This window comes from Microbispora hainanensis (genome assembly GCF_036186745.1).
Taxonomy (GTDB): domain Bacteria; phylum Actinomycetota; class Actinomycetes; order Streptosporangiales; family Streptosporangiaceae; genus Microbispora.
Genome location: NZ_CP108086.1, coordinates 4,885,920 through 4,998,978, shown reverse-complemented (window position 1 = coordinate 4,998,978; position 113,059 = coordinate 4,885,920). Strand labels below are relative to the sequence as shown.

Below are 113,059 nucleotides of genomic sequence, written 5' to 3'. Positions count from 1 at the left end.
GTCGCGGGGGCCTGGCCACGATCGTCGTGGTCCCGGCCCCCGCGGGGCTCACTCGGCGCGCAGGGACATACCCGAGTATTCGACCCGCTCGTCCTCCATCAGCGTGACCTGCTCGACACCGGCCTCGAGCAGCTCGCGCCAGCTCTCCCCCAGCCACGACTCCGCGTCCGACTGGCTGGAGAAGATCTCCCGGGGCAGCGGCCGGTCCGTGACCTCGCCGCCGTTCGCGTCCTCGTAACGCCACCGCCAAATCATGCGCACCCGCTCCTTCGGTTCCTCGCCGCCCCGCGCCGGGACTTCACGCCGGGGCCGGTGCGGCACAAAGACCGTGCAGCCGGACCCTATCCTCTCTTCCCTGCGTCCAACCTTCCCCACTGACGCGGGGCAGCCCGGCGACACGTACGCGGAAAGGGAGCGGCATGGAGATCCGCCTGGAGGGCACCGGCGGCCCGGAGGGCTGGCCCGTCCCCGGCTGTCCCTGCGCGTCCTGCGGCAGGCTCGCGCCCGGCCACCGGCGTCCGTCCTCGATCGTTCTCGACGGCCGCGTACGGCTGACGGACGGCCACCCGCCCGACGGGTACGTGATCCGCGAGACGGCCGACGGGCGCGAGGTCACCGGGCCCGACGGCGGCCGACTGCTGTACGCCGTGGGCCCCGCCGGCGGCTCACCCGGCCGGGACACGGACGCGCCCTTCGACGTGGTGCTCATGGACCTGCCCGACCGCCCGGAGCGGCTGGGCGACCTGCGCCGCCGCGGACGGGTCACGCCCGCGACGCGGATCATCGCGGTGCACCTCGGCCACCGCGTCCCCGCGGAGAGCGAGCTGGCCCGCCGGCTCGGTTTCTGGGGCGCGGCGGCCGTCCCCGACGGGACCGTCGTGCGCACCGCGAGCGCGGAGGCGGCCCCGCGGGCGCTGCCCCGGCGGACGCTGCTGCTGGGCGGGTCGCGGTCGGGCAAGTCCGAGGAGGCCGAGCTCCGCCTGGCCGCCGAACCCGAGGTGACCTACGTCGCCACCGGCCCCTCGGGCGGCGACGACCCGGCCTGGCTCGCCCGCGTGCGCGCCCACCGTGAACGGCGCCCGGCGCACTGGCGAACCGTCGAGACGACCGACCTCGTGTCGGTCCTGTCCGGCGGCCCGGGGACGTTGCTCGTCGACGGGATCGGCACCTGGCTCGCCGCCGTGTTCGACGAGTGCGCCGCCTGGCCGGACGGCACGGCCTCGACCGGCCACCGCGCCGCCCTCGACCGGGTGGCGGAGCGATGCGAGGCGCTGACGGCCGCCTGGCGCGGCACCCGCGCCCGGGTGGTGGCGGTGAGCGACGAGGTGGGCCTCGGGGTGATTCCGGCCACCCCGGCGGGACGGCTGTTCCGCGACGCGCTCGGCCGGCTCAACCAGGCCCTCGCCCGCGAGTCCGAGGACGTCGCGCTAGTGGTCTCCGGCCGGGTCGTCCCGCTGCCCCTCTGACAACTACGATCTCCCCTCGTGCCCGGCGAACCCTCTCCCGTACGCGGCCCCGGCGCGGCCTGGCGGCTCGCGGTCGGGACCCTCACCGTCCTCCCCGTACGGCCGGTGGAGGTCGACCGCGCCGTGGCGGGACGCGCGATGTCGCTCGCGCCGTTCGTCGGCCTGCTGCTCGGCCTGGCCGCCGCCGTGGTGCTCGTGGTCGCCGGCGCTCTGTCGGGCTCGCAGCTGCTCGGCGCCGTCCTCGCCGTGGGCATGCTGGCGTGGCTGACCCGGGCCCTGCACCTGGACGGCCTCGCGGACCTGGCCGACGGGCTCGGCAGCGGCAAGCCGGCCGACGGCGCGCTCGACGTGATGAAGCGCTCCGACATCGGCCCCTTCGGGGTGGTCACCCTCGTGATCACCCTGCTCGTGCAGGTGGCCGTGCTGGCGCGGGACGACACGGCCGCCTGGGTCGCGCTCGTGGCGGCCGCGGCGACCGGCAGGCTGGCCGTCACATGGGCCTGCCGCGACGGGGTGCCCGCCGCCCGGCCCACCGGCCTCGGCGCGCTCGTCGCCGGCACCGTACGGCGCGGCGCCGCGCTCGGGGCCACCGCCGCGACGGCGGCAGTCGTGGTGGTGCTCGCCCTCGTGGCGGCCTCCGGCCCGTCGCTGCTGGAGTATTGCCGGCCGTCCGGTCTGCCGAACCCCTTCGGCGACGCTCCTCCCACGTTGGTCACCTACTCCGAGCTGACCTACGAGCCCCTCACCGGCACGGACCTGGGACCCGGCGGGCTGCTGCACCGCCTGTCGGTCGATCCCTACCTGACCACGACGGCCGGGCTGCTGCTCGCTATGGCCGCCGGGCTGGGGGCGGCGGCGCTGCTGCGCCGCCGTGCCGTACGGCGGCTGGGCGGCGTCACCGGCGACGTGCTCGGCGCCCTGGTGGAAACGGCCACGACCGTCACGCTGCTGGTCGCCGCCCTGCTGCTGTGAGGGGCGTGGACGCGCCGGTCGGCGCGGCACGGCTCAGCGCGGCACGGCGACGGGGCGCAGCCGATAGACGGCGAGGACCAGCGCCGCGAGCAGCACCCAGCCGACGATCCCGGTGATCCCGGCGAGCGCCGCGTTCGGCGGGGCGTCCGCGTCGCCGAGGAGCAGCGCCTGGCCCGCCACGGCGTTGATCGAGCCGTGCGCGATGACCGCGGGCCACACGCTGCGCGAGCGCAGCCGCAGCCAGCCGAGCAGTGCGCCGAAGATGACGCAGAAGCCGATGAACACCACCGCCGCCCAGGCGCCGAGCGCCGGATAGTTGTAGCCCTTCAGCGTGAGGGGGGCATGCCAGAGGCCCCAGATCACCCCCGACAGCACCACCGCCGGCCACACCCGGGCGGGCCGCCACTTCGCCGGGCCCTGCGCCGGCGACCCGGATGCGAGCGCGGGCGCGGGGGTGAGCGCAGGGGTGAGCGCGGGGTCGCCGAGCAGGCGCGGCAGCAGCCAGCCCCGCCAGCCCCACTCCTCTCCGAACGCGGGGATCGCGTTGACGAACGGGGCGATCAGCACGCCCTGCACGACCTGCAGGGCGTACATGACCCGCGGGTCCAGCGGCACCTTGTCGAGGGCCGCGCCCAGTTGCTCGCGATAGAGGCTGAGCCCGGCGACATCGAGGCGCACGACGCCGACGGCGGCGCTGACGAGGAGGGCGAGGGCCACGAGCACCGGCACGCCGAGCAGCGCCGCCACCAGGAGCGGGGCCGTCGTGCTCCGGTCGGGCCCGAGCGTGAGCCCGGTCGCCCGCGCCCATTCCTTGAACGGCGTGCCGCGCCGCCGGACGAGCCACACGGCCAGCACGCCCAGGGACGGCGTGAACATCATCACCAGAGCGGTGAGCTGGAAGGCGACCGGGCTGAAGGGTCCCGTCCACAGGGGCGACGCGATCAGCCACGAGGCCCCGAACGCGACGAGGAGGAAGAGCCAGACGTCGGAGTGGCGCCGGATCACGGGCATCACCTTTCACCAGAGCTCGGATGGGGGGTCGGACGAAGGCGTGCCCGGCGCTCGGGCACGCGGGTCAGGGCGATCGGGTGCCGTGGCGGGCCACGAGGGCGTTGAGCAGGGCCGCGCCGCGGTCGGCGTCGTCCACGCTGATGGCGAGCTGCCCGCCGGAGGTGTAGCGCACGACCAGGCACGCGCCGCCGCGGACCATGATCGTGGCGCGCCCGGGGAGGCCTCGGTAGCCCCATCCGCCCACCTGGGACGGATAGCGCTCCTCCACCCAGGCGCGGTCGATCCGGTCGAGCGGCACCCGCCGCGCGGGCCACCGCAGCGGGCCGAACCCCACCCGCATGCCATCGGAGCTCACCCTGACCGAGACGGTCGAGAATGCGAACCCGGCGAGGGCCACGACGGCGAGCACGGCGGCCGTCTGCCAGGCGTGGCCGGACAGGCCCATGAGCCTGAGCACGGCGAACGCGGCCGACGCGGCCAGCGCGGCGCCGGAGAGGACGAGCAGCAGCGGGGCCGAGGCCGACGACACCCACACCACGCGCCGCCCCGGCGCGAGGTCGGGTACGGCCGCGTCCGGCGCGGGCGGCTGCTCGTCCGGCCCGCGACGTGCCGCCCAGCCCGCGAGCATCGCGCACGCGACGGCCACGGCGACGACGAGAATCGCCTGCCAGGTGATCGGAGCCGCGTCCTGCCACCGGGACCTGCCGAGGTTCGCGGCGATCGACACGGCCTGCACCCCGATCAGGAAGATCCCGCTCCAGGCGAGACCCGCGACGATCCCGGACCGGCCCGCCCGCGAGGTGACGAGGCGCCGCCGCCGCCCGAAGCCGAGGCACGACGCCGCGAGCACCGCCCAGAGCACCAGGGGGACGACCGTGAGGATGACGGCCGGAGCGGATCGGTCGGGCCCGCCGGACGGACCCCAATGGGTGGCCACCGGGTCCGGCAGGCGATCGGAGAACACCAGTGGCACCGCGACGAGCACGGCGGCCACCAGGATGAACCAGGCGGCGCCGGCCAGCAGGAATCGGGTGCGGAAGACGGTCGCGGAGGTGTCCTTCGTCTCGGTCATGCCATTTCCTTGCCGACGTCCTTGACCAGGGCCACGACGTCATCGGAGGTGAGGCCATACCTGGCGGCCTCGTCGAGCAGGTCGCGCACACGCGTCCGCAGCGCCGTACGGCCGTCCGGCCGCCGCAGCACGGACACGCCGCGCCCGCGGCGGAACTCCAGCAGGCCCTCGTCGCGCAGGTCGCGCAGCGAGCGCAGCACCGTGTTCGCGTTGACGCCCAGCGCGTGGGCGAGATCGCGGGCCGGCGGGAGCCGATCACCGGGGGCGATGTCCCCGGCTCCGATCGCGCGCCGTATGGCGGCGGCCACCTGTTCGTGCAGGGGCCGCGGATCGTTGAGATCGAGCGTGAGCAACATAGTGCTAGTGACATTAGCACCATAAGCCGGAAAGGTCGAGATGGTGCTACTTTTATTGGCACCATCGGGATTACCGATAGGTAGGATGAACCCTCGTTTATGCGTAGCCGAGTCAGCCCAGCTAGCATCGGCTCACGTGACCACAGTGCGCATAAACGCATCTGACGCGGTCTCCATCGAGACCAGTGCTCTCATAATCGGCGTCCACACGACCCCGGAGGGTCCACGCCCGGCTCCCGGAGGCGAAGGCCTCGACCAGGCCCTGGACGGACGACTCGCCGAGATCCTCACCACAATGGGGTTCACCGGCAAGGCCGAAGAGGTCGTGAAGATCCCCACTCTCGGGGCGCTGCCCGCGCCCGTCGCCGTCGCCGTGGGCCTCGGCGACGCGCCGCAGGACGGCGCCGAGGGCGGCTACGACCTGGAAACCCTGCGCCGCGCGGCGGGAGCGGCCGTCCGCTCGCTCGCCGGCACGGCGTCCGCCGCGCTCGCCCTGCCCGCCCGTACGGCCGCCGAGGTGGAGGCCGTGGCGCTGGGCGGTCTGCTGGGCGCCTACGACTTCACGCGCTACCGCACCAACGGCGACCGCAAGCCGCCCGTCGGCGAGCTGACCGTGCTGTCCGGCGCGGCCGGGGCGGAGGAGGCCGTCGCGCACGCGACGACGCTCGCCGGCTCGGTCACCCTCGTCCGCGACCTGGTGAACACGCCGCCGTCCGACCTGTGGCCCGCGCGCTTCGCCGAGATCGCCCAAGAGACCGGGGGGGAGGCCGGTCTGTCGGTCGAGGTGCTCGACGAGGTCAGGCTCAAGGAGGACGGCTACGGCGGCATCATCGGCGTCGGCCAGGGCTCGGTCAACCCGCCCCGCCTGGTCCGCGTCGCCTACGGCCACCCCGAGGCCACCCGGAAGGTCGCGTTCGTCGGCAAGGGCATCACCTTCGACTCCGGCGGCCTGTCGCTCAAGCCCTCCGCGTCCATGGACTGGATGAAGTCGGACATGGGCGGAGCGGGAGCCGTGTTCGGCGCGCTCCTCGCGATCGCGCGGCTGGGCCTGCGCGTCAACGCGGTCGGCTACCTCTGCCTCGCGGAGAACATGCCCTCGGGCAGCGCTCAGCGCCCCTCCGACGTCCTGCACACCTACAGTGGCAAGACCGTCGAGGTGCTCGACACCGACGCCGAGGGCCGCCTGGTGCTGATCGACGGCATCGCCCGCGCCGCCGAGGACCAGCCCGACGTGATCATCGACGTCGCCACCCTGACCGGCGCCCAGATCGTGGCGCTCGGGTGGCGTACGGCCGGCGTGATGTCCAACGACGACGACCTGCGCGAGGAGATCGTCCGCATCGCCGGCGAGCAGGGCGAGGCCGCCTGGGGCATGCCGCTGCCCGCCGAGCTGCGCAAGGGGCTCGACTCCGCGGTGGCCGACATCGCCAACCTCCAGCCCGAGCGGTGGGGCAGCATGCTCGCCGCGGGCATCTTCCTGCGGGAGTTCGTGCCCGCGGGCGTCCGCTGGGCGCACGTGGACATGGCCGGGCCGGCGTTCAACAAGGGCGAGCCGCACGGCTACACGCCCAAGGGCGGCACCGGCGCGATGACCCGCACGCTCGTCGCCGTCGCCGAGCGCTACGCGGGGAACGGCACGTCCGCGCAGGCTGTTTAAACGATAAAGAGCCCCGCGGGCTGTTCGGAGAAGGAAGCCGGCCCCGACGCGGCGTGCCCGCGCGGGCCAGGGCCGGGGCCACGATCTTCCAGGACAAGTGAAAAGATGCTGCCGGGTCCACCCGGCGGTGCGAATACGACCAAGGAGCATTCCAGTGGCTGATGGCAGCGGCCCCTACGACATCGTCGTCCTAGGTGGCGGTAGCGGTGGATACGCCTGTGCCCTGCGGGCGGCCGAGCTCGGCATGAACGTCGTCCTCATCGAGAAGGACAAGGTCGGGGGCACGTGCCTGCACCGCGGCTGCATCCCCACCAAGGCGCTGCTGCACGCGGCCGAGCTCGCCGACCAGGCTCGCGAGGGCGAGTCGTTCGGCGTCCGCACCCGGCTGGAGGGCATCGACGTCCCCGGCGTCCACGCGTACAAGGACAAGGTGATCGGGGGCCTCTACAAGGGTCTCGCCGGGCTCATCAAGAGCAAGAAGATCACCGTGGTCGAGGGCGAGGGCCGCCTGGCCGGCCCCGGCCGCGTCGTGGTCGGCGACCAGGTCTACGAGGGCCGCAACGTCGTGCTGGCGACCGGCTCGGTGCCGAAGTCGCTGCCCGGCCTCGACATCGACGGCGAGAAGGTGATCAGCAGCGACCACGCGCTGGTCCTCGACCGCGTCCCGTCCTCGGTCGTCATCCTGGGCGGCGGCGTCATCGGCGTCGAGTTCGCCAGCGTGTGGCGCTCGTTCGGCGCCGAGGTCACGATCGTCGAGGCGCTGCCGCACCTGCTGCCGCTGGAGGACGAGTCCAGCTCCAAGCTGCTGGAGCGCGCCTTCCGCCGCCGCGGCATCAAGTACGAGCTGGGCGCCCGCTTCGAGAGCGTCAAGACCACCGACACCGGGGTCGTCGTCTCCCTGGAGAACGGCAAGACCCTCGACGCCGAGATCATGCTCGTCGCCGTCGGCCGCGGCCCGGTCTCGGCCGGCCTCGGCTACGAGGAGAACGGCGTCGCGATGGAGCGCGGCTACGTGCTGGTCAACGAGTTCTGCCAGACCAGCGTGCCGGGCGTGTACGCCGTGGGCGACCTGATCCCCACGCTGCAGCTCGCCCACGTCGGCTTCGCCGAGGGCATCCTGGTCGCCGAGCACATCGCCGGGCTCAACCCGGTGCCGATCGACTACGACGGCGTGCCGCGCATCACCTACTCCGAGCCCGAGGTCGCCTCGGTGGGCATCTCCACGTCGGTGGCCCGCGAGCGCGGTCACGACGTCGTCGAGCTGAGCTACAACCTCGCCGGCAACGGCAGGAGCAAGATCCTGCAGACGCAGGGCGAGGTCAAGGTCGTCGCCGAGCGCGACGGCCGGGTGCTCGGCGTCCACATGGTCGGCAGCCGGGTGGGCGAGCTGATCGCGGAAGCCCAGCTGATCTTCAACTGGGAGGCCACGCCCGTCGACGTCGCCCAGCTCATCCACCCGCACCCGACGCAGTCCGAGGCTCTCGGCGAGGCCATGCTGGCCCTGGCCGGCAAGCCGCTGCACGTCCACAACTGAAGCCCTCCTAGCGAACGCGAGAGAAGACACACCATGCCGGTCTCCGTAACCATGCCCCAGCTCGGCGAGAGCGTTACCGAGGGCACCGTCACCCGTTGGCTGAAGAAGGAAGGCGACCGCGTCGAGGCCGACGAGCCGCTCCTCGAGGTGTCGACCGACAAGGTCGACACCGAGATCCCGTCGCCGTCCGCCGGCTACCTCACCAAGATCATCGTCGCTGAGGACGAGACGGTCGAGGTCGGCGCCGAGCTCGCCCTGATCGACTCCGAGGCGGGCGCCGCTCCGGCCGCCGCCGAGCCGGCGGCTCCGGCTCCCGCTCCGCAGCCCGAGCCCGAGCCTGCTCCGGCCCCCGCGCCGGCCCCGCCGGTCTCGTCGATCCCGCAGCCCGCGCCCGCCGTGGTGACGCCGCCGGCGCCCCCGGCGCCCGCCCCGGCTCCGCAGGCCCAGGCCGCCCCGGCCCCGCAGGCCCCCGCCGCCCCGGCTCCGCAGGCCCCGGCCGCGCAGCCGAGCGAGCCGGCCCCGCTGCCCTCGTCCGGCGAGGGCCCGTACGTCACGCCGCTGGTCCGCAAGCTCGCCGCCGAGCACGGCGTCGACCTCGACTCGCTGACCGGCACCGGCGTCGGCGGCCGGATCCGCAAGCAGGACGTGATCGAGGCCGCCCGCGTCCAGCGCGAGCAGGCCGCGGCCGCCGCTGCCGCCACCCCGGCCCCGCAGGCGGCGCCCGCCCCGGCCCAGGCGCCCGCCGCCCCGGCCGCCGCCGCGCCCGCCGCGTCGGAGGTGCGGGTGGACACCACGCTGCGCGGCCGTACGGAGAAGATGTCGCGCCTGCGGCAGACCATCGCCAAGCGCATGGTGGAGTCGCTGCAGGTCTCGGCCCAGCTCACCACCGTGGTCGAGGTCGACGTCACCCGCATCGCCCGCCTGCGCGAGCGGGCCAAGGAGGAGTTCCAGCGGCGCGAGGGCGTGAAGCTGACCTTCATGCCGTTCTTCGCCCTGGCGGCGGTCGAGGCGCTCAAGCAGCACCCGAAGCTGAACGCGACGATCAACAGCGAGACGAACGAGGTCACCTACTTCGACGTCGAGCACCTCGGCTTCGCGACCGACACCGAGCGCGGCCTGCTCGTCCCGGTGATCAAGAACGCGGGCGACCTCAACATCGCCGGGCTCGCCCGGAAGATCGCCGACCTGGCCGAGCGCACCCGCACCAACAAGGTGAGCCCGGACGAGATCACCGGCGGCACGTTCACGCTGACCAACACCGGCAGCCGGGGCGCGCTGTTCGACACGCCGATCCTCAACCAGCCGCAGGTCGGCATGCTGGGCACCGGCGCGGTCGTCAAGCGCCCGGTCGTCGTGGACACCCCGGAGGGCGAGGTCATCGCGGTCCGCTCGATGGTGTACCTCGCGCTCAGCTACGACCACCGCCTGGTCGACGGCGCCGACGCGGCCCGCTTCCTCACGACGATCAAGCACCGTCTCGAGGAGGGCCGTTTCGAGGCCCAGCTCGGCCTGGCGTAGCCGTACGCCGCAGGCGGCGCGAGCCGCACTCCCGGACACCACGGGGCCGTCCCGCGCTCGGCGGGGCGGCCCCGTTCGTTTCCGGGTAGTGATCCGTGCGTGGAGACGATGACGACAGTGGTGACAGGCTCCTCGGGGCTGCTCGGAACGGCCCTGGTGAGCGCGCTGCGCGCCGACGGGCACCAGGTGCGCCGTCTCGTACGACGCGCGCCCGCCGGGCCCGACGAGTGCTTCTGGGACCCGGAGGGCGACGTGCTCGACCCCGCGGCGCTCGAAGGCGCGGACGCGGTCGTCCACCTGGCCGGCGCCGGCATCGGCGAGCGCCGGTGGACCGAGGCGTACAAGCGGGAGCTGGTCGGCAGCCGGGTCAGCGGCACGCACGTCCTCGCCACCGCGATGGCCCGCGCCGAGCGCGGGCCGCGGGTGCTGCTGTCCTCCTCCGCGATCGGCTTCTACGGCGACACCGGGGATCGCGCCGTGGACGAGTCCGCGCCGGCCGGCACGGGCTTCCTCGCCGATCTGGCACGCGCCTGGGAGGCCGCCACCGCGCCCGCCGAAGAGGCGGGCGTGCGGGTGACGCTGCTGCGCAGCGGGATGGTGCTCAGCGGCCGGGGCGGCGCGCTCGCCCGGATGCTGCCGATCTTCAAGATGGGCGCGGGAGCCGTGCTCGGCAGCGGCAGGCAGTACACGTCGTGGATCTCACTGCCCGACTGGGTGGACGCGGTCCGCTTCCTGCTCGCGCACCACCTGACCGGGCCGGTGAACCTCACGGCTCCCGAGCCGGTGACCAACGCCGAATACACCGCCGCGCTCGCCAGGGCGCTGCGCCGCCCGACGATGCCGCTGCCCGCCCCGCGTCTCGCGCTGCGCCTGGCGCTCGGGGAGTTCGCGGACGAGGCCCTGCTCGCCGGTCCGCGGGTGCTCCCCCGGCGGCTGCTCGACGCCGGTCACCGGTTCGCCCATCCCACCATCGGCGAGGCGCTGGCCGCCGTACTCTGAAGAGTCACTCGATCCGGGAACAGGAGCATGGGCATGAGCCGCATCGGGCAGTCGCACATCGTCGCCATCGGAGGCGGATCGTTCCGGCAGACGGAGCGATACGGGTTCATCGAGCCGACCGCCCTGCTGCGTTACGTCCTCGACCTCACCGGTCAGGACCGGCCCAAGCTCGGCCTGCTCGCCACCGCCACCGGCGACGACGCCGACTGGCTGCTCAAGATGTACGGCGCGTTCGCCCGCTGGGACGTCGAGGTGAGCCACCTGACGGTCTTCCCGATGCCGAACGTCGAGGACCCCCGCGAGTGGATCCTGGAGCAGGACGCGATCTACGTGAGCGGCGGCAGCGTCGCCAACCTCGCCGCCCTGTGGCGGCTGCACGGCCTGGACGAGGCGTTCGCCGAGGCGTGGCGGGCGGGCATCGTGCTGTCCGGGCAGAGCGCCGGCGCGCTGTGCTGGCACATCGGCGGCAACACCGACTCGTTCGGGCCGAAGCTGCGGCCCTGGGCCGAGGGCCTGGGCCTGCTGCCGTACTCGTGCGGCGTCCACTACAACTCCGACCCGCAGCGCCGGGCGCTGCTGCACAAGTCGGTCGCGTCGGGCGAGCTGCCCGAGGGGTACGCCGCCGACGAGGGCGTGGCGCTCCACTACGTGGGCACCGAGTTCATCCAGGCCGTGACCACCGACCCGCAGGGGTACGCCTACCGGATCGAGCGGGACGGGTCCGCAGTGAAGGAGCTGCGTATCGAGCCCCGGCTGCTGACCTCTACGCTGTGAACGTGAAGGGCGATGGGAACGTGAAGGGCGTGGCCATCGTCCGCCTCGGCGTCGACGTACCGTACGAGCAGGCGTGGACCCTGCAGCGGCGGCTGCGCGCCCGGCGGGTGGCCGACGAGATCTCCGACCTGTGCCTCATGCTGGAGCACGCCCCCGTCTACACGGCGGGCAAGCGGACGCTGCCGCACGAGCGCCCGGTCGACGGCACTCCGGTCATCGACGTCGACCGGGGCGGGAAGATCACCTGGCACGGCCCGGGGCAGCTCGTCTGCTACCCCATCATCCGCATCGGCGACGTGACCTCCTACATCCGGTTGCTGGAGGAGGTCCTGATCCAGGTCTGCGCCGACTTCGGGCTGACGGCGCGCCGCGTGGAGGGCGCCGGCGGGGTGTGGGTGCCCGGCGACCCCGCGCACGGGCTGCCCGACCGCAGGATCGGCACGATCGGCATCCGGGTCTCCGGCGGGGTCACCATGCACGGCTTCGCGCTCAACTGCGTCAACGACCTGAGCTGGTACACCCGCATCGCGGGCGACGACGCCGGGGTCACGTCGCTCGCGGCCGAGACCGGGCGGCGGATCATGGTCGACGAGGTCATCCCGTTCGCCGGAAAGCGCCTCGCCGAGGCCCTGGGCGAGGAGCCGTACGACCTGTACGAGGAGGACCTCGCCTGACGCCTACGCGCCGCGGCCCTTCCGGCGGATCTTGATCTGCCGCATGTCGGTCACCGCCAGGTGCAGGATCTCGTACGGGTGCCCGTGCGCGTCCAGCGCGGCCATCGCCCCCAGCGCGGCCTCGTCCTCGCCGTCGTCCGGCCCGGCGGGCACCTGGCAGCGGAAGGTGAAGGCGGACACGCTCGCGTCGTGGGTGAACGTGCCGCCCTCGGTGTAGCCCATGCCGCCCGCCGCCGTCACCGCCGCCCGCCCGGCGTCGTCGAGCCCGGTGAACTTCCCTCTGATCGTCACTCTGAACACGGTCATCCCTCTCGTACGGCATAGGCGCGGACGCGCTCGCCCAGGACGCTCTCGGCGACGTCGAGCAGCTCCAGCACGGCGTCCGCGATGGCGTCCGGGCTCTCCCCCGCCGTCGTACGCCGCCCGATCTCGGCGTACACCAGCGAGTGGAGGCAGCCGATGTGCCAGGCGACCACGCGCGGCAGCGGATCGCCGGCGTCCGCGCCGGTCTCCTCGGCCAGCTCGGCCGCCAGCTCGTCGGTCATCCGGCGGCCGAGGTCCTCCAGGCGGGCGGTCAGCGTGGGGGCGGCCCGCATCATCTCCAGCACGCGCCCGAATCCCGCGCTCAGCCCGACCGAGCGTTCGCGCCCGCGGATCTCCCGGCGCAGCCGGTCCAGCACCGCGCCGGCCGCCGACCGTCCCGGCGGCCGCTCCCGCACGATGTCGGCCAGCCTGCGCGGCGACGCCTCTTCCGGCGGGAGCACGAGGTCCTCCTTCGCCTGGAAGTAGTTGTAGACGGTGTTCACCGACACCTCGGCGGCCCGCGCGACCTCGGCCATCGTGACGTTGTCGAAGCCGCGCTCCACGAACAGCCCGACCGCCACCTCGGCGATGTGCTGCCTGGTCCGCCGCTTCTTGCGCTCCCGCAGTCCCTCGGCCATTGCTGCACTCTACTGCAAATTTGCAGTGCATTGCAGTTTTCGGTGTCTCGCCGGATGAGACGGCCTCGGACATACTCGCGGCATGAGCCTCTCCTCACCCCCCGGCGAGGTCCGTACCGATCTGCTCCCCCGCGACACCAGGAGGCGGTTCCTGCGGCTACGGGGCCGGCGACTCGACCGGCCCGGCACACGGCCGCCAAACTGGCCTCACTCGCCCTCTCGGCCGTCGTCCACGCGGTGACCGCCGCCTTCCTGGCCGCCGGCGTGTTCATCGTCACCGGCTGGCGCGGGAACGTGATCGGCCGGCTGTGCGGCAGCGTCCCCTTCGCCATCGGGATCTGGACCAGGCCCCGGGCGATCCGGCTCCCGGACGGCGCCGAGCTGTCCCGTCACCTCGCCCGCACGGTCGGGGAGCTGTCCCGGATCACCTGAACTCAGGTAATAAGCTGGGTTCGTGAACGAGCGTTCCGACAGGCACGCAGGCCCGCGTACGGCGCGGGGCCGCGTGCTCCCGCTCGGGCCCCGGGCCCGCGGCCCGCTACCGCGGAGTGCTGCGAAGGAAGTCGCATGACCGTCGCTCCTGAAGGCCGAAAGCTCCTCCGCCTGGAGGTGCGCAACAGCCAGACCCCCATCGAGAAGAAGCCGCCGTGGATCAAGACGCGGCTGCACAACGGCCCCAACTTCAACGAGATCAAATCGTTGGTGAAGGGCGCGGGGCTGCACACCGTGTGCCAGGAAGCGGGCTGTCCCAACATCTCCGAATGCTGGGAGGACCGCGAAGCCACCTTCCTCATCGGTGGCGACCAGTGCACCCGGCGCTGCGACTTCTGCCAGATCGACACCGGCAAGCCGGCCGAGTACGACCGGGACGAGCCGCGCCGCGTCGCCGAGTCGGTGCGCCAGATGGGCCTGCGCTACGCCACGGTGACCGGTGTCGCCCGTGACGACCTGCCCGACGGCGGCTCCTGGCTGTACGCGGAGACCGCCCGGCAGATCCACGAGGCCGTGCCCGGCTGCGGCGTCGAGCTGCTGGTGCCGGACTTCAACGGCGACCGCGACCAGTTGGAGGAGGTCTTCTCCAGCAGGCCCGAGGTCTTCGCGCACAACATCGAGACCGTGCCCCGGATCTTCAAGCGGATCCGGCCCGCGTTCCGCTACGAGCGCTCGCTGCGGGTCATCAGCATGGCCCGCGAGGCGGGGCTGGTCACCAAGTCGAACCTCATCCTCGGCATGGGCGAGGAGCGCGAGGAGATCACCCAGGCGCTGCGCGACCTGCACGAGGCCGGCTGCGACCTGGTGACCATCACGCAGTATCTGCGCCCCACCCCGCGCCACCACCCCGTGGACCGCTGGGTCAAGCCCGAGGAGTTCGTGGAGCTCAAGCAGGAGGCCGAGGAGATCGGCTTCGCCGGCGTCATGTCCGGGCCGCTGGTGCGCTCGTCCTACCGGGCCGGACGCCTGTACCAGCAGGCGATCGCCGCCCGCGTGGGCGAGTCTCGTTTTCATTAAGTCAGCTCGACGTTTGTATCCTTCAGACCATGGCGAAAGACGCAGCGTCTCCGGGGCGCCTCAAGCAGCTCCGGATGGTCGCACAGATCATTCAGCAGGCGAACCCCAAGGGCATGCCGATCGTCTACGCGTCGGCTCTGGGCACGCTCGTCCTGTTCGTCGTCATCGGCGTGATCTTCGGCTGGACGTGGATCGTTTTCGGCGTCTTCGCCGCCGTTCTGGTGGGGATGATCGTCTTCAGCCGGCTGGCGCAGAAGGCGCAGTACTCGATGCTCCACGGGCAGCCGGGCGCGACGTACGCGATCCTGCAGAGCCTGCGCGGCACCTGGTATGTCGAGGAGAAGCCGGTCGCGGTCAACCGCGACCAGGACCTCGTCTTCCGGGTCGTCGGATACCCCGGGGTCATCCTGGTCTCCGAGGGCCCGCCCAACCGGGTGCAGCGCATGCTCGTCGCGGAGAAGAAGCGCGTGCAGCGCGTCGCGGTCGACGTCCCGGTGTACGACATCCAGTGTGGTGACGCGGACGGCCAGATCCCCCTGGCCAAGCTCCAGCGGCACATGATGAAGCTGCCCCGCAACCTGAAGAAGGGCGCGGTGTCCGAGGTCAACAACCGGATGCGCGCGCTCACCCCGGCCATCCCGATGCCGAAGGGCCCCATCCCCAAGGGCGCCCGGATGCCGCGCGGCCCCAAGATGCGCTGACGACGTTGGACTTCGTGGGAAGGCGGCCGGTCTCCCGGTCGCAGACCTCCCGGGCCAACCGCGGCTGGTGGGACGGCGCGGCCGACGACTACCAGGCCGAGCACGGCGGGTTCCTGCGCGACGACGGCTTCGTGTGGTGCCCCGAGGGCCTGGACGAGGCCGACGCCCGGCTGCTCGGCGACGTCGCCGGGCGCCGCGTCCTGGAGATCGGGTGCGGTGCCGGCCAGTGCGGCCGGTGGCTGCTCGGACAGGGCGCGACGGTCGCCGCCGTCGACCTGTCCTACCGGCAGTTGCAGCACTCCCGGCGGATCGACATGTCCGCCGGGGTGACCCTGCCCGTCGTCCAGGCCGACGCCGAGACGCTGCCGTTCGCGGACGAGTCGTTCGACCTCGCGTGCTCGGCGTACGGTGCGCTGCCGTTCGTGGCGGACGCCGGGGCGGTGCTCGCCGAGGTGCGCAGGGTGCTGCGGCCGGGCGGCCGGTTCGTGTTCTCCGTCAGCCATCCCGTGCGGTGGGCCTTCCCCGACGATCCGGGCCCGCGCGGCCTGACCGCCGACCGGCCCTACTTCGACCGATCGCCGTACGTCGAGTTCGGCGAGGACGGCGAGCCGTCATACGTGGAGCACCACCGGACGATGGGCGACTGGGTGGGCCTGATCGCCGCCTCCGGTCTCGTCCTGACCGGCCTGACCGAGCCGGAGTGGCCGCCGGGGCACGACCGCACGTGGGGCGGCTGGAGTCCGCTGCGCGGCCGGCTGCTCCCCGGCACGGCGATCTTCCACTGCGTCCGGGCCGCCTCATAGGTCGGCTCGCGTTCCCCGCTTCGGCCGCCCACTCGCCATTCGCGCGTGTCAGACGAAGTAGCGCAGCCAGACGTACACCCACGCCATCGTGATGCTCAGCGCGGTGACGAAGATGCCATAGCGGGTGAACTGCCAGAAGCCGATGCGATGGCCGGTCCGGGCGGCGATGCCGACGGCCACGACGTTCGCGCTCGCGGCCACCGCGGTGCCGTTGCCGCTGAAGTCGGCCCCCAGGGCGAAGGACCACCACAGTGCCTGCCCGGTCTTCGGATCCGGCGTCTGGGCGACCATCTCCTCGACGACGGGCACCATCGTGGCGACGTAGGGGATGTTGTCGAAGAACGCGCCGAGCACGCCCGAACCGAACAGCAGCGCCGTGGCCGACAGGAAGTGGTCGCCGCCGAGCGCGCCGACGGCCCAGCCGCCCATCGTGGCGATGACGCCCGTGTTCACCAGGCCGGCGACCATGACGAACAGGCCCATGAAGAAGACCAGGGTGCCCCACTCGACCTCGCGCAGGACGTCGGGCACGTCGGCGCGGGACACCAGCAGCATCACCCCGGCACCCACCAGGGCGACGATCGACGGCTCCACGTGCAGCACGGGGTGCAGGCAGAACGCGGCGACCACCCCGCCGAGCACGACCATGCATCGCGTGAGCAGGCGCGGGTCGGTGATCGCCCGCCGTTCCTGCAGCGCCATCACCGCGGCCACCCGTTCCGGCGAGTAGCGGAACGACCTGCGGAACAGCACCCGGGTGAGCAGCACGAACACCACGAAGACGACGACCACGATCGGCGCCATGTGGACCAGGAAGTCGTTGAACGTCAGCCCGGCGCGGCTGCCGATGATGATGTTGGGCGGGTCGCCGATGAGCGTCGCCGCGCCGCCGATGTTGGACGCCAGGACCTCGGCGATGAGGTATGGCTGAGCCGGGATGCCGAGCCGGTTGCAGACGACCACGGTGACCGGCGCGACCAGCATGATCGTGGTGACGTTGTCCAGGAACGGCGAGGCGATCGCGGTGATGATCATCAGCATGACCATCAGCCGGTAGGGCCGTCCCTTGGACTTCTTGGCCGCCCAGATGGCGAGGTAGTCGAAGACTCCCGTGTGCTTGACGACGCCGACGATGATCATCATGCCGAGCAGCAGGAAGATGACGTTCCAGTCGATTCCGGCGGTCTCGGAGAAGAACACCTCGTCGCCGGGGATCAGCCCCAGGACGGCCATGGCACCGGCGGCGACGAGGACCACCTTCACCTTGTGCACCTTCTCCGCCGCGATGAAGGCGAAGGCCACCACGAAGATCGCGAAGGAGACGGCCGCGCTCACGTGCGGCGCCCCGGTGGTCCGGCGGTGCGCGCACGGCGGACGGCGTTCCGGCAGGGTGTCCCGGCAGGCGGGCGCCGTGACGACGACGGCATGGCGAAGCGGTGAATGATCGGAACCTCCGGATCGTGGAAACGCCGCACGGCGCGACGCGTACGGACGCGAGACGACAGGTCCGCGACCGGAAAGGTCGCGGGGCGGCCCGCCACCGGCCTGGGGCGATCACTCACCCGGTGGCACGAGCGCCAGGCTGGTGAGCAGCCGCTCCAGGGTGATCGCGCCGGCCAGGGTGCCGTCGGGGCCGACGACCGCGGTGATGGGGCTGCGCATCCGCGTCATGAGGGCGGCCACTTCGAGCAGGGTCGCATCGAGGGGCACCGTGACCGGCCTGGGCGGCTGGGGCGGCAGGCACTCGCCCACCGTGATGCCGTCCAGCTCCTGCCAGAAGCGGTCGGCATGGGCCTCGTCGATCGCCCGGGCGAGCGCCGGGTCCTCCTGATAGGCCCCGGGCACCGTGAGACGCAGGACCTGCGTGCCGGGAAGCACCCATCCCGGCCGTCCCCTGCCGTCCACCACGATCAACCCGGGCATCCGGTTCAGCACCATGATCCGTACGGCCCGGGCGACGGGGTCGTGGACGGTCACCGTCGGCAGGTTCACAACGACATCGCGCGCTTGCATCAGGCCATCACATCGATCGGGGAGGCGGACGGTTCCGTACGTGGTCATCGCGCCGCCTCCACGAACTCGGCGACGCGGCGTTCCAGATGGGCGAGCCGATCGAGGACGGGCCTGCTGTGCAGAATGTCGGCGAGCTGGTCGGCCTCACGCTGGTCCAGGGTGATCACCTGCAACGGCGTGTCGGGCTCCCCGGAGCCGTAGAGGAGAAGCCTCCGGCCGCCGGCCTTGTCCACGAGCACGCCGAAGCGCTGCCCGTCGCGGGTGACGCACTGGTGCACCACGGTCGCGACGCCGGGCAGGGTGGCGCGGGTCACGTCCATCTCGGCTACCTCCCATCTGCGGCGGATCCTCACCACGGGGCCGGGGCCCTCTCTCGCCCGCACCGGCCGCTGGTGCCTCGGATGTGTGGCCCGCCGGCGGCGTGGCGTCTCCCTGTCCGCCCGTCGCCACCAGTCTTCGAGACGGCACGGGCCACCACCATCGGGTGCGTCACCCATATCCGGAGAGGTATGACATGTAGGAAGACGGCATGATGGGGGGCGGCCCGCATGGACACCGGCGCACGCGTACGAGCAGGCTGTGAGCCGTGAACGAGCGCACCGAGCCGCGCGCCGGCCCCCGCTCCGGGCCCCACTCCGGCCCGCGTACCGGCACGGGGCACGACACGGGGAACGACACGGTGACCGGCGGGACGGCGGCGGCGCGGTCGCGGCACCCGGCCCGCGCCCTGTTCTGGCGGCTGTTCGCGATCAACGGGCTGGTCTTCACCGCCGGGACGTTCGTGCTCGCGCTCTCCCCCGCCACGGTGTCCTCACCGGTCCTGCTCACGGAGATACCGGTCCTGATCGTGGGGCTGGCCCTGATCATCACGGCCAACGCGCTGCTGATCCGCAAGAGCCTGGCCCCGCTGGACGCGCTCACCACTCTCATGCGGCGGGTCGACCTGCTGAGGGCGGGCGACCGGCTCACCGACAGCGGCAACGGCGACCTCGCCCAGCTGATCGGCACGTTCAACGAGATGCTCGACCGGCTCGAAGCCGAGCGCAGCGCCAGCAGCGCGCACGCGCTGGCCGCACAGGAGGGGGAACGGCAGCGGATCGCGCGCGAGCTGCACGACGAGATCGGCCAGAGCCTCACGGTGGCGCTGCTGTCGCTCAAGCGTGTCGTCGACCGGGCGCCCGAGGAGCTCCGGGAGGAGCTGAGCGCCGCCCAGGAGACGGTGCGCGCCAGCCTGGACGAGGTGCGGCGGGTCGCCAGACGGCTGCGGCCCGGCGTCTTGGAGGACCTCGGCCTGCACAGTGCGCTGAGCGCGCTGAGCAGCGATTTCGCGCAGGCGAGCGGGATCGCGATCACGCGTGAGATCGGCACCGACCTGCCCCCGCTCAGCGGGGAGGTCGAGCTCGTCCTCTATCGGATCGCGCAGGAGGGGCTGACGAACGTGGCCAGGCATTCCCGCGCCCGCCACGTGGAGCTGTCGCTCAGGCAGGAGAAGGGACGGCTCACGCTGCGCATCGCCGACGACGGGCGCGGGGGCGTCGACAAGGAAGGCGCAGGGATCCGCGGCATGCGCGAGCGCGCCCTTCTCATCGGCGCCCGGCTGACCGTGGACTCCCCGCCCGGCGGCGGCACGGACGTGCGCCTGGTCGTCCCCCCGCACGCGGTTCAGGCGGATCACACGGATCGCGGGGGTCTCGCGGATCACGCGGTTCATCCGGTGAAGGAGAGCTGATCGGTGGAGAGCGCCAAGACCCGCATCCTGCTGGCCGACGACCACGCGCTGGTCCGGCGCGGACTGCGGCTGATCCTCGACGCGGAGCCCGATCTCGTGGTGGTCGCCGAGGCCGCCGACGGCGCCGAGGCGGTCGAGGCCGCCCGATCCGAGGAGATCGACCTCGCCATTCTCGACATCGCGATGCCCCGAATGACGGGAATCCAGGCGGCGCGCGAGATCTCACGGCAGGCGCCCCACGTCCGGATCCTGATCCTGTCGATGTACGACAACGAGCAGTACTTCTTCGAGGCGCTCAAGGCCGGCGCCTCGGGCTACGTGCTCAAGTCGGTCGCCGACCAGGACCTCCTGGAGGCCTGCCGGGCGGCGATGCGCGGGGAGCCCTTCCTCTATCCGGGCGCGGTCACCGCCCTCATCCGCGACTACCTGCGGCGCGCCCGGCAGGGCGAGCGCGTGCCGGACAGCATCCTGACGCCCCGGGAGGAGGAGATCGTCAAGCTCATCGCCGAGGGCAACTCGGCCAAGGAGATCGCGGAGACGCTCTTCATCAGCGTGAAGACCGTGGACCGGCACCGCGCGAACATCCTGCAGAAGCTCGGCATGCGCGACCGGCTCGAACTGACCCGTTACGCCATCCGCGCCGGACTCGTCGAACCCTGACGGCGGTCTCCCGCGGCGTCAGAGGTTGACCACGACCGTCCCGCTCGCGCGGTCGTGCAGGCCGCGCCGGTCGCGGTCCCAGATGAGCGCGGGCACGGCGAGGCACAGCAGCAGCGTGCGCACCAGCACGCCGGGAACGTGCGGCCGTCCGCCGTCGAGCCTGGCCACGCGGATGCCGAACAGCCGCATCCCCAGCGTCATGCCGATCGTGCTGACCAGCAGGACGTACTCCGCGGCGAAGACGCCGAGGCCGACCACGCCGACGTCGTTGCCCTGGAAACGCAGCAGGCCTCCGGCGATGGCCCAGGTGCACAGCAGCCAGTCGACGGCGACGGCGCCGATCCTGCGCCCCCACCCCGCGACCGCTCCGGGGCCCTGCTCGGGCAGGCCGAGGCGCTCCCCCGGATAGCCCAGGTTCACCCCGGCGGCCCGCGGGCCGTCCATCCAGGTCTGTGTCCAACGCGGCTGCCGGTCACTCATGGTTTCCCAGCGTATCGGGCACCGGCGCCGGTCCGGTGCCCGGCCACAGGGCCGTCCAACATGGGCAAGCTTTTCCCATTAAATGCCGGTATCGTGAATCGTTTCCGACCTCAGCGCTTTGGAGGGAACCGTGCGACCGGCGGACCCCGATGACATCGACGCTCGCTTCGAGGCGCTGGTCGCGCAGTTCGACGAGGACGAGATCCGGCGGATGACCGCGGCGGCCGAGACGGACGTGTTCCCGCCGGAACGACGGCGCCGCCCGGCCGTGCTGATGGTGATCGCGGGCCTGGTCGTGCTCGTGGGGCTCGTCGTCGTCCTGCGGCCGGACGTCCTGGAGCGGCTCGGCATCGTCCGCCCGGCCGCCGGCGGCGAGGAACTGATGATCTCCGGTCCCGTGGTCGCCCGGCCCGGGCCCGTGCTGACGCCGATTCCCGACGGCGAGGAGGGCCTGTTCGACCACGGCCCCGTCCCTGCGCCGTCCGACGCCCCGTTCGCCGGCACTCCCGCCATCGACTACGCCGACGGAGAGCAGGGGCTGGTCATGCCCGCGGCACGCGCGCTCGGCGGGCTCACCGAGCAGGAGGTCGGCCAGGCCCTGCAACGCGTACGGCGGCTGCTGTCGGCCGCGCACCTCGACCCGGCGACCGTGCGGGGCGGGCGCCCGGAGGAGCTCATCCGCCTGCTGCATCCCCGGCAGCGCGAGGCGTTCCTCCGCCACCTGGACGACAAGGGCCCCTCGGGCACGCGGTCGTGGGTGTTCAGCCTCGCGCCGGACGCCGCCGAGCCGGTCGGCGACATCGTGAAGGTCTCCGGCGAGACGACGATCTCCGAAAGGCCCGGCGGAGGCGTCGAGATCAAGACGGACTATCTGTTCGTCCACCCGGTGAGCCGCCCCGGCGCGCCGCTGGTCATGACGAGGGTCGTCGAACATCACCGAAGCGAATTCTCCGCCTACCGCGAGGACGGGAAGCTCGTCATCTGGTGGAACACGGACAGATCCGCCGTATTTGGCGCGAATTGCGCACTGGACGACGGATTCGTCCGTCCGCGATTCCCTGGTGATCCACAGGGAACACGACCCTCCGGCGAGCCCGTCGATCCCTATGATCGTGTCTCCGGCGTTTCCGGCAAGCCCCGCTGCCCGGCCGCGTTGGGCACCTGACCTGCGAAAAGGCCGTACGATGGAGCCCGGGGAACGGTAGGCCGACGCTATCGCCGCGGCCGCCCTGGCGGCGCATTCCCTTAACACGCGCGAAACAATCGAGACATGGGGCGGAAACGGCATCGGCCTATTTTCGGGTTGCTAGCCCATGCCCCTGGGAGGTTCGAGAGTGTTCAACTCCGCCGATGACGTCCTCAAGTTCATCCGGGACGAGGGTGTGCAGTTCGTCGACGTCAGGTTCACGGACCTGCCGGGGACGACGCACCACTTCACCTTCCCGGCCGAGAACTTCGGGCCGAACGTCTTCACCGACGGCCTCATGTTCGACGGCTCGTCGATTCGCGGGTTCCAGGCCATCCACGAGTCGGACATGCTCCTGCTGCCCGACCCCTCCACGGCCGTGCTCGACCCGTTCCGTCAGCACAAGACGCTGAACATCAACTTCTTCGTGCACGACCCGCTGACCGGTGAGGCCTACAGCCGCGACCCCCGCAACGTCGCGCGCAAGGCCGAGGAGTACCTCAAGGGCACCGGCATCGCGGACACCGTTTACTTCGGCCCCGAGGCCGAGTTCTACATCTTCGACGACGTCCGCTTCGAGACGAAGCAGAACGCCGGTTACTACTACATCGACTCCATCGAGGGCGCCTGGAACACCGGCAAGGCCTCCGAGGGCGGCAACCTGGGCTACAAGCCCCGTTACAAGGGCGGCTACTTCCCGGTCCCGCCGATGGACCACTTCACCGACCTGCGCTCGCAGATGGTGCGCAACCTCATCGACGCCGGCATCGAGACCGAGATGCAGCACCACGAGGTGGGCACCGCCGGTCAGGCCGAGATCGACTTCCGGTTCGGCACGCTGCTCGAGACGGCCGACAAGCTGATGCTGTACAAGTACATCATCAAGAGCACGGCCATCCAGGCGGGCCGTACGGTCACGTTCATGCCCAAGCCGATCTTCGGTGACAACGGCTCCGGCATGCACTGCCACCAGTCCCTCTGGAAGGACGGCGAGCCGCTGTTCTACGACGAGGTCGGCTACGCCGGTCTGTCGGACACCGCGCGCTACTACATCGGCGGCCTGCTCAAGCACGCCCCGTCGCTGCTGGCCTTCACCAACCCGACGGTGAACTCCTACCACCGCCTGGTGCCCGGCTACGAGGCCCCGGTCAACCTGGTCTACTCGCAGCGCAACCGCTCGGCCTGCGTCCGCATCCCGATCACGGGGTCGAACCCGAAGGCCAAGCGCATCGAGTTCCGCGTGCCGGACCCGTCCTGCAACCCGTACTTCGCCTTCGCCGCCATGCTCATGGCCGGCCTCGACGGCATCCGCAACAAGATCGAGCCGCCGGAGCCGGTCGACAAGGACCTGTACGAGCTGCCGCCGGAGGAGGCCCGCAACATCCCGCAGGTGCCGGGCTCCCTGGAGAAGGTGCTCGACGCGCTCGAGGCCGACCACGACTACCTGCTGGAGGGCGGCGTGTTCACGCCGGACCTCATCGAGACGTGGATCTCCTACAAGCGCGAGAACGAGGTCGACCCGATCCGTCTCCGCCCGCACCCGCACGAGTTCGAGCTCTACTACGACGTGTGACCGGTGACCGCGCGATGACGTGCATGGTCGTCGCGCGGTGATCCGGCCCGCCTCGGTTCCGTCCGAGCGGCGAGCACCACATCGAGGGCGGCGTTCGGCGCCCGAAGAGGTCAGGAGCGACGCGAGGCGGTGCCGCGAGTCGTGGAGCCGGAAAGCCCGTGGCAAGGTCCCGCACCTTGCCACGGGCTTTCCGCATTGCGCGCTGCAAAGCGGCCCTCCCCCGGCTTGCCCGCGTTGATGATCGCCCGCACGGCCGCTGGGTGCTCAGGGCCTTTGGGCCACGTCGAAGGGCGGCAGCTCCGCCAGGCCCAGGACGGCCGCCGGTGGGAAGTCCGGCCATGAGCCCGGCGGGTCCTGGTTCAGATTGCGCAGGTGCTTATCGATGAAGCGCTGCGTGTCGCGCAGGACCCTGGCCGCGGTGGCGGCATCGATGGCACCGTTCTCCAGCGCGTCGGCGAACTCGTCGAGATCCAGCACTTCGTAGTGTCTGTTGAACGGGGGCACGAGGATGTCCACGTAGTGGTCGTGGACAGCCAGCTCCTTCGGGCCCGCTTCCTCCAGTTCGATGAGGTCGATATACCAGCCGCCTTCGAGCGCGTCGACGAAGGTGACCGGCTTTCTGATCTGTACTCCTTCGTCGGCGATGACGAAGCAGCGATCGGTCGTGGGCCGCCCGGGAACCCGCCACGGGGGAAGGATCTCGACGTCGTAGGCCACGATGTTGTCGCCGGTCCGGACACCGGAGCACCATTGCCCAGTGCCGTGGTGAACGCGCACCTCTTCAAAGGTCATGAGTCGCAGTATGACCGCGGTGGGGAACAGCGCCTGATCGCTCCCAGTTGCGCTCGAGGATCACGGCCGGGGAGATGGGACGGCTGCCGCCGGTTAATGTCCTCTCGTGACAACTACGGACGACATCCGACGCTGGGCCACGGCACTGCCCGAGGTCGAAGAGGTCAGTCACTTCCGGTTCCACGTTCCCGTGTTCAAGGTCAGAGGCCGGACCTTCCTCGGCATGGGCAGGGACGAGACGACGGCCGTGTTCTGCGTCGCCGAGCAGCAGGCCGTCGACGCGGCGCAGGCCGACCCGTCCGTCTACGAGGCCGTACGCCGTCCGGATGCGCGGAAGAGCTTCCTCGGGCTGCAGGTCGAGCTCGGCAGGGTCCCGGCGGAGCGCGTCAGGAGTCTCGTGGAAGAGGCATGGCGTCAGCAGGCGCCCAAGCGCCTGGTGGCCGAGCATGACCGGCACAGACCGGCCTGAGATCGCATGAAGACGGGACCATGGTTCCGGCCCGCCGATGGTCGGCACGGGAGGTCAGACCGGGAGCGTGGCCCGGATCGGCGCCGCGTCCTGATCGCGAAGATCACCCCCGCGCCTCTCCCAATCGGCGGCGACCACGTACCGCCGGGCTCGTGAGATCGCCGGCTTGGGCAGGGGGATGATGGAACTTTCCGCCCTGGAGGGCCTGCGCCTGACCGCGGTCACGGCGGCCCTGTTCACCCATGAGTCCGACGCTCCCGAACTCCTGCACGTATGGCTTCATCTGGAGACGACGACCGTCGTGGTCCGTGACACCGCCGACTGGGCTCTGTGCGTCGTGCCGGACGAGCCGGGAGACGGCTACACGATGGAGGAGCTCGGCAGCCGGGTGGACATCGTGCCCGCACCCGCCGAGGTGCCCTTCATCCGGCATGTCGGCGAGCGGCTCGTCCAGGTGAGCAAGGGATTCGACCCCGACGATCCCACCCAGTGGGTGGGGGCGGAGTTCGTCTTCGAGACGGGACGCGTGATCGCGCAAGCCTTCGGGGGCGACCTGCGCCTATCTCACGCCTCCCCGTGACGAACGGTCACTTCCCCAGGGCGGGGGTACGGCGCAGCAGGAGGGTGAGGGCGCCGGTGGCGGTGAGCAGGAGCACGGCGAGGGCGACCACGCCAGGCCATCCGGCGTCCGTCCAGGCGCGGCCCGCGAGGCTGCCGAAGACGGAGGACCCGAGGTAGTAGGTGAACAGGTAGAGCGAGGCGGCCTGGCCCGTGGACGCCCCGCCCGCGTGCGCCCGGGCCGGGACCCAGCCGCTGGCCACACCATGGACGGCGAAGAACCCCGCGGTGAGGAGCGCGAGCCCGATGACCACGACCGGCAGCGAGGACGGCAGCGTGACCAGCGCGCCGGCGACGGCGAGCAGGCAGCCGAGCGGCGTCACGGTCCTGCGTCCGTAGCCGTCCGCCAGCCGGCCGAACACCACGGAGCTGACCGAGCCGATGGGATAGACGAGGAACATCAGGCCGGCGGCTCCGACGCCGAGGTGGAACGGCGCGCCCGCGAGGCGAAAGCCCAGGGTGTTGAACACCGCGACCAGGGCCCCCATCGAGCACCCGCCGATGCCGTACAACGCGAGCAGCCCGCGGTCCGACACCACGCGCAGGCTCCCACGGAGCAGGGCAAGTACGCCTGCCGGGGCCGCGGTGAAGCGCCGGGAGGCCGGAAGCAGGACGCGCACGGTCAGGGCGCACAGCAGGCCGAGTGCGGCGACCGCGGCGAGCGCCCAGCGCCAGCCGCCGGCCTGGGCGACGGCGCCGGTCAGGAGACGGCCGGCCATGCCGCCCAGGGCCTTGCCGCCGACGTACAGACCGGCGGCGCGGGCGTGCGTGGACGGGTGCAGTTCCTCGCGCAGGTAGGCGGTGGCGACGGCGGGGAGCCCTGCCAGCGTGATGCCCAGGAGCGACCTCAGGACCATGAGCGCGGTCCAGCCGGGGGCCAGCGCGCACGCGGCCGCGACGACGGCGGACGCCGTCAGCGACAGGTGGATCAGCCGCGTACGGCCGACGACGTCGGACAGGGGGCCGGCCACCAGCAGCGCGACACCGAGCCCGAGCGTGGTGAGCGACACGCTCAGCGTGCTCTCCGCGGTGGACACCCCGAACTGCTCGGCGAGCTCGGGCAGGATCGCCTGGGTGCTGTAGAGCAGCGCGAAGGTGGCGACCCCGGCGGCGAACAGCGCGACGACGACCCGCCGGTATCCGGCGGTCCCCGGCAGGTGTCCCTCCACGGCGGAGGGCTCAAGAACAGCGGTCACCCGAACGACTGTGCGCTTTCTGACTCCATGCGTCCAATGCGGTTAAAGTCGGTTTTCGATGCGTGATGCGTATGATGGCGCTCATGCTGCTCCGGGATCTGGCCTGGCTGGTCGCCCTCGCCGATCACCAGCACGTGACCGACACCGCCACAATCCTCCGCACGAGCCAGCCGACGCTCTCGCGCGCCCTCGCCCGCGTCGAGACCGAGCTCGGCACCCGGGTGTTCGAGCGCGCGCCGGACGGCGTCCACCTGACGCCCAACGGGAGGCTCGTGGTGGCGGCCGCGCGCGACCTCACGGCGCGCTACGAGCAGTTGCTGGCCGACCTCGGGAGCCTGCTCGACCCGGACACCGGCGTGGTGCGCCTGGCCTTCCTCGACTCCATCGCCACCTCCCTCGTCCCGCGGCTGCTGCGCTCCTTCCACGAGCACGCGCCCCGGATGCGCATCCTGCTGCGCCAGGAACCGGCGCACGAGATCGTGCACGATCTGCGCACCGGGGCCGCCGACCTCGCGATCATCTCGCCACGCCCACCTGGAGATTCCGGCTGGCACCCCTTGCAGGAGGAGCGGCTGGTGCTCGTCGTGCCGCCGAGCCACCGGCTGCGCGACCGGGAGGAGGTGGACCTCCGGGAGCTGGCGGACGAGGAGCTCGTCACGACACCGGTCGGCTTCGGCTACCGGGCCCTGGTCGACGCGCTGCTGCGCGACGCCGGGGTGTCCCCCGCCGTCTCGTTCGAGAGCCAGGATCTCGCGACCATCGAGGGCCTGGTCGCGGCGGGGCTCGGCGTGGCCGTCGTCCCCGAGCCCTTCGCCGGCCTGTCGGGCACCGTCGGCGTCAGGATCGCGGCGGAGGCCGCCCGCCGCACCATCGGCCTCACCTGGCGGACCGACCACGCCCCGGCCGCCCCCGCCACCCGATTCCGCGACTTCGTCATGGCGCCCGCCCTACGATGACCGGATGCGCCAGGCCGACCCGGACCCGTACTGGAACACCAACGTCGCCCGGCACCCGGGCATCCTCCGCGCCGTCCCCGAGGGGTGCGGTGACGCGCTGGACGTCGGCTGCGGAGACGGGCTGCTCGCCCGGAAGCTGACCGGCCGGGCCAAGCGCGTGACCGGCGTCGACAGGTCGCCGGAGATGATCGCGCGTGCCCGCGAGCTCGCGGCCGGCCTGCCCGGGCTCGCCTTCGTCGAGGGCGACTTCCTCACCGCCGCCCTGCCCGCCGGGGAGTACGACTTCGTCTGCTCGGTGTCCGCGATCCATCACATGGACTTCGAAGCCGCGCTCACCAGGATGCGCGAGCTGCTGCGTCCCGGCGGCACGCTGGTGGTGGTCGGCCTGGCCCGCGAGGCGTCCGTCGCGGAGTGGGCGGCGACGATCGCGGCCGTTCCCGTCGTGCGCGTCACGAAGGTGCTGCGCCGCGCACACGAGCCCGAGGGGATGCCGATGACCGCACCGCGGATGAGCTACGGGCAGGTGCGGTCCGCGGCGCGCCGCCTGCTGCCGGGCGTGCGCTATCGCCGGCATGTGCTCCGCCGATACTCCCTGACCTGGACGAAGCCCGGCCGCTAGGTCAACTGTCCAGGGCCCGGCGGTAGCGGATCTCGGTCAGCGGGAAGCCGTCCGACTCGTCGTGCAGTTCGGCGCCGTCGGGGCGCCAGCCGCCGCGCTCGTAGAACCACCGCGCGCGGCTGTTCCCGTCGACGACCCAGAGGACGGCCTGCTCATATCCGGCGGCGGTGAGGCTGTCCAGCGCGGCGGCCATGAGACGCCCGCCGACCCCGGCGCCCCATACCTCGGGCATCAGGTAGATCGCCGAGATCTCCGCCACCGAGGCGGGATCGACGTCGTCGTCCCGGCCGGGGCCGAACGAGGCGAACCCGGCGACCGAGCCGTCCACCTCCGCCACGAGGACCTCCGTACGCGGCGGGGCGGACTCCCCCAGCAGGCGCTCCCAGACGGGCAGGCGCATGGCCGGGGTGAGCCCGTCGAGGTAGGCCTGGGGCATGAGCCCCGGATAGGCGGCCTGCCACGACCGGACGTGGACGACGGCGATCGCCTCCGCGTCCGCCGGTTCGGCACGTCTGATGACCATGCACGCTCCACATCCGTTTTCCGCTGCCGCCGCCCCGTTATACACCTCGCTGCCGCGCACGGAACAATCGGGTGATATCCCATAAAAAGGCTGCCGAGAGTGTTTTGTGTGGCCTAATCTCGTCGTCCGTGAAACTCGCCAAGATCGCGCTCGCCGGCACGGTGGCGCTGGGGCTCGTCCCGGCCGTCACCGGCACGGCCGCCGCCCAACCGGTCAAGAGCAGGACCCTCACCGACAACCGCCTGTACGGCGCGGGCCCGCTGCCGGACACCACGTGCCGGGAAAGGCGCGTGAAGAAGGGAGACGCGAGGTCCGCGAAGCTCTATCTGAACGAGATGCTGCGGTGCCTCACCCGCACCTGGGGCACCGAATTGCGCCGGGCGAATCTGAAGCCGTCGCCGGTGAAACTCACGTACGCCACCGAGGTGCCGGCGAAGTACTGCGGCGACAAGTGGCGCAAGGGCGATTGGGACGGCTTCTACTGCGAGACATCGCGCACCATCCTGATCGTGCTTTCCAAGGACCTTTTGCAGGAGCCGGGGGATCTCTACCTCTTAAACCTGCTCGCGACGAACTACGGGGAGCACGTGCAGAACGTCACGCGCATCTACCGGGCCTGGCTCGACCTCGACCACCGGAGCAAGGCCGAACTCACCGAACAGACGCGGCGATACAGCCTGCAGAGCTCCTGCTTCGCCGGAGCCTCCCTGCGAAGCGTCTGGAAGTCCTTCAGGCGTCCCCGCGAGGACTGGGACGATCTGCTCTTCTACCTGCGCGGCTGGGCGGGCACGTACAGCGGGAGCCGGAAGTCGCTCACTTACTGGGCCAACGAGGGATTCAAGACCGGCGACCCCGCATCCTGCAACACCTGGACCGCCCCGTCCTCGAAGGTGGCCTGACGCCTGCGTACGGCGGCCGGGACGCGGGGCGTCGAACGGGCATGACCTGCCGGCGAGCCGGCCGCGGGCGAGCGTGCCCGTCAGCCGGCCGTCCACGGGTGGAGCTTGTCGGGGTTGCGTACGGCCCAGATGCGCTTGATCCGGTCGCCCGCGATCTCGAACGCGAACACCGACACGGTGACGGCGTCCTGCTGGGCGATCAGGCCGGGCCGGCCGTTGACCGTACGCTCCAGGAGCGTCAGGCCGGACACCCTGGCGGCGAGCGCGGCGAAGTGACGTGCGATCCGCTCGCCGCCCTCGATCGGGCGGAGCAGCGCGGGGGCGATGCCGCCGCCGTCGGCGATTCCTGTGGCGCCGGGGTCGAGGAGCCCGATGAGCGCGTTGATGTCCTGGGCCTCCCACGCCTGCTTGAACTCCCTGACGACCGCGGCCTGCCGGGATGCCGGCGGCGCGGCGGCCTGGGAGTCGCGGATGCGACGGCGGGCCGAGGACGCGAGCTGACGGCAGGCCGCCGGGGTCCGGCCGACGATCTCCGCCACTTCGGCGAAGGAGTAGCGGAAGACGTCGTGCAGGACGAACGCGACGCGCTCGGCCGGGGTCATCGCGTCGAGCACGACGAGGAACGCCATGCTGACCGACTCGTCCAGCGTGACCTGGTCGGCCGGGTCCGCGCCGATGCCGTCCGGCCGCCCGGTGGCCCGGTCCGCGGGGTCGGGCAGCGGCTCGGGGATCCACTCGCCCACGTAGGTCTCGCGCCGGGCCCGCGCCGAGGAGAGCAGGTTGAGGCAGATGCGCCCGGCGACCCTGGTCAGCCAGGCGCCGGGGGACGCGATGGCGTCCCGCTCCCGCGGTGACATGGCATACCAGCGGGCGTAGGTCTCCTGGACGACGTCCTCGGCCTCGGCCAGGGAGCCGAGCAGGCGGTAGCCGAGGTTGATGAGCTGACGCCGCTCGCTGATGATCGCGCTCAGGCCCGCGTCCAACCGGTCGTGTCCTGGTCCGGGGTGATCGGTCATGGTTCCGGAAGCTCCCCTGGGTCGTGTGCTGCCCTTACCGGTCCGACAAGACAGCGCGGCGATCTGTGAGGCCGGGCCGCCTCACATTCCGGGCCGCCTCACATTCCGGGCCGCCGCGTTGTCGTACTGCTCGAAGCATCGGCATCAGCACTGGAGCAGGAGAACGATGACGAAGATCGGGATCATACTCGGCAGCACCCGCCCCGGCCGCAGGGGCGAGCAGGTCGCCACCTGGGTCCACGAGAGGGCCGCACGCCGCACCGACGCCGAGTTCGCGGTGGTCGACCTGCTCGACCACCCGTTGCCGCACCTCGACGAGCCGACACCGGCGATGCTGTCAGCGGGCCGGTATCAGCACGAGCACACCAGGGCCTGGGCGGACACCATCGCCTCTTTCGACGGGTTCGTCATCGTCACTCCCGAATACAACCATTCGGCTCCCGGCGTGCTCAAGGACGCCCTCGACCACCTGTACGCCGAGTGGAACAACAAGGCCACCGGGTTCGTCTCGTACGGCATCGCGGGCGGCGCCCGCGCGGTCGAGCAGTTGCGGCTGGTCTGCGGGGCGTTGCAGATGGCGGACGTGGCCCCGCAGGTCGCGCTGCCGCTGCAGACCGAGTTCGAGGACTACACCGTCTTCAGGCCGGGCCCGCACAGCGCCGGCGCGCTCGACATGCTGCTGGACCACGTCGTCGCCTGGAGCACCGCCTTGGCGCCGCTGCGCGCCGCCACCCCGGTCACCGTCACCTCGGCCTGACATTTCCCGGCACTGTCCGGTCGTACCGGTGAGAACCGATTGAAGGGACGTACAGCGATGCCTACGCGACGCGAGGAAGACGAAGCCACGATCAGGCGGCACATCGGCAGGGTCGTCGAAGGGATCCGGGCCAAAGATCTCGACGCACTGAGGCGGCTCTACGCGACGGACGTCGTGTCCTTCGACGTCGAGCCGCCGCTGCAACACGTCGGGATCGACGCGAAGCTGAAGAACTGGGCGAAAGTGTTCGCGGTCTTCGAGGAGGTCGATTACGAGGTGCGCGACCTGACCCTCGCCGTGGGCGACGACGTGGCGTTCGGGCACTGCTTCGGCCGGCTCAGCGGCACGCTGGCGAACGGGACGGCGACGAACGGCATATGGGTCCGGGGCACCTTCTGCTTCCGGAAGACCGGCGGCGAGTGGCTGATCGTGCACGACCAGGCTTCTGTGCCGCTCGACATCGCCAGCGGCCGAGGAGTGACCGACCTCGAACCCTGACAGCCGCCGGTGAACGCCCCGGGCCGCAGTGGCCGGGGCGTCACCGGAGCCGAAGGCCCCTCGGGCCCCCGCCGCTGCCGTGGTAGGTCCACATCTCGGCGAGCAGGCCGTCCTGTACGCGGATGAGCCAGACCAGAGAGGTGCCGTCCGCGTCCTGGCCGCGACCGGCGTTCCCCACGACCGCCACCAGGTCACCCTCCCCGAGGATGGCGTCGATGCGGAACCGGAGGTCCGGCTGCGCGCCGCGGATCCGCTCGATCGCCTCGCGAACGCCCTGCGGCCCGGCCACCTCGGGATGCGCGTGGTCCACCCAGCTCGGGCTCAGGATCCGCTCGGCCGCCGAGGCGTCGCCGGAGTTCCACATCTCGAAGTAGCGCGTGGCGAGCCGCCGGGGGGGCGCTCGGCCGGTCGTCGTCGGTCATGGTCGTTTCCCATCCAATGCGCGTACGGGTGACAGGGACAGCAGGAGCGGCCACAGCAGGGTGGCGGAGCCCAGGATGATCAGGGCGGGGCGCAGGCCGATCCAGGTGCCCAGGGCGCCGGCCAGCAGCGGCCCGAGCGGCAGCAGGCCCGCCCGCATGAAGTGGGTGGAGCCGTTCATCCGGCCGAGCATGCCGGGCGGGCACAGCGACTGGCGCGCGGTCTGGGCCGCGGTCGTCTGGACCATCCCTGCGGCCGTCAGGAAGGTGAAGACCAGCCCGACGGTCCACTGGCCGGCCAGGCCGGGCGGCACGAGGGGGGTGACCAGCTCGAACGGGGCCGACAGCGCAGCGCCCAGGACGATCACGCGACCCATGCCGAACCGGGCCGTCACCCGCCCGGCCGCCATGCTCCCGGCGACCCCGCCGACAAGGCTCAGGCCGTAGACGAGCCCGGCCGCCCGGGGGCTCCAGCCCAGCTCCCGCACGACGTACAGCAGCCACATCGAGCTGATCCCGCGCAGCAGCACGGCGCTGACCGCCCCGGAGAGGGCGAGCACGCGCAGCACAGGATGGGCGAGCACGAACCGGAGCCCCTCGGCGATCTCACCGAGGAAGCGCCCGCGGTGCGGTGTGCGCTCGGGCTTCGGCTCCCGCAGGCGCATCGACGCCAGGGCCACGGCGCTCACGGCGTACGAGAGGGCGTCCGCGGCGACCGCGCGGGCGGCGCCGACGAGGCCGACCAGGAAGCCTCCGACGCTCGGCCCGGCCATCTCGGCGAGACCGCGCGCGGTGTTCATCTTGGCGTTGCCGTCGGTGAGCCTGTCGCCGCCGAGCAGCACCGGCGTCAGGCTGCCTGACGCGGTGCCGAAGACCACGCCGAGCGCGCCGACGACCAGCGTGACCACGTAGAGCTGGGTCATCGTGACCCGGCCCACGACGGCGGCGATCGGCACCGACGCCATGGCCAGCGCCGACCCGGCGTCACAGGCGATCATGAGGCACCGCCTGCGGTGACGATCGGCCAGCACGCCGGCAGGCAGCGACACGACCAGCGACGGCAGCGTGCCCATGGCCCCCAGCACCGCCACTTCGAACGTGGTGGCGCGCAGCCCGGCGACCGCGACCATCGGCAGGGCGATCCAGCTGATCTGCGAGCCGAACAGGCTCACCGTGTGGCCGCTCCACAGCAACATGAAGTCCCGGTGCCGCCACAGCGACCCGGCCGGCCCTCGCCCGCGCACCCGGCCGACCGTACGCACGCGCGTCGGCCGCCGCAACCCGATATCGCGGCCGTGGCACGCGACCGGTCAGGAGGGGGTGGAGCCGGAGGTACGGCCGCGCAGGCCGCTCACACGGCGCAGGATGTCCCACCAGAACGGCGCGCCGAACAGCAGGGCGACCAGCGTGACGAGGAACCCCGGCCAGTGGCCCGGTGACGTGAGGCGCTGCCACCAGTCCCCGCCGCGCCAGGCCCACACCGGGCCGTCGGCCGCGTCCATCGTGACGCTCACCGGGGCATAGGTGAAGATCTTCACGAACGCCGGGGTGCTCAGCACGTCGGTGACGCACGCGTACGGGTCCTGGCCGGGCGCGCACTGCTCGCGCAGCGGTTCGAGCGCCTGGGGACCCGTATCGCCGAAGGCCGTCACCGCGCTGCGGTAGGCGTTGTCGCGCAGCAGGGTCTTGCCGAACTCCAGGGAGTCCATGCTGAACACCAGCGTCACGACGAGACCGAGCGCGACGATGACCCAGCGGACGTAGCGGCGGTAGAGCAGGCTGAGCCGCTCCATCTCACCGTCGAACCAGTCCTCGATGCCGCGCCGGAACGCCTCCAGGTCGTGGCTGGCCCTGTCCCACACGGCCTTGAGCGGGCGGGAGAAGGGGCTCTTCAGCGCGTCGAGGTCCCGCATGAGGGCGTCCACGCCGCCGTGCTCGGTGGCGATCTCCATCACGGCGACGGCGAAGCGCGCGGGCGGGATGTCGGCGATGCTCGTCCTCCCGCGCTTGGCGTGATCGATCTCCTGCAGCCGCTCGTGGAGCAGCTCGGCCATCGACTTGCCCAGACCCGGCGGCAGCACGCCGCCCCCCGCGCCGGCCCCCGCGCCGTCCCCCGCGCCGGCCGGGGCCCCGGCCGTCCCGCCCGCTCCCGCGCCGACGTCCGCCGGCTCCACCGTGAGGACGGCGATCTCCTCGGGGTCGGCCTGCCCGGCGGTGTGCGCAGGGTCCACGCCCTCCCCTGCCGTCTCCTGCTCGGACGTCATCTGAATGGTCGTCATCTGTTCGGCGGCCACGGAGCCCGCGGCGGCGGTGAGCGGCGGGCTCTGCGTCGGGGGCGGCTGCCGGCTGAACGCGGGCCGCGGGTCCGGGCCGAACGGCAGCCGCGCGAACACCCCCATCACGCCGGCGGGCAGCCGCGAGCGGCCCTCCTCCGGCGACACCGCCCGCACCGCCTGCGCCGACGCCGTGCGCGCCGTGCGGCCGAACCTCCTGAGCGCGTCCAGGATCCGGTCGAGCCGGGAGGTTCCGTCCGCCGTCTCCGCGCCGTCGAGGGTGTCGCGCAGGTATGCCCACAGAAACTTGCTGCGGATTCCGAGCAGCCTGACGATGCCCTCGTTGATGCCGCTGACGAGAAGCGACAACAGCAGGAAGGCCAGAATCAGACCGATAGCCAGGTCTGCGTAATACGAGATCAAAGAGATCACCCGTACCGTTGATACAGCGTCGCCACGGTGAGGGCAATGAATTCCGCGATTCCGGATTTCGATCGGACGACCGGGCGGGGGTGCGCACGGATAAGATCAGAAAAACCCCCTTCCCCCCGGAGCATGTGATGGCCGACGAAACCCCCGCTGCCGCGAAGCTCGACACCTCGGTGCCGCATCCCGCCCGGGTGTACGACTACTGGCTGGGCGGCAAGGACAACTTCGAAGCCGACCGCGCGGTCGCCGAAGCGGTGAAGGCCGCCTCTCCCGGGGTCGTCCAGGGCGCCCGGGACAATCGGGCGTTCCTCGGCCGGGCCGTACGGTTCCTCGCGGAGCAGGGGATCACCCAGTTCCTCGACATCGGCACCGGCATTCCGACCCAGGGCAACACCCACGAGGTCGCCCAGTCCGTGAATCCGGCGGCCAGGGTCGTCTACGTCGACAACGACCCGATCGTGATGGTCCACGCCCGCGCGCTGCTGCGCAGCGCGCCGGAGGGCAGGACCGCCTACATCGAGGCCGATCTGCGCGACCCCGACGCCATCCTCAAGCACCCCGACACGCTGGCGACGCTCGACTTCGACCAGCCGATCGCCGTGGTCATCGTGGGCACGCTCATGTTCATCAAGGACGAGGACGACCCGTTCGGCGTCGTCAGGCGCTACACCGACGCGGTCGTGCCCGGCAGTTACCTCGCCGTCACCCACGTCACCGGCGACTTCGCCCCCGAGAGCCTGGAGGCCTTCGCCGAGGCGTACAACACCGGGCCCGTGCCGCTCACCTTGCGTACCGGCGCGGAGATCGCCCGGTTCTTCGACGGCTTCGAGCTCGTGGAGCCCGGCCTGGTGGCGGTCGGCGAGTGGCGCCCGGACCCGGACGAGATCCCCTTCCTGACCGGCCGCGTGCACGGCGGGTACGGGGCCGTGGGCAGGAAGCTCTGACCATCCCCCGCACTGCCCCCTCCACCCGGCCCGTACGGAACCACCCGGCCCGGGGCCGGAGTCAGTCCTCGTAGAAAACGCGCTCCACCACGGCCCGGGCCCGCCGGGTGGCGCGCCGGTAGTCCTCGACGAAGTCCTCGGTGCCCTCGGGGGGATAGCCGAGCGCCCGCGCGAGCAGCACGCGCTCCTTGACCGAGGTCGGGATGCTGTCGGACGCCCGACCGCGCACCAGCATGAGGGCGTCGCGGATGCGTGACGCGAACAGCCACGCCTGCGCGAGCACCTCCTCGTCGGCCGGGTCGAGCAGGCCCTCCGCCGCCGCCGCGCGCAGCGCGTCGAGAGTGCGCGTCGTACGCAGCGCGGGGGTGGCGCCCGCGTGCCGCAACTGGATGAGCTGGGCCACCCACTCCACGTCGCTCAGCCCGCCCCTGCCGAGCTTGGTGTGCAGGGCGGGATCGGCCCCGCGCGGCAGCCGCTCGGCCTCCATGCGCGCCTTGAGCTTGCGGATCTCGCGTACGGCGTCCGCGGAGATGCCCCCGGCCGGGTAGCGCAGCGGATCGACGAGCGCGATGAACTCACGGCCGAGCTCGGGGTCGCCCGCGCAGAACCGGGCCCGCAGCAGCGCCTGGGCCTCCCAGTGCGAGGCCCAGCGGTCGTAGTAGGCCCGATAGGAGGCGATCGTGCGCACGAGCGGCCCCTGCCGTCCCTCCGGCCGCAGGCCCGCGTCGATCTGCAGCGGCGGGTCGGGCGCGGGCAGCGCGAGCAGCCTGCGCGTCTCCTCGGCCACCGCGTGTGCGGCGTCGGTCGCGTCCCTGTCGGCCACCCCCGGCAGCGGCGCGTGCACGAACATGACGTCGGCGTCGCTGGCGTAGGAGCTCTCCAGGCCGCCGAGGCGGCCCATGGCGATGACGGCCATCCGCGTCGGGAACGGAGCGCGCCGTTCCAGCGTGACCTTGTTGATCGCCGTGTCGAGCGCCGCCTGGATCGTGACGTCGTTCAACGACGAGAGGGCCTGGCCGACCTCCTCGATGTCGATCAGCCCCGACAGGTCGGCGCAGGCCGTGCGGAGCAGCTCCCTGCGGCGCAGCGCCCGCACGGCGGCGACGGCGGTCTCGGCGTCCTCCGCGTGGCGGCTCACCGCGGCGGCGGCCTCGGCGGCGAGCGTCGCCGCGGGCCGTACGGCCAGCTCGGCGGGCGAGCCCAGCATCGCGACGGCCTCGGGGGCGTGCAGCAGTAAAGCGGTGACGTATTTGCTGGTGCCGAGCAGGTGGGCGAGGCGCTCGGCCACGGCGGTCTCGTCGCGCAGCAGGCGCAGATACCACGGCGTGGCGCCGAGCTTGTCGCTCACCTGGCGGAAGCCGAGCAGGCCGGCGTCGGGGTCGGGGGCGTCGGCGAACCAGCCGAGCATGACCGGCAGCAGCGTCCGCTGGATGGCCGCCCGGCGGGAGACACCGCTGGTGAGCGCGGCGATGTGCCGCAGCGCGCCCTCGGGGTCGGCGTAGCCGAGCGCCTGCAGCCGCGCGGTGGCCGCGGCCGCGGACAGGCGGGCCTCGGTCTCCGGCAGCCGGGCCACGGCCTGCAGCAGCGGGCGGTAGAACAGCTTCTCGTGGAGCCGCCGCACCTCCAGCGCGTGCCGCTTCCACGTTGTGGTGAACTCCCCCACCGGGTCGGTCGTCATGCCCAGGCCCCGGCCGAGCCGCCGCAGGTCGGCGGTGTCCGACGGCACCACGTGGGTGCGGCGCAGTCGGTGGAGCTGGAGCATGTGCTCGACCTGGCGCAGGAAGGTGTAGGCCTCGGCGAGCGCCTTGGCGTCATCACGCCCGACGTAGCCGCCCCTGGACAGGGCGGCGAGGGCCGACAGCGTGGCCCGGCGGCGCAGCAGCGGGTCGGAACGGCCGTGCACGAGCTGGAGGAGCTGGACGGCGAACTCGATGTCCCGCAGCCCGCCCGGCCCGAGCTTGATCTGCCGGTCGGCCTCGCCCGCGGGCACATGCGCCTCCACGCGGCGGCGCATGGCCTGCACGTCCTCCACGAACTTGGGCCGGGCGGCGGCCTGCCAGACCAGCTCGTTGACCGCGGCGACGTACTGCTGGCCGAGCTCCAGGTCGCCCGCGACCGGGCGCGCCTTGAGCAGCGCCTGGAACTCCCAGGTCTTGGCCCACCGCCGGTAGTAGGTCAGGTGGCTTTCCATGCTGCGCACGAGCGGGCCCATCTTGCCCTCGGGGCGCAGGTTGGCGTCCACCTCCCACAGCGCGCCCTCGGGGGTGCTCGCCGAGCAGGCCCGCATCATGCCCTGCGCGAGGCGGGTGGCGATCTGCAGCGCCTTGGTCTCGTCGACGCCCTCCTTGGGCTCGGCCACGAAGACGACGTCGACGTCGGAGATGTAGTTCAGCTCGCGGGCCCCGCACTTGCCCATGCCGATGACGGCCAGCCGTACGTCGCCCGCGTCGGGCACCTCGGCCCTGGCGATGGCGAGCGCGGCCTCCAGCGCGGCCGAGGCGAGGTCGGCCAGCGCGGCGGCGACCTCGGCGAGCGTGCACTCGCCGGCCACGTCGCGCGACGCCAGGTGCAGCAGGCGGTTGCGGTAGGCGACGCGCAGCGCGTCCATCGCCGGCGTGCCCGGCCCGGCGACGACTCCGCCTGCCATGAGCTCGGCCACGGGTTCGGACGCGTCCGGGTCGGCCCCGACCGCGAGCAGCATCTCCTCGCGCAGATCGCCGAGCGTGGGCCAGCGCGTCCACTGGATCGACGGCAGGCACTCCGGGTGCCGCACGACGTGCTCACCGAGCGCCGCGCTGAGCCCGAACACGCCGAGCAGCCTGCGACGCAGGTCGGGGTCGGCGCGGAACGCCCCGAGCACGCTCGGGTCCCGCTCGACCAGACGGCTCAGGGTGGTCAGCGCCAGATCCGGGTCCGCGGCCCTGACGAGGTCGTCGAGCAGGGCGAGATCGCCGACCGCCTCGGGGCCGAGCTCGTCGAGCAGCCGTTCGGCCCGCGCGCCGTCGGCGAATCCGAGCGCCGCCAGGCGCCCTGCCGTCGTCTGTATCCGAGGCGCGGCGTTCACCGTTCCTTCCTCCACCCCGACGTCGATCACGTCGGCCCCCCGAGACGAACCTTCCCAGTAACGGTACACATGGGACGGAAGCCTCCTCGCAGAGATCGGCCCCCTGCCGCGGAACCGACCTCGGACATCACCGCCCGGCGCCCGCCGGGCTCAGCGCACACGCTAGCCCTCCGTGTTGTGCGCGTCCTTAGCGGTTTCTCTGCGTAATCGGCCCATCACGCGTTTTCGCCGCGCGCTCCTCCGGTCCGTCAGGGCATGTCAGCTCCGGGTGAGCTGGGCCGCGAACGCCTCGGCGAGCGGCCTCCAGGTGCGCCTCAGCTCGTCTCCGGCGGCCCCGACCTGCGCGTTCAGCTCCGCGGCCCGCTCGGGCGGCAGCTCCCCTCCCTCGGTCCAGGAGGCGAAGATCTCGGGCGTGGCCTCGGGGTGGAACTGCACGGCCCACGCCCGGTCGCCGAGCCGGTACGCCTGGTTGGGGTAGCGCGCGCCGGTGGCCAGCCGTACGGCGCCCTCGGGCAGGGTGGTCATGGCGTCGTAGTGATACTGGATCGCCCGGACCGGCCCGTTCCGCGACGCGGACGGCAACGTGGAAAGCAGCGGGTCGGCGGCGGCCTCGGGCAGCGGCTCGATCTCCCCCAGGCCGATCTCCAGGCCCGCGCCGCCGCGCTCGACGGTCCCGCCGCAGGCCATGGTCATGAGCTGGGCGCCGAGGCAGATGCCGAGCGTCGGCACGCCCTCGTCCACGGCACGGGCGATCAGGGCCCTGGTCGCGGGCAGCCAGGCGTAGCCCTCGTCGTCCCAGGCCGCCGCGGCGCCGCCGAGCACCAGCAGCCCGCCGGGGGCGCGCTCGGGCACCGGCTCCCCCTTGTACGGCCGGACAACCTCGGTCTCGACTCCGGCGGCCCCCAGCCACCCCGCGAAGAAGCCCAGGCCGGCCTCGGCCTCGTGCTCGATGACGGTCAGACGTTCACCCATACGGGAGAGCTTAAAGACACATATCAGGACAGGCGATAGCGGACAGGGTCGTACCGTACAGTCCGCATCATGAACATCGATGAGGTCGCCGTCCCCGGCGGACGGCTGCGGATCGCCAGGTTCGGCGACGGTCCCCGCCTGATCATCGCGGCGCACGGCATCACCGCCTCCCTCATGGCGTGGCGGGCGGTCGCCGACGCGCTGCCACCCGGCTGGTCGCTGGTCGCCGTGGACCTGCGCGGGCGCGGCCACAGCGCCGATCTGCCCGGCCCGTACGGCCTGGACCGGCACGCCGAAGACCTGGAACGCGTCGCCGAGCACGTGGGCGCGGACGGCACGAGCGTGCTCACCGGGCACTCGATGGGCGCCTACGTCGCGGCGCTGCACGGCGCGCACCGGCGTTACGCCAAGGTCGTGCTCGTGGACGGCGGCCTGCCGCTGCCGCTGCCGCCCGGCGCCGACCCCGACGAGGTGCTGGAGGCGACGCTCGGCCCGGCCATCGCCCGGCTCTCCCAGACCTATCCGAGCGTGGACGCCTACCTCGGCTTCTTCCGCGCCCACCCCGCGCTCGCGAACGACTGGTCCCCGCTCATCGAGGAGTACGTCCGCTATGACGCCGCCGGGCCGGACGACGCCGTCCGCTCACGCGCCCGCGAGGACGCCGTACGGCAGGACGGCCGCTGGCTGCTCACCGAGCACGAGGCGATCGGGACGGCGCTGAAGGGCATCGAGCCGGCGCCGCTGCTGCTCCGCGCGCCGCGGGGGCTGCTGAACCAGGACGTCGGGATGCTCCCGGACGACCTGACCGAGCGGTGGACGGCCGAGCTGCCCGGCCTGCGCGACGAGGTCGTGCCGGACTGCAACCACTACACGATCCTGTTCGACCCCCGCTGCGCCGCGGTCGTCGCCGCCCGCCTCACGGAGTGAGCGCGGGCCCCTTCGCGCCCGGCGGCCCTGGACGAGCTCCACGGCCGCCCGGCGCCGGCCCTGCCCTGACCGGCGCAGGGCCGTGTCACTGGCGGGGCAGGATCCAGGTGGCCTTGGCGGCGGCGACGAGCGCGCCGTCCACCTCGTAGACCGCGCTCGTGCCGAACAGCTTGCGGCCGTCGCGGCCCTCCGCCCGGGCGACGACCGAGTATCGGCCCATCGGGTAGACCCGGCGGAACACCTGCCCGGTCAGCCGTCCGAGCAGCGGAGGCTCGATGGGCCGCCGGTCGGGGAAGCTGCGGTAGTGCGCCCACCCGGTGACGCAGTCGAGCGCCGCCCAGACGATCGAGTCGGGCACCACGCCCTGCTCGTCGGTCACGTTGAACGGCACCCGCCAGCCCGCGGCGACGAGCTCGCCGCCGTCGGCGGGGCTCTCGACCGGGCCGGGGAAGATCCGCAGCCCGTCGCCGGGCTCACGCAGCCCGCAGGCGAAGCAGCCCGCGATGGCGTGGCCGTGCCTGCCGGGGAAGCCCGCCTCCGCGCGGGCCGCGTCGGTGAACCGCACGAACGGCGGCGGCGTCAGCGTCTCGGCGACCGGGATCGCCTCCACGAGGTGGCTGTCGCCCTGGCTGAGCACGACGGCGTTGCCGACATGCTCGACGCACAGAGCGGTCTCCAGGGGGACCGGTCTGCGAAGGGTGACCTCCACCGGCGAGTCGTGACCGCGCCCGGTCAGCGTGCCGGCGAGGGTGCCCGCTATCCAGCCGCCGTTGGCGGTGCCCTCTGGTCCCCGGAAACGCTTCGGTACGGTCAGAACGGTCTGCAGCCCCGCAGCCGCCGTCATATGGCCACGTCCTCCCTGAGTCACGTCTTGATACGGCTCACCCGCAAAAGTCGTAACAAGTGAACCGATTTTACTGTTCCGGCGTACGGACCAGCCAAACAGACGGGAGTGTCAGGAAGATTTGCAGCCTGTAACGGCATGGTGACGCGATCCGCGTCAGAGCACGGGCAGGTAGCGGCCCAGCTCGAACTCGGTCACCTGGCGGCGGTAGTCCTGCCACTCCGCGCGCTTGTTGCGCAGGAAGTAGTCGAAGACGTGCTCGCCCAGCGTCTCGGCGACCAGCTCGCTGTGCTCCATCGCCGAGATCGCCTCGTCGAGCGACTGGGGCAGCGGCTGGATGCCGAGCGCCCGCCGCTCCGCGCTGGTCAGCGCCCACACGTCGTCCTCGGCCCCCGGCGGCATCTCGTACCCCTCCTCGATGCCCTTGAGCCCGGCGGCCAGGATGACGGCGAAGGCGAGGTAGGGGTTGCAGGAGGAGTCGACCGAGCGGAACTCGATGCGGGTCGAGCCGCCCTTGTGCGGCTTGTACATGGGCACGCGCACGAGCGCGGAGCGGTTGTTGTGCCCCCAGCAGATGTACGCGGGGGCCTCGCCGCCGGCCCCGGCGATCGCCTCGGCGCCGCCCCACAGCCGCTTGTAGGAGTTGACCCACTGGTTGCAGACGGCGGTGATCTCCGCGGCGTGCCGGAGCAGGCCGCCGATGAACGACCGGCCGATCTTGGAGAGCTGATAGTCGGCGCCGGGCTCGTAGAAGGCGTTGCGGTCGCCCTCGAACAGCGACATGTGGGTGTGCATGCCCGACCCGGGGAAGTCGGTGAACGGCTTGGGCATGAACGAGGCCCACACCCCCTGCTCCAGCGCCACCTCCTTCATGACCAGCCGGAACGTCATGATGTTGTCGGCCGTGGTCAGCGCGTCGGCGTAGCGGAGGTCGATCTCCTGCTGGCCCGGCGCGCCCTCGTGGTGGCTGAACTCCACCGAGATGCCCATCGACTCCAGCATCATGATCGCGTTGCGGCGGAAGTCGTGGCCCGCGCTGTGCGGCGTGTGGTCGAAGTAGCCGCCGTCGTCGATGGGCTCGGGCTTGTCGCCCTTCTCCGGCCGGTTGCGGAGCAGGAAGAACTCCACCTCGGGGTGGGTGTAGAACGTGAAGCCCATGTCGGCCGCCTTGGCCAGCGTCCGCTTGAGCACGAAGCGGGGGTCGGCGTGCGACGGCGAGCCGTCCGGCATCAGGATGTCGCAGAACATGCGGGCGGCGCCCGGCGACTCACTGCGCCACGGCAGGATCTGGAACGTCGCCGGGTCGGGCTTGGCCAGCATGTCCGACTCGTAGACCCGCGAGAAGCCCTCGATCGCCGAGCCGTCGAAGCCGATGCCCTCGGCGAAGGCGCCCTCCAGCTCGGCCGGCGCGATCGCCACCGACTTCAGGAAACCGAGCACGTCGGTGAACCACAGCCGGATGAACCGGATGTCTCGCTCTTCGAGCGTGCGGAGCACGAATTCCTGCTGGCGGTCCAAGGCGTACCTCACGGAGTCACAGGTCTGGTCTCGTACCAGTCTGCCTGGTGAGTGTTTCACAGGGGTTACGGGGGAGTGTGAGCCGTCGGTCCTGCGGCTCACCACTGGGCCCTGAACGGCGGCGGTCCCCGGGGGCCGCGGGCGGAGACGGTGACGAAGATCACACTGAACGAACCCGTCGGCCGGAGCGTCGATGCCGTTGATCCGGCGTTCCTGACGGCGCGAGGGCATGAACAGCGTCACCGCCGACGTCCGTCAACTCGTGTACGGCCTGCGTCCCCCGCGCTCGACGACCTCGGGCCGACGGGAGCCGTACGCGCCCTGGCGGAGGAGGCCCGCCTCGGCCTGGCCGCCGGCCCTGGAGTGATCGGCAGGAACCCGGGGTGGTTCAGGGTGATCAGGAGACGGCGGCGAGCGACTCGCCGACCGGGGTGCGCCGGTAGAGCACCTCGCGGCCGAGCCGCCGCCGCGCCACCAGGCCCGCGTCGGACAGCACGGCGAGGTGCTGGCTGACCGCGCCCGGCGTGAGGCCGAGCCGCCGGGCGAGCCCGCTGGTCGAGCCCGGCTCGGCCAGCGCGGTGAGCACCTGCGCCCGGGTGCGGCCGATGAGCGCGGCCAGCGCCTCGGGCGTGCAGGGGGGCGTGCCGTCCGTCCACAGCGTCCCGACGCCCCGGGCCGGGTAGCACAGCATCGGCAGGTAGGGCTCGTACATCACCCAGACGTCGGGCCAGGAGAAGGCGCTCGGCACGAGCACGAGGCCGTCCCCGCCGAGATCGCCCACGTAGTCGCAGTTCTTGGCGGCGACGAGCCGGTCGCCGTGCCAGGCGACGGTCGAGTGCAGGTCGGCGAACAGCTCGCGCACTCCCCCGGCCGCCAGCATGCGTGACCGCCACATGACGTCGCCCTCCAGCAGCGCGCGGATCCGCGGCCAGAACTCCTCGATGGCGACCGTCCAGTACGCCCGAAGCTGGTCGGCCACCCGCCGCACGCCCTCCGCCGGGTCGTCGGCGAACCGCCGCAGCGCCGCGGGATCGGACGTCTGCACCCAGACCATCTCCTCGTACGCCGTGGTGGGCGGCGTGGCGCGCACCCGCTCCAGCTCGGCGGCGAAGTCCGGCAGCGGGGTGTCGGGCGGCGGGGTGAGGAAGTCGGGCACGTAGCCGCGCACCGGGACCAGCGCGAACAGATCTGTGAGATCCACCTCACGCAGGCGCGGCCGTACGGCCCGCAGCCACGGCAGGTGCAGCGAGTGGCGGCCCGGAGCGCGCAGCACCCGGAGGCTGGCGACCAGCTCCCACATCGGAGAGAACGCGAACCGCAGCCGCGCCACGTCGTCCGGCGTGAACCGCCACTCCACCGGCATGATCGCCCCCCGATGTTTCAGCCAGGGCTAAAAGATTGGCACGGCGCGGCCCCGGTGTCCAAGGGTGGACGACGTGACCACAGTGATCAGCAGGACCGGCTTCATCCAGTCGAAGGTCGGGGGTTTGCCCCGGCCGTTCTGGGTGCTGTTCGGCGGAACGTTCGTGAACCGGCTCGGCACGATGGTGGAGCCGTTCATCGGCATCTACCTCACGCAGGCGCGCGGCGTCTCGCTCGCCACCACCGGGCTGGTCATGACCATGTTCGGCCTGGGGTCCCTGCTGTCGCAGCCGGTCGCCGGATGGCTGACCGACCGCCTCGGGCGCCGGATCACGCTGACGGGCGGCATGGTCGCCACGGCCGTCACCATGATCGTGCTCGGCTACACCACCAGCGTGCCGGGGCTCGTCGTGGGCATGCTGGTGCTGGGCATCGTGGTGGACGCCTACCGCCCGGCCTCGCAGGCGATCGTCGCCGACCTGGTGTCGCCGGAGGACCGGCCGAGGGCGTTCGGGCTGCTGTTCTGGGCCATCAACCTCGGCTTCTCGGTCGCCATGGTCGCGGGCGGCTGGCTCGCCCACTCGGGCTTCACCGTGCTGTTCTGGGTGGACGCCGTGACCTGCCTGATCTTCGGTCTCCTCGTGTGGCGGGCGATCCCGGAGACCCGCCCGGCCCGCGAGGACGCGCAGCCCGGCCGGTTCGCCGACGTGCTGCGCGACCGGCTGATGCTGGCCTTCGTCGTGGGCAACCTGGTGTATTCCCTGGTCTACCTGCAGGGCTACACCACGCTGCCGCTCGCCATGACCGGTCAGGGGCTGCCCACGAGCGCGTACGGCATGGCGATGGCGGTCAACGGCCTGCTGATCGTGGTCGTCCAGCCGCTCACCAACGCGTGGCTGGCCCGGTTCGACTCGTCCAGGGTGCTCGCGGCGGGGTTCGCGCTCGTCGGCGTCGGGTTCGCGGTGACCTCCCTGGCGTCGTCGGCGGCCGGGCACGCGGCGGCCGTGGCCGTCTGGACGCTCGGCGAAGTGCTCACGGCCGGGATCCCGGGGGCGATCGTCGCGGCGCTCGCGCCGCCCCACCTGCGCGGGCGCTACTCGGGCCTGTACGGCCTGTCCTGGTCGGCCGGCACCCTGCTCGCGCCCCTCGTGGGCACCCGGCTGCTGGCCGCCGCCCCCGGACTGGTGTGGCCGCTGTTCGGCGCCTTCGGCCTGCTCGCGGCGGTGGGCCAGCTCCTCATCGGCCGCGCCATACGCCGCCGATCCGCTCAAACGGCGTAAACCGGGCCGGATGGGAGACGCCGGCCCGCTCCTCTCGACTTTCCTGGTCGAACTGGATCGGGACAGGACATAATCCATCGCAGCATGGACGAGAACCCCCCTGCCCTTCCCGTGCGGGCGGCGGCCTGGGCGATGGCGGGCCTGGCGCTGGTCCTGACCCTCGCGGGGGTGCTGGTCCAGGTCCGGATCCCCGAGGAGTGGCAGCCGCACCCCCCGTTGACGCCGGACTTCGGCGTCGCGCTCACGTTCCCGCTCACGGGAGCGTTCCTGGTGTCCCAGCGGCCCCGGCTCAGCATGGCCTGGCTGATCTGGGCGGGCGGCCTGCTGGGTTCGGGCAACGTCGCCTTCACGGCGCTGATGTTCCACTGGGCCTCGCAGGGCGACATGGGGGCGGCCGTCGCGGCCCGGGCGGTCCAGGTGACCTGCTGGGCGGTGTCCGGCCTGCTGCTGGCGGTCATGGTTCCGCTCTACTCCCCCACCGGGACGCTCCCCTCCCGCGGCTGGCGCGTGGTCGTCGCCGCCGGCTCTGTCGCCACCGCAGCCGAGGTCGTCCTGAGCCTGCTGCGACCCGATCCCGATCCCGCCGGTTACCCCTGGCCGGCGGTGATCCATAACCCGCTGCAGGTCAGGGCACTCATCCCCTACTACGTCCCGGTGTGGGACGTCCTGCAGTACGTGATCCAGGCATGCGTGGTGGCGGCGCTGGCCTCGCTCGCGCTCCGGCTGCGGCGCGCCGACCCGGTGACGCGCCGGCAGATCGCCTGGCCGCTGTCCGTCTTCGCCGTGTACGTGGCGTTCTACCTGCTCGGCCCCGCGATGTGGCTGCCCGCGACGCTGTGGACGGCGCTCATCCCGTTCGCGATCCTCTTCGCGGCGCTGCGCTACCGGTTGTACGGCATCGACACGGTGATCAGCCGGACGTTCGTCGCCGCCGGGCTCCTGGGCGCGATCGGCGTCGTCTACTTCGTGGCCGGGGCGGTCTCCAGCCTGGTCGTGTCGGGATATCACCAGGTGGGCGGCCTCGTGGCGGCGCTGTTCGCCGGGGCGTTCTTCCAGCCGCTGCGCCGCGTCCTGCAGCGTGTGGTCGACCGTGCCCTCTACGGCAGGGTGGGCGATCCGGCGCTGCTCGCCGAACGGCTGACGCAGGAGGTGCGGCGGGCCGGCCCCGCCGACGCGCTGGCGTCGGTGGTGACGGTCGTGCGCGAGGGCCTGGCCGTGGAGGGCGTCGCCGTCGAGGTCGCCGGCGGCAGGCCGCGTTATGTCGAGAGCGGCCAGGCCGGGCCGTCGCCGCGCGAGGTGCCGCTCGTCTGGCACGGCGAGCCGGTCGGCCGGCTGCTCGTCGGCCCGCCGGGGGCACGGCGGTTCGCCGCCGCCCACGACGAGCGGGTGCTGTCCACGCTGCTCCCCTATGTGGCCGACGTCGCCCACGCCGTACGGATGGCCGCCGACCTCCAGCGCTCGCGCGAGCGCATCCTCGCCGCCCGCGAGGAGGAGCGGCGGCGGCTGCGCCGCGACCTGCACGACGGGCTCGGCCAGACGCTCGGGGCGATGGCGATGACGATCAACATGGCCCGCCACAGCCTGGAACGGTCCCCTGAGACGGCCGACGCCCTGCTGCACGACCTGCGGGTCGGCATGGACGCGGTGGCCGGCGACATCCGCGAGCTCGTGTACGGCCTGCGGCCGCCGGCCCTCGACGACCTGGGGCTTGAGGGAGCCGTACGCGCACTGGCCGAGGAGACGCTGCCCGCCGGGACGGACGGCGTCGAGGACATCGCGGTGCGGGTGGACGGCGACCTCGCGGGGCTGCCCGCCGCCGTGGAGGTCGCGGTCTATCGCATCGTGCAGGAGGCGCTCAACAACGTGCGCCGTCATGCACGGGCCACCCGCGCGGAGGTGGTCGTCACGCGTCACCCGGCCGGGGGCGGCGGCGAGCTGCGGGTGACGGTCGCCGACGACGGCGTCGGCCCGCCCGCCCGGCCGCGCGCGGGAGTCGGCATGTCCTCGATGCGCGAGCGCGCCGCCGAGCTGGGCGGAAACTGCGTGGTCACCGCCGCCGAGACCGGCGGCACGGTCGTCGAGGCCCGGTTCCCGCTCACCGCCTGAGCACCAGCAGCCGGCCTCGCGACCCAACCGAGAGCCGCTCGGCGCGACCGTGATCGCCACTGCCTCTACGCTTACCGTGCGATGGTGACTTTTCGTGCCCTTGGACCGTTCGAAGCGGTTTCCGGCGGCGAGACGCTCGACCTGGGCGGCCAGCGGCAACAGGCCGTGCTCGCCCGGCTGATCGTGGCCGCAGGACGCGCCGTGCCGGTGAGCGTGCTGATCGACGAGCTGTGGCCCGGCGAGCCGCCCGCCCAGGCGCTGTCCACGATCCAGGGGTACGTCTCCCGGCTGCGGCGGGCGCTCGAACCGGACCGCGCACCGCGCGAGGAGGCGGGCGTCCTGGTGTCGGCCCCGCCCGGCTACGCGCTGCGGGCGGCCGTCGAGGACGTGGACTGCTGGCACTTCGAGCACCTGGTCAAGAGCGACCACGAAGGCCCGGCCGCGACGTTGCAGCGGATGGAGGCGGCCCTCGCCCTGTGGCGCGGGCCCGCGCTCGCCGGGTTCCAGGAGCTGATCTGGGCGCAGACCGAGGCCACGCGGCTCGACGAGCTTCGCCTGCTCGCCGTGGAGCGCCGCGCGGACGCCGCCCTGCGGCTGGGCCGTACGGGCCCGATGATCCCCGACCTGGAGGCGCATGCGTCGGCGCATCCGCTGCGGGAGGAGGCCTGGCGGCTGCTGGCCCTCGCGCTCTACCGTGCCGGGCGGCAGGGCGACGCGCTCGGCGCGCTGCGCCGGGCCCGGGTGGCGCTGCGCGACGAGCTCGGGCTCGACCTCGGCCCGGCCCTGCAGCGGCTGGAGCAGGACATCCTCGTCCAGGCGGCGCATCTGGACGCCCCCGGTCCGGCCGCGGACGCGCCGCCGGACGGGCCGTCCGCGCCGTCCGTGCCGGTGGGGGCGTCGGGTGCGGCCTCCGGCCCGGCGGCCCTGCGGGTGCTGATCGCCGACGACCAGGCGCTGGTGCGCACCGGTCTCAAGGTGATCCTCGACAGCGAGCCGGGGCTCGACCTCGTCGGCGAGGCGGAGAACGGCGAGCAGGCGATCGCGCTCGTCCGGTCGGTGCGGCCCGACGTGGTGCTCATGGACATCCAGATGCCGCGCCTGGACGGCCTGGCGGCGGCCCGGCGGATCCTCGCGGCGGAGGCGCCGCCAAAGGTGATCATGATGACCACCTTCGGCACCGACGAGAACCTCTACGCGGCGCTGCGGGCCGGGGTGAGCGGCTTCGTCCTGAAGACCTCGCCGCCCGAGCAGCTCATCGCGGCGGTCCGGGCGGCCGTGGCGGGCGACGCGCTGCTCGACCCGGCGGTCACCACGCACCTCATCGCGGCGTTCGCGGGGCGGCGCGACCCGGCGGCGCCGGAAGGGCTGTCCGACTCCGACATCGACCTGATCAAGCTCGTCGCCCGGGGCTTCACCAACCGGCAGATCGCAATGACGCTGGCCGTGCCGGAGCAGGAGGTCGCCGACGAGGTCACCACGCTGCTGCGTGGCCTCGGCCTGGTCGACCGCGCCCAGCTCGTGGTCCTCGCGTACGAAAGAGGGCTGGTCAGCCCCGGCTCGCGCGACGCCTGACCCTTATCGTCGCTTTGACGACAACAAATCGGACACTTTAGGGTGGGACCGTGGCTCAACTGCGTATCGCTCTCGCCCAGACCAATCCGGTCGTCGGTGACATCGCCGGCAACGCCGACATGCTCGTCGAGTGGACCCGCAGGGCCGCCGGGCGCGGCGCTCACCTCGTGGTGTTCCCCGAGATGTTCCTGACCGGCTATCCCGCCGAGGATCTGGTGCTCCGCTCGTCGTTCGTGGAGGCGTCGATCACTGCGCTGTCGAAGACGGCGACGCGGCTCGCCGACGAGGGGCTCGGCGATCTCCCCGTCGTGGTTGGCTACCTCGACCGGGCCGACCTCGCCCCGCGCGTGGGCCAGCCCAAGGGCGCCCCGCTCGACGCGGTCGCCCTGCTCCACGAGGGCCGGGTGGTGACGAAGTCGGCCAAGCACCACCTGCCGAACTACGGGGTGTTCGACGAGTATCGCTACTTCGTGCGCGGCGACCGCCTGCCGATCTTCCGCCTGCACGGCGTGGACGTCGCCGTGGCCGTGTGCGAGGACCTGTGGCAGGACGGCGGTCCCGTGTCGGTGGTCGCCGAGGCCGGCGCCGGCCTGCTCGTCGTCCCCAACGGCTCGCCGTACGAGACGAACAAGGACGACGTGCGGCTGGAGCTGTGCGCGCGGCGGGCCCGCGAGGCGGGCTGCGCGCTCGCGTACGTGAACATGGTCGGCGGGCAGGACGAGCTGGTCTTCGACGGCGACTCGCTCGTCGTGGACGCCTCCGGGGAGCTGGTCGCCCGCGCGCCGCAGTTCGAGGAGGACCTGTTCGTCACCGACCTGGAGCTTCCGGAGGGCACGGGCGAGCCCGGCGAGTCGCGCCACGACGCGCACGACGGCACGGTCATCACGGTCGAGCGGGTGCTGCTGTCGGCCGCCCCGGTCGAGCCGTACGAGCCGGAGACGCCGGTCGTCGCCGAGCGGCTGGACGACCTGGCCGAGATCTACCAGGCGCTGGTGCTCGGCGTGCGCGACTACGTGCGCAAGAACGGCTTCCGCTCGGTCATCCTCGGCCTGTCCGGCGGCATCGACTCCGCCCTCGTCGCCACGATCGCCGCCGACGCGATCGGGCCCGAGCGGGTGCACGTGGTGCTGATGCCCTCGCGCTACTCCTCGGACCACTCGATCACCGACGCGGAGGAGCTGGTGCGCCGCCAGGGGGTCCACTCCCAGATGGTGCCGATCGCCGACATCGTCGCGGCGTTCGAGAAGGAGATCGAGCTGCACGGCCTGGCGGCCGAGAACCTCCAGGCCCGCGTGCGCGGCATGCTGCTGATGAGCCTGTCGAACGAGCACGGTCACCTGGTGCTGACCACCGGCAACAAGAGCGAGCTGGCCACCGGCTACTCCACCCTGTACGGCGACTCGGCGGGCGGGTTCGCCCCGATCAAGGACGTGCTCAAGAGCGTCGTCTGGAAGCTCGCGGAGTGGCGCAACGCCCAGCCGGGGCGGCCTCCGATCCCGGAGAACTCGATCACCAAGGAGCCGAGCGCCGAGCTGCGGCCCGACCAGCGCGACACCGACTCGCTCCCGCCGTACGACGTGCTCGACCGGCTGCTGCGCGACTACGTGGAAGGGGACATGGGCCGCGACGAGCTGGTCGCGGCCGGTCACGATCCCGAGCTGGTCACGAAGATCATCCGCCTGGTCGACCAGGCCGAATACAAGCGCCGTCAGTACCCGCCGGGCCCGAAGATCACGCCCAAGAACTTCGGCCGCGACCGCCGCCTGCCCATCACCACCCGCTGGCGCGAGCGCCTCTAAGTCCGCACGTCACGCGTGCGGACCAGCAGCCAGGCGCCGAGCAGCGCGGCGGCGGCCCAGGCGGCCGTCACGCCGAGGCCCTCCCATGGGCCGAGCGGAAGGTCGTCCAGGCGCGTGGTCGTCTGGACCGCGAGCCCGGCGTTCGCCGGCGTGGCCTGCCAGAGCAGCCGCCGCCGGCCCGGGTCGGCGACCATGTGCGCGATGAGCGGCAGCACGTACAGCAGGCCGCACACCACGCCTGCCGCGGTCGCGGAGTCCCGAACGGCGGTGGCGACGCCGAGGCTGAGCAGGGCGATCAGCGCGAGGTAGAGCGCCGTGCCCGCCGCCGCCCGCAGCGTCGGGCCGTCGGCCAGGGACGGCGGCGGGTGACCGCTGGCGGCCGTGAACCCGTTGCCCGGCAGGATGAGCCGTGCCGCCAGCACGGACGCGAGCACCGCGACCGTCCCGGCGGCCAGTGTCAGGCCGGTGAGGACGGCGGCCTTCGCGGCCAGGACCCGGCCCCGGCGTGGCATCGCCGCGAACGTCGTCGCGATCATGCCGGTGCCGTACTCGCCGGTGACCGCGAACACGGCCAGGACGGCCACGGCCGCCTGGCCCGCCTGGATTCCGGCGAGGCCGAGCCGGGGGACGTCCTGGTCGCAGCCCGCCGCCGGGCAGGACACGGTCGCGGCCACGGCGGCGCTCGCGGCGGCGGTGAGCCCGACGACGGCGGCCGTCAGCCACGCCGCGCCCGATGTGGTGCGCGTCTTGGTCCACTCCGCGCGAAGCTCGCGTCTCACGCGTCCTCCTTGCTCACGTGTCGCTTTTGCTCACGTGTCGCCTTTTGCTCACGTCTCGGCCCTGCTCACGTGCCGGCCCCTGCTCATGCGTCGGCCCGGCTCATGCGTACGGCGGCCAGGACGACGGCGAGCGCGGCGTAGCCGCAGAGCACGGCGAGCGCGGCGTAGCCGCAGAGCACGGCGAGCCCGGCGAGGGGCGGCAGCGGATAGTAGCCGCCCTGGGGGCTGTAGTAGCCGAGCACCTGCGCGTACTCCGGCACGCTCTGCTGCACCGCGAACCCGGCCGCCGGAGTGAGCCGCAGCAGCCACCGCGCCACGCCCAGGGGCAGGACGGAGGCGGTCGCGAGAATGTGGGGCACCACGACGAGCCCGACCACCGCGGCGACCGCCGCCGCACCGCGCCGCGCCAGGGCGCCGCAGGCGAGGGCGAGGATCGCGACGGCGGCCGTCAGCGCCCCGACACCGGCCACGACCCGCAGCTCGGTTAACGTGCTCGCCGGGAGGACGGCGTTGCCGTTCGCCTGGAGGATGCGCGCGCCGAGGGGAACGGTGAGGGCGGCGGTGGTCAGGCCGGCGGCGAAGGCCACCGCGCCGATGACCACGGTCTTGGCGGCGAACGCCCGGCCCCGCCGTGGCGCGGCCAGCAGGGTGGTGCGGAACAGGCCCCGCCGGTGTTCCGCGGTGACGAACAGCACCGCCACCACGATCACCGCGACCAGCCCGGCGACCAGGCCGGAGAGCGTGCTCTCGATCCGCATGCCGTCCGTGCTCGGTGCGACGTCGCCGACCCCGGTGATCGCGAACGTGCCGCCCGACTCGGTGAAGCGGCCCGGGTGATGGGGCGTGCTGCCGTCGGGCTCGTACGTCACGCCGACGTCCTCGTGGCTCCACGTGCCGCCCGCCCGGCCCTCCACCCGGACCTGGTCGAAGACGGCGGTCGCCTCGGTGAACCGGACCTGGACGGAGGCGCCGCCCAGATTCCCTCTGCTCACCGTCAGGTCTCCCGTGGAGGCGACGAACATCCCGGCCTCCACCGTGGCCGGCAGCCGGGCCGGGCGGGCCGTGCCGACCACCGTCCACCGCCTGCCGTCCACGGACTCGTAGCCGGTCAGGGTGCCGCCGGACCGGGTCAGCCGCAGCCAGCGCGGCGACCCCGGCGAGACGCCGCCGGGCCCGCCCGCGACGTCCTCGGTGAAGTCGTGCTGCATCCGCACGCCGTGCCGGGCGGTGACCATGACCGCGGCGTACGACGCGCCCTCCCGGACGCCGTCCTTGACCATGATCCCGGCCTTCGCCCACGGCACGACTCCGGCCACGACGTTGCGCACCCCGGGGGTGGCGTCGGGGAGCCGGATCCGCCCGGTCATGGAGTCGACCCGCACGATGATCGAGCCGTCCCCGTCCAGCCGGCGGTGCACGAAGAAGAATCGGTCGCTCACCGCCTCGCCACCCGGCCCGGTCGTGAGCGTGCAGGCGGTCTCGACATCGCCCATGCCGCAGGAGGCGTGGTGCCCGCCGCGGACATCAGCCCCAGGGCCACAACGAGCGCCACGCCGACGGCCATGCCGGCCACCCAACCGCGTACGGTCCTGAACTTGGTCCACTCGGCGCGCACCAGGTGCCGGAAGCCGTCGCGCCCGTTCGTCTCCATGACTGTCGTGGGGTCCGTCATCATGTCGCCGTCCCGTCCCGGGGGGTCGTGGCTCGGGGGGTCGTGGCGCGGAACTCGACCGCGTCCCGGGTCAGCTCCATGTACGCCTCCTCCAGCGACGCGCGATGCGCGGCGACCTCGGAGAACGGCACGCCGTTCGCGCCGAGCAGGGCGACGATCCGCTCCGCCTCCAGCCCGGAGACGGTGAGCGTGTCGCGGTCCTGGACGGCCACCCTGGCGCCAGCGCGGGCCAGCACTTCCATCGCCTCCGGACGCGCGGTCGTCCGCAGCGTGACCCGCCCGTCGGAGGCGGCGGCGACCATGTCGGCGACGCTCATGTCCGCCACCACCCGCCCCCGGCCCGCGACCACGAGGTGGTCGGCCAAGTCCTGCATCTCGCTCATCAGATGGCTGGACGCCAGCACCGCGCGTCCCTCGGCGGCCAGGGACCGCAGCAGGGTGCGGATCCACACGATGCCCTCCGGGTCGAGGCCGTTGACCGGCTCGTCCAGCATGAGGACGGGCGGATCCCCGAGCAGCGCGGCGGCGATGCCGAGACGCTGCCGCATGCCGAGCGAGAACCCGCCCGCCCTGCGCCGCGCCACCGCCCCCAGCCCGACCTGCTCGACCACCTCGTCGACCCGCCGCGCGCCCAGCCCCTGGGAGTGGGCCAGCCACAGCAGGTGGTTGCGTGCCGTACGGGAAGGCTGCAGGGCGGCGGCGTCCAGCAGGGCGCCGACCTGGCACAGGGGGGCCCGCAGGCTCCGATAGGGCCGGCCGCCGACCAGCGCGGATCCCTCGTCGACCGTGTCGAGCCCGAGGATCACCCGCATCGTGGTGGACTTGCCCGCGCCGTTGGGCCCGACGAAACCGGTGACCCGGCCCGGCAGCACCGTGAAGGACATCCCGTCCAGCGCCACGGTGCGGCCGTAGCGCTTACGCAGTCCGATTACTTCGATGGCCGCTCGCATGCCCGGCAGGCTAGGCGGTGGCGGGAACGCGCGGCGTCACGGCGGGGAGCGATCTCCGCCCTCCGAGCGCAAGGCGGGGTGTCTCCCTTCCGCGTCTCCTTCTTCCGCGCCTATGTCGTCGGCACTACGTACGCGCCCGCCGCGCTGGGTGTGTTCGCTGCCCTGCTCGCGCTGGCCGAGGCGGTCGCGCACGCCCGCGGCGCGACGCCGCTCTCGTTCGGACCCGCCGCGACTACACCACCCCTGTTCGGGCACGGCTCGACCGCACCGGTGGGCATGGGCGCGAGCACTCCGGGCACCCCGGCGGGCCCGAGCACGGTGGTCGTGGCGCTCACCGGCCCGGGGGCCGATCCCGGCGGGGCCGCGCTGCGTCTGGTCGCGTTCGGCCTGCTCGCCCTGGCCACCACGGTGCCGGTCGTGTTCCTGCGGACCCGGCCGACGGCCGCCGCCCTGGTCGTCGGCGCGGCGGGCGTGCTGTCGTTCACGGCCTTCCGGACGCTCACTGTCGCCGCGCGGCCGTCGTGGTGGTCTGCCTCCACCGGCTCGGTGTCACCGGAGCGCGGCGGCTTGGCCTCTTGCTCGCCGCGCCGTACGTCGTGGCGGCGTTGCTCGGCCTGCCCGCCTGGACCCTGCCCCGAGGCGTGGCGATGCTCGTTCCCGTGGAGGGCGAAACGCGCGTCCTCGTCCTGCTCCTTGCGTGCATCGCCCCGGCTGCGACCTTGGCCGGAGTCGCCCGGCGGGCCACCGATGAGGCCGCGGACAACCGGGCCGCCCGGCAGGTCATCGCCGGCACCCTCCTGGAGCACACCGCACGGGGCGAGCGGGCGCGCATCGCCCGGGAGCTGCACGACGTGGTCGCCCACCACATCTCCATGGTCGCCGTACAGGCGGAGACGGCCCGGGTAGCCGTGCCGGGCATGCCGTCCGCCGGGGCGGAGCGGCTGCGGGCGATCGGCGACACCGCCCGCTCGGCGCTGACCGAGATGCGGCGCCTGCTGGGCGTGCTGCGTGAGGACGACCGGGAACGGGCGGCGGATCTGCGCCCGCAGCCCGGCCTGCGGCTGACCGAGCTGAACGCGCTGCTCGACGAGGCGCGCGACGCCTCGGGAACCGCCGTGCGCCTCGTTCTCAGCGGCTCCCCCGCCGTGCTCGATCCCGGCGTCGAACTCGCCGCTTACCGCATCATCCAGGAGGCGCTCACCAACGCCCGGCGGCATGCGCCGGGCGCCGCCGTGGACGTGGAACTGCACTACACCCGCGACGCTCTGCGGCTGCGCGTACGGGACAACGGCCCAGGCATTCCGTTCTCCTCGGGCACGGCGACCGGCACCGGCGGGTCCGACGGCCTGGGCGTGCCGGGCGGCGCCGTGATGCCCGGTGCAGCCGTCCCGTCCGGAGACGCGCGCGTGCCCGATGGCATGGCCGGTCACGGATTCGCCGAACACGAATCGGCTACTCGCGGACCGGCTGGTCGCGTACTCGCCGGGCAAGAATCGGCCGGTCATGAATCAGCTGGTCACACCTTCGCCGGTCATGGATTGGCCGATCACGAATCCGCCCGATATGAGGCGGCCCGGCACGGATTGACCGAACACGAATCGGCTGCTCGCGGATCGGCCGGCCACGGATTGACCGGGATGCGGGAACGGGCCGCCGCCGTTGGTGGCGAACTGTGCATCGGCTCCGCGGCCGGCGGCGGTTTCGTCGTGGAGGCGTGTCTCCCTCGGCTTCCGGATGCCGATGATTTCCAGGCCTCCGGTGCTGCCGACGGTCCTGACCGCTGGTGGGGCCCTGCCGCACCCGCCGGCTCTGCGGGAGGATGTCCGTGACCGGCGGGACGCCGATCCGTGTCGTGGTGGCCGACGACCATCTGGTCGTCCGCACCGGCTTCGCCGAACTGCTGGGCAGCCAGCCGGACTTCGCCGTGGTCGCGACCGCGCCCGACGGGGCGCAGGCCGTCCGGATGTGCCGGGAACTGCGCCCCGACGGCGTCGTCGGCAGACAGCCGCCCGCCCTCGCGTCCATTTCCCGCCAGTGGTACCCGGCATCCCATGAGGATGCCCAGCGCGACGCACCCGTTCGATGCGCCGCTCCGCGCTCGCTTCGTCGCGCCGCTTAGCGCTCGCGTCGGTCACGCCGCTCCGTGCGCCGCTCAGCGCTCGGCTCCGCACACCGGTCGAGGCACCGTTCCGCGCTCGGTTCCGTCGCGCCGCTCGATACGCGGCTCTGTGCGCCGTTCGATGCGCCGTTCGATGCGCCGTTTCGTGCGTGGCGTATCACGAGGACGGCGGTGCACGACGGTGACCGGGGCGGTCCGTACGGCCGTCTGCCGTACGGACCGGGGTCATGGCTCGGAGGCGAGGGGCCGCATCACGGCCCGGGGCTCGGGAGCCGGGTCACAGCTCGGGGGTCGAGGGACGAGGTTACAGCTCGGGGGTGGAAAGACGGGTCACTGCTCGGAGTTGCGAGGGCGGAAGCCCTTGAGCGCCTCGTCGACGATCCGCTCGGGGAGGCTGGCATCGGGCTGGTCCGAGTGAGACCACTTCGTGGACCAGATCATGGCCCCGCTGAGCAGTGCCAGCGCCATGTCGATGTCGAGGTCCGCACGCAGCTCCCCGGTCTCCATCCCACGCCGCAGAACCGCCGTCACGACCGCCCTGCGCGGCTCCACGGCAAGCTCGCGGAACCGCTCCGCCAGCCGGGGATGCCGCTCTGAGTCGCTCATGGCGATGTTCATGATGCAGCGCGTGCGATGGTGCAGGGACTCCTCCTGGATCACCCGGAGGTAGGTCACCAGGTCGTCTCGCACGGTTCCGCCCTGCGGCAGCGGGATCGGCCGCTTGAGCGTCGCCAGCGCGTCCACCACCAGGTCTTCCTTGTTGGACCACCTGCGGTAGATCGTGGTCTTCCCGACACCGGCGCGGCCGGCGATCGACTCGATGGACAGCTCCGACACACCGATGCCCTCGCCGAGCAGTTCGAGGGTGGCCTCGATGATCGACCGTTCCGCCTTCTCGCTGCGCGGGCGGCCCGCCGGGCGGGCCACCCCCTCAGCCGTCTGCTGCGTCTTCATGACCAGTTCACACTACCGCCGCTTCCTTTTCGATCTCAGCCTTGTCGACCGCGGCGTTGACCGAAGCCTTGCCCGGCATCCAGCGGGCCACCACAAGAGTGCCGATGAGGGCGACGAGAGCCGAGCCGAGGGCCGCCCAGTGAACGCCCGTGACGAACGCGGCGTTCGCGGCGTCGAGCAGCTTCGCGCCCTGCGGGCCCAGGTTCTCCGCGACACCGGCCGCGCCGGAGATGGACTCGGTGACGACGTGGCGGAGCTGCTCCGGCAGGGCCGTGACCTTGTCTTCCATGTCGCTGCGGTAGCTCGCGGACAGGACCGCGCCCAGGATGGCGATGCCCAGCGTGCCGCCGACCTGCCGGACGACGTTGCTCATCGAGGAGCCCACGCCGGCCTTCTCACGCGGCAGCGCGTTCATGATGGCCGTGGTCGCCGGGGGCATGATGTTGGCCATCGCGGCACCCTGGATGAAGCCGAGGGCCAGCAGGACCCAGATCGGGGTGTCCACCTGCACGAAGGAGTAGCACGCCAGGGCCAGCGTGATGACGAGCATGGCCACCGTGCCGACGGCGCGGGCGCCGTACTTCTGCACCATGCGCGCGCTCTGCGGCGCGAAGATCAGCTGAGCGGCCGCGAACGGCAGCACGAGCGCCCCCGACTGCAGCGGCGAGTAGTTCCGGACGATCTGCCAGTAGAAGGCCAGGAAGAACATCACGCCCATGGCCGCGAAGAACACGAGGCCGACGGTGGCGATGGCGGTGGAGAAGCCGGCGTTGCGGAAGTTGCGCACGTCGAAGGCGGGGTGGTCGATCCGGCTCTCGTACCAGACGAACGCGGCGAGGATCGCGATGCCCAGCAGCGACGGCAGGATGACCGAGACGTCGGCGACGGTGCCGAGGTCGCTGATCCGGACGATGCCGTAGACGAGGGCGATCAGGCCGATGATGGACAGCAGCACACCGATCGGGTCGAGACCGGTCTTGTTCGGGTCCTTGGAGTCGGGCACGATCCCGGCGATCAGCGCGAGACCGATGATCACGATGGGCACGTTGACCAGGAAGACCGAGCCCCACCAGAAGTGCTCAAGCAGCAGGCCCCCCGTGATCGGGCCGATCGCCACGGCGATGCCGACGCCGCCGGCCCAGATGCCGATCGCCTTGCCCCGCTCGTGGATCGGGAAGACGTTCGAGATGATCGCCAGCGTGGCCGGCATGATCGCGGCCCCGCCGAGGCCCATCAGGGCCCTCGCCGCGATGAGCTGCATCGGGTCCTGCGCGTACGCGCTGGCCAGGGAGGCCAGGCCGAACAGGACCATGCCCGCCATGAGCATCCGCTTACGCCCGTAGCGGTCGCCCAGCACGCCGAAGGTGAACAGCAGGCCGGCGAACACCAGCGTGTAGGAGTTCATCGCCCATTCGAGCTCGCTCTGGGTCGCGCCCAGCCCGTGGACGGGATCGGCGATCGTCTTGATCGCCACGTTGAGGATGGTGTTGTCGAGGACGACGGCCAGCAGGCTGAACACCATCACACCGAGGACCTGCCACCGGCGTGGGTGCCCTGTATGAGCTTCTGCCGAAGCTTCCACTGATTCCCCCATGATTTCGATACGACCGAGTTTCGCAACGCAAGCGTAGCGCTGGTCATTCCGATACGCAACGGGACCGTTTCATAATCCGGATCGGTGCCGCCATATCCGCTGGTCAGTTGGGTTCAAGATGCTCGGCCGAGGCGCCGACCCTCGTGTCGCGCGTCCCCGGCGGCCGCGCCATCCGGCGCACCCGGAGGCGCGATGGCGTCTCTCACGGCCCCGCCGAGCAGGCGTACGCCACCCCGGAGCGGACCGCCCGCAGCCACCCGGAGCAGGCGGCGGACGCCTTCGCCGGCCGCCCCGAGGGACGACCGCGCCCCTTTTACATCAACGCGAGGGCCGGTTCTATTCCCACTCCGGGGCGTATTTCAATCCCCCGATCCGGCACGGTCCACACGCCGGCGGGAGGGCGCCCGATCCTGCTCCGGCGCCGGGGCACGCATCACGCCCGCTCCCCCGCCGGAGCACACACCACGCCTACCCCGCGCGCGGGAGTAGCCACCGCTCCTACTCGCGCGCGGCGGTGGGCAGGGGCGTCGCGGCGTCCGGCCCGGCCGCGATGTCCGCCCCCGGCACTGCACCAGGACCGCTCACACGCTCCGGCCCCGTCGCGATGTCCGCCCCGGCCGCCACGCCGAGACCGTTCGCGTGATCCGGCCCGGCCGCGTCACGCGATCCGGCCGGGACGAGGACGGCGACCGGGGCGTCGCGCCTGACCAGGGTGGTGAGCAGGGCCAGCGCCACACCGACCGCTCCGGACACGGCGAAGGCCCAGACCGGGCCATGGGCGTCCAGGAGCCCGCCCGCGAGGGGCCCGGCCAGGGCTCCTCCTATCGTCAGCGAGGTGCCGTGCAGGCCCATCGCCTCACCCCGCGCCGCCGCCGGGACGCGCCGGTTGACGGCGTCCACGGTGGACGACAGCGCCGGGGCGCACAGCAGCCCGGCCGGTGCCAGTGCCAGGCACAGCCAGCCCCAGCCCCCGCCGACCAGCCCCACGGGCACGGTCAGCAGCGCCAGGCCGCCCGCGAGCAGCCCGGGCGACAGCCCCCTGGAGAGCCCGCCGTACACGAACCCGCCGACGAGCGAGTACGCGCACCACAGCGCGAGCACCAGCCCGGTCCAGGCGGTCGCGCCGTCCGCCTTGAGCATCGCCACCACGCTCAGCTCGGTGGTGGTGAGCACGAAGGTGAGCCCGGAAACCAGGCAGAGCAGGGCGAGCAGGCCGGGACGCAGCCACTGCCGCCGGGGGACGTGGACCTCCTGCCCCGCCACCTCCTCCGCCGACCGCGTGGGCGGGTTGAGCAGATACAGCGCCACTCCCGAGCCCACCAGCCCGGCGGCCACGCCGTACATCGTCGCGGCGCTGCCGAACGCCGTCACGCTCGCGACGGCGAGGGCGGGCCCGACCATGAACGACAGCTCCACGCCCATCGAGTCGAGGGCGAAGCCGGTCTGGTGGTTCTCCTTCGGCACCATCGCGGCCACGCACTGCCGGATGGTCCCGAATACCGGCTGGCTGAACAGCCCGCCGATCAGCGCCCCCGGCAGCAGCACGGCGTACGGCATGGACGGCGCGACGCACCACAGGCACAGTTGCACGAGGGTCGTCACGACCATGACCGGCCGCAGCCCGCGCCGGTCGACGAACCGGCCGACGAGCGGCGAGCCGACAGCGGCGCCCGCCATGGAGGCGGTGCCGACCAGGCCCGCCTGGAAGAACCCGAGCTTCTGGTCGTTCACCACATGCAGGGTCAGCGTCATGCCGGTGCCGGTGAGGGGAATTCGCGCGATCATGCCGACCAGCAGCAACGCCCGCACACCCGGCAGGGCGAGCACCTGCCTGTAACGATCAAAAGCCATCGTGGTTCCTTACCTCCGCATGGCATTGTGCCGGGTGGCTCGGACATTTCTGCCGCCGGGTCGCCTCTTTCGTCCCTTTAGTCCCACTCGTCGGCGCCCGGATTACGGCGCCCGTATGGGGGTGTTCCAGCCCATGGCGGCATGCAATGATCTGACTGTCCGGGGACGCCACAGGGGCGCCACGAGGCCTGGAGGTAGCCATGTCCTCTGTTTCCGTTGTGTCCAAGCCCGCCCTCTACGGCGGGGCCGCAGGGCGCAGAGTCACCGTCCGCGACATCGCGGCGGCCAAGGAACGCCACGAGAAGTGGCCGATGGTGACCGCGTACGACGCCATGACCGCGCGAGTGTTCGACGAGGCGGGCATCCCGGTGATGCTCGTGGGCGACTCGGCCGCCATGGTCGTCTACGGCTACGACTCGACCCTGCCCGTCACGGTCGACGACCTCATCCCGCTCGCCGCCGCGGTCGTACGCGGCTCGTCGCGGGCGATGGTCGTGGCCGACCTGCCGTTCGGCTCCTACCAGGCCTCACCCCAGCAGGCCCTGGAGACCGCGGCCCGCTTCATCAAGGAGGCCGGCGCGCACGCCGTCAAGCTTGAGGGCGGCCACCGGGTCCTCCCTCAGGTGGAGATGCTCGTGTCGGCCGGAATCCCGGTCATGGCCCACATCGGCCTGACCCCCCAGTCGGTCAACGCCTTCGGCGGCTACCGGGTGCAGGGCCGCGGGCAGGCGGGTGACGAGATCATGGCCGACGCCAAGGCGCTGGAGCACGCGGGCGCCTTCGCCGTCGTGCTGGAATGCGTCCCCGCCGACCTCGCCCAGCGGGTCACCACGTCGCTGAGCATCCCCACGGTCGGCATCGGGGCCGGGCCCGACACCGACGCGCAGGTCCTCGTCTGGCAGGACCTCATGGGGCTCACCCCGCAGCCCGCGAAGTTCGTGAAGAAGTACTTCGACCTGGCCGGAGAGATGGACCGGGCGATCCGCGCGTACGCCGACGAGGTCGTCTCCGGCGCCTTCCCCCGGCCCGAGCACACCTACCGCTGACACCACGAAGGGCGGCCGCGCACGCCGCGGCCGCCCTTCCCGTGAAACCCCTCAGATCGCGTCGAGCGCCTGGGCGAAGTCGGCCCACAGGTCTTCGGCGTGCTCGATGCCCACGGCCACCCGGACCGTCCCCTCGCCGATGCCCGCCGCGGCCAGGCCCTCGGCGCTCACCGTACGGTGCGACGTCGTGGCCGGGTGGAGGATCAGGGTCTCCACGCCGCCGAGCGAGGGCGCGAGCAGTGCGAGCCGCACGTTGCGCATGAACGCCTCTCCGGCGGCACGCCCTCCGGCGAGGTCGAAGGAGAACACGCCGCCGAAGTCCGGCAGAAGCTTGGTGGCGAGCTCGTGCGACGGGTGGGACGGCAGGCCCGGCCAGTGGACCGCGGCCACGGCCGGGTGCTCGGCGAGCCGCGTCGCGAGCACGCGGGCGTTGGCGCAGTGGCGCTCCATCCGCAGCGGCAGCGTCTGCATCCCCCGCAGGGTCAGCCACGCGGCGAACGGGTCGGTCGTCGCGCCGAGCTCCACCGCGTACGACCACACCCGGCGATACACGTCCTCGGAGGCGAACACGGCGATCCCGCCGACGACGTCGGTGTGCCCGGACAGATACTTGGTCACGGAGTGCACGACGATGTCCGCGCCGTGCTCGATGGGGCGGCACAGGACCGGCGACGCGAAGGTGTTGTCGACCACGGTGAGGATCCCGGCCTCGCGCGCCGCCGCGCACATCCCCGGCAGGTCGGCCACCTGCGTCATCGGGTTGGCGATGGTCTCCAGATACAGCAGCTTCGTCGTGGGCCGCACGGCGGCGCGTACGGCCTCGGGGTCGTCCTCCGGCACGCGGGTGACCTCGACGCCGAAGCGCTCCGCGAGGTCGGCGAGCGTCTGGGCGGTGGCGCCGTACAGCGCCGACTGGGCGATCACGTGGTCGCCCGACTTCAGCAGGCCGAGCAGCACGGCGTTGATCGCCCCCATGCCCGAGCCGGTGGCCACGGCGGCCACGCCGCCCTCAAGGCCGGCGACCGCCTCCTCCAGCGCCCGCACGGTGGGGTTGGAGAGCCGGCCGTAGACGTACGCCCCGTCGGGCCGCCCCATGCCGTCGGCGAAGACGGCCGGGTCGTCGAAGACGAATCCCGAGGTCTGGTAGATCGGCATGGAGATCGGCGTGCTGGCCTCCGGCGTGGGCCGGGGCAGATGGACGACGCGCGTTTCCGGATGCAAGGAGCTCATGGCGTCCACAATTACCTAGAAAGGCCGTTCTTGTCAGGTTAGACACCCGACGACCGGTTACGCGGCGAGCGGAGAAGGCGTCCGCCGCGGTCGCCCATGGCGAGGATGAGGGAATGGACGTCGGCTTCCTCCTCGTGCACAGCCCCTCCGTCGGCCCCTCGACCTGGACCCCCGTCGCCGAGACCCTGCGGGCGCGCGGGCACACCGCCGTGGTGCCGCGGCTGACCGGCGTGACGGCCGGTCCGCCGCCCTACTGGCCGCGGGTGGTGAGCGAGGTGACGGCGAGCACGCCACGCGGGCCGCTCGCCGTCGTGGCGCACAGCAACGCCGGGCTGTGCCACCGCCACGTGACACGCTTCTCCCCGTCCACGGCCGGCCGGCCGTCGATCAATCGAAGCGCGGATGGCTACACGTCGGTGACCCGGATTCCGGCGTGGGCCTTGTAACGGCGGTTGATCGAGATCAGGTTCGCGGTGAACGCCTCGACCTGGTGGGCGTTGCGCAGCCGGCCCGCGTAGATCCCGCGCGCGCCGGGGATGCGGCCGGCGAGCGCGCGTACGACGTCGGTGGCCTCGCGGTCGTCGCCGAGCACGAGCACGTCGAGGTCGATCTCGGCCACCGCGGGGTCGAGCAGCAGCACCGCCGACACGTGGTGGAAGGCCGCGACCACCCGGCTGCCGGTCAGCACCGCCGCCGCCTGCTGGGCCGCGCTGCCCTCCTCCACCGGCAGCGCGTACGCCCCCTGCTTGTCGAAGCCGAGCGGGTTGACGCAGTCCACGACGATCTTCCCGGCGAGCGGTTCGCGCAGGGACTCCAGCAGCGCCTTGTGCCCTTCCCAGGGCACCGCGACGATCACGACGTCCGCCTCGGCCGCCACCTCGGCGTTCGCGGCACCGCGTACGCCGATCTCGCGGGCCGCCTCCTGCGCGCGCTCGGCGCTGCGCGAGCCGATCAACACGGTATGCCCGGCCAGCGAGAACCGGCGGGCCAGTCCCTTGCCCTGGTCGCCGGTGCCGCCCAGGATGCCGATGGTCAGCGCGGAGACGTCGGGCAGGTCTGCGGTGGTGTGCTCAACCATGAATCAGATCATGCCAGCAGGTCGTCGCGGCGTCCCCACCGGCTCTCGCGAGGGCGGTCTTCGAAGTACGGACCCGATTGGCGGGACTCACGCGTTCATGTCAGGCACCATAACGGTCATGGACGCCGCATCGGTGAACCTGCTGCGCGAGGTGCTCGCCTCCACCGGATGGCTCGAACGCACCCGGGAGCTCGGTCTGGCCCTGCGGGCCACCCGATCGCCCGGAGGGCTTCTCGTGGTCGGCACCCCCGAGGACGAGCCGTGGCACGTCACCGCCCACCTGTCCGACGAGGCCCGGCTGTCGGGGCTCGCACAGCTCTCCCCCACGCTGGTCCGCTGGGCGCCGCCACCCGGCGCGCCCGCCCATCTGCGGGTCGGGATGGAGCGGCTGCGGAGCGCCGGCCGGGGCGAGACGCTGTTCGTGGTCGCCGAGCAGCGGGCGCCCGTGCCCCTGCTCGAACGCGTGGACGACGCCCGCCGCACCGGCGCCACGATCCTCGCCATCGACGGCGGCGACCCCGAGCTGGAGTCCCTGGCCCACGACTCAATCGCCATACCGGCCGAGGGGGCCGTCCTGAGCTTCGACGCGGCGCAGCACCTGGTGAGCAGCGCGGCCGGGGAGGTGCGGCGGCCCGGCCTGCGGGAGCGTCTCGCCCGCCTGGCCGAACGGATCACCGGCCCCCACGTGAGCGACTGAGGCGTCCGGCGACCGGCCGGCCCGCGACAGGCCAGGACGCAGGCGGTGCGGTCAGGACGCGGGCGAGCCGAGCGGCGCGGCGGGCGGCAAATCACGAAGCGAGCGGCGGCTCAGGCCGTGGGCGGCAGGTCAGGACACGGGCGAGCCGAGCGGGGCGGCGGGCGGGCGTCGGTCAGGACGCGGGCGACGAGTCGATCGGGGCGCGGCTGAGCTCGCGCACGCGCCGGTCCACCGCGTCGGCCACCTCGCGCAGCACCTCGATCACCACGGCCTGCATGGCGTCGGGCTCCCCCGACGTCGTACGGCTCACCCTGGTCAGCGCCTCGATCCTGCGGGTGCCCACGCCGCGGATGCCGGTGACCACCACCTCGCCCGGCGGCACGTCGAGCAGCGCCAGCGACGGCACGATCGCCACCCCGTGCCCCGCCGACACCAGCCCGAGCACGGGCGGGAACTCCGCGATCAGGTGCACGCGGCGCGGGACGAACCCGTGGAGCTGGGCGAGCCGTTCGAGCGCCTGCCCGCACGCCTGGTCGGGCACTCCCGCCACCCACGGCAGGTCCACCAGGTCGGCGACGGTGGCCGGCACCTCGTCCCACGACGGCGGGGCGACGATGCGGTATTCGTCGTCATAGAGGCGGTGCCGCGACATCGACGGCAGCGACGCGGCCGGCTGGCTCATGTCCCGTTCGGTCACGACCAGGTCCACGCCGCCGAGGCGCAGCTCCTGCACCGCGCCCGGCCCGAACAGCTCCTGGATCACCGGTGTGATCCGCGGGTGCCGTACGGCCAGCTCGCGCAGCGCGGGGACGAGCAGATGCCGGATCACGGTGGGGAACGCCGCGATGGTGACCGGCCCGGACAGCCGCTCGGCGAAGCGGTTGAGCTCGTGCCTCGCCTCGGCGAGCTGCTCCTCGATGCGCTCGGCGTACGCGGCGAGCACCCGCCCGGCGGGGGTCAGCGTGACCCTGCGCTGCGACCGGTCGAACAGCGCGAGGCCGACCTCCCGTTCGAGCTGGGCGAGCTGCTGGGAGACGGCCGAGGACGTGAGGTGCAGCGACTCAGCGGCCTTCATGACGCCGCCTCTGCGGGACACCTCGTGCAGGATCCGCAGCCGCCGCGGGTCGATTTCCATGCAGCAGATCTTATGTTCGGTTTAAGAATCCTTCACTTGCCCTACACTCTCCGCGGGCAGGATCATCGGGTCATGACCATGTGCGTGGATGGCGAACCGTCCTGATGTCCACCTTCATCACGATCATCGGCACCATGGGCGCCGTCGTCCTCCTGCTCGCGTACGCGCTGGTGTCGTCCGGCAGGATGTCCGCGGACGGGCTGCCCTACCAGCTGCTCAACTTCGGCGGGGCGGCCACCTTGATGATCAACAGCGCGTACTACTCGGCCTGGCCCTCGGCGGGCCTCAACCTGGTGTGGAGCGGCATCGGCGTCTGGACGCTCGGCCGGCTCGTCGCCCGCCGCGCGACGGCCCGGCGGCAGGCGGCCGAGGCCGCACCGGCGCCCGGACGGTGAAAGGGCGAACGAACAGGGCCCGGGTGAAGTATCGGAGGCAGGGCTCACGCAGACGTGCCGTGGCCTTGCCCATAACAGGTGCCGGAGGCCCGGGCATGGGTGAAGGTGCCGGAGGCGGGGCTCACGCAGAGGTGCCGAAGCCTTGCCCGACAGGTTCCTGAGGACCGGGCCCGGGCCCGTGTCAGGGGGTCAGTCGTCCCAGTCCTTGTCCTGCTCGGTCCAGCGCTTGTTGCGCTCGGCCGCCGTCTGAAGGGCGTTGGCGGCGGCGTCGCGGGAGTCATAGGGACCGAGCCGGTCCTTGTTCGGGCAGCCCCTCTCGGGCTCGACGCTCATGTGCTTCAGGCAGAACCACCATTGATCGCTCACGTCCTTAATCGTGCCCCCTTGACGCGCAACTAGACTTGGCCGCATGACCACGCTGCTCCGCCCCGGGCGAATCTCGCCCATTCGCAAGGTTCCCGCCCACATCCCCCGGCCCGAGTACGTGGGGAAGGCCGAGCCCAAGAAGGGCGGCAGCGACGTCCAGACCCCCGAGACCATCGAGAAGATGCGGATCGCGGGCCGGATCGCCGCGCAGGCGCTCGAAGAGGTCGGCAGGCACGTCGCCCCCGGCGTGACGACGGACGAACTCGACCGCATCGGGCACGAGTTCCTCTGCGACCACGGCGCCTACCCCTCGACGCTCGGCTACCGCGGCTACCCCAAGTCGCTGTGCACCTCGATCAACGAGGTGATCTGCCACGGCATCCCGGACGACACCGTGCTGCGCGACGGCGACATCGTCAACGTGGACATCACCGCCTACATCGGCGGCGTGCACGGCGACACCGACGCCACCTTCCTCGTCGGCGAGGTCGACGAGGAGTCGCGCCTGCTGGTCGAGCGGACCCGCGAGGCGATGATGCGGGCGATCAAGGCCGTGGCGCCGGGCCGCCAGCTCAACATCGTCGGCCGGGTGATCGAGGCGTACGCCAAGCGCTTCGGCTACGGCGTCGTCCGCGACTTCACCGGGCACGGCATCTCGACCTCGTTCCACTCCGGGCTCATCGTCCCCCACTACGACGACCCCTCGCTGTCGGTGACCCTGGTGCCGGGGATGACGTTCACGATCGAGCCGATGCTCACGCTCGGCACGATCGACTACGAGATCTGGCCCGACAAGTGGACCGCGGTGACCAAGGACCGCAAGCGAACCGCGCAGTTCGAGCACACCCTCGTGGTGACCGAGTCGGGCTACGAGATCCTCACCCTCCCGTAAGGACGTCGGAGCGGTTTCGTGGCGCTTCGCCGGTGTTTCCGGCGAAGCGCCACGGCGTCTTCCCGAGGCGTCGCGCAGGCGCCTGAGGCATCCCCAGGTGCTCCCACCGGCTGCGCTCCTGTGCTCCGCGAGGTGCCGCGTGGGTGCTTGAGGTCGCGGGCCTCGGCGGGGACACAGGCCCACGGCGGGGACACAGGCCCACGGCGGGGACGCAGACCGACGGCACGGACCTCCGGCTGCCGGTGGCCTATTCGGCGACCGACCACCGGCGGCCCTACTCGGCGGCCCTGTCCCGCCTGTTCAGCTTCGCCAGGTAGTCGTTGTAGGCGTCCAGCTCCGCGTCCCCCGTGCCGCCGGACTTGGCGGCCGCGGCGTCGGCCCTGCGGTCGGCACGGCGCGCGACGCGCTCGTCGTCGCGCCACCACTGGAAGCCGAGCGCGAGCAGCACGATCAGCGTGGGGATCTCGCCGAAGGCCCAGGCGATGCCGCCGCCCATCTGCTGGTCGACCAGCGAGGAGGAGCCCCAGGTGCGCCCGAGCTGGTCGTAGTAACTGGATGCCAGCACCGACCCCATGCTCATCAGGGCGATCCCGAAGAACGCGTGGAACGGCATGGTCACCATGAGCAGCAGCAGCCGCCCATAGTAGGGCAGCTTGTACGGCGCCGGGTCGACACCGATGATCACCCAGAAGAACAGCGAGCCGCTCAGCAGGAAGTGCACGGTCATCGCGATGTGACCGAGGTGCTCCTCCATCGCCGCGGCGAACAGCGGGGTGAAGTACAGCACGAAGGTCGACGCCACGAAGATCGCGGTCGCGATGGCGGGGTGGCTGAAGAACTTCATGATCCTGCTGTGCAAGATCACCATGAGCCACTCGCGCGGGCCTCGATCGCCCCGGCGGACGGCGGGCTTGAGCGCGCGCAGCGCCAGCGTGACCGGCGCGCCGAGCACCAGGAAGATCGGGACCAGCATCGACAGGACCATGTGCTCGGTCATGTGCACGCTGAACAGCACGGGCGAATAGCGCGCCACGCCGCTCTGCGTGCTGAAAACGAGGATGACGACGCCGATGTACCAGCTGATCGTGCGGCCCATGGGCCACCGGTCGCCCCGGCGGGCCAGCCGTACGACGCCCGCGCCGTACAGGCCGGCCATGATGACCGCGAGCACGGCGAAGAACAGGTCGAACCACCAGAGCGTCAGCAGGTTCGCGACCGTCAGCGGCGGCGGGATCAGGTAGCCGAGCAGCTCGAAGGCCCGGTCGACCGGCGTGTCGACGGGCGGCGGGGCGGTCCGGGACAGCGCCACGGCCAGGCCGATCGTCGCTCCCATCAGCAGAACCTCGCCGAGGGCGAGGCGGAGGAAGGCGTGCGGCTCCCCCTCCGACACCTTCGGCAGCGTACGGCCGCGGTGGCGCCAGCCGAAGAACCCGAGCACGCAGAACGCGATGATTTTGGCCAGCAGGAGCAGGCCGTAGCTTGAGGTGAACAGCTCGCCGACCGAGGTGAGGCGCGAGGCGGCGGCGGCGAGCCCGGAGACGCCGACGCCGACGAAGCACCACAGCGCCATCCGGGAGAAACGCGCGGCGGCGACGTCCAGGAGGGGGCGCCCGCGTAGCGCGTGCAGGCAGACCACCCCGAGGCCACCCACCCACAGGGCCAGGAAGAGCAGGTGCATGGCCACCGAGGTCGTGGCGAGACCGTGGTTGGGCGAGGAGGAGGAGTGCCCGGTGAGCGCGGGCGGCAGCAGCGTCACGAGCGCGAAGACCAGCAGGCCCCCGGCGGCGCCCGCCGTGATCGCGCCCCGGGCGAACAGCGCGATGGCGACGGCGAACAGCACGACCAGGGTCAGCGCGATGCCCTGCGGCACCTGGCTCGCATAGCTGGTCAGCTCGTTGCCGGCGAGGATCTGGCCCACCGGCGCGCCGAGGGTCTCCGACAGGCTGAAGACCAGGGCCACCGCCGCGGCGACCGCCCAGGCCAGCGCGGACCACGACGCGCCCTTCACGTAACTCTGCGCCTGTTTGCCGAGCAGGCCCTTGTCGTTGGGCAGGAACGCCGCGGCAGCCGTCAGAAGGCCCACGGTCAGGACGCCGGAGACGTCCATCCCGAGCTTCGACAGCGGCAGCATCCAGCGCGTCAGGGTGCCCTCGTCGGGCAGGCCGGGGATGATGCGCGGGGTCGCGGCACCGCCGAGCACCATCGCGACGACGAGTGCGCCGACGGCCGCGCAGAGCGCCGCGGCGGTCAGTCGTACCGTCCGGTTCACGGCTTCTTCCGCAGGCTCAGGAACATCCCGATGCCGATGCCGGCGATCCCGAAGATCACCGCCCAGGTCCATCCGGGGATGCCCTGCTGCCCGCCGTCATCGGCCTGGGCCGCGGGTGCCGTCGCGGGCGCGGCGGCCGCCGGCGCGGACGACGACGCCGGGTCGTCGGGGGCGGCCGCCGAGGTCGCCGCCCCGACGGACTGGTCGCCGACCACGGTGAACGGGATCTCCCCCTCAAGGGGGTGCCCGTCGGGTGACACCACCCGCCAGGCGATCGTGTAGCGACCCGGGGGAACCGGCTCGGTCACCGCCTCGGTGACCTTGGGCCCGTCGACGACCGGCTCGCCTTTCTCGTAGCGTTTGCCGTCCTCGCCGCGGACGACCACGACCGGGAACTGAACGGAGTCCGCGAACTCGAGCGTGACCTTTTGCAAGGTCTTGACCTGCGCGTTCTTCTGCGGGTCGCTACTCTTGAGCGAGGTGTGCGCCTGAGCGGGCAGGGCCGGCGCGACACACAGCAGGAGAGCCGCCAGGAGCGCGGTGAAGGCGGCGAGGAAGGGTCTCTTCATGGCACTTCCCAGGCTACCGACCTGGGGGTCCGGTCCATACCTCGCACCGGAAGACTGGGGATGACCCGGAAAAGAGCCTGATCACGCCATCGTCGGCCTTGCATGCCTACCGGCTCCGCGATCCGGCGAGCGGGGCCGGCCGATCCGCTCGCGGGCCGCGTTCGTCCTTGTGATCCGCGCGTTCGCGAGCCCTTGTGGTCCACGCGCTCGTCACCCGAGACGCGAGCCGGGCCGGGGGCGAGCAGCCCCCGGCCCGGCAGAACCCGTCCTTGTGAGCCCGATACCCGCGTGCGCGGTCAGAGCTCGACGCAGGCGAGAGCGCGCTGGTAGGCGGCCACGCTCTGCTCGTCCTCGCCGATCCGCCGGCGCATCTCGGCGATCGTCATCCAGTCCTCGGCCGCCTTCCGCGTGGCCAGTGCGTTTTCCAGCCACTGGCTCACCGTGTCCAGCTCCGCGGCCGCCTCCTCATCCTGGTGGAGCATGAAACGTGCCTGGCTGAGGATCAGTGCGGCCCGTGTCTCAAGCCACCCCGAGGTGCCGCGCACCAAGTCGACGGCGGCCTGCGCATACTCGACGGCCCGCTGGGGGTGGTGGAGGGCGATTTCGGCCCATGCGAGGTCGAGAGCACCCTGCGCTCTGTCGAAGGCGCTGGTAGCGGCACCTTCCATGTCCCGCTGCGCCCTGAGCAGGAGGTCACGTGCCTTCTCCGACTCCTCGGGATGCAGCCGCAGCACCATGTTCGCATGCGTCTGCCGGAGGCGTGCCAGGTTGCGTGGCTCACCGGTCTCGGACTGGATCGCCAGCGCACGCTCGATCAAGGCGAGGGCCTCCTCCCCGCGTCCCGCCCGCTCGGCCACAAGAGCGGCGTTCCAGGACGACGCGACCGTGGCACGGGGGGTTCCCAGGGCTTCCGCCGCCGCGATCAGTTCGGCGGCGAAGTGCCCCGCCCGCAGCAGGTCGCCCCGCGCCAGGTAGACGCTCAGCAGTGTCGCGCCGAGCTCCACCAGAGCGTCGCTCCAACCGGATCGGGACAGGCTCTCCAGGGCACGCTCGCCCACCTGGACGGCGGCCGAGTAGTCGCCCCGCTCCCGATGGCACCGGCACAGCGCCAGGGCCACGGCGATCTTGCGGTCCTGCGTCATCGTCTCCGCCTCGGCCTCGCCGAGCTCCTGGAGAACGGAGATGGCCTCGGCAAGCTCACCACAAGCCTCCGAAGCCAGCGCGTAGCCGTAGCGTGCCTCCACCCGCAGCGAGGCGAGTCCCTGGAGGTTGCCGTCGGCGAGCAGCTCGGCATACCGGCGGCGGGCCTCGGCGACATCGCCGTTCTCCAGTGCCATGCGGGCGAAGCTGAGGCCGACTTCCAGGTCTTCCATCTGCTCGGCGGTGACGCCGTTGACGAGGTAGGTCAGCGAGCAGTCCAGCTTCTGCGCAAGCAGTTCGAGAACCGCAGGAGTGGGCGTGCGCTTACCACTTTCGATCAGTGATACATAACTGTCGGAGAGTTCGGGATGCGCCAACTGCGCTTGCGAGAGCCCGCGCTGACGACGAATCGCCTTGATGCGCTGTCCGACCAGATCTTGCGCCGCCATTGGCAACTCCTGCAATATTGTAGGCCCGGCAGTCTGAGCTGATGGGAGATCCACCGTGCGCCGCCTTGCCCTACCCGTTCTTACCGTCATCATTTCTGCCATACTGGCCGTTGGTGGCGATGTTACGCCAGCGAGCGCTTCCCCGTCTCCTACGGAGGCGAAAAATCTGCTTCTTCGGCTGGAGTGCTGCTGATCGAAGCCGCCTGGTAGCCGCGCCGGGGCGCCACAGAGGAACACCAGGAAGCACTCCGCAACATCCATGCGCCCCCTCTGGCTCCCCGGCCGACAGTGGCGCCCTCACCCAATATTAATCAAAATTTCTGAAGCCGCTTCGATTCAGGCATCACTATTTTATCTTGCATTCGAATCGGCCGCCCCCGACACACCCTCAATGTTCGCCAAACGAAAAGCCTCCATTCCGGCGAGCCGGATTCATTTCCGGATACAATTTCCACAGACTCGGAATATGACGCTCGACCAATGGATCCGGAATTGCGAGTCGGCCGGTTCGAGCCCAACATTCTGATTGATCGACATGGCGACAGACGCCGGACCGCGCCTCGGGCCGCCCCCCAGTCCACCGCCCTCCCCAGGCCCGCCCGTGGCGGGCTCGGCGCGATGCCCGCCCGGCTCTACCCCGAGTTCGCAGGGCGCAGATCCCCTCTGTTTCATAGGTCCATCAGACTCGGACAGGACGGAACGCCATGCCGTCCATGCCCGGGCGGCGCGGCCGTCGCCGGGGGCTTCCCTCCCCAAGTCAGCCCGTGACAAGCGTGAGCTCGGGCCCTACACATATCTAGACAAAATCTAGATACATGATGGCATATTGAAGCTTCTGCCGATTCAGGCCCAACGATGTGCCCGTAGCCGGCGTCACGGGGATGACTTCTTATTGCAGTAGCTGTACAAGAACGTCGAGGGACGCACCGATGGCCTGGTCACCAGGCTACGCGCACCGGCCTCCCAAAAGGGCTGGGCGATGCACTCAACGCGTCGGCGCCGTCACCGCATGGAGTCCAAAAACGTATGGATAATGCGAATGAGTGTGGAACTTCTCAGGACTTACCGTCCCGTCTGCGGTTACTGGGCCCGCTTGCAGGCTGGTGCGGCGGACATCCCATCGAGCTGGGACCGCCGCTGCAGCGGGCGGCCCTGTGCGTGCTCGTCGGGCATGAAGGACGCGTGGTCCCGAAGGACGTGCTGATCAGCGGCCTTTGGGGGGATGGCCCCCCGAACACGGCCGAGCAGAGCCTCTACACCTACATCGCCGGCCTCCGGCGGGTGCTGGAGCCCCACCCTGGCAGGCGTGGTCCATACATCATCCTGGCGAACCGGTCGCGGGGCTACGCGTTGGAACGCGGCAAGGTGCGGGTGGACGTGGAGGACTTCGAACGCCACCTGGCCGAGGCACGCCGGCTGCGCGGTGCGAGCGACCTGCGAGGCGGCCTGCGCGCGCTGGACGCCGCCCTGGCGTGCTGGTCGGGACCCGCCCTGTGCGGCGTGCCGGGTCCCTTCGCGGCGGCGGAACGGGCTCGTCTCGAGGAGTTGCGCCTGTCCGCGCGGGAGGACCACGCCGACATGCTGCTCGGCCTGGGGCTGCACCAGGAGGCCGCGAGAACGCTGACCGAGCTGGCCGCGGAGGCACCGCTACGAGAGCGCACCCGCGAGTTGCTCATGCTCGCGCTGTATCGCTGCGGCAGGCAGGCCGACGCTCTCCAGACGTACTTGGACGTCAAACGGCTGCTCGCGGAGCGGCTCGGCGTGGATCCCGGCGCGACCCTGCGCGAGCGGTACGAACTGATCCTGCGGGCCGATCCGTCGCTCGCGCGGGTGCAGGACCGCGCGAGCGGTGCCGAGGTCCCGGCGAGGCCTCCCCGCCAGTTGCCGCGGGCGGCGAGCGTCCTGGTGGGGCGGGCCGAGGAACTGGTCCGTCTACGGTCTCTGCTCTCCCCCTGGGACGGCGGACCGCCGCAGGCGGTGATCGCGATCACCGGAGTCCCCGGGGCGGGCAAGTCCGCGCTGGCCGTACAGGCCGCCCACGCCTCCTCGCACGCGTTCCCGGACGGACAGCTGTACGTCAATCTCCAGGGCGCGACGCCGGGGGTCGAGCGCCTGAAGCCGATCGACGTGCTCGGCAGGCTCCTGCGCGCCCTGGGTGTGCCGGGCGAGGCCCTGCCGTCCGATGAGGACGAGGCCGCCGCGGTGCTGCGCGACCGGCTGGAGGGACGCAGGACCCTCATCCTGCTCGACGACGCGGCCGGGCCCGAGCAGGTGCGCGCCCTGCTGGGGCTGCCGTCCGGCAACACCGTGCTGATCACGAGCCGCGAGTCGCACGCGGCGACCGACGACTGCGTCCAGCTCGTGCTCGGGAGGCTGCTGCGGTCGGAGGCGGTCACCATGCTGGCGAAGCTCGTCGGAGCGGAACGGATCGCGGCGGACCCGGCCGCCGCCGACCGCCTGGCGCACCTGTGCGACCTGCTGCCGCTGGCTCTGCGCCTGGCCGCCGCCCGGCTCGCCGAACGCCCCGACTGGACGGTGCGGGATCTGGGGACGAGGCTGGAGGATCGGCGGCGTACGCTGCATGAGCTGGAGTCGGGCCGAAGCGCCGTCCGCTCCAGTCTGGAGCTGAGCTATGAGAGTCTGGCCAACGGCAACGGACTCGATCGGCTGGCCGCACGGACGATGTGCCACCTCGGGGTCCTGCACGTGGCGAGTCTGACCGCCGAGCTGGTGTCCGCTCTCCTCGGGGAACCGGTCGACGCCGCCGAGCGCGCCCTCGACCGCCTCGCACGTGCGCACCTCGTGGAGATCTCGGAACCGGGCCGCTATCGCCTCCACGACCTCGTACGGCTGTTCACGATCGAGCTCGCGGATGCGCGCCTCACGCCGGAGACGCGCAAAGACGCGCTCTTGCGCACGCTCGGCTTCTACGGGGCGACCGCGCGCCATGCCAGCACAGTGCTCGATCCACACCGTGTGCAGCTTCCCTGGCCCGCCGTGCCACAGCGCCCGCTCGCGTTCGAGACTGTCGACGAGGCCAGGAACTGGCTGGCGGAGGAGCTGCCGGACGTGGTCGCCGCCGCCACCCAGGCGATGCACAGCGAGGACGACGACGTCGCACGGCTCGGAGCCTACGTCGGGTTCGCCCTCACCTGGCAGCTCGCCATGGGCGCGCACCACCGCGAGCAGCGTGACCTCAACAGGCAGGCACTGGGTGTAGGCGAGCGGACCGATGACCAGGAGATCCTGTCCCTGGCCCACGGCCAGTTGGCACACGCACTGCTGAACCTCGGCAAGGAAACCGAGGCCCTGCCGCACCAGCAGGCCGAGCTCGAGCTGAGACGCGCGCTGCGCGACCGGTTCGGCGAGATGCGCGCCCTGGGCAACCTGGGCGTAGTCCTTCTCAAGCTCGAACGGTACGCGGAGGCGCGTGAGCGGACGAAGGCCCAGCGGGCGATCGCCAGGGAGATCGGCTCTGATGTCGGCGAGCGTCATTCGCTGGTGACCGAGGCGACCGCCTGCCTGAGAATGGGCGATCTGACGGCGGCCATGAGCCTGATCCATGAGCAACTCGCACTCGCGCAGGCCGCGGGAGACCGTTACCACGAGGCGTGCGGCCTCACGTTGGTCTCCGAGCTGCACCTGAAGCGCGGCGATCCGCAGACGGCGAAGTCCTACCTCGAGCGCGGCCTGCGTGTGGCCCGGGAGATCGGCTACCGGATCAGCGAGTGCGAGTCGCTCGTCATGCTCGCCAGAGTTCATCGTCTCCTGAACGAGCCGGCACAGGCCCTGGCCTACGCCCGGGAGGCGCTGGCGGCGCGGCAGCGGTCCGGGTACAAGAACCTATCCCCGTTGGTGGAAGACGAACTGAGCGCCATCGAAACCGCCTTCCCCGAGCTGAGAGCGGCCAGAGAGGCATCGCCCCGCGTGGCGCTCGCCGGCTGATCCTCGCGCGAGGGAGGGACAGGACGTCCATGGGGACGGCACATGGGGAATTAGGCGGGGGCGGCCTCCGGCTCCGGGTGCTCGGACCGGTGACCGCATGGCTGGAGGACCGGCAGGTGAACCTGGGGCCGCCGCTGCAACGGGCCACTCTCTGGGTGCTCGCCGCACAGGCGGGCCGCCTCGTCACGAAGGACAGGCTCGTCGGCGCCCTGTGGGGCGACGCCGCGCCGAAGACGGCCGAGCAGAGCGTCTACACCTATGTGGCCGGGCTGAGGCGGCTGCTCGAACCGGAACGCGGCAGGCGCGGGCCGTTCACGTTGCTCACCCAGTCCGCGAACGGCTACAGCCTGGCGCGGGACGTGTGCCGGACCGACGCCGAGGACTTCGAGCAGCGCCTCGCCGAGGCCCGTCGTTTCCAGGCCAAACAGGACCTCCCCGCCTGGCTGCGCGAGCTGGAGGCCGGGCTGGGGCTGTGGGCGGGCACCGCCCTGGGCGGCCTTCCCGGCCCGTTCTGCGAGGCGGAACGCACCCGGTTGGAAAGCTTGCGCCAGACGGCGCGGGAGGACTGGGCCGACGCGCTGCTGAGGCTGGGCCGGCACCAGGAAGCGCTCGACGCGGTCGCCGGGCTGACCGCGGAGGCCCCGCTGCGGGAGCGTGCCCGGGAGCTGCAGATGCTCGCGCTCTACCGCTGCGGGCGGCAGGCCGAGGCGCTGGACGTCTTCCACGACATCAAGCGTCTGCTCACCGAACACCTCGGCGTCGATCCCGGCGAATCTCTGCGACGGGCGTACGAGCGCATCCTGCGCGCGGATCCCTCCCTCGCGGCGGCGCCGTCCGCCACGGCGGTCACCGCTCACGGGGAGTTCGTCCGGCCGCGTCAGCTTCCGCGCGATCGGCGGATCTTCGTGGGACGGGCGGAGACGCTGGTGCGGCTGCGCGCTCTGCTCGCGCCCTGGGACGGAGACGACCCGCAGGCGGTGGTGGCCGTCACCGGCACGGCGGGAGCGGGCAAGTCGACCCTCGCCGTGCACGCGGCGCACGCGGTGAGCGATCACTATCCGGACGGCCAGCTGTACCTGAACCTGCTCGGTGCGACGCCGGGAGTCGGACGGCTGAACCCGCTCGACCTGCTCGGGAGACTGCTGCGGGGCCTCGGGGTGCGCTCGGAGTCGGTTCCGTCCGATCAGGACGAGGCCGCCGCGATGCTCAGGGACCGTCTGGCGGGCCGCCGCACGCTGATCGTGCTCGACGACGCGTCCGGCCCGGAGCAGGTCCGCCCGCTGCTGGGCCTGCCGGCCGGAAACGCGCTGCTCGTCACGAGCCGGGAGTCGTTCGCGGCGGCCGACGACTGCGTCCAGCTCGTTCTCGGCAGGATGTCGCGGTCGGAGGCGGTCACCATGCTCGCGAAACTCGCCGGCGCCGAGCGGGTCGCCGCCGATCCGTCCGCCGCCGCCGAGCTGGCGGACCTGTGCGGCGGGCTGCCCCTCGCCCTGCGGCTCGCGGCGGCGCGTCTGATGGAAAACCGCCACACTCCCTTAACGGAGCTGAACGCCCGGCTGCGCGACGAACGGCGGGCGCTGCACGAGCTGGAGTCGGGTGATCTCGCGGTGCGCGCCAGCCTCCAGCTCAGCCATGACGTGCTGGCGGGAAGCGGCCACGAGCCCGACAGGACTGCGGCCGCTGCCCTGTGCCATCTGGGCGTCCTGCGCACGCCGGACGCCACACCCGAGGTCGTGGCGGCCCTTCTCGACGCGCCGCAGGATGCCGCGGAGCGCGCCGTGGCCCGCCTGGTGCGGGCGAATCTGGCCGAACCCGGCGAGCAGGGCCGGTTCCGCCTGCACGACCTGGTCCGGCTCTTCGCGATGGAACTGGCCGAGCGGCGCCTGAGCGAGCGCGACCGCGACGACGCGCTCGACCGCGTGATCGGCCTGTACGGCACGACCGTGCGCCTGGCGATGAAACTGATAGACCCGCATCGGGTGCATCCCCTGCACGAGTTCGCGGCATGCGAACCCTTCGCCCTGACCGGCGGCGCCGACGCGTTCGCGTGGCTGGAGCGGGAACGCCCCAACATCCTCGCCGTCGCAGCCCAGGCGATGGGGTCCCCGAACTCATCTCTGGCACGTTCCGGCGCCTACCTGGCCTTCTCCTGTCATTGGCCCCTCGTGTACACCGGCCACCACCCTGAGACCGTGACCCTCAACCGCCAGGCGCTCGAGGTGGGCGAGCGGCTCGGAGATCCGGATATCTCCGCCCTCGCGAACAGTTACATCGCCCTCGGCCTGGGCTATATGGGGCGCTACGCGGAAGCGCTCGCCTATCATCGCGCCGAGGTGGATCTTCTCCGCACGTGCGGCGACGCCTTCGCGCGGATGAGGGCTCTGGGAAACCTGGGCGTCACGCTCAACGCGCTCATGATGCACAAGGAAGCCCTGTCGTCGGCGCGGGAGCAACTGCGCATCGCGCGGGAGATCGGGTCGGCGGTGGGTGAACGCCACGCTCTCGGTTGCGCCGGCGAAGCACATCTCGGCCTGGGGGACACGGCGTCCGCCATGGCCGCGTATGTCGAGATGGTGTCGCTCGCGAAGGAGGCCGGTGACGCCATGCAGCACTCGGACGCGCTGATGTGCATGGCCGAGGTCTACATGGCGCAGGACGATCCCCGGTCGGGGGTGATGCTCTTCGAGGAGGCCCTCGTCCTCATGAGGGAGAGCCGCTTCCGCGGCCTGGAAGCCAGATGCCTCGGTAATCTCGGCAGGGCCGAACGCCTCACGGGCAGGCTCGACAGAGCGCGCGCGTACCTGCAGGAGACCATAGTGGTCGCTCAGGAGTGCGGGGCGGACTACTGGGTGGACTTCGCCCGCGAGGAGCTCGCCCTGCTCGGCGAGAGTCCGGAGGATGGCCCGTCGCGAACCGTGGACGGCTCAGGCGGCGCGGAAGGCTCAGCCCGCGTGCAAAACGCGGCCCGCGCGGAAGGCTCAGCCCGCGCGCAAAATGCGGCCCGCGCGGAGGGCTCAGCCGGCGCGGAGGGCGAGGAAGAGATCCACGCGGTCGGCCATGGATGACAGGTCCTTGCCGGTCAGCTCCTCTACCCGCCTGATCCGGTAGCGCACCGTGTTGACGTGCACGTGCAACCGCTCGGCGCAGGCGTTCCACGATCCGGTGCAGTCGAGGAACGCGCCGAGCGTGCGCACCAGTTCGGCCCCGTGCCGCCGGTCGTAGTCGAACAACGGCCCCAGCAGCCGCTCGGCGAACGACGTCCGCACGTCGCCGGGCACGGTCGCCAGCAGCAGCGCGTGGGTGTAGATCTCGTCGCTGGTGACCACTCCCCCGCCGCGCGCCTCGGCCATCCGCCGGGCGTGGCCCGCCTCCTCCACCCCGCCCCGGATGGCCTGCGGCCCGGTCAGCGCGCCGCTCAGCCCGGCCGACACCGTGATCGACGGCAGCCCGGCGGCGAGCACCGCCGTACGGGCGCGCAGCAGGGCCGCGAGCGCGTCGCGGTCTCCCCAGGGGGTGTCGCGGCGCAGGGGGACCAGCGCCACCGACGCGTCGGCGCCCGCGGCGGCCACCACTTCGCGGTCGAGCAGCTCCTCCACCACCTGACCACCCAGCAGGGCGGGGTCGGGGCCGTCCTGCGCCCCGCGTCTGCTCGCCGTCGCGGTGACCATGGCGTACGGCTCGGCCGGGTCGATGCCGCACGTCCGCAGCCGGGCCGACAGCTCCGCAAGGTCGCCGCCCGCGCAGGCCAGGGCGATGAGCTGCTCGGCCAGCCGGCGTTCCACCCGGCGGCCCTCCTCCGCCCGCGTCCGCTCCATCGCGACGCACGCCGCCAGCTCGTAGCCGAGCTCCACGTCGACCTCGCCCCGGCAGACCAGGGCCCAGCCGGCGGCCCGGTGCCGTCGGCCCACGGCGAAGATCGTGGACGGCCCGCCGCGGTCGACGACCACCGGCAGGCGGACTGCGGCGAGGTAGTCACGGGCCAGCCGTACGGCCCGCTCCTTCGACAGGTCGCCCGCGACGACCGCGCCGCAGGCGGACACGACGGCGGCGGTGACGCCGAGCTCGGCCTCGACCAGGGCGAACAGCTCGGCGAGCCCGGCCCCCTCGGCCACCGCGGCGACGATCCTGCGATGCCGCCCGAGCGCGCCGCGCAGGTCGCCCACCTGGGCGGCGGCGACGCGTCTGCCGACGAGCTCGGTGACGGCCCCGAACGACACCTCGACGGGCACTTCGAGCAGTGGCAGGCCACGCGCCCGGCACGCGTCCACCAGGTCGGCGGGTACCGTGCCGAGCCGCGCGTCACCGGCGCCGAGCGCGGCCACGCCCGCATCGGCCAGGGCGTCCACGAACCGGGCGGAGTCGTCGGGCGACTGGCGCCACATCAGGCCGGTCAGCACCAGTTCGCCGCCCGACAGGTAGCGCCGGGGATCGGGCAGGTCGGTGATGAGCACGCCCTTGATCTCACGGTCCAGCCGCTCGTCGCCCGTGAGCAGGGTGAGCCGCAGTTCCGGTGCGGCGAGCAGATCATGCAACAGCACGGAAGACAGCGTATTTGGAGATATCTACAAGCATCGACTACGCGCGTCCCCGGGTTTCATGGCCGCGCCGATAGGCCCCGGCCCCGCCCGGTTGTTGTACTACGACCGTGGAGCGGCGTATGGCGACGGAGACGGCGGCGGGCACGGCGATCGGAACGGGGCGGCGTCCGGGCGTCGGCGAGAGCGCGCCGCGCCCGGACGGCACGCTGAAGGTGACCGGGGAGTTCGCGTACTCCTCCGACCTGTGGCTTGAGGGCATGCTCTGGGGCGCCACGCTGCGCAGCCCGCATCCGTCCGCGTGGATCCGCTCGATCGACGTCGGCCCCGCGCTCGCGATGCCCGGCGTGTTCGCCGTGCTGACCCACGAGGACGTGCCCGGGGAGAAGTTCTACGGGCTGGAGCGCCGCGACCAGCCGGTGCTCGCCGTCGACCAGGTCCGCTACCAGGGCGAGCCCGTGGCGATCGTGGCCGCCGACCACCCGGAGACCGCGCGCCGCGCCGCCGCCGCGATCGTCGTGCGCTACGAGGAGCGCGAGGCGGTGACCGATCCCCACCGGGCCGCCTTCGACCCCGCCTGTCCCGCCGTGCACCCCGGGGGCAACGTCGTACGGCACCAGCCGGTCAGGGTGGGGAGCACCTTCGAGGCCGAGGTGGTCGTCACCGGCGAGTACGAGGTCGGCATGCAGGACCAGGCGTTCCTCGGGCCGGAGTCGGGCCTGGCCGTGCCGGCCGAGGACGGCGGGGTGGACCTGTACGTCGCCACCCAGTGGCTGCACGTCGACCAGGACCAGGTGGCGCCGTGCCTGGGCCTGCCGAAGGAGAAGGTGCGGCTGACCCTCGCCGGGGTCGGCGGCGCGTTCGGCGCGCGGGAGGACCTGTCGATGCAGGTCCACGCCTCGATGCTGGCACTGCGGACGGGCCGCCCGGTCAAGATGGTCTATGGCCGCGAGGAGTCGTTCTTCGGCCACGTCCACCGGCATCCGGCGCGGATGCGCTACGAGCACGGCGCCACGGCCGACGGGCGGCTCGTCTACGTCAAGGCGGAGATCCTGCTCGACGGCGGGGCCTACTGCTCGTCCACCCCGGCCGTGGTGGGCAACGCCGCCTCCCTCGGCGTCGGTCCGTACGAGGTGGGCAACGTCTGGATCGACGCGTACGGCGTCTACACGAACAATCCGCCCTGCGGTGCCATGCGCGGGTTCGGGGCGGTGCAGGCGTGTTACGCGTACGAGTCGCAGATGGACCGGCTCGCGGCAGCCTGCGGGCTGTCGCCGGTCGAGATCCGGGTCCGCAACGCGGTGTCGCAGGGGTCGCGCCTGGCCACCGGGCAGGTGATCGACAGCCCCGCGCCGCTCGCGGACATGCTGAAGGAGCTGGCCGCGATGCCGCTGCCGCCGGAGCCGGTGGACGAGCGGCCCGACCTGCGCCTCCTGCCGGGCGGCGTCGCGCAGACCACCCACGGCGAGGGCGTACGGCGCGGCGTGGGCTACGGCGTCGGCATCAAGAACATCTGCTTCTCCGAGGGCTTCGACGACTACTCGACGGCACGGGTGCGCGTCGAGCTGGCCGGGGACGAGCCCCACGTGCTCGTGCACACCGCCGCCGCCGAGGTGGGCCAGGGGCTCGTCACCATCCAGGAACAGATCGCGCGTACGGAGCTCGGGATCGCCAGGGTCACCATCGCCCCGGCGGACACCGCGGTCGGCTCCGCCGGGTCGTCCTCGGCCTCCCGCCAGTCGTACGTCACCGGCGGGGCGGTCAAGACGGCGTGCGAGGCGGTGCGGGCGCGCATCGACGTGCTGCGGGCGGCGCATCCGGACCTGTCGCTGGAAGAGGTGCTGAAGCGGTTCGGGCCGGTCGAGGAGACGCGCGAGTTCCGCCACCGGCCGACGTTCCCCATGGACCCGTTCACCGGCCAGGGCGACTCCCACACGCAGCTCGCGTTGTGCGTGCACCGGGCCGTGGTCGACGTGGACGTCGAGCTCGGCCTGGTCAAGGTCGTCGAGCTGGCCGCCGTGCAGGACGTCGGGAAGATCCTCAATCCGGTGGCCCTGGAAGGGCAGATCCACGGCGGCTCCGCGCAGGGTCTCGGCCTGGCGCTGATGGAGGAGATCCAGGTCAGGGACGGCCGGGTGCTCAACCCCTCGTTCACCGACTATCTGATCCCCACCATCCTCGACATGCCGCCGATGCGGCTGTCGGTGCTGGAGAACCCCGACCCCCACGCGCCGTACGGCCTGCGGGGCGCGGGCGAGCCGCCCACGCTGTCGTCCACCCCGGCGGTGGTCGCGGCGGTCAGGGCCGCGACCGGGCTGGATCTCTCCCGGGTCCCGATCCGGCCCGAGGACATCGCGCTCACGCCCGTCGCCCGCTGAGCCCCCGTCGCCCGCTGAGTCCCCCGTCGTCGTGCTCGGCCCGCGGCGGGAGCAGCCGGTTCGTCCAGCCGGCTGAGGTTGCGGGGCCTGGGTTCAGGGGCCCGGGTTCAGGTCGCTCGGACTCGGCCGGCTCGGGCTCAGTCGGCGATGTAGGTGATGGAGGTCACCTCGTAGCCGCGGCTCTTCGAGCCCCGCACGTGCATGAACATCGCGCCGCCCTCGTAGGAGTAGGCGCAGCCGTAGCCCTTGGGCTCGGAGCTGCAGCCCTGGAAGAAGTGCTTCACACCCTTCGGGTCGTACTTGGTCCGGAACAGCGTCTTGACCGCCGTGGTCGTGGCGGCCTCCAGGCCCCGGTTGCGGTCGCCCTTGCGCCAGGCCTCGAACAGGTGCTTGGCCGCGTCGGACGGCTTGACGAGGTGGCGGGACTCGTAGACCTTCGTGACCTTGCCGCCCGACACGACCATCAGGATGCCGTCGAGCCCGCCCGGCACGCGCACGCTGGTGTGGACGAACCGGCAGGCATTGCCCGAGCAGCCCGCGAACTTGTCCGGAGCCCGGAAAGGATAGGCGAAGAGCGTGGAGGCCGCGCTCGAGGTGGCGACGCGTGCGGCCGCGTGGCGGTCCCGGCGCAGCCACGCGCCGAACAACTTCTTGGCGACGGTCGCCGGTGCGGCCGTGCCGTGAGCGGACGCCGTGACCGGGGCCTGTGCGGGGGTGTGCGCGGTGGCGTGGGTGTGCGCGGTGGCGTGGGTGTGCGCGGTGTGCGCGGTGTGCGCGAGAGCCGGAGCGGCGGCGAGCAGGGAGGCGGGGACCAGGAACGCGGCAATCGCGGCCGTGGCGGCTGCGCCTCGAAACGATCGTGCTGACATGCGCCGTACGCTACGGGGCTCTGCTTGCACCGGGATTGACCCCGGCTTGCACCCGGCCGCCGCCGCCCCGCACCACCTCGTACGGCCGGTGGGCGAGCCCGCGACCCCCACGACGTGGGAGCCCCTGGGACGTGCAGCGCGCCGGGACGAGACCGCGCCGCCGCGAGAGAGGCCAGGAGACGATCCCGTGCACGCAATGACCGGGCTCGATCGGACGGCCGGGGCGAGCATGCCCCGGCCGCCGGTCGGCCGGTTCAGGTCCGCAGGCGGGGGCCCGGGCCGTGATCCGTGCTCATTGGAACCCCTCGGGGGTGGACTGCGTGCCTCCCTGCTGCCCTGTGCCTCCCTGCCCTGCGCCTCCCTGCTGAGTGCCGCCCTGGGTGCCGCCCTGCTGCGATCCTTGCGGCTGGCCCTCGTACACCGTTCCGCCAGGCTGCGTGCCACCAGGCTGGGTGCCACCAGGCTGGGTCCCGCCCGGCTGCGTGCCACCAGGCTGGGTCCCGCCGGGCTGCGTTCCGTCCGGTTGTGTGCCGCCGGGCTGGCCGGCGTCGGTGGCGGCGGGCGAGGCGGCCGGAGCGGACTGGCCGGCGGGAGCGGACCCGGTCAGCAGCGCCATGATCGCGTCGGCCTGGGCCTTGTCGAAGCCCGCGATGCCGAGGCTGTCCTGGGTGATCTCCTGAGCCACCCGCGGAGCGGCCACGACCTTCTCCCCCACCACGATCGCGAGCTGCTGCTTGACCGTCTCGCGGGTGAGGGCCTCGATCTGCTCCTGGCTGGAGGGGGACAGAACCAGCCTGATCGAGTAGGTGCCGTCGTTCTCCGTCACCTCTTCGATCTTCTGCACGGTCGTGACCGTGACTCCCGGATCGAGCTGGTAGCAGGAGGTGCCCTTGTCGTCCGGGATCGCGTCCGTTCCGGCACAGGGCGCCGCCCCCACCCCGGTCACCGGCGCGAAGTGCACGGGCGTCAGCAGGGTGCGTACGGGCGTCTGCTTGAGCGGCGGGGCGTCCGGGTTCTGGGTCATCACCACGGCGACGGCGCCGAGGACGCCCGACATGATGACCACGAGCACGAGGGCCGAGACGAGGGCGATCGTCGTCCCTCTCGCCGCCCGCGGCTCCGTGGGGCCGTCGGGGGCGGGCGGCTTGTCACCCGGCCCTGTGGCTCCGCCCGAGGACGCGTCGTCGGGCGCGCCGGGCGTGGCGGGCTCCACCGGCTCGCCGGGACGGACGGGAGCACCGGCGGCAGCGGGCACCCCACCGAGGTCGACGGGGATCGCACGTGTGTCGTCCGCTGCCCCCGGAGCGTAGAGAGGGTCGCCCGCTCCGCCCGGAGGCCCCAGTGGGTCACCCGGCACGGCGGGTCCGCCTGCCATGCCGAGCGGGTCGTCCGGGCCGCCAGGCTCACCTGGCACGCCGAGCGGGTCGCCCGCTCCGCCGGGGCCGCCGGACACGCCGAGCGGGTCGTCCGGGCCGCCAGACCCACCCGGCACGCCGGGGAGATCACCCGCCCCGCCCGGAACCCCGAGCGGGGCGCCGGGCACGTCTACCGGGCCGCTGAGCGTGTCCGCGAGCGGATCATCGGGCCTGTCCGGCGGCTCGCCGCGCGCACCGAGCGGATCGTCCGGCCCGCCGTACTCACCCCGCACGCCACCCGGGCCGCCGAGCGGGTCGGCTGGAGGCGCCGGGCGGCCTCCGCCGGGGTCGCCGGGCCCGCCGTACGGGTCGTCTGATTCGCCGCCGGCGGCCGGCAGAACGGTCGTCGTCTCCGCGGCGGCACCGGCGCCGCCGGACGTGTCGCCGAACCAGCCGCCCCATTCGCCGGACGTCTGGGCGGGCACGCCGCCGCGGTTCTCGGGGCCGACCGGCTTGGGCATGGGCGCCGTCTCGGCTCCCGATGTCAGGCCGCCGGGCCGCGGGCCGGGCTCTTCGTCTCCCGGCACGGGCGCGTTGTGCATTCCCACCTCGATCCTTACACCGCTCGCAGAGCCTACCGAGGTCTGCCAACTGCGGGTAACCGGCCGACCATGGAACGTTCAACGCGTTCTTTTATTGACAATTTGTCATGAATATCCGCCAAATGGTTGCCCGTTGACCGATGCCCATACGGACGTCGGGAGCAGACAGTGAAGACATGAAGGTGGGAGTTCCCCGAGAGATCAAGACACACGAGTACCGGGTCGCGCTCACACCCGCGGGGGTCAACGAGTTCGTACGCAAGGGTCATCAGGTCCTCATCGAGAAGGGCGCGGGGCTCGGGTCGGCGATCCCGGACGAGGACTTCACCGCGGCCGGGGCCGTGATCCTCGACACGGCGGACGAGGTGTGGGCCGAGGGTGATCTGATCCTGAAAGTCAAGGAGCCGGTGCCGGACGAGTATCACCGGATGCGCAAGGGCCAGGTGCTGTTCACCTATCTCCATCTGGCGGCCTCGGAGTCCTGCACCCGGGCCATGCTGGAGTCGGGCGTGACCGGCATCGCGTACGAGACCGTGCAGAAACCCGACCGTACGCTGCCGCTGCTCGCGCCCATGTCCGAGGTGGCCGGACGGCTGGCGCCGCAGGTGGGCGCCTACCACCTCATGCGCCAGGGCGGCGGACGCGGCGTGCTGATGAGCGGCGTCCCCGGCACCTACCCGGCCAAGGTGGTGGTGATCGGCGCGGGGGTGTCGGGCATGAGCGCAGCCGCGGTGGCCACGGGCATGCGGGCCCAGGTGCTGCTGCTCGACCGCGACGTCGACCGGCTGCGCCACGCCGACCTCGTCTTCCAGGGGAGCTGCCAGACGGTGGCGTCCAACGCGTACGAGGTCGAGCGGGCGGTGGTGGACGCCGACCTGGTGATCGGCGCGGTGCTCGTGCCGGGCGCCAAGGCGCCGACCCTGGTGAGCAACGACCTCGTCGCACGGATGAAGCCGGGCTCGGTGCTGGTGGACATCTCCATCGACCAGGGCGGCTGTTTCGAGGACTCGCGGCCGACCACCCACGCCGACCCGGTCTACCGGGTGCACCGCTCGGTGTTCTACTGCGTGGCCAACATGCCCGGGGCGGTGCCGCACACCTCGACGTACGCGCTGACCAACGTCACGCTGCCGTACGCGCTGGCGATCGCCGACCTGGGCTGGCGCGAGGCGCTGACCGCCGACCCCGCGCTCGCCCTCGGCCTGAGCACGCACGAAGGCCATCTGACGAGCCGCCCGGTGGCCGAGGCCCACGGGCTGGAGGCCGTGCCCGTGGACCGCGTGCTGGTTCCCTGACCGCGATACCGGTCCCGGCCGCGACACGGCGGCCGGGACGTTCCAGTCGGGCTGGTGCCGGTCAGGACGACGGGGCCGTGCTCGGCATCGGCTCCTGCGTGGTCTCCGCCTGCGGCGACGGGAGCGGCTGCTCGTCGGTGGTGCCGATGCCGCCGGAGCAGGACGCACCGTACTCGGGAGTGGTGGTCGGGTTCTGCTTGTACTTCTTCACGAACTCGGGCAGCCGGGGGTCGTCCGCCGAGTCCAGCGCGAGCTGGTGGTTCCAGGAGCTGACGACGATCTTGGACGGCAGGTTCGGGTAGGGGCTCAGCAGCATGTAGTCGGAGGAGGCGATGGTCTTGAGCTTGTCCACCTCGGCCTTGGGCAGGTCGGGCTGATAGGTGATCCACACCGCACCGTGCTCCAGCGAGTGGACGCCGTGCTCGTTGTGGATGGGCTTGTCGTAGATGCCGCAGTTCTGCCAGTAGAAGTTGTGCTGGCCGCCGACGGGCGGGGTCTCCTTGTAGGAGACCTTCGTCCAGGAGTGGTCGGAGCCCTTGTAGTTGAAGGTCTTGACGGCGCTGAGCGACTTGGCCGAACGGTCGTTGATCACATAGACGGTGACGAGGGCGATCAGGACGACGATCACAAGGCCGCCTATACCCCACATGAGAAGTGCGGCGCGCCGCTCCTTGCGCTTCTGCTCGGCGCGCATGCGGGCGAGGTGGTCACGCCTCGCCTGCGCCTTCTCCTTGGTCATCGCTCCTCCATCCGCTGATCACTGACACCCCCGCTGCGTATGGAGAATAGTGGCTAAAGGTATTGCTTCGGGCAGGGCGAGGGCTCCGGAGAGTAGCGTGTGGGCGGTGAGCACTGACATCGACGTCCCAGAGGACAGCGCCGTGGAGACCGCTCCCCCGGCCCGGCGCCGCCTCCCCATCCTCGGGCTGGTCGTCGTCCTCCTCGCGGCGGCGGCGCTCGTGCTGTTCTTCACCAGGCAGGGGACGCCCGGCGACACCTCCCCCGAAGCGGGCTTCGCCAGAGACATGGGGGTCCACCACGCGCAGGCGGTGGAGATGTCCTTCATCCTCAGGGACAAGACCTCCGACGAGGCGCTGCGCAGCCTGGCGTACGACATCATCACGACGCAGAGCACCCAGCGTGGAATTTTCATGGGCTGGCTGCAGCAGTGGGGGCTCGACCAGAGCTCCGACCGGCCCGCGATGGCCTGGATGGCCGGGCACGGGCACGGCGGGGCCGCCACGACCATTCCGACGTCCGGCACGATGCCCGGCATGGCCACCGAAGAGGAGATGAACCGGCTCCGCCAGGCCACCGGCAAGGACGCCGAGATCCTCTTCCTCCAGCTCATGATCCGCCACCACCAGGGCGGTGTGGACATGGCCGAGGGCCTGCTCAGGCTGTCGGATCGTGACGAGGTGCGGTCTTTGGCCCAGCACATCGTCGACGGCCAGAACGCCGAGATCCGCACGATGAAGGAACTGCTGGCCAAGCGGGGAGCCCAGCCGCTCCCCGCACCGTGACGTACGGCACCGTCAGGCCGTCTGGTTCAGTCCGCCCGCGTGGCGTGGAGCGCGGTGAAGGCCAGCAGGGAGCGGGCGGTCCGTTCCGGGTCCTCGAGTATGGGTGAGTGCCCGAGACCCGGCAGCAGCTCGACCTCCGCGCCCGGTACGACACGGTAGTCGGCGGCGGACGAGGATCGCCACCTCCGGTCGTCCGCGCCGAAGATCACCAGGAGCGGTTTGGCGAGGACCGCCAGCCGGTCCGGCAGGGCACGCTGCTCCAGGTAGTCGAGGATGCCCTGCATGGTCGCGGCGAGCGTGTGGTGGGTCATCATGCGCACCTCGCCGAGGAGCTCCTGCGGGATCCGGTAGCCGGGGCGGCTGACCGCTGTGGCGGCGAAGCGGCGGAGCTGCTCGTCGGTCGGCGGCCACTGCGACGCCGCGATCCCTGCGGACTCCGACGGGATGAAGGCGTGCATGCCGGGTCCGGTGTTGACGAGCGCGAGCGCGGTCACCAGGCCGGGCCGCTGCTCGGCGAGCGCGGTGGCGACCGCGCCGCCGCTGGAGTGACCGGCCACGATCGCGTGCTCGACGCCGAGCAGGTCCAGTGCCGCGCCGGCCCGGCGCGCCTGGTCGGGCACCGCGTAGCTCGGGCCCGCGGGTTTGCCCGACAGGCCGTGCCCGAGCAGGTCGATCCGGATGACGCGGTGCGCTCCGGTCAGCAGCGGGACCAGCGGGTCCCACGAGCGGACCGAGGAGGCGGATCCGTGGATTAGCAGGAGCGCCGGGGCGTCGCTGGGACCGTCCTCGCACACGTGGATGTCGCCGTCGTCCAGGGACAGCGTCGAACTGGTGGTGGTCTCGTCGTCCACCCGCGGCTTGCCGTCGGAAACAGTCATGCGGCCACTGTCGCCGCGGGTGCACGCCGGCGTCTTGGACGAATGTTCCCCTCGGCCGCGACCACCGGCTTCCGTGGCATGGCCGCGCGGGACATGGCCTGTCCGATCGGCCGAGTACCGCCGAGGCCGGCCCCTCCGGCTCGCCGGTTCCGGCGGGCCGAAGAGTTCCGGCGGGCCAAAGGGGTCCGGCGGGCCGGAGGAGCGAAAGGCCGACGACGCCTACGAGGCGCGCAGTTCCTCGGCCAGCGCCGCGACGAACGCGTCCACGTCGGCCTCGGTGGTGTCGAAGGCGCACATCCACCGCACCTCGACCATGCCCCCGCCGATCTGGTCGTCCCAGTTGTAGAAGCGGAACCGCTTGCGCAGCCGGTCGGCCACGTCACTCGGCAGCACCGCGAAGACCGCGTTGGCCTCGACCGGACGCGGCACGCTCACCCCGGGCAGGTCGCGTACGGCCTCGGCGAGCCGCCGGGCCATCGCGTTGGCCTGCCTGGCGTTGCGCAGCCACAGGTCGCCCCCGAGCAGGGCCTCGAACTGCACCGAGACGAACCGCATCTTCGAGGCGAGCTGCATGCTCGTCTTGCGCAGGTAGGGCAGGCCCCGCGACGCCTCCGGGTTCAGCACGACGACGACCTCGCCCAGCAGCAGGCCGATCTTGGTGCCGCCGAACGACAGCACGTCGACCCCGGCGTCCGTGGTCAGCGCGCGCAGCGGCACGTCCAGCGCGGCGGCGGCGTTGGTGATCCGCGACCCGTCGAGGTGGACGAACATCCCCAGCTCGTGGGCGTGGTCGCAGATCGCCTTGATCTCGGCCGGGGTGTAGAGCGTGCCCAGCTCGGTCGCGTTGGAGATCGACACGACCCGGGGCTGCGCGTGGTGCACGTCGCCGAAGCCCCGCGCCTGCCGGTCGATCAGCTCCGGCGTGAGCTTGCCGTCGGGGGTCGGCACGGTCAGCAGCTTCAGCCCGCCGGTGACCTCGGGCGCGCCGCCCTCGTCGGTGTTGATGTGCGCGGTCTCGGGGCAGACCACGGCCTCCCAGTGGGCGCACATCGAGCGCAGCGACACGACGTTGGCGGCCGTGCCGTTGAACACGGGGAACACCTCGGCCTGCTCGCCGAAGTGCCTGCGGAAGACCTCCCGGGCCGCCTCGGTGTAGACGTCGTCGCCGTAGGAGGTCTGGTGCCCGCCGTTGGCGAGGGCGATCGCCTCCAGGACCTCGGGGTGCACCCCCGCGTAGTTGTCACTGGCGAACGTCCGGCTCGCCGGGTCGTGCCGGCGTACGGCATCGGTTGTCACGAGATGTCTCCCCATCGCGGTTTCAGACCCGCGACCGGCCGGTCAGGCCGGACGCGGGTCCGGATCGAGCAGCGTAGATCAGGGCACGAGGTCGATCCTGCGGCCGTTGACCGCAGCCGGCTCCTCGTCCCACAGGCCCGCGATCGTCGTCGCCAGGTCCTTCACGTCAGTGAAGGTCCGGTATGGCTTGTCCGGATTCGCGGCCCTCATCTCATCGTGCACCAATGCGTTGACCACCAGGACCACCGCGGCGGAGGAGGTGTCCTTCAGCGCGTCGGCCAGGGCCAGCGTCCACGCCTCGGCGGCGGCCTTGGCCGCCGCGTACGCCGCGCCTCCCTGGGTGGGCTTGCTCGCCGCCCGGGCCGACACGATCGCGAACCGGCCGTTCCCGCTCGCCCGCAGCAGCGGCTCGAACTCCAGCGACACGTGCTGCAGGGTCCTGATCAGCAGGTCGTGCAGCAGGTCCCAGTCGTCGAGCGAGGTGTCGGCGAAGGTCTTCGACCCCCGCCAGCCGCCCACCAGGTGGACGACGCCGTCGACCCGGCCGTGCTCGGCCCGCACCCCCTCGGCCAGGGCCCGTACGGCGTCCCGGTCGAGCAGGTCGACGGCCAGGCATCCCTCGGCGCCGGACTTGTCCACGCCGATGACCGTGTCGCCCAGCTCGGCGAACTTCCCGACGACCGCGCGGCCGGCCGGGCCGCCCGCCCCCGTGACCACGATCACCCTGCTCATCGCACGCCCCTCACAATCTCACCCACGCGGTCCGCGCTCACGCCCGGATGCCCCGGGTCGACTCCACCACGTCGGTGAGCTTACGGCGCAGGGCCTCGTAGAACATGCTCAGCGGGAACTCGTCGGGCAGCACGGCGTCGACCATGGCCTTCTGCTCGGTGGGCAGTGCGTGCACGCCCTGCTTCCAGACCGAGGCCGGGTCGGGCTCGACGTACGTTGCGACCAGCTCGTGCGCGGCGAGCCAATGGGCCCGCTTGGACCGGTCGATGCCGTCGCGGTAGAGCTTCTCCACCTCGCCGCGCAGGTCGGCGACGCCGTCGGCGACCCGCGACCAGTCGATGGTGAGCCGGTTGTCGGTCCACCGCACGATGCCCTGCCGGTGCAGGTAGGCGAACAAGAGCTGGCCGCCGAGCCCGTCGTAGTTGCGCACCCGCTCGCCGGTGATCGGGAAGCGGAACAGCCGGTCGAACAGGATGGCGTACTGCACGTACCGCGCGTGCGGCACGCCCGCGGCCTCCAGCTTCACGGCCTCGCCGTACGCCGTGAGGTCGCAGCGCAGCTCCTCCAGGCTGTAGAGCCAGTACGGCATGCGCTGCTTGATCATGAACGGGTCGAACGGCAGGTCGCCGTGGCTGTGCGTGCGGTCGTGGACGAGGTCCCACAGCACGAACGTGTCCTGGGCGAGGTCCTGCGACGCCAGCAGCCGGGCGGCGTCCGGCGGCAGCTCCAGCTTCAGCGTGGCCGCGGCGGCCTCGCTGACCCGGCGGAACCGGGCGGCCTCGCGGTCGCAGAAGATGCCGCCCCAGGTGAAGCGCGGCGGGGTCTGGCGCACGACCACGGTCTCGGGGAACAGCACGGCCGAGTTGGTGTCGTAGCCGGAGGTGAAGTCGACGAACGTGATCGGCACGAACATCGGGTTGTCGTAGCCGCCCGCCTCCAGCTCGGCCAGCCAGTCGGGCCACACGACCCGGATCCAGACCGCCTCGACGTTGCGGTTGGGGTTGCCGTTCTGGGTGTACATCGGGAAGACGACCAGGTGCTCCAGGCCGTCGATCCGCTGGGCGTCGGGGTGGAACAGGTTCAGCGAGTCGAGGAAGTCGGGCTTGCCGAGCCCGGCCGCCACCCACGCGCGGAAGTCCTTCATCACCGCGTCGAGATAGTCGGCGTCGTGCGGGAAGTGCGGCGCGAGCCGGGCGACGCCGTCGACGATCTCGCTGATGCACGCCACGGCCTCGTCGTGGTCTCCGGTGACCGAGCCGTCCTTGGCCTGGAGGGGGCGCAACCGCTCCACGGCGTCCTTGAGCCGGGCGAACTCCTCCGCCACCTCGGGGCGGGAGGCGCGGGCGGCGCCGGACGCCTCGGGCACGCGGGCGGCCCAGGTGACGAGGTTGCCCCACAGCTTCTCGTGGTCGTAGTCGCGGATCGAGTCGTCGCCGAACAGGTCGGAGTCGGCCAGGACGACCACGCGGCCCCTGCCGTGCCGTACGGCGGCGACGAGCGGGGCGTCCGCGGGGTCGGCGGACCCGGAGGTCGTGAACAGGACGCTCGCCCCGGCCGGCGCGCCGAGCGTGCCGGCGCGGTAGAAGCAGGCCCTGCGGACCTCCGCGAGCAGGTCCTGGGCCACGCCGCTCTGCTCGGCCACGGCCTGCCCGGCGGGCACGCCGAGGACCCAGGTGGCCACGCCGTTGTGGCAGTTGCCGGGGTCCTGGACGGTCGCGTGCTCGACCGTCACCCCGAACCGGGCGAGCAGCTCGCCCAGGTTGCTGCCGTACTTCTCCTGCTCGTGCTCTGCCAGCACGATCAGCCCGCCGCCGCCCGCGACGTACGCCTCGAGAGCGTCGATCTCCTCGGCGGCGAAGACGGGGCTGCCGACCCCGGTGGTGCGTTCCCAGCGCTCGGCCGAGGGGTGTGCGACCACGAAGACGTCGCACCCGTCCAGCACGGCCGGAGTGATCGGGCCCTCGGTGTGCGCGCGCACCGTGTGGCCGAGCCGCCGCAGCGCCGTGGCGGCCTCCGCGTAGCTGTTGTCGTCGGGGTGGGCGGGATTCATGGCCTCGGCGACCTCGCGCCGGATCGTCCATGCCTCGCTGTGCGCCTCGTCGAACAGGACCGCCGGGAACGCCTTCATGAAAAATCTCCCGTACTGTGAGCCTTCTTCCGGAAAATATACACATAGGTCGCCTTGCAGCGATAAGTCGCTCTAGCGGGTGAGGAGGGATCACCCGCGCGGCGGACGAATCCCCCGGGGTCGCTCACCTACTGTCACCGGCCGTAGGAGAAAGACCCGGAGGGAAAGATCGATGTCCGAACCGTCGGCCTCGGTGGCCTTCCGGCGCACCGTCACCGGAGTCCTGCTGTTCGTCGCACCGCTGCTGCAGTTCGTCGCGCTCCTCGTCGACCCCGGCACCTGGGGCGAGGACCACGAGATGGTCAGCTATGGCGACAACCCCGCCCTGGCCCAGCTGGAGTCGCTGCTCTACCACTGGAGCTGGGTGCTCGTCCCGATCGCGGCCTTCGGCCTGCTGCACCTGGTGCGGAAGAAGGCCGTCGTCCTCGGCCACGTCGCCGGAGGCATGACGATCATCGGCTACATCAGCGTCTCGGCGCTGCTCCTCATGGACCCCCGTCATCGCCCTGGGCTACCTCGGCCTCAAGGTCCTGCGCATGACGAACGCCGAGTGGGCGTCGTACTACCCGAGCTACCCGAGCTACCCGAGCTACCCGAGCTACCCGAGCGCCGACCCCGGCGTCACCACGCCCGACTCGTACGCGAACACGACCGCCTGAGCGCGGTCGCGCAGGTTCAGCTTCATGAGCACGCGGGCGACGTGGGTCTTGACCGTGGCCTCGCCGACGAAGAGCTCCTTGGCGATCTCGGCGTTGGTGAGGCCCCGGGCGAGCATCCGCAGCACCTCCAGCTCGCGCGGGGTGAGCTCGGCGAGCTGCGGCGGCCGCACCGGCTCGTGCCGGCCCGCGAAGGAGGCGATCACCCGCGTGGTCACGGCGGGGTCGAGCAGTCCGTCACCCGCGGCGACGACCCTGATGGCCTCCACGAGCTGCTCCGGCGGCGACACCTTCAGCAGGAAGCCGCTGGTGCCGGCGCGCAGCGCGGCGTACAGGTTCTCGTCGGTGTCGAACGTCGTCAGCATGATGACCTTGGGCGGATGCGGCGCGTCGAGCAGCTGCCTGGCCGCGGTCAGCCCGTCCACGCGCGGCATCGAGATGTCCATGAGCACGATGTCGGGCCGCACCCGGCGGGCCAGGGCGACCGCCTCGGCGCCGTCGGCGGCCTCGCCCACGACCTCCATCCCAGGCTCGCTCTCGACGACCATGCGCAGGCCGGTCCGGATCATCGCCTGGTCGTCGGCGAGGACGATGCGCACGGTCACTTCGCGGCCTCGCTCACCGGCACCCCCTGGGCGATCGGCAGCGTCGCGCGGACGCGATAACCGCCCTCCGGCAGCGGCCCGGCGTCCAGGGAGCCGCCGAACAGCTCGGCCCGCTCACGCATGCCGATGAGCCCGTTGCCGGTGGACAACGCCGGTCCGGCGCCCCCGCCGTTGTCGGTGATCTCCAGCTCCAGCCGTTCGGGGTGGTAGGCGATCCGGTTGCGCTCGGCGGCGACGGCCTCGGCGGCCCGGCGTTCCCGCTCCAGCTCCAGCCGCATCGCCCGCTCGCTCATCCGGTGCGCCCGCAGGAGGTAGCCGCGCAGCGCCAGCCCCGTGAGGTAGGCCGAGCCGAACATGACGGTGAGGTAGACGACCTCCTGGAACGGCAGGAAGCGGTGGTCGACGGCACCCGAGTCGAAGATCAGGACGCCCGCGAGCGCCCAGGCGCCGCCGTGCCTGACCGACAGGTGGGCGCCGATCGTGTGGAAGACGATGAGCAGCGCGGCGAGCTGCCAGACCGGGCACGACTCGTTGCCCTGCCGGTGCCAGGCGTACTGCGCGAGGATCATGAGGATGAAGACCGCCACGGGAGCCCTGCGGCGATACCAGACCAGGACGCCGGTGACCAGCGCCTGGCCGACCCACCACAGCTCGGGACTGCGGGCGGCGCCGTAGTCCATGGCGTCCGTGAACGCCTCAAGAGTGCCCAGCGCTATGATCGCGAGTCCGATCAGAAGATCGACGCGGGGAACCGAGCGGAGGAGGGACGAGCGCATGCGCGCAGAGTAATCCCTGCCGACATACCGCGCATCAGAGAACAGACGCCTCGCAATCGGCCTGCAAGTAATCGTCAAGCGACGGCGCGATCATCGCGCTGTATCAAGTGGGTGTCGGTCACGATACTCACCTTGTCGAGCACTGTCCGCGCTGAGACGCTTGAGGCGTTCCGATCAGGCATAGGAGAAGCAGATGCCCCGCCTGCACTCCCTTATCGCGGGGCTGGGCGCGCTTTCGGCGCTCGCGGCGCCCATGCTCCACCCGCACCCCAGCGGTTCCACCGACCGGGTCACCCCCGGCGCGGTACGCGTTGAGTCCTCCTCGCATGTCCGCATCACGTTGCTGGACGACCGCGGCGTGATCAAGCAACTGGTCCGCGACTACGACGTCGACCTGGCGGAGGGCAGCGGCTTCACCGTGACGCCCGACGGCGTGGTCGTGACCGCGACACAGGTCGTGCAGGCCGCCGACGACCCCCGCGTGTACGCGGCCAACCGGATCTTCGCCGAATACTTCAAGGTGAAGATCCCCGCCGACTTCAAGCAGCACCCGCTGGACGACCCCGACCTCGACCGCCGGCTCAAGGCGTGCTACCCGCCGCAGAAGACCGACTCGACCTGCATCGCCGACGTCACGACCAACGTCACCGTCTACCCCTACCTCGACCCGCCGCCGCCCGGGGGCCTGCCCGCGCAGATCCTGACCACCGGGACCTCCCCCGCGTCCCCGGCCGTGCTGAAGGTCACCAAGGGCGGTGAGAAGCAGTCACTGCCCACCGTCCCGCTGGGCACGACGATCGGCGGCGCGGTCGAGTCGCTCGACGTCATGTCGCTCCCGAGCAGGCCCTCGGCGAAGACCCCGCCCAAGCTCGACACCGCGCACCTGAATCCGCCGGGCAGCCGGACCGTCAAGGAGCGCGACAAGGTCCTCAAGCTGCTGGACGACGGCGCGCCCGGCGCGGCCCTCATCGACGACGGCAAGAGCGAGGTGGTCGGGTTCGTCTCCGGGGGCGGCGGCGAACCGGTGACCATCACCCCCGCCGACGACATTCGCAGCGCGCTGGTCACCGCCGGGGTCACGCCGCGCCGCGGCCCGGTCGACGTCGTGTACGAGAACGCGCTCGCCTCCTACCACAACAAGCTCTACACCGGCGCGATACCGGCGCTGCAGCAGGTGCTCAACCTGCGGCCCGACCACGCGGTGGCGGCCGACCATCTGCGGGTCGCCCAGTCCAAGGCGGGCACGGCGGAGGACGCCGGGTCGAAACCGGTGGCGAGCCCGGCCGCCGCCGCGCAGGCGAAGTCGTCGGTGCCGTCGTACGTGTGGGCGGCCGGCGGCGTCGTGGTCCTCGCGCTGCTGGCCGTGGGCGTCGTGCTGCTGCGCCGCAGGAGCGCCGCACGCGCCGGCGCCGGCGGCCAGACCGACCACCCCGGTGTCGCCGCACCCGGCAACGCCGTGCACGGGGACTTCGCGGGTGAGGCCGCGTCCTACCCGCCGCCGGAGAACTCCTGGCCGCCGTACGCCGTGACGAGGGTGTTCGGGGCGGAGGCCGCCCGGTCTCCCGACGTCGTCGGGCCGCCGCCGCCCGCTCCCGTGCCGGCGGATCCGTCCCCGGCCGGTGGGCAGGCGTACCCCGTGGACCTGTCGCCGCCGCACGGGCACGCGCATCCGGAGGACGTCTCGCCGCCGCGCGGGCACTCCTACCCGCCGAACCCGTCGCCGCCACGCGGACAGGCGCAGCTCAAGTTCTGCACGCAGTGCGGCATGCGACTGGGTCAGGGACACCGTTTCTGCGGCTTCTGCGGGAACCCAGTCGATTCGTGATCGGAAGAACGTTCAAGGGGGAGACCGTATGACCGAGGGGCCCGTGATGCCGCCGCTCGTCGGGCGGCAGCTCGGCGACTACACGGTCGAGGCGGTCGTCGGACGTGGTGGCATGGCGACGGTCTACCGGGCCCGCGACCAGCGGCTCGGGCGGGCCGTGGCGCTGAAGGTGCTCGCACCGCAGCTCGCGCACGACGACCGGTTCCGCGACCGGTTCGTACGCGAGTCGCGGATGGTGGCGAGCATCGACCACCCCAACATCATCCCGGTGTACGAGGCCGGCGAGCGCGACGATCTGCTGTTCATCGCCATGCGCTACGTCGAGGGCAGCGACCTGCGCAAGCTCGTGCAGTCGGAGGGCCCGCTGCCGGTCGGCCGGGCCAACCCGCTGTTCGTGCAGATCGCCTCCGCGCTGGACGCCGCGCACGCCCACGGCCTCGTGCACCGCGACGTGAAACCGGCCAACATCCTGGTCACGCAGGCCGACCACGTCTATCTGACCGACTTCGGGCTCACCAAGAGCTCCTCGGCCGAGGCCGGGCTGACCAGCCATGGTCACTTCATGGGCACTCCGCGCTACGTCGCCCCGGAGCAGATCCGGGGCCTGCCGGTCGACGGCCGGAGCGATTTGTACGCGTTCGCCTGCGTCGTGTACGAGGCGCTGGCCGGGCAACCGCCGTTCCAGCGGGACACCGAGCTGGCGCTGCTCTACGCCCACGTGTCCCACGACCCGCCGCCGCTCACGCCGTACCGGCCGGACCTGCCGCACGCCGTGAACGCCGTGCTCACGCGGGCGCTGGCCAAGTCGCCGGCCGAGCGGTTCGAGACCTGCCAGGCGTTCGTGTCCGCGCTGCGCGACGCGATCAGCGGCGGCGCGGGCGACCCGGCGGCCTCCCCGTCGTATCCCCCGGTCACCCCGTCCCATCCCCCGGTGCCCTCGTACCCGCCGGTCTCCCACGCCTCTCCGGGGTCTCCGGTCTCCCACGGCTCTCCGGCCGCGCAGGGACCGGCCGGGGCGCGGTCGCAGGGGTCCTATCCGCCGGGCACGCCCACCTCGTTCCCTCCCGGCACCAGGCCGCCCGTCACCCATCCCTCCTACTCGGCGCCCACGGCGTCGTCCCACCCGCCGGTGAGCCATCCGACCGGTGCCATGGGCCATGTGCAGGGTCACGGGTCGTACCCTCCCGGGTCGCCGAACGCGCAGGCGACGGTCGCGTCGGCGGGCGCGCAGGGCCAGCGGCGCGGGCTGCCGCTCGGGCCGCTGATCGGCGGCCTGGCGATCCTGGTGTCCATCGCCGTCGCCGCGGCGCTGCTGCTGACCAAGGGCGGGGACACCGCCGCTACGTGGAACACCTACCCGGGCAGCACGGCGGCGCCGTTCACCATGTCCTACCCCTCGTCGTGGGGCGAGGCCAAGACGAACGCCGACCAGTGGATGATCGCCTCCCCCGCGGTGGACGAGTTCAACGCGCTGTTCGCGGTGCCGGGCAACACCGACTGGTCGAAGGTGAACGCCATCATCAAGGACCAGCCTGATCGGGCCGCCGGGGTGTTCGCCCAGGTCAGCAACACCCTGAGTACATCCGACTCGCCGATGGAGCTCCAGGAGAGCCTGGGCCCGGCGCTGCCCGGCGTGACCACCTACTTCGGTGTGCCGACGCCCACGACGGTCGGGGCCAAACCCGCGTTCCGCATCGAGGGCGTGCTCAGCGACCCCCAGCAGGCCGGACGGCTCGAGTTCATCGCCTACGTCGTACGGCAGGGCGACACGGGCACGACCGTCCTGATCACGTTCTTCTGCCCGCCGGGCAAGTTCAACCAGTCGAACATCGACCACATGGTGAACAGCATCGCGTTCACGTCCTAGCCCCGCCGGGTGCGCCAGTCGCGTGCGCCGTCGAGGACGGCCCGGTGGACCGCACGGGCGATCCGCGCGCCCCAGACGGAGCGCGGGCCGCCGAACTCCTCCGCCGGGCCGTCCTCCCGCGCGGCGACGCACACGGCGTCCGACGCGGTCCCGGTGCAGGGGAAGCCCGCCTCAAGCAGCGCCTGCGTCTTCGCCTCGGTGACCGTCATGACGGCGTTGACCAGCGCGGGGTCGGAGAACGCGACCGGCACGGCCACCAGGATGTTGATCGTCCCCGGCCGCGGCGCCCGCCCACCGGTTGCCGGCATCCCGGCATCGCCCGTGCCGACCGGCTCGCGCGCGGGACCGGATGCGGCCGGACCGACGGGCTCCTGCGCGGACGCCGAAGCGGGCTCGGGGGCGGCAGGGGCGGCGGGCAGGCCGGGGTCGGGCACGCCCTCGGGCGCGGCCGCCCAGGTCGGCACGCCCAGGCCGACCGTGGCGACGGCCTCCGCTCCCCCGTCGGCCGCCGTGACGTACCGCTCCACCAGCGCCGCCGTCATCATGCCGACCCCGGGGCCGCCGGGCCCGAGCGCGTCCATGTGCTCGACCGGGTCCATGCGTGAGTAACCCGCGGCCACCTGCGCGTTCAGCACCCACTCCCGGGGACCGATGCCGCCGCCCAGCATCGCCGAGGAGATCATCCGCCAGCCGGGCCCGAACCGCCACAGCAGCGTGCCCAGCCGCTGGCCGTCCTCCGTACGGTGCGTCAGGGACGGCCGGAGGAGGCCCGTCATGCCTCCTCCGCCATCGAGGAGACCGACGGGCGCACCAGGTGGACGACGGGGCGGCCCTCGGGGCCGGGCTCCACCCGCACGCGGGCGCCGAAGTGCTCGGTCAGCAGCGGCTCGGCCAGCACCTGTCCGGGCGGCCCGGCCGCGACCGCCCGCCCTGCGGCGAGCAGCACGAGCACGTCGGCGTACTGCCCGGCGAGGCTGAGGTCGTGCAGCGTCGTCACGACGGTGAGGTCGTCGGCCAGGCGCAGCCGGTCGACGAGTTCGAGCACCTGCTGCTGGTGGCCCAGGTCGAGCGCCGTGGTCGGCTCGTCGAGCAGCAGCACCGGCGCCTGCTGCACCAGCGCCCTGGCGAGCACGACGCGCTGACGCTCGCCGCCGGACAGGTGCCCGAGCGGCCGCGACGCGAAGCCGTCCAGGTCGAGCCGTTCCAGCACCGACCGCGTCACCTCGCGGTCCCGCGCGCTCTCGCTGCCGAGATAGGCGATGTACGGCGTGCGGCCGAGCAGCGCGTAGTCGTAGACCGTCATGTCGGGCGGCAGCGCCGGGCTCTGCGGCGCGTAGGCGATCAGCCGTGCCCGGCGGCGCGGGCGCAGGTCGTCGACGGCCGTCCCCTCGACGAGCACCTCGCCCTCCCTCGGCACCAGCCCGGCGACGGCCCGCAGGAGCGTGGACTTGCCCGCGCCGTTCGGCCCGATGATCGCCAGCCACTGGCCGGGCGCGGCCGACAGCGTGACGTCCGTGAGCACCCGCCGCCCGCCCAGCGTGACGCCCACGCCGCGCGCCTCGACGGCCGGTGCGGCCCGCCCGCTCACGTCCCCACCCGCCGGGTCACGCGCAGGATGGTGACGAAGAACGGCGCCCCCACGAACGCCGTGACGACCCCGATCGGCAGCTCGGCCGGCGCGAGCACCGTACGCGCGATCGTGTCGGCCAGCACGAGGAACGCCGCGCCGCCGAGGAACGACACCGGCAGCACGATCCGGTAGGACCAGCCGGCGAGCCGCCGGACCACGTGGGGCACCACGATCCCGACGAACGCGATCAGCCCGCTGACCGCCACGGCCGACGCGGTGGCGAGCGAGGCGGCCAGCAGCACGACGAAGCGCACCCGCGCCGCGCGCAGGCCGAGACTCACCGCTTCCTCGTCGCCCACCGACAGCACGTCGAGCAGCCGCCCGTGCAGCAGCATGCCGATGGTGGACACCGCGGCGTACGGCGCGATCATGCGGAGCTGGTCCCAGCCGCCGCCGACGTCGCCGAGGATCCAGGAGTAGATCCGCTGCAGTTCCTCCACCTTGAGCTGCTGCACGAAGGTCTGGATGGCGGTGAGGAACGAGGTGACCGCGACACCGGCGAGCACCAGCGTCGCGGTGCCGCCGCCCCGGCCCGCCGTGTGGCCCAGCGCGTACGCGAGGAACACCCCGCCGACGGCCCCGGCGAAGGCGGCGATCGGCACCGCGGTCACGCCGGTGTCGCCGCCCAGGAAGACCACGACGAGCGTCACCGTGAGGCCGGCACCGGCCGCCGCCCCGAGCAGGTAGGGATCGGCCAGCGGGTTGCGGAACACGCCCTGGTAGCCGGCCCCGGCCGTGGCGAGCAGCCCGCCCACGACGGCCGCGAGCAGCACCCGCGGCACCCGGAGCTGGAACAGCAGCCCCTCCTCGACCGGCGACAGGCCCGAGTGCACGGACACCAGCGGCAGCCGGTCGAGCAGTGCGAGCGCGATGGCGCGGGGCGAGATGCCCGCCGCGCCCGCCATCAGGCCGAGGGCGAGACTGGCCGCCAGCACGACGGACGCGACGAGCAGCGCCCGGCCGCGCGGCCGGGCCGGGGTCATGACGCCACCACCGGCCTCACCACGTCACCTGGCACCAGGCCACCGAGCGCCCCGCCACCGAGCACCGTGTCATCGGGCACCATGCCACCGTGCCGTGTCACCAGAGGCCGTGTCACCAGAGGCCGTGTCAGCGGGCGTCGTACCACCAGGCGCCGCGCCGCCAGGGGCGTCCGCGTCGTCACCGGCTCAGCTCGCCGCCTTCTGCACGGCGTCGCTGACGGCCTGGGCGAGGTCGGCGACCCGGGGCCCCCAGCGGGAGGCGAGGTCGTCGTCCAGCCCCACCACGCGGCCCTTCTTCACGGCGGTCAGGCCGGACCAGCCCGGCCGCTTGGCCAGCGCGGCGGCGTCCTGCCCGCAGCACTTCGTGTCACCGAGGAAGATCAGGTCGGGGTCGGCCTTGGCGATGAACTCCGCCGACAGCTTGGGATAGCCGCCCGCCGCGTCCGGCGCCTCGTCGGCGATGTTCTTCAGCCCGAACAGGCTGTAGACCTGCCCGATGAACGTGCTCGACGTCGCCGCGTAGGGCGTGGTGTCCAGCTCGTGGTAGTACGTCAGCTCCTTGTCCTTCGGCGCCGCCGCCGCGAGGGCGTCGATCTTCTGCTTGACGCCGGTCGCCACCTCGTCGGCCTTGGCCGCGTTGCCGGTGGCCGCGCCGAGGTCCCGGATCTGGTCGTAGGTGTCGTCGAGCTTGGTCGCGGCGGGTTCGAGCAGCACCGGCACGCCGACCTTGCCGAGCCCGGTGACCACGCCCTCCAGGTCGTTGGCGAGCACCACGAGGTCGGGCTTGGTGGCGACGATCGCCTCGACATTGGGCTTGAACCCCGACAGCGAGGTCTTGGGCGCCTCGGGCGGGTAGTTCGACTGGTCGTCCACCGCCGTCACCTGCGCGCCCGCGCCGATCGCGAACAGGATCTCGGTGGCCGTCGGGGACAGCGACACGATGTGCTCGGGCTTCTTGGCGATGGTCACCGCGCCGTTGCCCGCCTGAACGGTGACGGGGAATGCGGCCTGACCGGTGCCGTCCGAGACGGCGGGGGTGGGGGTAGCGGACGTGGCGGCGCCGTCGCTCTGGCCGCAGCCGGCCAGAGCGAGCACGCCCAGCACCACACCCGCGACGGCCGTGCGTACGGGCCTCACGAGGTCCTCCATAAGGGGGAATGCCGGGAATCGAGGGACCCGCTGGAAGCGACGGATCACCCTTTTCCACGAGGGTCGATAGCGTCGGCGCGCAGCGCAGGCGACCTGGCTCGTCCCCGGGGGCGGGGAACCACAGTTGCGGGACAGCGCCGGATTCTCACCGGACTTCGCTACGCGGCGCGCGTCGGACGCAACGGTACCAATCCCTCACGCGGCGTCCACCCCCGGCCCGGGACCCCACCGCCCCGGGCGGACGGCGATCCACGCGCGCGGCCGTCGGCCTGGGCGTACGCGGGGTTGGTAGGGCCGGCCCTACCCCGGTGGTAGGGGGCCTCCCATGATCGGAAGTAGGGACCGCGTCGCTGCGCCGGGCGGGGGCGCGGCGGGACGCTTGAACCGCTCGCGAAGACCGGGCCCCAGGCCCCGGGCCACCGCAGCCCCCGAACCACCGCGACCTCGAACCACCCCGACCTCGAACCACCGCAACCCCGAACCACCGAGGCTTCGAGCCCCCACCGCCCGCGGAACGCCCCCGCGGCGGCCCCGAAACAGCGAAGGCGGCTTCTCGTGTCCCTGACCATGCTTCCCCCCGCAGCCGAGCGGGCCCCGGCCGCACCCGCGCCGCGCGACCGCTTCATCGACGTCCTGCGCGTCTTCGGGATGGTCCTGGTGGTCGTCCAGCACTGGACGATGCCGGTCCTGTCGTACGCCCAGGGGCGGCTCACGACCGGCAACGCCCTGGCGGCGATCCCGTACGTCACCTGGATCTCGCAGGTCATGCCACTGGTGTTCTTCACCGGGGGCGCGGCCAACGCGATCAGCTTCCGGTCCGCGGCTCGCCGGGGCGGGACGGCCCGGGAGTGGACCGCGCGGCGGGTACGCCGCCTGGCCTGGCCGGTGGTGCCGCTGGCGGTCGTGTGGCTGCCGCTCCCCCACCTTCTGACGGCCCTGGGCGTGCCCGCGCAGCCGGTGGAGGTGGCCGCGCGGACGGTCGGGCAGCTCCTGTGGTTCCTGGCGGTCTACCTGCTGGCCGTGGTGACCACGCCGCGCCTGCTGCGGATGCGGGCCGGGGTGGTCCTGCCAGTGCTGGCGGGCGGCGCGGTGCTGACGGACGTGGTCCGGTTCTCCGGCCTGGAGGCCGCCGGTTATCTCAACGTCGCCTTCGTCTGGCTGGCCGTCCACCAGGTCGGGTTCCGGTACGCCGAAGGCGGCCTGGAGCGGCTGAGGGGACGGCGGGCCGCGGGGCTCGCGGTGGCCGGGTTCGCGATGGTGGCGGCCCTGGTGGCGACCGGGCCCTACCCCTCCAGCATGATCGGGATGCCGGGGATGATCTCGAACATGGCCCCGCCGAGCGCCTGCCTGCTCGCACTGTTCGCCGGTCAGCTCGGCCTGGCGATGCTGCTGCGCCCCGCCGTGAACGCGCTGGCCGCCCGGCCGGTGGCCGAGAGGGTGCTCACCGCGCTCGCGCCGCACATGATGACGATCTACCTGTGGCACATGACCGCGCTCGTCGCCGTCGCCGGTGTGGCGGTCATCGGGCTCGGGCTGACGCCCACCGCCGGCTCGGCGGCCTGGTGGAGCGCCGCCCCGCCGTGCCTGGCCGCCCTGGCGCTGGTGCTGGTCGGGCTCACCGCGCTGCTCGGCCGCTTCGAGAACCCCGCGGGCGCCGCCGCCCACCGGCACGTGCCCGTGGCCGTACCCCTCATGGGCGGCGCGCTGCTCACGCTCACCATCACCGGGTTCGCGCCCGGCCCCGCGCCGGTGATCGCCTCCGTCGCCCTAGGCGCGGGCCTCGCCCTGGTCAGCCGGCCCGCAGCTGCCGCTCCACGTCGTCGATGATCTCCTGCATGCGCAGTCCGTGGCGGGCGTCGAGCGGATGCCCGCCGCCGTCGCGCACGGTGCTCGCGAACTGCCGCACCACCTCGGGGAAGACGTCGCCGAGCTCGGAGCCGAGCAGCGAGGCGGTGCCGAGCCTGCCGTACACGTCGACACGGCTGGGCGGGGTCTCCCCCTCGACGGCCATGCTGAGCGACGCCTCGCTGACCGCGCCGCCCTCGTGCTCCAGCAGCAGGCCGACCCAGCCGAGCGGGTCGCCGTGGGCCTTGACCCCGACCACGCGGCCCAGCGCGGCGTCGAGCAGGTCGATCGTGTGCGGGCCCACGTCGAGCACCGCCCCGCGCTCCAGCCGCCAGGGGGTGGCGAAGGGGCCGCCGCGCAGGCTTCCCGAGATGTTCGCGGCGTGCCCGCCGAAGGGCTCGATCCGCCGGGCCCGCTCCAGGAAGCCGGCCGTCGCCGCCGAATAGCGGAACGTGAAGAGCATCTGGGAGGCGACGCCCGCCTCCTCGATCGCCCCGGCGAGGCGCCGGGCGCCGTCGAGGTCGGCCGCGAGCGGCTTCTCCAGCAGCAGGGCCTTTCCCGCCCGGGCCGCGAGCACGCCGAGTTCGGCCTGCACGGTGGGCGGCACGCAGAAGGCGACCGCCTCCGACGCCGCGAACAGGTCCTCCAGCCGCTCGAAGGCGGGCGCGCCGTGGGCGTCCGCCAGCGCTCGCGCCGCCTCGGGCCTGCGCGCCCACACTCCGGACAGCGTCGTGTGCGGCCCGGCCGCGAGAGCGGGCGCGTGCACCATCTCCGCCCACGGTCCCGCACCGACGAGTCCCACCCGCACCGGCTCCATGTGGCGCCCCCTTTCCCGCGGGGACCCTACTGCAGGCCGCGGGCGGGTGGTCAAGGGGGCCCGTCGCGGGTGAAATCGGACGTACGGGCAAGATGGACGCTCTATGAACGTCATCCTGTTGAGGCACGGCGAGACCGAGTGGAGCAGGGCCGGGCGGCACACGGGCCGCACCGACCTGCCGCTGACACCCCACGGCGAGGAGCAGGCACGGGCGCTGTCCCGCCTGGTGGCGGGCCGGTCGTTCGCGCTGGTCCTCGTCAGTCCCGCACAGCGGGCCCGCCGTACGGCCGAGCTGGCCGGCGCCGGGCGGTACGAGGTGGACCCGAACCTGTGGGAGTGGGACTACGGCGGCTACGAGGGCATCACCACCGCCGAGATCCGCCGGTCACGCCCCGGCTGGTACGTCTGGCGCGACGGCGTGATCCCGGGAGACGAGGCGCACCCGGGCGAGACCGTGGAGCACGTCGGGGAACGGGCGGACAAGGTGCTCGCCCGGATCCGCCCGGCGGACGGGGACGTGCTGGTCGTCGCGCACGCCCACATGCTGCGTGTGCTGGCGGCCCGCTGGCTGTCGCTGCCCGCCGACCACGGCAGGCTCTTCCGGCTCGACACCGGGACGTACTCCGTCCTCGGCCACGAGCACGACGAGCCCGTCCTGCTCCACTGGAATGTGCCGGCCTGACGACGCGACGGCCCGAGTCACGCGCACCCGGGACCCGGGCGTCACGCAGCGTCCACCTGGGCGACCTGCTGGGGCTGCGGACCTCGGCCGGTGAGCCATTCCAGGACCTTGCGGTGGCCGCGCCGGGCGTCTTCGAAGTGCCCCCACCGCCAGTACCTGGGCTGCTCCCGTACCCCGGTGACCCACGTCCGGTAGGCCACCGACCTCGGCTGCCCGTTCGCCGGGTCGGCCGGCGCGGCGACTCCGTAGGTGCGGATCACCACGCGGCCTCCGGGTGCGAACAGCACGTCGTCGGCCACCGGGTAGAGAGTCATCTGGTCCAGCACTGGGTCCCCCTTGTGAGCTTTCTTGAGGACCCACTCTGCCGGATCCGTGTTACGCCTCCCGCGTCGTGACGTTACACGCGTGAGACACGGGTGAACGCGGGGCCGTCCCCGGAGCCGGTCGGACCATTCCGATCACACCAGTCGATCACACGAGTCGGTCACACCAGTCGATCACACCAGGAGGCCGTCGAACTCGCCGTCCTTGACCCCGAGCACCAGGGCTCGTATCTCGTCGCGTGTGTAGATGAGGGCCGGCCCGTCGGGATAGCGGGAGTTCCGGACGGCCACGCTGCCGTCGGGAAGCTCGGCCAGCTCCACGCAGTTGCCGGTCGAGTTGCTGTGGGCGCTTTTCCGCCAGGTGACCCCGGCGATGTCGGTTGCGGGCATCCCGTTATATGCGTGCATTTATGTCTCTCTGAGAAGTTCGCCGAGGATCTCGGCAGTGCCGCCGGGCGTGGTGCTCTCCACGCACAGCTGCTCCATGGCCGTGAGGTAGGGATCGATGTCCTCACGTTTGTCCAGGTAGAGCGCACCCCAGAGCTGCTCGACGTAGACCACGTCCGAAAGGTCGGACTCCGGGAAGCGGAGGATGGTGAACGCGCCTCCCTCGGCCGCGTGCATCCCATAGCGGAGGGGCATCACCTGAAGGGTGATGTTCGGCAGCGTGGACACCTCCAGCAGATGCTGGAGCTGTTCCCGCATCGTCGCACTCCCTCCGATGGGCCGCCTGAGCGCCGCCTCGTCGATGACGGCCCACAGCCGGGGGCCGTCCTTGCGCGTGAGCCGTTCCTGCCGCTGCAGCCGCAGATGGACGCGCTGTTCGAGCTCGTCCTCCGTGGCGTCCGGATAACCGAGCATGATCACCGAGCGGGCGTACTCCGCCGTCTGCAGCAGGCCGGGCACGAACTGCACCTCGTAGGTGCGGATCACGCTGGCGGCCTCCTCCAGGCCGATGTAGGTGACGAACCAGTTCGGCAGCACCTCGCCGAACTTGTGCCACCACCCCGGCGTGTTCGCCTCGCGGACCATCTCCAGCAGGCCACGCCGCTCGGCGTCGTCGTGGACGCCGTACAGCGTGAGGAGGTCTTCGACGTCACGTGTTTTGAACCCGACCCGGCCGAGCTCCATCCGGCTGATCTTCGACTCCGAGGCACGGATGTGGAATCCGGCGACCTCACGGGTCAAGCCCCGTTGCTCACGCAGCCGGCGCAGGCTCGCGCCGAGCATGATGCGCCGGACGGTGGAACCGGATCCGGGCGGATCTATGGACACGTGCTATTCCTCCGCTTTGTGGACTGGTTCACAGTCTGTCAAAGATCGCCCCCTTCGTCCCAGTGGTGTTCGGGGGTAACCGTAGCGCGTGCACAACACGCTTGCACGTGCATTCGCTCTTGCACATGCACGGGAGTGTCCATCATCATGATCCCGTGCAGTCCACGAACCTGACTCGTGGCCAGAACCAGTGGTCGGCGCTCGACTGGTGGCCTCCCATCGGCTGGTGGCCGGAGCCGGCACGCGATCTCCTCGAACCCGGGTCGGCCACCGCCAGCGCCACCTTCGTCCTGCCACCCCGTGCGGAATCGGTTCACTCGGCGCGCAGCTTCGCCGCGGGGACCCTCGCGGGCTGGCAGCTGGCCGACCTGCTCGACGGGATGGAACTGGTCGTCTCGGAACTGGTCACCAACGCCCTGCGGCACGGCATGACGCTCGGCGACGGCCGCGTGCGAGAGGCCATGCGACTGTCGCTGATCCGGCGGGGAGGGCTCGTGACCTGCGCGATCACCGACCCCGGGTCGTCCGCGCCGGTGCTGCGGGATCCCACGCCCTTCGAGCCGGGCGGCCTCGGGCTGCACATCGTGGAATCGCTGAGCGTGTGCTGGGGATGGTGCCCGCTCGTCCCGCAGGGCAAGGCGGTGTGGGCCGTACTGGCGGCCTGACCACCGGCCCGCGGGCGGACGGCGGGGCCACGCGCTTCGCCGTAGGTCCCGGCCGTCCCGGGCCAGAAGCACCGGCCGGACCAGGAGCGCCGGCCGGAGCGGGAGTTCCGGCCCTCCCGCCGGGGGTGCCGGAAAACCTAACCAGATCGCCAGTTCTACCTATCGCCGGTCATGGTCCGCCGGCCGAAGAGCGCTCCCGTGCAGCCCGGAATGCATGGGAGCGCCCTCCGGCCGGCGGCCCGGATTCTCCGGAACCGCCCCTGAGGCCGGGCGCGGCGCGCGATGATGGGCTGAGCGCGGGCTGTGACGGCCCGGCGGCGTGCTCGTTCCCCAGCGATCGGCGGAGAAATATCGTGATCTCGGGATCCGTGACTTTGCGCTCTTTGTTCGCCCACGGACCCCGGCAAGACGGTGATCTGCACTACGGTGGCTTCCTGGGACTCCCGAGAGATCTACGATGGACGATCACCTAATCGGCTGGCTGACCAGTCTTGACGAAGACAGGCTCGCCCGCGTGCTGGCCAACCGGCCGGACGCGATCGCCGCGCCGTGGCCCCGGCGCCTGGACGCTCTCGCGCAGCGTCTGACCGACACCTTCGCCGTCATGGAGGTCATGCGCGGCCTCCCCCTCCCCCCGCTCGAACTCCTGCAGGCGTGCCTGGTCATCGGCGGCCGTCCGACGGAGGACGAGCTGGCCCGGTTCCTCGGGGTGAGCACCTCGGCGGTGATCCCCTGGCTCGACCACCTCTACGACCACGCCGTCGCCTGGCCCGGCCGCGACGGCAGGATCACCGTGGCCGACGCCGTCGCCCGCTGGTGGACCGCGCCCTGCGGCCTGGGCGAGCCGCTCGGCGCGTACCTCGACTCCTGGAAGCTCAGCACCGACGCGCTGCGCCGCATGTGCCGCGTGCTCGACCTGTCCCCGCACGGCGGCAGGCGCCAGGTGATCGCCCGGATCACCGCGCTGCTCGGCGACTGCGAGCGCCTGGGCGCGCTGCTCGACGACGCCCCCGACGGCACGCTCGGCATGCTCGACGACTTCGCCTGGGACGGCCCGGTCCGCAGCGTGAACGGCAACCGGTTCATCACCCCGGGCACGCCGGAGAAGTGGGCCCTCGACCGCGGCCTGCTCTTCCGCACCCAGTGGGACCTGGCGGAGATGCCCCGCGAGGTCGCGCTCGCGCTGCGCGGGCCCGACTACCGCGGGCCGTTCACGCCCTACCCGCCCGACCTGGCCACGGCCGAGGCGGACGCCGACGGCGTCGAGCACGCGATGTGCCTGGCCGCGCCGCACGTGCTCGACCGGGCCACGGCGCTGCTGGAGAACATCGACAAGACGCCGCTGCCGCTGCTCAAGAACGGCGGGGTCGGCGTGCGGGAGATCAAGCGCCTGGCCAGGGAGACCGGCTGCGCCGAGGACGAGACCCGGCTGCTGCTCGAGGTCTGCGCGGTCGCCCGGCTGATCGCGATCGACGAGGAGGCGGGCGGGCTGACGCCGGCCGCCCGCTACGACGCGTGGCGGCTGGAGGAGGCGCCCATGCGGCTGCGCGTCCTGCTGGCCGCGTGGTGGCGGATGGAGCGCTCGTCGCTGCGCCGGGTGGACGGCCGCCACCCCGCCGCGCTCGGCGACGACCCGGCCGGCGAGACGATCGCCAGGATCCGGTGGGCCCTGTTCGCGGCGCTCGCCGAGATCCCGGAGGGCAGGGCCTTCGCGACGCTGCCGGAGCTCGTGCAGCGGGTGCACTGGCGCGCCCCGCTGCTCGACCGCGAACTGCTGGACGGCTGCGCGGCGGCCGTGCTCGACGAGGCACGCCTGCTGGGGCTCGTGGCCTGCGACACGCTCACCGCCCTGGGCCGGGCACTGGCCCCGCTCGCGGCCGTGGCCGGGGACGAGACGCGCGAATGCGTGCCCGAGGTCGAGCACGACCCCGCGCTGGCGAAGGCCGCCACACACGCCATGGCGAGCGCCCAGCGCACCGCCCTGTTCGGCGCCGATCTCACCGCCGTGGTCACCGGCCCGCCGTCGGTCGAGCTCGCCGCGCTGCTCGACCGCGCCGCCGACCGCGAGTCGCAGGGCACGGCGTCGGTCTGGCGGTTCAGCCCCGCGAGCGTACGGCGGGCCCTGGACGGCGGGGACACGGCCGACACGCTCATCGCCGACCTGTCGGAGGCCGGCACGCTCCCCCAGCCGCTGACCTACCTGATCAGGGACGTGGCGCGACGGCACGGCGAGGTCACGGTGTCGTCGGTCGGCTGCATCGTCCAGGGCTCCGACCCCGCGCTGCTCGCCGAGATCGCCGCGCACCGCAAACTGGCCAAGCTGGGCCTGCGGCTGCTGGCGCCGACCGTGCTCGCGGGCGCGACGCCCGCCGCGGCCACGCTGGCCGCGCTCAGGGAGGCGGGCTACGCCCCGGTGCCGGTGGACGACACCGGGGAGATCACCGTCCGGCGCGAGCCGCAGGGCGGGCGGCTGATCCTCCTGCCCGGCGGGCGGGTCGCCGAGCTCGAACCGTCAGGACCGCTGCTGGAGCCCCCACCTGACCCGCGTGAGCACGCCAGACGGCTGCTGGTCAGCGGCGGCCCGGTGGCGGCGGCGGCGCAGCCCCGCCAGACGTGGGCCGTCATCGGGCGCATGGCGACCCGGCTGCCCGCGGCGCAGCAGTCGCTGCTCGGCTTCGTCGTGGACCGCGACGTCCGCGCCATGATCACGCTGGCCGACGGGGTCACCGCCACGGTCAGCCACGGCGAGCTGCGCAGCGGCGTGCTCGACGCGTGGTGCGAGGAGGCCGGCGACTACCTGGAGTTCCCGCTCAACGAGATCGCCTCGGTCACCGCCGACTGCTGACTCACCATCAGCGAACGACGGTCAGCGAACGACGGTCAGCGGACGACGGACGACGGTCAGCGGACGCCGCAGCGGCGCAGGACCAGCAGGGCGAGAGCGCGGGTGACATCATGAAGCTCCCGCAGGTCGACCTGCTCCCGCGGGGCGTGCGCGAACCTCACGTCGCCCGGCCCGTAGTGCAGGGTCGGCACGCCCGCCGCCGCGTACAGGCGCAGGTCGCTCCCGTACGGCGCGGCGGTGCGGCCCGGCCGCGCCCCGGTCACGTCGGCCACCGCCCGGGCCGCCTCCTCCGCCAGCGGGTGTCCCTCAGGCAGCCGGCCGCTGGCGAACTGCCCGCCCGGCCAGGTGACGCGCACGGGGTTGTCCCGCAGCCAGGGGTCGTCCAGGTCGGCGAGGGCGCGCTCCAGGGCGGCGCGGGCGGCGGCCGGGTCCTCGTCGAGCCGCACGCCCAGCCGTCCCTCGGCCACGAGCAGGTCGGGCACCGTGCTCGCCCAGTCGCCCGCGCGCACGGTGCCGATCTCGATCGGGTACGGCAGCGGGTTGCCCGCGAACAGAGAATCGGGATCGGCGTTGCGCTCGCGTTCGAGCCGCCGGACGGCCTGGAGCACCGGTATGAACGCCTCGACGGCGTTGACCCCCTCATAGCGGGTGGCGCCGTGCGCGGCCCGGCCGGCGACCTCCAGGCGGAAGGTCAGCGCCCCGGCGTTGGCGGTGATCAGCTTCCCGCTCGTCGGCTCGGTGATCACGGCCGCCTCCCCGGTGTGGCCCCTGGCCAGGGTGGCGAACGCGCCGAGCCCGCCGTCCTCCTCGCTGACCACGCAGTGGACGGCCAGGGGGCGCGCGAGCCGCACCCCGGTCGCACGCAGCGCGCGCACCACGGCGAGGTTGGCGGCCAGACCGGCCTTCATGTCGCAG

The 113,059-nt window shown here is 72.2% G+C and carries 103 protein-coding genes, 1 pseudogene and 1 riboswitch (1 of these 105 running past the window's edge); of the genes and pseudogenes, 48 read left to right on the top strand and 56 right to left on the bottom strand.

Features of this window, described 5'->3' with window-relative positions:
• Positions 1-48: 48 nt before the first annotated feature.
• Positions 49-255, bottom strand: a complete 207-nt coding sequence (locus OHB01_RS23365; RefSeq protein WP_079313380.1) for a hypothetical protein — start codon at positions 253-255, stop codon at positions 49-51.
• 164 nt (positions 256-419) lie between these two features.
• Here OHB01_RS23365 and OHB01_RS23360 point away from each other — a divergent pair, with 164 nt between their 5' ends.
• Positions 420-1,466 carry a bifunctional adenosylcobinamide kinase/adenosylcobinamide-phosphate guanylyltransferase gene (locus OHB01_RS23360; protein WP_142644885.1) on the top strand — a complete coding sequence of 349 codons (1,047 nt, stop codon included), beginning with the start codon at positions 420-422 and terminating at the stop codon, positions 1,464-1,466.
• A gap of 18 nt (positions 1,467-1,484) precedes the next feature.
• Complete coding sequence (locus OHB01_RS23355; RefSeq protein WP_142644884.1) at positions 1,485-2,438, top strand: adenosylcobinamide-GDP ribazoletransferase; 954 nt, start codon at positions 1,485-1,487, stop codon at positions 2,436-2,438.
• A 33-nt stretch (positions 2,439-2,471) separates the two neighbouring features.
• Here OHB01_RS23355 and OHB01_RS23350 read toward each other — a convergent pair whose 3' ends face one another.
• From OHB01_RS23350 to OHB01_RS23340, 3 genes are all read right to left on the bottom strand, one after another.
• Complete coding sequence (locus tag OHB01_RS23350) at positions 2,472-3,443, bottom strand: CPBP family intramembrane glutamic endopeptidase (protein WP_419197548.1); 972 nt, start codon at positions 3,441-3,443, stop codon at positions 2,472-2,474.
• A 70-nt stretch (positions 3,444-3,513) separates the two neighbouring features.
• The gene (locus OHB01_RS23345) at positions 3,514-4,521 is read right to left on the bottom strand and encodes a DUF1648 domain-containing protein (protein WP_328853986.1); all 1,008 of its coding nucleotides are present in this window, start codon (positions 4,519-4,521) and stop codon (positions 3,514-3,516) included.
• Complete coding sequence (locus OHB01_RS23340; protein ID WP_142644882.1) at positions 4,518-4,877, bottom strand: GntR family transcriptional regulator; 360 nt, start codon at positions 4,875-4,877, stop codon at positions 4,518-4,520. The genes OHB01_RS23345 and OHB01_RS23340 overlap by 4 nt, the downstream gene beginning before the upstream one ends.
• A gap of 136 nt (positions 4,878-5,013) precedes the next feature.
• Between OHB01_RS23340 and OHB01_RS23335 the strand changes: the two genes are divergently transcribed.
• From OHB01_RS23335 to lipB, 6 genes are all read left to right on the top strand, one after another.
• Entirely contained in the window at positions 5,014-6,534 is a 1,521-nt protein-coding gene (locus OHB01_RS23335) for a leucyl aminopeptidase (protein WP_260616999.1), read from the top strand.
• A gap of 154 nt (positions 6,535-6,688) precedes the next feature.
• A complete protein-coding gene (gene lpdA, locus OHB01_RS23330; RefSeq protein WP_142644880.1) occupies positions 6,689-8,068 on the top strand; it encodes a dihydrolipoyl dehydrogenase in 1,380 nt (459 codons plus the stop codon).
• Between the two features lie 33 nt (positions 8,069-8,101).
• On the top strand, positions 8,102-9,586 hold the full coding sequence (gene sucB, locus OHB01_RS23325) for a 2-oxoglutarate dehydrogenase, E2 component, dihydrolipoamide succinyltransferase (RefSeq protein ID WP_328853985.1): 1,485 nt from the start codon (positions 8,102-8,104) through the stop codon (positions 9,584-9,586).
• 108 nt (positions 9,587-9,694) lie between these two features.
• Entirely contained in the window at positions 9,695-10,585 is an 891-nt protein-coding gene (locus OHB01_RS23320) for a TIGR01777 family oxidoreductase (RefSeq protein ID WP_142644878.1), read from the top strand.
• Positions 10,586-10,618: 33 nt separating this feature from the next.
• Positions 10,619-11,359 carry a peptidase E gene (locus tag OHB01_RS23315; RefSeq protein ID WP_328853984.1) on the top strand — a complete coding sequence of 247 codons (741 nt, stop codon included), beginning with the start codon at positions 10,619-10,621 and terminating at the stop codon, positions 11,357-11,359.
• A gap of 2 nt (positions 11,360-11,361) precedes the next feature.
• Positions 11,362-12,033 carry a lipoyl(octanoyl) transferase LipB gene (lipB, locus tag OHB01_RS23310; RefSeq protein ID WP_328853983.1) on the top strand — a complete coding sequence of 224 codons (672 nt, stop codon included), beginning with the start codon at positions 11,362-11,364 and terminating at the stop codon, positions 12,031-12,033.
• Positions 12,034-12,036: 3 nt separating this feature from the next.
• Here lipB and OHB01_RS23305 read toward each other — a convergent pair whose 3' ends face one another.
• A complete protein-coding gene (locus OHB01_RS23305) occupies positions 12,037-12,324 on the bottom strand; it encodes a DUF6204 family protein (RefSeq protein WP_328853982.1) in 288 nt (95 codons plus the stop codon).
• A gap of 11 nt (positions 12,325-12,335) precedes the next feature.
• Positions 12,336-12,974: a TetR/AcrR family transcriptional regulator gene (locus OHB01_RS23300; protein ID WP_142644876.1), complete on the bottom strand. Its 639-nt coding sequence runs from the start codon at positions 12,972-12,974 to the stop codon at positions 12,336-12,338.
• A gap of 237 nt (positions 12,975-13,211) precedes the next feature.
• On the opposite strand from OHB01_RS23300, the gene OHB01_RS23295 reads away from it, so the two are divergent.
• The 4 genes from OHB01_RS23295 (at position 13,212) to OHB01_RS23280 (ending at position 15,987) form a co-directional block, all read left to right on the top strand.
• The gene (locus OHB01_RS23295) at positions 13,212-13,406 is read left to right on the top strand and encodes a hypothetical protein (RefSeq protein ID WP_328853981.1); all 195 of its coding nucleotides are present in this window, start codon (positions 13,212-13,214) and stop codon (positions 13,404-13,406) included.
• Positions 13,407-13,541: 135 nt separating this feature from the next.
• Entirely contained in the window at positions 13,542-14,483 is a 942-nt protein-coding gene (gene lipA, locus OHB01_RS23290) for a lipoyl synthase (RefSeq protein ID WP_142644874.1), read from the top strand.
• Between the two features lie 29 nt (positions 14,484-14,512).
• Positions 14,513-15,184: a DUF4191 domain-containing protein gene (locus tag OHB01_RS23285; RefSeq protein WP_142644873.1), complete on the top strand. Its 672-nt coding sequence runs from the start codon at positions 14,513-14,515 to the stop codon at positions 15,182-15,184.
• Between the two features lie 5 nt (positions 15,185-15,189).
• Complete coding sequence (locus OHB01_RS23280) at positions 15,190-15,987, top strand: class I SAM-dependent methyltransferase (RefSeq protein ID WP_142644872.1); 798 nt, start codon at positions 15,190-15,192, stop codon at positions 15,985-15,987.
• A gap of 48 nt (positions 15,988-16,035) precedes the next feature.
• Here the strand turns inward: OHB01_RS23280 and OHB01_RS23275 are convergent, their stop codons facing one another.
• The 3 genes from OHB01_RS23275 to OHB01_RS23265 form a co-directional block, all read right to left on the bottom strand.
• Positions 16,036-17,322 carry an ArsB/NhaD family transporter gene (locus tag OHB01_RS23275; RefSeq protein WP_328853980.1) on the bottom strand — a complete coding sequence of 429 codons (1,287 nt, stop codon included), beginning with the start codon at positions 17,320-17,322 and terminating at the stop codon, positions 16,036-16,038.
• 219 nt (positions 17,323-17,541) lie between these two features.
• The gene (locus OHB01_RS23270; protein ID WP_142644870.1) at positions 17,542-18,000 is read right to left on the bottom strand and encodes a CBS domain-containing protein; all 459 of its coding nucleotides are present in this window, start codon (positions 17,998-18,000) and stop codon (positions 17,542-17,544) included.
• A gap of 44 nt (positions 18,001-18,044) precedes the next feature.
• A complete protein-coding gene (locus OHB01_RS23265; RefSeq protein ID WP_142644869.1) occupies positions 18,045-18,320 on the bottom strand; it encodes a hypothetical protein in 276 nt (91 codons plus the stop codon).
• Between the two features lie 266 nt (positions 18,321-18,586).
• On the opposite strand from OHB01_RS23265, the gene OHB01_RS23260 reads away from it, so the two are divergent.
• Both OHB01_RS23260 and OHB01_RS23255 read left to right on the top strand, forming a co-directional pair.
• Positions 18,587-19,729, top strand: coding sequence for a sensor histidine kinase (locus OHB01_RS23260; protein WP_328709620.1), 1,143 nt, complete (start codon positions 18,587-18,589; stop codon positions 19,727-19,729).
• Between the two features lie 3 nt (positions 19,730-19,732).
• Positions 19,733-20,389 carry a response regulator gene (locus tag OHB01_RS23255; protein WP_142616809.1) on the top strand — a complete coding sequence of 219 codons (657 nt, stop codon included), beginning with the start codon at positions 19,733-19,735 and terminating at the stop codon, positions 20,387-20,389.
• 18 nt (positions 20,390-20,407) lie between these two features.
• On the opposite strand, the gene OHB01_RS23250 is transcribed toward OHB01_RS23255, so the two are convergent.
• Positions 20,408-20,869 carry an RDD family protein gene (locus OHB01_RS23250; RefSeq protein ID WP_328853979.1) on the bottom strand — a complete coding sequence of 154 codons (462 nt, stop codon included), beginning with the start codon at positions 20,867-20,869 and terminating at the stop codon, positions 20,408-20,410.
• A 130-nt stretch (positions 20,870-20,999) separates the two neighbouring features.
• On the opposite strand from OHB01_RS23250, the gene OHB01_RS23245 reads away from it, so the two are divergent.
• Both OHB01_RS23245 and glnA (OHB01_RS23240) read left to right on the top strand, forming a co-directional pair.
• The gene (locus tag OHB01_RS23245; RefSeq protein WP_142644866.1) at positions 21,000-22,034 is read left to right on the top strand and encodes a hypothetical protein; all 1,035 of its coding nucleotides are present in this window, start codon (positions 21,000-21,002) and stop codon (positions 22,032-22,034) included.
• 169 nt (positions 22,035-22,203) lie between these two features.
• Positions 22,204-23,628 carry a type I glutamate--ammonia ligase gene (gene glnA, locus OHB01_RS23240; RefSeq protein ID WP_142644865.1) on the top strand — a complete coding sequence of 475 codons (1,425 nt, stop codon included), beginning with the start codon at positions 22,204-22,206 and terminating at the stop codon, positions 23,626-23,628.
• 264 nt (positions 23,629-23,892) lie between these two features.
• Here glnA (OHB01_RS23240) and OHB01_RS23235 read toward each other — a convergent pair whose 3' ends face one another.
• On the bottom strand, positions 23,893-24,420 hold the full coding sequence (locus OHB01_RS23235; protein ID WP_328853978.1) for a DUF402 domain-containing protein: 528 nt from the start codon (positions 24,418-24,420) through the stop codon (positions 23,893-23,895).
• Between the two features lie 106 nt (positions 24,421-24,526).
• On the opposite strand from OHB01_RS23235, the gene OHB01_RS23230 reads away from it, so the two are divergent.
• Together OHB01_RS23230 and OHB01_RS23225 are read left to right on the top strand one after the other, a co-directional pair.
• Complete coding sequence (locus OHB01_RS23230; RefSeq protein ID WP_142644863.1) at positions 24,527-24,889, top strand: MmcQ/YjbR family DNA-binding protein; 363 nt, start codon at positions 24,527-24,529, stop codon at positions 24,887-24,889.
• 178 nt (positions 24,890-25,067) lie between these two features.
• Positions 25,068-25,469, top strand: a complete 402-nt coding sequence (locus tag OHB01_RS23225) for a hypothetical protein (protein ID WP_147942244.1) — start codon at positions 25,068-25,070, stop codon at positions 25,467-25,469.
• A 7-nt stretch (positions 25,470-25,476) separates the two neighbouring features.
• Here the strand turns inward: OHB01_RS23225 and OHB01_RS23220 are convergent, their stop codons facing one another.
• Positions 25,477-26,703: an MFS transporter gene (locus tag OHB01_RS23220; RefSeq protein WP_328853977.1), complete on the bottom strand. Its 1,227-nt coding sequence runs from the start codon at positions 26,701-26,703 to the stop codon at positions 25,477-25,479.
• A gap of 83 nt (positions 26,704-26,786) precedes the next feature.
• Between OHB01_RS23220 and OHB01_RS23215 the strand changes: the two genes are divergently transcribed.
• A complete protein-coding gene (locus OHB01_RS23215) occupies positions 26,787-27,659 on the top strand; it encodes a LysR family transcriptional regulator (protein ID WP_328853976.1) in 873 nt (290 codons plus the stop codon).
• A gap of 4 nt (positions 27,660-27,663) precedes the next feature.
• Positions 27,664-28,278, top strand: a complete 615-nt coding sequence (locus tag OHB01_RS23210) for a class I SAM-dependent methyltransferase (protein ID WP_142644860.1) — start codon at positions 27,664-27,666, stop codon at positions 28,276-28,278.
• Between the two features lies 1 nt (position 28,279).
• Here OHB01_RS23210 and OHB01_RS23205 read toward each other — a convergent pair whose 3' ends face one another.
• Positions 28,280-28,801 carry a GNAT family N-acetyltransferase gene (locus tag OHB01_RS23205; RefSeq protein WP_328853975.1) on the bottom strand — a complete coding sequence of 174 codons (522 nt, stop codon included), beginning with the start codon at positions 28,799-28,801 and terminating at the stop codon, positions 28,280-28,282.
• Positions 28,802-28,929: 128 nt separating this feature from the next.
• Between OHB01_RS23205 and OHB01_RS23200 the strand changes: the two genes are divergently transcribed.
• Positions 28,930-29,700 carry a hypothetical protein gene (locus OHB01_RS23200; RefSeq protein ID WP_328853974.1) on the top strand — a complete coding sequence of 257 codons (771 nt, stop codon included), beginning with the start codon at positions 28,930-28,932 and terminating at the stop codon, positions 29,698-29,700.
• An 80-nt stretch (positions 29,701-29,780) separates the two neighbouring features.
• On the opposite strand, the gene sigJ is transcribed toward OHB01_RS23200, so the two are convergent.
• Positions 29,781-30,716 (bottom strand): RNA polymerase sigma factor SigJ, encoded by a 936-nt coding sequence (gene sigJ / locus OHB01_RS23195; protein ID WP_147942246.1) that lies wholly within the window; start codon positions 30,714-30,716, stop codon positions 29,781-29,783.
• A gap of 166 nt (positions 30,717-30,882) precedes the next feature.
• On the opposite strand from sigJ, the gene OHB01_RS23190 reads away from it, so the two are divergent.
• Positions 30,883-31,473 carry an NADPH-dependent FMN reductase gene (locus OHB01_RS23190; protein WP_147942247.1) on the top strand — a complete coding sequence of 197 codons (591 nt, stop codon included), beginning with the start codon at positions 30,883-30,885 and terminating at the stop codon, positions 31,471-31,473.
• Between the two features lie 57 nt (positions 31,474-31,530).
• Positions 31,531-31,971 (top strand): YybH family protein, encoded by a 441-nt coding sequence (locus OHB01_RS23185; protein WP_147942248.1) that lies wholly within the window; start codon positions 31,531-31,533, stop codon positions 31,969-31,971.
• Between the two features lie 40 nt (positions 31,972-32,011).
• On the opposite strand, the pseudogene OHB01_RS23180 reads toward OHB01_RS23185, so the two are convergent.
• The 3 genes and pseudogenes from OHB01_RS23180 to OHB01_RS23170 form a co-directional block, all read right to left on the bottom strand.
• Positions 32,012-32,347: pseudogene (locus OHB01_RS23180) on the bottom strand (ester cyclase); the annotation flags it as partial.
• Between the two features lie 42 nt (positions 32,348-32,389).
• On the bottom strand, positions 32,390-33,634 hold the full coding sequence (locus OHB01_RS23175) for an MFS transporter (protein WP_328853973.1): 1,245 nt from the start codon (positions 33,632-33,634) through the stop codon (positions 32,390-32,392).
• Positions 33,635-33,700: 66 nt separating this feature from the next.
• On the bottom strand, positions 33,701-35,095 hold the full coding sequence (locus tag OHB01_RS23170) for a hypothetical protein (protein WP_147942250.1): 1,395 nt from the start codon (positions 35,093-35,095) through the stop codon (positions 33,701-33,703).
• Positions 35,096-35,223: 128 nt separating this feature from the next.
• Here OHB01_RS23170 and OHB01_RS23165 point away from each other — a divergent pair, with 128 nt between their 5' ends.
• Positions 35,224-36,036: an SAM-dependent methyltransferase gene (locus OHB01_RS23165; RefSeq protein ID WP_142644853.1), complete on the top strand. Its 813-nt coding sequence runs from the start codon at positions 35,224-35,226 to the stop codon at positions 36,034-36,036.
• A gap of 61 nt (positions 36,037-36,097) precedes the next feature.
• On the opposite strand, the gene OHB01_RS23160 is transcribed toward OHB01_RS23165, so the two are convergent.
• Positions 36,098-39,100, bottom strand: a complete 3,003-nt coding sequence (locus tag OHB01_RS23160; RefSeq protein ID WP_142644852.1) for a bifunctional [glutamine synthetase] adenylyltransferase/[glutamine synthetase]-adenylyl-L-tyrosine phosphorylase — start codon at positions 39,098-39,100, stop codon at positions 36,098-36,100.
• Positions 39,101-39,358: 258 nt separating this feature from the next.
• Entirely contained in the window at positions 39,359-40,072 is a 714-nt protein-coding gene (locus OHB01_RS23155) for a type 1 glutamine amidotransferase (RefSeq protein WP_328853972.1), read from the bottom strand.
• Between the two features lie 69 nt (positions 40,073-40,141).
• On the opposite strand from OHB01_RS23155, the gene OHB01_RS23150 reads away from it, so the two are divergent.
• The gene (locus tag OHB01_RS23150; protein WP_328853971.1) at positions 40,142-40,999 is read left to right on the top strand and encodes an alpha/beta hydrolase; all 858 of its coding nucleotides are present in this window, start codon (positions 40,142-40,144) and stop codon (positions 40,997-40,999) included.
• Between the two features lie 85 nt (positions 41,000-41,084).
• On the opposite strand, the gene OHB01_RS23145 is transcribed toward OHB01_RS23150, so the two are convergent.
• Entirely contained in the window at positions 41,085-41,843 is a 759-nt protein-coding gene (locus tag OHB01_RS23145) for a hypothetical protein (RefSeq protein ID WP_142644849.1), read from the bottom strand.
• Positions 41,844-41,999: 156 nt separating this feature from the next.
• Positions 42,000-43,361 (bottom strand): type I glutamate--ammonia ligase, encoded by a 1,362-nt coding sequence (gene glnA, locus OHB01_RS23140; RefSeq protein WP_147942333.1) that lies wholly within the window; start codon positions 43,359-43,361, stop codon positions 42,000-42,002.
• Positions 43,362-43,590: 229 nt separating this feature from the next.
• Here glnA (OHB01_RS23140) and OHB01_RS23135 point away from each other — a divergent pair, with 229 nt between their 5' ends.
• On the top strand, positions 43,591-43,728 hold the full coding sequence (locus OHB01_RS23135; protein ID WP_187280518.1) for a hypothetical protein: 138 nt from the start codon (positions 43,591-43,593) through the stop codon (positions 43,726-43,728).
• A 30-nt stretch (positions 43,729-43,758) separates the two neighbouring features.
• Here OHB01_RS23135 and OHB01_RS23130 read toward each other — a convergent pair whose 3' ends face one another.
• The gene (locus OHB01_RS23130) at positions 43,759-44,724 is read right to left on the bottom strand and encodes an ArsR/SmtB family transcription factor (protein WP_142644848.1); all 966 of its coding nucleotides are present in this window, start codon (positions 44,722-44,724) and stop codon (positions 43,759-43,761) included.
• A 73-nt stretch (positions 44,725-44,797) separates the two neighbouring features.
• Between OHB01_RS23130 and OHB01_RS23125 the strand changes: the two genes are divergently transcribed.
• The 4 genes from OHB01_RS23125 (at position 44,798) to OHB01_RS23110 (ending at position 51,480) form a co-directional block, all read left to right on the top strand.
• Complete coding sequence (locus OHB01_RS23125; RefSeq protein WP_221889843.1) at positions 44,798-46,003, top strand: MDR family MFS transporter; 1,206 nt, start codon at positions 44,798-44,800, stop codon at positions 46,001-46,003.
• Positions 46,004-46,087: 84 nt separating this feature from the next.
• Positions 46,088-48,109, top strand: coding sequence for a sensor histidine kinase (locus OHB01_RS23120; RefSeq protein ID WP_147942253.1), 2,022 nt, complete (start codon positions 46,088-46,090; stop codon positions 48,107-48,109).
• A gap of 81 nt (positions 48,110-48,190) precedes the next feature.
• The gene (locus OHB01_RS23115) at positions 48,191-49,681 is read left to right on the top strand and encodes a BTAD domain-containing putative transcriptional regulator (RefSeq protein ID WP_142644846.1); all 1,491 of its coding nucleotides are present in this window, start codon (positions 48,191-48,193) and stop codon (positions 49,679-49,681) included.
• A gap of 50 nt (positions 49,682-49,731) precedes the next feature.
• Complete coding sequence (locus OHB01_RS23110) at positions 49,732-51,480, top strand: NAD+ synthase (protein WP_142644845.1); 1,749 nt, start codon at positions 49,732-49,734, stop codon at positions 51,478-51,480.
• On the opposite strand, the gene OHB01_RS23105 is transcribed toward OHB01_RS23110, so the two are convergent.
• The 5 genes from OHB01_RS23105 to OHB01_RS23085 all read right to left on the bottom strand — a co-directional run bounded on the left by OHB01_RS23105 (position 51,477) and on the right by OHB01_RS23085 (position 55,366).
• Positions 51,477-52,259, bottom strand: coding sequence for an ABC transporter permease (locus tag OHB01_RS23105; protein WP_328853970.1), 783 nt, complete (start codon positions 52,257-52,259; stop codon positions 51,477-51,479). The two genes, OHB01_RS23110 and OHB01_RS23105, sit on opposite strands and share 4 nt — an antisense overlap.
• An 83-nt stretch (positions 52,260-52,342) precedes the next feature.
• Complete coding sequence (locus tag OHB01_RS23100) at positions 52,343-53,698, bottom strand: hypothetical protein (protein ID WP_328853969.1); 1,356 nt, start codon at positions 53,696-53,698, stop codon at positions 52,343-52,345.
• Entirely contained in the window at positions 53,695-53,934 is a 240-nt protein-coding gene (locus tag OHB01_RS23095) for a hypothetical protein (protein WP_261985621.1), read from the bottom strand. Before OHB01_RS23095 ends, OHB01_RS23100 begins: the two co-directional genes overlap by 4 nt.
• A complete protein-coding gene (locus tag OHB01_RS23090; protein ID WP_328853968.1) occupies positions 53,931-54,881 on the bottom strand; it encodes an ABC transporter ATP-binding protein in 951 nt (316 codons plus the stop codon). The genes OHB01_RS23095 and OHB01_RS23090 overlap by 4 nt, the downstream gene beginning before the upstream one ends.
• A 110-nt stretch (positions 54,882-54,991) precedes the next feature.
• On the bottom strand, positions 54,992-55,366 hold the full coding sequence (locus tag OHB01_RS23085; RefSeq protein WP_328853967.1) for a hypothetical protein: 375 nt from the start codon (positions 55,364-55,366) through the stop codon (positions 54,992-54,994).
• A gap of 90 nt (positions 55,367-55,456) precedes the next feature.
• Between OHB01_RS23085 and OHB01_RS23080 the strand changes: the two genes are divergently transcribed.
• The gene (locus OHB01_RS23080; protein ID WP_328853966.1) at positions 55,457-56,710 is read left to right on the top strand and encodes a sensor histidine kinase; all 1,254 of its coding nucleotides are present in this window, start codon (positions 55,457-55,459) and stop codon (positions 56,708-56,710) included.
• Positions 56,707-57,000: a hypothetical protein gene (locus tag OHB01_RS23075; RefSeq protein ID WP_328853965.1), complete on the top strand. Its 294-nt coding sequence runs from the start codon at positions 56,707-56,709 to the stop codon at positions 56,998-57,000. Before OHB01_RS23080 ends, OHB01_RS23075 begins: the two co-directional genes overlap by 4 nt.
• Positions 57,001-57,330: 330 nt before the next feature.
• Here OHB01_RS23075 and OHB01_RS23070 read toward each other — a convergent pair whose 3' ends face one another.
• The 3 genes from OHB01_RS23070 to OHB01_RS23060 all read right to left on the bottom strand — a co-directional run bounded on the left by OHB01_RS23070 (position 57,331) and on the right by OHB01_RS23060 (position 61,399).
• Positions 57,331-57,954: a TetR/AcrR family transcriptional regulator gene (locus OHB01_RS23070; protein WP_142644840.1), complete on the bottom strand. Its 624-nt coding sequence runs from the start codon at positions 57,952-57,954 to the stop codon at positions 57,331-57,333.
• A 7-nt stretch (positions 57,955-57,961) separates the two neighbouring features.
• Positions 57,962-59,476, bottom strand: coding sequence for an MFS transporter (locus OHB01_RS23065; protein ID WP_142645201.1), 1,515 nt, complete (start codon positions 59,474-59,476; stop codon positions 57,962-57,964).
• 570 nt (positions 59,477-60,046) lie between these two features.
• A complete protein-coding gene (locus OHB01_RS23060; RefSeq protein ID WP_328853964.1) occupies positions 60,047-61,399 on the bottom strand; it encodes an MFS transporter in 1,353 nt (450 codons plus the stop codon).
• A gap of 200 nt (positions 61,400-61,599) precedes the next feature.
• Here OHB01_RS23060 and panB point away from each other — a divergent pair, with 200 nt between their 5' ends.
• Complete coding sequence (panB, locus tag OHB01_RS23055; RefSeq protein ID WP_142644838.1) at positions 61,600-62,445, top strand: 3-methyl-2-oxobutanoate hydroxymethyltransferase; 846 nt, start codon at positions 61,600-61,602, stop codon at positions 62,443-62,445.
• A 51-nt stretch (positions 62,446-62,496) separates the two neighbouring features.
• Here panB and OHB01_RS23050 read toward each other — a convergent pair whose 3' ends face one another.
• Positions 62,497-63,675, bottom strand: a complete 1,179-nt coding sequence (locus tag OHB01_RS23050) for a trans-sulfuration enzyme family protein (protein WP_142644837.1) — start codon at positions 63,673-63,675, stop codon at positions 62,497-62,499.
• Between the two features lie 113 nt (positions 63,676-63,788).
• Between OHB01_RS23050 and OHB01_RS23045 the strand changes: the two genes are divergently transcribed.
• Complete coding sequence (locus tag OHB01_RS23045; RefSeq protein WP_142644836.1) at positions 63,789-64,121, top strand: hypothetical protein; 333 nt, start codon at positions 63,789-63,791, stop codon at positions 64,119-64,121.
• On the opposite strand, the gene npdG is transcribed toward OHB01_RS23045, so the two are convergent.
• On the bottom strand, positions 64,082-64,753 hold the full coding sequence (gene npdG, locus OHB01_RS23040; protein ID WP_142644835.1) for an NADPH-dependent F420 reductase: 672 nt from the start codon (positions 64,751-64,753) through the stop codon (positions 64,082-64,084). The two genes, OHB01_RS23045 and npdG, sit on opposite strands and share 40 nt — an antisense overlap.
• A 118-nt stretch (positions 64,754-64,871) precedes the next feature.
• Between npdG and OHB01_RS23035 the strand changes: the two genes are divergently transcribed.
• The gene (locus OHB01_RS23035; protein WP_185948898.1) at positions 64,872-65,450 is read left to right on the top strand and encodes a hypothetical protein; all 579 of its coding nucleotides are present in this window, start codon (positions 64,872-64,874) and stop codon (positions 65,448-65,450) included.
• A 172-nt stretch (positions 65,451-65,622) separates the two neighbouring features.
• On the opposite strand, the gene OHB01_RS23030 is transcribed toward OHB01_RS23035, so the two are convergent.
• Positions 65,623-66,585, bottom strand: a complete 963-nt coding sequence (locus OHB01_RS23030) for a LysR family transcriptional regulator (protein WP_142644834.1) — start codon at positions 66,583-66,585, stop codon at positions 65,623-65,625.
• Between the two features lie 104 nt (positions 66,586-66,689).
• Between OHB01_RS23030 and OHB01_RS23025 the strand changes: the two genes are divergently transcribed.
• Complete coding sequence (locus OHB01_RS23025) at positions 66,690-66,980, top strand: CBU_0592 family membrane protein (RefSeq protein WP_142644833.1); 291 nt, start codon at positions 66,690-66,692, stop codon at positions 66,978-66,980.
• A 189-nt stretch (positions 66,981-67,169) separates the two neighbouring features.
• Here OHB01_RS23025 and OHB01_RS23020 read toward each other — a convergent pair whose 3' ends face one another.
• Complete coding sequence (locus tag OHB01_RS23020) at positions 67,170-67,346, bottom strand: hypothetical protein (RefSeq protein WP_185948897.1); 177 nt, start codon at positions 67,344-67,346, stop codon at positions 67,170-67,172.
• A gap of 43 nt (positions 67,347-67,389) precedes the next feature.
• Between OHB01_RS23020 and map the strand changes: the two genes are divergently transcribed.
• On the top strand, positions 67,390-68,238 hold the full coding sequence (gene map, locus OHB01_RS23015; RefSeq protein WP_142644832.1) for a type I methionyl aminopeptidase: 849 nt from the start codon (positions 67,390-67,392) through the stop codon (positions 68,236-68,238).
• A 274-nt stretch (positions 68,239-68,512) separates the two neighbouring features.
• Here the strand turns inward: map and OHB01_RS23010 are convergent, their stop codons facing one another.
• The 3 genes from OHB01_RS23010 to OHB01_RS23000 form a co-directional block, all read right to left on the bottom strand.
• On the bottom strand, positions 68,513-70,507 hold the full coding sequence (locus OHB01_RS23010) for a bifunctional copper resistance protein CopD/cytochrome c oxidase assembly protein (protein ID WP_260616992.1): 1,995 nt from the start codon (positions 70,505-70,507) through the stop codon (positions 68,513-68,515).
• Complete coding sequence (locus OHB01_RS23005; RefSeq protein ID WP_142644830.1) at positions 70,504-71,076, bottom strand: copper resistance CopC family protein; 573 nt, start codon at positions 71,074-71,076, stop codon at positions 70,504-70,506. Before OHB01_RS23005 ends, OHB01_RS23010 begins: the two co-directional genes overlap by 4 nt.
• 296 nt (positions 71,077-71,372) lie before the next feature.
• A complete protein-coding gene (locus tag OHB01_RS23000) occupies positions 71,373-72,665 on the bottom strand; it encodes a helix-turn-helix domain-containing protein (protein WP_142644829.1) in 1,293 nt (430 codons plus the stop codon).
• Between the two features lie 1,026 nt (positions 72,666-73,691).
• On the opposite strand from OHB01_RS23000, the gene OHB01_RS22995 reads away from it, so the two are divergent.
• Both OHB01_RS22995 and OHB01_RS22990 read left to right on the top strand, forming a co-directional pair.
• Entirely contained in the window at positions 73,692-76,610 is a 2,919-nt protein-coding gene (locus tag OHB01_RS22995) for an AfsR/SARP family transcriptional regulator (RefSeq protein ID WP_147942258.1), read from the top strand.
• A gap of 89 nt (positions 76,611-76,699) precedes the next feature.
• On the top strand, positions 76,700-79,675 hold the full coding sequence (locus tag OHB01_RS22990; protein ID WP_187280520.1) for an AfsR/SARP family transcriptional regulator: 2,976 nt from the start codon (positions 76,700-76,702) through the stop codon (positions 79,673-79,675).
• Here OHB01_RS22990 and OHB01_RS22985 read toward each other — a convergent pair.
• Entirely contained in the window at positions 79,625-81,148 is a 1,524-nt protein-coding gene (locus tag OHB01_RS22985; RefSeq protein ID WP_328853963.1) for a PucR family transcriptional regulator, read from the bottom strand. The genes OHB01_RS22990 and OHB01_RS22985 overlap by 51 nt on opposite strands.
• A gap of 119 nt (positions 81,149-81,267) precedes the next feature.
• Between OHB01_RS22985 and OHB01_RS22980 the strand changes: the two genes are divergently transcribed.
• Positions 81,268-83,523 carry a molybdopterin cofactor-binding domain-containing protein gene (locus tag OHB01_RS22980; protein WP_328853962.1) on the top strand — a complete coding sequence of 752 codons (2,256 nt, stop codon included), beginning with the start codon at positions 81,268-81,270 and terminating at the stop codon, positions 83,521-83,523.
• A gap of 137 nt (positions 83,524-83,660) precedes the next feature.
• Here OHB01_RS22980 and OHB01_RS22975 read toward each other — a convergent pair whose 3' ends face one another.
• Positions 83,661-84,392: a hypothetical protein gene (locus OHB01_RS22975; protein WP_328709601.1), complete on the bottom strand. Its 732-nt coding sequence runs from the start codon at positions 84,390-84,392 to the stop codon at positions 83,661-83,663.
• A gap of 292 nt (positions 84,393-84,684) precedes the next feature.
• On the bottom strand, positions 84,685-86,349 hold the full coding sequence (locus OHB01_RS22970; protein WP_419197593.1) for a SecDF P1 head subdomain-containing protein: 1,665 nt from the start codon (positions 86,347-86,349) through the stop codon (positions 84,685-84,687).
• A 176-nt stretch (positions 86,350-86,525) separates the two neighbouring features.
• On the opposite strand from OHB01_RS22970, the gene ald reads away from it, so the two are divergent.
• A complete protein-coding gene (ald, locus tag OHB01_RS22965; protein WP_142644822.1) occupies positions 86,526-87,644 on the top strand; it encodes an alanine dehydrogenase in 1,119 nt (372 codons plus the stop codon).
• A gap of 61 nt (positions 87,645-87,705) precedes the next feature.
• Here ald and OHB01_RS22960 read toward each other — a convergent pair whose 3' ends face one another.
• Positions 87,706-88,383 carry a DUF3105 domain-containing protein gene (locus tag OHB01_RS22960; protein ID WP_142644821.1) on the bottom strand — a complete coding sequence of 226 codons (678 nt, stop codon included), beginning with the start codon at positions 88,381-88,383 and terminating at the stop codon, positions 87,706-87,708.
• 106 nt (positions 88,384-88,489) lie between these two features.
• Between OHB01_RS22960 and OHB01_RS22955 the strand changes: the two genes are divergently transcribed.
• The gene (locus OHB01_RS22955; RefSeq protein ID WP_328709599.1) at positions 88,490-89,167 is read left to right on the top strand and encodes a DUF305 domain-containing protein; all 678 of its coding nucleotides are present in this window, start codon (positions 88,490-88,492) and stop codon (positions 89,165-89,167) included.
• Positions 89,168-89,193: 26 nt separating this feature from the next.
• On the opposite strand, the gene OHB01_RS22950 is transcribed toward OHB01_RS22955, so the two are convergent.
• The 6 genes from OHB01_RS22950 to OHB01_RS22925 all read right to left on the bottom strand — a co-directional run bounded on the left by OHB01_RS22950 (position 89,194) and on the right by OHB01_RS22925 (position 96,238).
• Entirely contained in the window at positions 89,194-90,045 is an 852-nt protein-coding gene (locus OHB01_RS22950; RefSeq protein ID WP_328709598.1) for an alpha/beta fold hydrolase, read from the bottom strand.
• A gap of 219 nt (positions 90,046-90,264) precedes the next feature.
• Positions 90,265-91,356, bottom strand: coding sequence for a threonine aldolase family protein (locus tag OHB01_RS22945; RefSeq protein ID WP_142644819.1), 1,092 nt, complete (start codon positions 91,354-91,356; stop codon positions 90,265-90,267).
• A gap of 63 nt (positions 91,357-91,419) precedes the next feature.
• The gene (locus tag OHB01_RS22940) at positions 91,420-92,073 is read right to left on the bottom strand and encodes an SDR family NAD(P)-dependent oxidoreductase (RefSeq protein WP_142644818.1); all 654 of its coding nucleotides are present in this window, start codon (positions 92,071-92,073) and stop codon (positions 91,420-91,422) included.
• 37 nt (positions 92,074-92,110) lie between these two features.
• Positions 92,111-94,201: a DUF6421 family protein gene (locus tag OHB01_RS22935; RefSeq protein ID WP_142644817.1), complete on the bottom strand. Its 2,091-nt coding sequence runs from the start codon at positions 94,199-94,201 to the stop codon at positions 92,111-92,113.
• A 598-nt stretch (positions 94,202-94,799) separates the two neighbouring features.
• On the bottom strand, positions 94,800-95,462 hold the full coding sequence (locus OHB01_RS22930) for a response regulator (protein WP_142644816.1): 663 nt from the start codon (positions 95,460-95,462) through the stop codon (positions 94,800-94,802).
• Positions 95,459-96,238: a hypothetical protein gene (locus OHB01_RS22925; RefSeq protein ID WP_142644815.1), complete on the bottom strand. Its 780-nt coding sequence runs from the start codon at positions 96,236-96,238 to the stop codon at positions 95,459-95,461. Before OHB01_RS22925 ends, OHB01_RS22930 begins: the two co-directional genes overlap by 4 nt.
• A 193-nt stretch (positions 96,239-96,431) precedes the next feature.
• Here OHB01_RS22925 and OHB01_RS22920 point away from each other — a divergent pair, with 193 nt between their 5' ends.
• Together OHB01_RS22920 and OHB01_RS22915 are read left to right on the top strand one after the other, a co-directional pair.
• Positions 96,432-98,063, top strand: coding sequence for a zinc ribbon domain-containing protein (locus OHB01_RS22920; RefSeq protein ID WP_142644814.1), 1,632 nt, complete (start codon positions 96,432-96,434; stop codon positions 98,061-98,063).
• A gap of 28 nt (positions 98,064-98,091) precedes the next feature.
• On the top strand, positions 98,092-99,930 hold the full coding sequence (locus tag OHB01_RS22915) for a serine/threonine-protein kinase (protein ID WP_328853960.1): 1,839 nt from the start codon (positions 98,092-98,094) through the stop codon (positions 99,928-99,930).
• Here OHB01_RS22915 and OHB01_RS22910 read toward each other — a convergent pair.
• From OHB01_RS22910 to OHB01_RS22895, 4 genes are all read right to left on the bottom strand, one after another.
• Entirely contained in the window at positions 99,927-100,706 is a 780-nt protein-coding gene (locus tag OHB01_RS22910; RefSeq protein WP_142644812.1) for an adenosylcobinamide amidohydrolase, read from the bottom strand. The genes OHB01_RS22915 and OHB01_RS22910 overlap by 4 nt on opposite strands.
• Complete coding sequence (locus OHB01_RS22905; protein WP_142644811.1) at positions 100,703-101,518, bottom strand: ABC transporter ATP-binding protein; 816 nt, start codon at positions 101,516-101,518, stop codon at positions 100,703-100,705. The genes OHB01_RS22910 and OHB01_RS22905 overlap by 4 nt, the downstream gene beginning before the upstream one ends.
• A complete protein-coding gene (locus tag OHB01_RS22900) occupies positions 101,515-102,543 on the bottom strand; it encodes an iron ABC transporter permease (RefSeq protein WP_328709596.1) in 1,029 nt (342 codons plus the stop codon). Before OHB01_RS22900 ends, OHB01_RS22905 begins: the two co-directional genes overlap by 4 nt.
• A 186-nt stretch (positions 102,544-102,729) precedes the next feature.
• Positions 102,730-103,680, bottom strand: coding sequence for an ABC transporter substrate-binding protein (locus tag OHB01_RS22895; RefSeq protein WP_142644809.1), 951 nt, complete (start codon positions 103,678-103,680; stop codon positions 102,730-102,732).
• Positions 103,681-103,757: 77 nt separating this feature from the next.
• Positions 103,758-103,894, bottom strand: a riboswitch (cobalamin riboswitch).
• Between the two features lie 353 nt (positions 103,895-104,247).
• On the opposite strand from OHB01_RS22895, the gene OHB01_RS22890 reads away from it, so the two are divergent.
• The gene (locus OHB01_RS22890) at positions 104,248-105,519 is read left to right on the top strand and encodes an acyltransferase (RefSeq protein WP_328853959.1); all 1,272 of its coding nucleotides are present in this window, start codon (positions 104,248-104,250) and stop codon (positions 105,517-105,519) included.
• Here the strand turns inward: OHB01_RS22890 and OHB01_RS22885 are convergent.
• Positions 105,482-106,354, bottom strand: coding sequence for a Gfo/Idh/MocA family protein (locus tag OHB01_RS22885; protein ID WP_142644808.1), 873 nt, complete (start codon positions 106,352-106,354; stop codon positions 105,482-105,484). The genes OHB01_RS22890 and OHB01_RS22885 overlap by 38 nt on opposite strands.
• A gap of 103 nt (positions 106,355-106,457) precedes the next feature.
• Between OHB01_RS22885 and OHB01_RS22880 the strand changes: the two genes are divergently transcribed.
• Positions 106,458-107,036 carry a histidine phosphatase family protein gene (locus OHB01_RS22880; protein ID WP_142644807.1) on the top strand — a complete coding sequence of 193 codons (579 nt, stop codon included), beginning with the start codon at positions 106,458-106,460 and terminating at the stop codon, positions 107,034-107,036.
• A 41-nt stretch (positions 107,037-107,077) separates the two neighbouring features.
• Here OHB01_RS22880 and OHB01_RS22875 read toward each other — a convergent pair whose 3' ends face one another.
• From OHB01_RS22875 to OHB01_RS22865, 3 genes are all read right to left on the bottom strand, one after another.
• Positions 107,078-107,362, bottom strand: a complete 285-nt coding sequence (locus OHB01_RS22875; RefSeq protein ID WP_142644806.1) for a hypothetical protein — start codon at positions 107,360-107,362, stop codon at positions 107,078-107,080.
• Between the two features lie 171 nt (positions 107,363-107,533).
• The gene (locus OHB01_RS22870) at positions 107,534-107,767 is read right to left on the bottom strand and encodes a DUF397 domain-containing protein (protein ID WP_030508262.1); all 234 of its coding nucleotides are present in this window, start codon (positions 107,765-107,767) and stop codon (positions 107,534-107,536) included.
• Positions 107,768-108,589 (bottom strand): helix-turn-helix domain-containing protein, encoded by an 822-nt coding sequence (locus OHB01_RS22865; protein WP_142645196.1) that lies wholly within the window; start codon positions 108,587-108,589, stop codon positions 107,768-107,770. It abuts the gene before it with no gap.
• Positions 108,590-108,789: 200 nt separating this feature from the next.
• Here OHB01_RS22865 and OHB01_RS22860 point away from each other — a divergent pair, with 200 nt between their 5' ends.
• Both OHB01_RS22860 and OHB01_RS22855 read left to right on the top strand, forming a co-directional pair.
• Positions 108,790-109,299 carry an ATP-binding protein gene (locus OHB01_RS22860; RefSeq protein WP_260616989.1) on the top strand — a complete coding sequence of 170 codons (510 nt, stop codon included), beginning with the start codon at positions 108,790-108,792 and terminating at the stop codon, positions 109,297-109,299.
• 457 nt (positions 109,300-109,756) lie between these two features.
• The gene (locus OHB01_RS22855) at positions 109,757-112,144 is read left to right on the top strand and encodes a helicase-associated domain-containing protein (RefSeq protein WP_147942268.1); all 2,388 of its coding nucleotides are present in this window, start codon (positions 109,757-109,759) and stop codon (positions 112,142-112,144) included.
• 56 nt (positions 112,145-112,200) lie between these two features.
• Here OHB01_RS22855 and OHB01_RS22850 read toward each other — a convergent pair whose 3' ends face one another.
• Positions 112,201-113,059, bottom strand: the 3' portion of a protein-coding gene (locus OHB01_RS22850) for an ArgE/DapE family deacylase (protein ID WP_147942269.1). 392 nt of this gene lie beyond the right edge of the window; only the last 859 of its 1,251 coding nucleotides appear in the window; the start codon falls outside the window, past its right edge — the gene reads right to left on this strand; its stop codon occupies positions 112,201-112,203.

What these genes read in the sequence shown, in the direction of transcription:
- OHB01_RS23265 (WP_142644869.1), bottom strand. Translation starts at nt 18,320, where the DNA reads ATGGACGTGACCCGCGCCACCCTGCCCGGCGTCGCGACCGTGGTGCAC.
- OHB01_RS23205 (WP_328853975.1), bottom strand. Translation starts at nt 28,801, where the DNA reads ATGGTCATCAGACGTGCCGAACCGGCGGACGCGGAGGCGATCGCCGTC.
- OHB01_RS22945 (WP_142644819.1), bottom strand. Translation starts at nt 91,356, where the DNA reads ATGGGGAGACATCTCGTGACAACCGATGCCGTACGCCGGCACGACCCG.
- OHB01_RS22915 (WP_328853960.1), top strand. Translation starts at nt 98,092, where the DNA reads ATGACCGAGGGGCCCGTGATGCCGCCGCTCGTCGGGCGGCAGCTCGGC.
- lipA (WP_142644874.1), top strand. Translation starts at nt 13,542, where the DNA reads ATGACCGTCGCTCCTGAAGGCCGAAAGCTCCTCCGCCTGGAGGTGCGC.
- OHB01_RS22970 (WP_419197593.1), bottom strand. Translation starts at nt 86,349, where the DNA reads ATGCACAACGCGCCCGTGCCGGGAGACGAAGAGCCCGGCCCGCGGCCC.
- OHB01_RS23050 (WP_142644837.1), bottom strand. Translation starts at nt 63,675, where the DNA reads ATGAGCTCCTTGCATCCGGAAACGCGCGTCGTCCATCTGCCCCGGCCC.
- OHB01_RS23135 (WP_187280518.1), top strand. Translation starts at nt 43,591, where the DNA reads ATGAACAGCGTCACCGCCGACGTCCGTCAACTCGTGTACGGCCTGCGT.
- OHB01_RS23320 (WP_142644878.1), top strand. Translation starts at nt 9,695, where the DNA reads ATGACGACAGTGGTGACAGGCTCCTCGGGGCTGCTCGGAACGGCCCTG.
- OHB01_RS23000 (WP_142644829.1), bottom strand. Translation starts at nt 72,665, where the DNA reads ATGGCGGCGCAAGATCTGGTCGGACAGCGCATCAAGGCGATTCGTCGT.
- OHB01_RS22865 (WP_142645196.1), bottom strand. Translation starts at nt 108,589, where the DNA reads ATGCTCGGCGCGAGCCTGCGCCGGCTGCGTGAGCAACGGGGCTTGACC.
- OHB01_RS22925 (WP_142644815.1), bottom strand. Translation starts at nt 96,238, where the DNA reads ATGCGCTCGTCCCTCCTCCGCTCGGTTCCCCGCGTCGATCTTCTGATC.
- OHB01_RS22940 (WP_142644818.1), bottom strand. Translation starts at nt 92,073, where the DNA reads ATGAGCAGGGTGATCGTGGTCACGGGGGCGGGCGGCCCGGCCGGCCGC.
- OHB01_RS22975 (WP_328709601.1), bottom strand. Translation starts at nt 84,392, where the DNA reads ATGTCAGCACGATCGTTTCGAGGCGCAGCCGCCACGGCCGCGATTGCC.
- OHB01_RS23070 (WP_142644840.1), bottom strand. Translation starts at nt 57,954, where the DNA reads ATGAAGACGCAGCAGACGGCTGAGGGGGTGGCCCGCCCGGCGGGCCGC.
- ald (WP_142644822.1), top strand. Translation starts at nt 86,526, where the DNA reads ATGAAGGTGGGAGTTCCCCGAGAGATCAAGACACACGAGTACCGGGTC.
- OHB01_RS22960 (WP_142644821.1), bottom strand. Translation starts at nt 88,383, where the DNA reads ATGACCAAGGAGAAGGCGCAGGCGAGGCGTGACCACCTCGCCCGCATG.
- OHB01_RS22900 (WP_328709596.1), bottom strand. Translation starts at nt 102,543, where the DNA reads ATGACCCCGGCCCGGCCGCGCGGCCGGGCGCTGCTCGTCGCGTCCGTC.
- OHB01_RS23130 (WP_142644848.1), bottom strand. Translation starts at nt 44,724, where the DNA reads ATGCCGGTGGAGTGGCGGTTCACGCCGGACGACGTGGCGCGGCTGCGG.
- OHB01_RS23045 (WP_142644836.1), top strand. Translation starts at nt 63,789, where the DNA reads ATGGACGTCGGCTTCCTCCTCGTGCACAGCCCCTCCGTCGGCCCCTCG.
- panB (WP_142644838.1), top strand. Translation starts at nt 61,600, where the DNA reads ATGTCCTCTGTTTCCGTTGTGTCCAAGCCCGCCCTCTACGGCGGGGCC.
- OHB01_RS23210 (WP_142644860.1), top strand. Translation starts at nt 27,664, where the DNA reads ATGCGCCAGGCCGACCCGGACCCGTACTGGAACACCAACGTCGCCCGG.
- sigJ (WP_147942246.1), bottom strand. Translation starts at nt 30,716, where the DNA reads ATGACCGATCACCCCGGACCAGGACACGACCGGTTGGACGCGGGCCTG.
- OHB01_RS23150 (WP_328853971.1), top strand. Translation starts at nt 40,142, where the DNA reads ATGAACATCGATGAGGTCGCCGTCCCCGGCGGACGGCTGCGGATCGCC.
- OHB01_RS22880 (WP_142644807.1), top strand. Translation starts at nt 106,458, where the DNA reads ATGAACGTCATCCTGTTGAGGCACGGCGAGACCGAGTGGAGCAGGGCC.
- OHB01_RS23345 (WP_328853986.1), bottom strand. Translation starts at nt 4,521, where the DNA reads ATGACCGAGACGAAGGACACCTCCGCGACCGTCTTCCGCACCCGATTC.
- sucB (WP_328853985.1), top strand. Translation starts at nt 8,102, where the DNA reads ATGCCGGTCTCCGTAACCATGCCCCAGCTCGGCGAGAGCGTTACCGAG.
- OHB01_RS23340 (WP_142644882.1), bottom strand. Translation starts at nt 4,877, where the DNA reads ATGTTGCTCACGCTCGATCTCAACGATCCGCGGCCCCTGCACGAACAG.
- OHB01_RS22910 (WP_142644812.1), bottom strand. Translation starts at nt 100,706, where the DNA reads ATGACGGGCCTCCTCCGGCCGTCCCTGACGCACCGTACGGAGGACGGC.
- OHB01_RS23155 (WP_328853972.1), bottom strand. Translation starts at nt 40,072, where the DNA reads ATGGGTGAACGTCTGACCGTCATCGAGCACGAGGCCGAGGCCGGCCTG.
- OHB01_RS23090 (WP_328853968.1), bottom strand. Translation starts at nt 54,881, where the DNA reads ATGCGAGCGGCCATCGAAGTAATCGGACTGCGTAAGCGCTACGGCCGC.
- OHB01_RS23315 (WP_328853984.1), top strand. Translation starts at nt 10,619, where the DNA reads ATGAGCCGCATCGGGCAGTCGCACATCGTCGCCATCGGAGGCGGATCG.
- OHB01_RS23120 (WP_147942253.1), top strand. Translation starts at nt 46,088, where the DNA reads ATGGACGAGAACCCCCCTGCCCTTCCCGTGCGGGCGGCGGCCTGGGCG.
- OHB01_RS23300 (WP_142644876.1), bottom strand. Translation starts at nt 12,974, where the DNA reads ATGGCCGAGGGACTGCGGGAGCGCAAGAAGCGGCGGACCAGGCAGCAC.
- OHB01_RS23285 (WP_142644873.1), top strand. Translation starts at nt 14,513, where the DNA reads ATGGCGAAAGACGCAGCGTCTCCGGGGCGCCTCAAGCAGCTCCGGATG.
- OHB01_RS23145 (WP_142644849.1), bottom strand. Translation starts at nt 41,843, where the DNA reads ATGACGGCGGCTGCGGGGCTGCAGACCGTTCTGACCGTACCGAAGCGT.
- OHB01_RS23250 (WP_328853979.1), bottom strand. Translation starts at nt 20,869, where the DNA reads ATGAGTGACCGGCAGCCGCGTTGGACACAGACCTGGATGGACGGCCCG.
- OHB01_RS23095 (WP_261985621.1), bottom strand. Translation starts at nt 53,934, where the DNA reads ATGATGACGGACCCCACGACAGTCATGGAGACGAACGGGCGCGACGGC.
- OHB01_RS23115 (WP_142644846.1), top strand. Translation starts at nt 48,191, where the DNA reads ATGGTGACTTTTCGTGCCCTTGGACCGTTCGAAGCGGTTTCCGGCGGC.
- OHB01_RS23235 (WP_328853978.1), bottom strand. Translation starts at nt 24,420, where the DNA reads ATGACCTTTGAAGAGGTGCGCGTTCACCACGGCACTGGGCAATGGTGC.
- OHB01_RS23190 (WP_147942247.1), top strand. Translation starts at nt 30,883, where the DNA reads ATGACGAAGATCGGGATCATACTCGGCAGCACCCGCCCCGGCCGCAGG.
- OHB01_RS22935 (WP_142644817.1), bottom strand. Translation starts at nt 94,201, where the DNA reads ATGAAGGCGTTCCCGGCGGTCCTGTTCGACGAGGCGCACAGCGAGGCA.
- OHB01_RS23225 (WP_147942244.1), top strand. Translation starts at nt 25,068, where the DNA reads ATGATGGAACTTTCCGCCCTGGAGGGCCTGCGCCTGACCGCGGTCACG.
- OHB01_RS22950 (WP_328709598.1), bottom strand. Translation starts at nt 90,045, where the DNA reads ATGACTGTTTCCGACGGCAAGCCGCGGGTGGACGACGAGACCACCACC.
- OHB01_RS22870 (WP_030508262.1), bottom strand. Translation starts at nt 107,767, where the DNA reads ATGCACGCATATAACGGGATGCCCGCAACCGACATCGCCGGGGTCACC.
- OHB01_RS22920 (WP_142644814.1), top strand. Translation starts at nt 96,432, where the DNA reads ATGCCCCGCCTGCACTCCCTTATCGCGGGGCTGGGCGCGCTTTCGGCG.
- OHB01_RS22995 (WP_147942258.1), top strand. Translation starts at nt 73,692, where the DNA reads ATGGATAATGCGAATGAGTGTGGAACTTCTCAGGACTTACCGTCCCGT.
- OHB01_RS23270 (WP_142644870.1), bottom strand. Translation starts at nt 18,000, where the DNA reads ATGCAAGCGCGCGATGTCGTTGTGAACCTGCCGACGGTGACCGTCCAC.
- OHB01_RS23005 (WP_142644830.1), bottom strand. Translation starts at nt 71,076, where the DNA reads ATGAAGAGACCCTTCCTCGCCGCCTTCACCGCGCTCCTGGCGGCTCTC.
- OHB01_RS23030 (WP_142644834.1), bottom strand. Translation starts at nt 66,585, where the DNA reads ATGGAAATCGACCCGCGGCGGCTGCGGATCCTGCACGAGGTGTCCCGC.
- map (WP_142644832.1), top strand. Translation starts at nt 67,390, where the DNA reads ATGACCACGCTGCTCCGCCCCGGGCGAATCTCGCCCATTCGCAAGGTT.
- OHB01_RS22855 (WP_147942268.1), top strand. Translation starts at nt 109,757, where the DNA reads ATGGACGATCACCTAATCGGCTGGCTGACCAGTCTTGACGAAGACAGG.
- OHB01_RS23215 (WP_328853976.1), top strand. Translation starts at nt 26,787, where the DNA reads ATGCTGCTCCGGGATCTGGCCTGGCTGGTCGCCCTCGCCGATCACCAG.
- OHB01_RS23360 (WP_142644885.1), top strand. Translation starts at nt 420, where the DNA reads ATGGAGATCCGCCTGGAGGGCACCGGCGGCCCGGAGGGCTGGCCCGTC.
- OHB01_RS22885 (WP_142644808.1), bottom strand. Translation starts at nt 106,354, where the DNA reads ATGGAGCCGGTGCGGGTGGGACTCGTCGGTGCGGGACCGTGGGCGGAG.
- OHB01_RS23165 (WP_142644853.1), top strand. Translation starts at nt 35,224, where the DNA reads ATGGCCGACGAAACCCCCGCTGCCGCGAAGCTCGACACCTCGGTGCCG.
- OHB01_RS23035 (WP_185948898.1), top strand. Translation starts at nt 64,872, where the DNA reads ATGGACGCCGCATCGGTGAACCTGCTGCGCGAGGTGCTCGCCTCCACC.
- OHB01_RS23065 (WP_142645201.1), bottom strand. Translation starts at nt 59,476, where the DNA reads ATGGTGTTCAGCCTGCTGGCCGTCGTCCTCGACAACACCATCCTCAAC.
- OHB01_RS23365 (WP_079313380.1), bottom strand. Translation starts at nt 255, where the DNA reads ATGATTTGGCGGTGGCGTTACGAGGACGCGAACGGCGGCGAGGTCACG.
- npdG (WP_142644835.1), bottom strand. Translation starts at nt 64,753, where the DNA reads ATGGTTGAGCACACCACCGCAGACCTGCCCGACGTCTCCGCGCTGACC.
- OHB01_RS22980 (WP_328853962.1), top strand. Translation starts at nt 81,268, where the DNA reads ATGGCGACGGAGACGGCGGCGGGCACGGCGATCGGAACGGGGCGGCGT.
- OHB01_RS23025 (WP_142644833.1), top strand. Translation starts at nt 66,690, where the DNA reads ATGTCCACCTTCATCACGATCATCGGCACCATGGGCGCCGTCGTCCTC.
- OHB01_RS23060 (WP_328853964.1), bottom strand. Translation starts at nt 61,399, where the DNA reads ATGGCTTTTGATCGTTACAGGCAGGTGCTCGCCCTGCCGGGTGTGCGG.
- OHB01_RS23185 (WP_147942248.1), top strand. Translation starts at nt 31,531, where the DNA reads ATGCCTACGCGACGCGAGGAAGACGAAGCCACGATCAGGCGGCACATC.